The sequence below is a fragment of the Proteus mirabilis ATCC 29906 genome, from assembly GCF_000160755.1.
GTDB lineage: Bacteria > Pseudomonadota > Gammaproteobacteria > Enterobacterales > Enterobacteriaceae > Proteus > Proteus mirabilis.
In genome coordinates, this window is sequence record NZ_GG668579.1 from 1 (window position 1) to 115,343 (window position 115,343).

Annotated in this window: 92 protein-coding genes, 3 tRNA genes and 1 riboswitch; of the genes, 37 read left to right on the forward strand and 58 right to left on the reverse strand. The window is 39.8% G+C overall.

Annotated features, from left to right (window positions below; genetic code table 11):
- Positions 1-30: 30 nt before the first annotated feature.
- Positions 31-597, reverse strand: coding sequence for a D-glycero-beta-D-manno-heptose 1,7-bisphosphate 7-phosphatase (gene gmhB, locus HMPREF0693_RS11010; protein ID WP_004245445.1), 567 nt, complete (start codon positions 595-597; stop codon positions 31-33).
- A 210-nt stretch (positions 598-807) separates the two neighbouring features.
- Between gmhB and metN the strand changes: the two genes are divergently transcribed.
- The 6 genes from metN (at position 808) to proS (ending at position 6,530) form a co-directional block, all read left to right on the forward strand.
- Positions 808-1,839 carry a methionine ABC transporter ATP-binding protein MetN gene (metN, locus tag HMPREF0693_RS11015; protein ID WP_004245446.1) on the forward strand — a complete coding sequence of 344 codons (1,032 nt, stop codon included), beginning with the start codon at positions 808-810 and terminating at the stop codon, positions 1,837-1,839.
- Positions 1,832-2,485: a methionine ABC transporter permease MetI gene (locus HMPREF0693_RS11020; protein ID WP_004245447.1), complete on the forward strand. Its 654-nt coding sequence runs from the start codon at positions 1,832-1,834 to the stop codon at positions 2,483-2,485. The genes metN and HMPREF0693_RS11020 overlap by 8 nt, the downstream gene beginning before the upstream one ends.
- Before the next feature lie 94 nt (positions 2,486-2,579).
- Positions 2,580-3,395, forward strand: a complete 816-nt coding sequence (locus tag HMPREF0693_RS11025) for a MetQ/NlpA family lipoprotein (protein ID WP_004245448.1) — start codon at positions 2,580-2,582, stop codon at positions 3,393-3,395.
- Between the two features lie 130 nt (positions 3,396-3,525).
- On the forward strand, positions 3,526-3,936 hold the full coding sequence (gene rcsF / locus HMPREF0693_RS11030; RefSeq protein WP_050765213.1) for an Rcs stress response system protein RcsF: 411 nt from the start codon (positions 3,526-3,528) through the stop codon (positions 3,934-3,936).
- A complete protein-coding gene (gene tsaA / locus HMPREF0693_RS11035; RefSeq protein WP_004245450.1) occupies positions 3,933-4,640 on the forward strand; it encodes a tRNA (N6-threonylcarbamoyladenosine(37)-N6)-methyltransferase TrmO in 708 nt (235 codons plus the stop codon). Before rcsF ends, tsaA begins: the two co-directional genes overlap by 4 nt.
- A 174-nt stretch (positions 4,641-4,814) precedes the next feature.
- Positions 4,815-6,530, forward strand: a complete 1,716-nt coding sequence (gene proS / locus HMPREF0693_RS11040) for a proline--tRNA ligase (protein ID WP_004245451.1) — start codon at positions 4,815-4,817, stop codon at positions 6,528-6,530.
- A gap of 118 nt (positions 6,531-6,648) precedes the next feature.
- Here the strand turns inward: proS and nlpE are convergent, their stop codons facing one another.
- Positions 6,649-7,329: an envelope stress response activation lipoprotein NlpE gene (gene nlpE / locus HMPREF0693_RS11045; protein ID WP_004245452.1), complete on the reverse strand. Its 681-nt coding sequence runs from the start codon at positions 7,327-7,329 to the stop codon at positions 6,649-6,651.
- 261 nt (positions 7,330-7,590) lie between these two features.
- Here nlpE and rof point away from each other — a divergent pair, with 261 nt between their 5' ends.
- Positions 7,591-7,851: a Rho-binding antiterminator gene (rof, locus tag HMPREF0693_RS11050; protein ID WP_004245453.1), complete on the forward strand. Its 261-nt coding sequence runs from the start codon at positions 7,591-7,593 to the stop codon at positions 7,849-7,851.
- A gap of 36 nt (positions 7,852-7,887) precedes the next feature.
- On the opposite strand, the gene tilS is transcribed toward rof, so the two are convergent.
- From tilS to rpsB, 19 genes are all read right to left on the reverse strand, one after another.
- Entirely contained in the window at positions 7,888-9,213 is a 1,326-nt protein-coding gene (gene tilS / locus HMPREF0693_RS11055; protein ID WP_004245454.1) for a tRNA lysidine(34) synthetase TilS, read from the reverse strand.
- 173 nt (positions 9,214-9,386) lie between these two features.
- Entirely contained in the window at positions 9,387-10,130 is a 744-nt protein-coding gene (locus HMPREF0693_RS11060; RefSeq protein WP_004245455.1) for an SDR family NAD(P)-dependent oxidoreductase, read from the reverse strand.
- 296 nt (positions 10,131-10,426) lie between these two features.
- Positions 10,427-11,386, reverse strand: coding sequence for an acetyl-CoA carboxylase carboxyl transferase subunit alpha (accA, locus tag HMPREF0693_RS11065; protein WP_004245456.1), 960 nt, complete (start codon positions 11,384-11,386; stop codon positions 10,427-10,429).
- 12 nt (positions 11,387-11,398) lie between these two features.
- Positions 11,399-14,881 (reverse strand): DNA polymerase III subunit alpha, encoded by a 3,483-nt coding sequence (gene dnaE, locus HMPREF0693_RS11070; RefSeq protein ID WP_004248711.1) that lies wholly within the window; start codon positions 14,879-14,881, stop codon positions 11,399-11,401.
- Positions 14,882-14,903: 22 nt separating this feature from the next.
- Positions 14,904-15,494 (reverse strand): ribonuclease HII, encoded by a 591-nt coding sequence (gene rnhB / locus HMPREF0693_RS11075; RefSeq protein WP_004245458.1) that lies wholly within the window; start codon positions 15,492-15,494, stop codon positions 14,904-14,906.
- Positions 15,494-16,666, reverse strand: a complete 1,173-nt coding sequence (lpxB, locus tag HMPREF0693_RS11080; RefSeq protein ID WP_004245459.1) for a lipid-A-disaccharide synthase — start codon at positions 16,664-16,666, stop codon at positions 15,494-15,496. The genes rnhB and lpxB overlap by 1 nt, the downstream gene beginning before the upstream one ends.
- 7 nt (positions 16,667-16,673) lie before the next feature.
- The gene (gene lpxA, locus HMPREF0693_RS11085; RefSeq protein ID WP_004245460.1) at positions 16,674-17,477 is read right to left on the reverse strand and encodes an acyl-ACP--UDP-N-acetylglucosamine O-acyltransferase; all 804 of its coding nucleotides are present in this window, start codon (positions 17,475-17,477) and stop codon (positions 16,674-16,676) included.
- A gap of 3 nt (positions 17,478-17,480) precedes the next feature.
- The gene (gene fabZ / locus HMPREF0693_RS11090; protein WP_004245462.1) at positions 17,481-17,933 is read right to left on the reverse strand and encodes a 3-hydroxyacyl-ACP dehydratase FabZ; all 453 of its coding nucleotides are present in this window, start codon (positions 17,931-17,933) and stop codon (positions 17,481-17,483) included.
- 126 nt (positions 17,934-18,059) lie between these two features.
- Positions 18,060-19,088: a UDP-3-O-(3-hydroxymyristoyl)glucosamine N-acyltransferase gene (lpxD, locus tag HMPREF0693_RS11095; protein WP_004245463.1), complete on the reverse strand. Its 1,029-nt coding sequence runs from the start codon at positions 19,086-19,088 to the stop codon at positions 18,060-18,062.
- 3 nt (positions 19,089-19,091) lie between these two features.
- On the reverse strand, positions 19,092-19,589 hold the full coding sequence (locus HMPREF0693_RS11100) for an OmpH family outer membrane protein (protein ID WP_004248713.1): 498 nt from the start codon (positions 19,587-19,589) through the stop codon (positions 19,092-19,094).
- A 92-nt stretch (positions 19,590-19,681) separates the two neighbouring features.
- Positions 19,682-22,087 carry an outer membrane protein assembly factor BamA gene (gene bamA / locus HMPREF0693_RS11105; RefSeq protein WP_036932435.1) on the reverse strand — a complete coding sequence of 802 codons (2,406 nt, stop codon included), beginning with the start codon at positions 22,085-22,087 and terminating at the stop codon, positions 19,682-19,684.
- A 40-nt stretch (positions 22,088-22,127) separates the two neighbouring features.
- Positions 22,128-23,480 carry a sigma E protease regulator RseP gene (gene rseP / locus HMPREF0693_RS11110; RefSeq protein WP_004245466.1) on the reverse strand — a complete coding sequence of 451 codons (1,353 nt, stop codon included), beginning with the start codon at positions 23,478-23,480 and terminating at the stop codon, positions 22,128-22,130.
- Between the two features lie 9 nt (positions 23,481-23,489).
- On the reverse strand, positions 23,490-24,353 hold the full coding sequence (gene cdsA / locus HMPREF0693_RS11115) for a phosphatidate cytidylyltransferase (RefSeq protein WP_004245467.1): 864 nt from the start codon (positions 24,351-24,353) through the stop codon (positions 23,490-23,492).
- A gap of 1 nt (position 24,354) precedes the next feature.
- Positions 24,355-25,056 carry a (2E,6E)-farnesyl-diphosphate-specific ditrans,polycis-undecaprenyl-diphosphate synthase gene (gene ispU, locus HMPREF0693_RS11120; RefSeq protein WP_004245468.1) on the reverse strand — a complete coding sequence of 234 codons (702 nt, stop codon included), beginning with the start codon at positions 25,054-25,056 and terminating at the stop codon, positions 24,355-24,357.
- A 282-nt stretch (positions 25,057-25,338) separates the two neighbouring features.
- Positions 25,339-26,532 (reverse strand): 1-deoxy-D-xylulose-5-phosphate reductoisomerase, encoded by a 1,194-nt coding sequence (ispC, locus tag HMPREF0693_RS11125; RefSeq protein WP_004245469.1) that lies wholly within the window; start codon positions 26,530-26,532, stop codon positions 25,339-25,341.
- Positions 26,533-26,722: 190 nt separating this feature from the next.
- Positions 26,723-27,280 carry a ribosome recycling factor gene (gene frr, locus HMPREF0693_RS11130; RefSeq protein WP_004245470.1) on the reverse strand — a complete coding sequence of 186 codons (558 nt, stop codon included), beginning with the start codon at positions 27,278-27,280 and terminating at the stop codon, positions 26,723-26,725.
- Positions 27,281-27,396: 116 nt separating this feature from the next.
- Positions 27,397-28,125: a UMP kinase gene (pyrH, locus tag HMPREF0693_RS11135; RefSeq protein ID WP_004245471.1), complete on the reverse strand. Its 729-nt coding sequence runs from the start codon at positions 28,123-28,125 to the stop codon at positions 27,397-27,399.
- Positions 28,126-28,260: 135 nt separating this feature from the next.
- Positions 28,261-29,112 (reverse strand): translation elongation factor Ts, encoded by an 852-nt coding sequence (tsf, locus tag HMPREF0693_RS11140; RefSeq protein WP_004245473.1) that lies wholly within the window; start codon positions 29,110-29,112, stop codon positions 28,261-28,263.
- Positions 29,113-29,247: 135 nt separating this feature from the next.
- Positions 29,248-29,973 (reverse strand): 30S ribosomal protein S2, encoded by a 726-nt coding sequence (gene rpsB / locus HMPREF0693_RS11145; protein ID WP_004245475.1) that lies wholly within the window; start codon positions 29,971-29,973, stop codon positions 29,248-29,250.
- Between the two features lie 518 nt (positions 29,974-30,491).
- Here rpsB and map point away from each other — a divergent pair.
- The 4 genes from map to HMPREF0693_RS11165 all read left to right on the forward strand — a co-directional run bounded on the left by map (position 30,492) and on the right by HMPREF0693_RS11165 (position 35,404).
- A complete protein-coding gene (gene map / locus HMPREF0693_RS11150; RefSeq protein ID WP_004245478.1) occupies positions 30,492-31,289 on the forward strand; it encodes a type I methionyl aminopeptidase in 798 nt (265 codons plus the stop codon).
- A gap of 154 nt (positions 31,290-31,443) precedes the next feature.
- Complete coding sequence (gene glnD / locus HMPREF0693_RS11155; RefSeq protein ID WP_004245479.1) at positions 31,444-34,089, forward strand: bifunctional uridylyltransferase/uridylyl-removing protein GlnD; 2,646 nt, start codon at positions 31,444-31,446, stop codon at positions 34,087-34,089.
- Between the two features lie 34 nt (positions 34,090-34,123).
- Positions 34,124-34,948 (forward strand): 2,3,4,5-tetrahydropyridine-2,6-dicarboxylate N-succinyltransferase, encoded by an 825-nt coding sequence (gene dapD / locus HMPREF0693_RS11160; protein ID WP_004245480.1) that lies wholly within the window; start codon positions 34,124-34,126, stop codon positions 34,946-34,948.
- A gap of 69 nt (positions 34,949-35,017) precedes the next feature.
- Positions 35,018-35,404, forward strand: a complete 387-nt coding sequence (locus HMPREF0693_RS11165; RefSeq protein WP_004245482.1) for a DUF3461 family protein — start codon at positions 35,018-35,020, stop codon at positions 35,402-35,404.
- Positions 35,405-35,523: 119 nt separating this feature from the next.
- Here the strand turns inward: HMPREF0693_RS11165 and HMPREF0693_RS11170 are convergent, their stop codons facing one another.
- The 6 genes from HMPREF0693_RS11170 to syd form a co-directional block, all read right to left on the reverse strand.
- Positions 35,524-35,967 (reverse strand): flavodoxin, encoded by a 444-nt coding sequence (locus tag HMPREF0693_RS11170; RefSeq protein WP_004245484.1) that lies wholly within the window; start codon positions 35,965-35,967, stop codon positions 35,524-35,526.
- A gap of 71 nt (positions 35,968-36,038) precedes the next feature.
- Positions 36,039-37,529, reverse strand: a complete 1,491-nt coding sequence (locus HMPREF0693_RS11175; RefSeq protein WP_004245485.1) for a hypothetical protein — start codon at positions 37,527-37,529, stop codon at positions 36,039-36,041.
- A gap of 121 nt (positions 37,530-37,650) precedes the next feature.
- Entirely contained in the window at positions 37,651-39,099 is a 1,449-nt protein-coding gene (ptsG, locus tag HMPREF0693_RS11180) for a PTS glucose transporter subunit IIBC (protein ID WP_004245486.1), read from the reverse strand.
- Positions 39,100-39,381: 282 nt separating this feature from the next.
- Positions 39,382-40,161, reverse strand: coding sequence for a tRNA pseudouridine(65) synthase TruC (gene truC, locus HMPREF0693_RS11185; RefSeq protein WP_004250244.1), 780 nt, complete (start codon positions 40,159-40,161; stop codon positions 39,382-39,384).
- Positions 40,162-40,169: 8 nt separating this feature from the next.
- Positions 40,170-40,493 carry a YqcC family protein gene (locus HMPREF0693_RS11190; RefSeq protein WP_004245488.1) on the reverse strand — a complete coding sequence of 108 codons (324 nt, stop codon included), beginning with the start codon at positions 40,491-40,493 and terminating at the stop codon, positions 40,170-40,172.
- A gap of 473 nt (positions 40,494-40,966) precedes the next feature.
- Positions 40,967-41,515 carry a SecY-interacting protein gene (syd, locus tag HMPREF0693_RS11195; RefSeq protein ID WP_012368307.1) on the reverse strand — a complete coding sequence of 183 codons (549 nt, stop codon included), beginning with the start codon at positions 41,513-41,515 and terminating at the stop codon, positions 40,967-40,969.
- Between the two features lie 163 nt (positions 41,516-41,678).
- On the opposite strand from syd, the gene queF reads away from it, so the two are divergent.
- The 3 genes from queF (at position 41,679) to xni (ending at position 44,739) form a co-directional block, all read left to right on the forward strand.
- Entirely contained in the window at positions 41,679-42,524 is an 846-nt protein-coding gene (queF, locus tag HMPREF0693_RS11200; RefSeq protein WP_004245492.1) for an NADPH-dependent 7-cyano-7-deazaguanine reductase QueF, read from the forward strand.
- Positions 42,525-42,615: 91 nt separating this feature from the next.
- On the forward strand, positions 42,616-43,983 hold the full coding sequence (ppnN, locus tag HMPREF0693_RS11205) for a nucleotide 5'-monophosphate nucleosidase PpnN (protein ID WP_004249505.1): 1,368 nt from the start codon (positions 42,616-42,618) through the stop codon (positions 43,981-43,983).
- A 6-nt stretch (positions 43,984-43,989) separates the two neighbouring features.
- Positions 43,990-44,739, forward strand: coding sequence for a flap endonuclease Xni (gene xni, locus HMPREF0693_RS11210; protein ID WP_004245494.1), 750 nt, complete (start codon positions 43,990-43,992; stop codon positions 44,737-44,739).
- A gap of 88 nt (positions 44,740-44,827) precedes the next feature.
- Here the strand turns inward: xni and rlmM are convergent, their stop codons facing one another.
- From rlmM to HMPREF0693_RS11225, 3 genes are read right to left on the reverse strand one after another with little or no spacing between them, the layout of a single operon-like run.
- On the reverse strand, positions 44,828-45,925 hold the full coding sequence (rlmM, locus tag HMPREF0693_RS11215) for a 23S rRNA (cytidine(2498)-2'-O)-methyltransferase RlmM (protein ID WP_004245495.1): 1,098 nt from the start codon (positions 45,923-45,925) through the stop codon (positions 44,828-44,830).
- Complete coding sequence (locus HMPREF0693_RS11220; protein ID WP_004245496.1) at positions 45,918-46,313, reverse strand: DUF423 domain-containing protein; 396 nt, start codon at positions 46,311-46,313, stop codon at positions 45,918-45,920. The genes rlmM and HMPREF0693_RS11220 overlap by 8 nt, the downstream gene beginning before the upstream one ends.
- A gap of 43 nt (positions 46,314-46,356) precedes the next feature.
- Complete coding sequence (locus HMPREF0693_RS11225) at positions 46,357-47,277, reverse strand: transcriptional regulator GcvA (RefSeq protein ID WP_004245498.1); 921 nt, start codon at positions 47,275-47,277, stop codon at positions 46,357-46,359.
- A gap of 651 nt (positions 47,278-47,928) precedes the next feature.
- Between HMPREF0693_RS11225 and csdA the strand changes: the two genes are divergently transcribed.
- Both csdA and csdE read left to right on the forward strand, forming a co-directional pair.
- The gene (gene csdA, locus HMPREF0693_RS11230) at positions 47,929-49,143 is read left to right on the forward strand and encodes a cysteine desulfurase CsdA (RefSeq protein ID WP_004245499.1); all 1,215 of its coding nucleotides are present in this window, start codon (positions 47,929-47,931) and stop codon (positions 49,141-49,143) included.
- 2 nt (positions 49,144-49,145) lie between these two features.
- Positions 49,146-49,589 (forward strand): cysteine desulfurase sulfur acceptor subunit CsdE, encoded by a 444-nt coding sequence (gene csdE, locus HMPREF0693_RS11235; protein ID WP_004245500.1) that lies wholly within the window; start codon positions 49,146-49,148, stop codon positions 49,587-49,589.
- 202 nt (positions 49,590-49,791) lie between these two features.
- Here csdE and tcdA read toward each other — a convergent pair whose 3' ends face one another.
- Together tcdA and mltA are read right to left on the reverse strand one after the other, a co-directional pair.
- On the reverse strand, positions 49,792-50,640 hold the full coding sequence (tcdA, locus tag HMPREF0693_RS11240) for a tRNA cyclic N6-threonylcarbamoyladenosine(37) synthase TcdA (protein ID WP_004245501.1): 849 nt from the start codon (positions 50,638-50,640) through the stop codon (positions 49,792-49,794).
- A gap of 108 nt (positions 50,641-50,748) precedes the next feature.
- Positions 50,749-51,843 carry a murein transglycosylase A gene (gene mltA, locus HMPREF0693_RS11245; RefSeq protein WP_004245504.1) on the reverse strand — a complete coding sequence of 365 codons (1,095 nt, stop codon included), beginning with the start codon at positions 51,841-51,843 and terminating at the stop codon, positions 50,749-50,751.
- Positions 51,844-52,100: 257 nt separating this feature from the next.
- On the opposite strand from mltA, the gene HMPREF0693_RS11250 reads away from it, so the two are divergent.
- The 3 genes from HMPREF0693_RS11250 to HMPREF0693_RS11260 all read left to right on the forward strand — a co-directional run bounded on the left by HMPREF0693_RS11250 (position 52,101) and on the right by HMPREF0693_RS11260 (position 52,393).
- Positions 52,101-52,177, forward strand: a tRNA-Met gene (locus HMPREF0693_RS11250).
- A 41-nt stretch (positions 52,178-52,218) separates the two neighbouring features.
- Positions 52,219-52,295, forward strand: a tRNA-Met gene (locus HMPREF0693_RS11255).
- A gap of 21 nt (positions 52,296-52,316) precedes the next feature.
- Positions 52,317-52,393, forward strand: a tRNA-Met gene (locus HMPREF0693_RS11260).
- A gap of 205 nt (positions 52,394-52,598) precedes the next feature.
- Here HMPREF0693_RS11260 and amiC read toward each other — a convergent pair.
- Complete coding sequence (gene amiC / locus HMPREF0693_RS11265) at positions 52,599-53,861, reverse strand: N-acetylmuramoyl-L-alanine amidase AmiC (RefSeq protein WP_004245505.1); 1,263 nt, start codon at positions 53,859-53,861, stop codon at positions 52,599-52,601.
- Positions 53,862-54,105: 244 nt separating this feature from the next.
- On the opposite strand from amiC, the gene argA reads away from it, so the two are divergent.
- On the forward strand, positions 54,106-55,440 hold the full coding sequence (gene argA, locus HMPREF0693_RS11270; protein WP_036895561.1) for an amino-acid N-acetyltransferase: 1,335 nt from the start codon (positions 54,106-54,108) through the stop codon (positions 55,438-55,440).
- A 98-nt stretch (positions 55,441-55,538) separates the two neighbouring features.
- Here argA and recD read toward each other — a convergent pair whose 3' ends face one another.
- The 14 genes from recD to rppH form a co-directional block, all read right to left on the reverse strand.
- Entirely contained in the window at positions 55,539-57,455 is a 1,917-nt protein-coding gene (gene recD / locus HMPREF0693_RS11275) for an exodeoxyribonuclease V subunit alpha (protein WP_004245508.1), read from the reverse strand.
- Positions 57,448-61,086 carry an exodeoxyribonuclease V subunit beta gene (gene recB / locus HMPREF0693_RS11280; protein WP_004245511.1) on the reverse strand — a complete coding sequence of 1,213 codons (3,639 nt, stop codon included), beginning with the start codon at positions 61,084-61,086 and terminating at the stop codon, positions 57,448-57,450. Before recB ends, recD begins: the two co-directional genes overlap by 8 nt.
- A complete protein-coding gene (gene ptrA, locus HMPREF0693_RS11285; RefSeq protein ID WP_004245512.1) occupies positions 61,083-63,971 on the reverse strand; it encodes a pitrilysin in 2,889 nt (962 codons plus the stop codon). The genes recB and ptrA overlap by 4 nt, the downstream gene beginning before the upstream one ends.
- 15 nt (positions 63,972-63,986) lie before the next feature.
- Entirely contained in the window at positions 63,987-67,364 is a 3,378-nt protein-coding gene (gene recC / locus HMPREF0693_RS11290; RefSeq protein WP_004245513.1) for an exodeoxyribonuclease V subunit gamma, read from the reverse strand.
- Between the two features lie 15 nt (positions 67,365-67,379).
- Positions 67,380-67,664: a hypothetical protein gene (locus tag HMPREF0693_RS11295; RefSeq protein WP_004245514.1), complete on the reverse strand. Its 285-nt coding sequence runs from the start codon at positions 67,662-67,664 to the stop codon at positions 67,380-67,382.
- A 40-nt stretch (positions 67,665-67,704) separates the two neighbouring features.
- A complete protein-coding gene (locus HMPREF0693_RS11300; protein WP_004245516.1) occupies positions 67,705-68,163 on the reverse strand; it encodes a DUF2509 family protein in 459 nt (152 codons plus the stop codon).
- Complete coding sequence (locus HMPREF0693_RS11305) at positions 68,160-68,798, reverse strand: prepilin peptidase-dependent protein (protein ID WP_004245517.1); 639 nt, start codon at positions 68,796-68,798, stop codon at positions 68,160-68,162. Before HMPREF0693_RS11305 ends, HMPREF0693_RS11300 begins: the two co-directional genes overlap by 4 nt.
- On the reverse strand, positions 68,792-69,271 hold the full coding sequence (locus HMPREF0693_RS11310) for a prepilin-type N-terminal cleavage/methylation domain-containing protein (protein ID WP_036932437.1): 480 nt from the start codon (positions 69,269-69,271) through the stop codon (positions 68,792-68,794). The genes HMPREF0693_RS11305 and HMPREF0693_RS11310 overlap by 7 nt, the downstream gene beginning before the upstream one ends.
- A 229-nt stretch (positions 69,272-69,500) precedes the next feature.
- Entirely contained in the window at positions 69,501-70,430 is a 930-nt protein-coding gene (locus HMPREF0693_RS11315) for a nucleotidyl transferase AbiEii/AbiGii toxin family protein (protein WP_004245519.1), read from the reverse strand.
- Complete coding sequence (gene abiEi / locus HMPREF0693_RS11320) at positions 70,423-70,956, reverse strand: type IV toxin-antitoxin system AbiEi family antitoxin (RefSeq protein ID WP_004245520.1); 534 nt, start codon at positions 70,954-70,956, stop codon at positions 70,423-70,425. Before abiEi ends, HMPREF0693_RS11315 begins: the two co-directional genes overlap by 8 nt.
- A 177-nt stretch (positions 70,957-71,133) precedes the next feature.
- Entirely contained in the window at positions 71,134-71,985 is an 852-nt protein-coding gene (locus HMPREF0693_RS11325) for a thymidylate synthase (RefSeq protein WP_004245521.1), read from the reverse strand.
- 31 nt (positions 71,986-72,016) lie between these two features.
- Positions 72,017-72,901 (reverse strand): prolipoprotein diacylglyceryl transferase, encoded by an 885-nt coding sequence (gene lgt, locus HMPREF0693_RS11330; protein ID WP_004245522.1) that lies wholly within the window; start codon positions 72,899-72,901, stop codon positions 72,017-72,019.
- Positions 72,902-72,987: 86 nt separating this feature from the next.
- Positions 72,988-75,234 carry a phosphoenolpyruvate--protein phosphotransferase gene (ptsP, locus tag HMPREF0693_RS11335; protein WP_004245523.1) on the reverse strand — a complete coding sequence of 749 codons (2,247 nt, stop codon included), beginning with the start codon at positions 75,232-75,234 and terminating at the stop codon, positions 72,988-72,990.
- Between the two features lie 8 nt (positions 75,235-75,242).
- A complete protein-coding gene (gene rppH / locus HMPREF0693_RS11340; protein WP_004245524.1) occupies positions 75,243-75,773 on the reverse strand; it encodes an RNA pyrophosphohydrolase in 531 nt (176 codons plus the stop codon).
- A gap of 112 nt (positions 75,774-75,885) precedes the next feature.
- A riboswitch (TPP riboswitch) is annotated at positions 75,886-75,977 on the forward strand.
- A 64-nt stretch (positions 75,978-76,041) separates the two neighbouring features.
- Here rppH and thiB point away from each other — a divergent pair.
- The 8 genes from thiB to rluA all read left to right on the forward strand — a co-directional run bounded on the left by thiB (position 76,042) and on the right by rluA (position 86,752).
- Positions 76,042-77,055, forward strand: a complete 1,014-nt coding sequence (gene thiB / locus HMPREF0693_RS11345) for a thiamine ABC transporter substrate binding subunit (protein ID WP_004245525.1) — start codon at positions 76,042-76,044, stop codon at positions 77,053-77,055.
- Entirely contained in the window at positions 77,055-78,635 is a 1,581-nt protein-coding gene (thiP, locus tag HMPREF0693_RS11350; RefSeq protein WP_004245526.1) for a thiamine/thiamine pyrophosphate ABC transporter permease ThiP, read from the forward strand. The genes thiB and thiP overlap by 1 nt, the downstream gene beginning before the upstream one ends.
- Complete coding sequence (thiQ, locus tag HMPREF0693_RS11355; RefSeq protein ID WP_004245527.1) at positions 78,628-79,329, forward strand: thiamine ABC transporter ATP-binding protein ThiQ; 702 nt, start codon at positions 78,628-78,630, stop codon at positions 79,327-79,329. Before thiP ends, thiQ begins: the two co-directional genes overlap by 8 nt.
- A gap of 127 nt (positions 79,330-79,456) precedes the next feature.
- Complete coding sequence (locus HMPREF0693_RS11360) at positions 79,457-79,909, forward strand: helix-turn-helix domain-containing protein (RefSeq protein WP_004245528.1); 453 nt, start codon at positions 79,457-79,459, stop codon at positions 79,907-79,909.
- A complete protein-coding gene (locus tag HMPREF0693_RS11365) occupies positions 79,909-80,475 on the forward strand; it encodes a PIN domain-containing protein (protein ID WP_004245529.1) in 567 nt (188 codons plus the stop codon). The genes HMPREF0693_RS11360 and HMPREF0693_RS11365 overlap by 1 nt, the downstream gene beginning before the upstream one ends.
- Before the next feature lie 115 nt (positions 80,476-80,590).
- The gene (locus tag HMPREF0693_RS11370) at positions 80,591-82,945 is read left to right on the forward strand and encodes a DNA polymerase II (RefSeq protein WP_004245530.1); all 2,355 of its coding nucleotides are present in this window, start codon (positions 80,591-80,593) and stop codon (positions 82,943-82,945) included.
- A gap of 191 nt (positions 82,946-83,136) precedes the next feature.
- Positions 83,137-86,040, forward strand: a complete 2,904-nt coding sequence (gene rapA / locus HMPREF0693_RS11375) for an RNA polymerase-associated protein RapA (protein WP_004245531.1) — start codon at positions 83,137-83,139, stop codon at positions 86,038-86,040.
- A 58-nt stretch (positions 86,041-86,098) separates the two neighbouring features.
- A complete protein-coding gene (gene rluA / locus HMPREF0693_RS11380; protein WP_004245532.1) occupies positions 86,099-86,752 on the forward strand; it encodes a bifunctional tRNA pseudouridine(32) synthase/23S rRNA pseudouridine(746) synthase RluA in 654 nt (217 codons plus the stop codon).
- Positions 86,753-86,996: 244 nt separating this feature from the next.
- Here rluA and djlA read toward each other — a convergent pair whose 3' ends face one another.
- Positions 86,997-87,797 (reverse strand): co-chaperone DjlA, encoded by an 801-nt coding sequence (gene djlA, locus HMPREF0693_RS11385; protein WP_004245533.1) that lies wholly within the window; start codon positions 87,795-87,797, stop codon positions 86,997-86,999.
- Between the two features lie 425 nt (positions 87,798-88,222).
- Here djlA and lptD point away from each other — a divergent pair, with 425 nt between their 5' ends.
- The 6 genes from lptD to apaH are packed head-to-tail and all read left to right on the forward strand — an operon-like array spanning position 88,223 to position 95,007.
- Positions 88,223-90,589, forward strand: coding sequence for an LPS assembly protein LptD (lptD, locus tag HMPREF0693_RS11390; protein ID WP_004245537.1), 2,367 nt, complete (start codon positions 88,223-88,225; stop codon positions 90,587-90,589).
- Between the two features lie 47 nt (positions 90,590-90,636).
- A complete protein-coding gene (gene surA / locus HMPREF0693_RS11395; protein WP_004245538.1) occupies positions 90,637-91,974 on the forward strand; it encodes a peptidylprolyl isomerase SurA in 1,338 nt (445 codons plus the stop codon).
- The gene (gene pdxA / locus HMPREF0693_RS11400) at positions 91,964-92,965 is read left to right on the forward strand and encodes a 4-hydroxythreonine-4-phosphate dehydrogenase PdxA (RefSeq protein WP_004245539.1); all 1,002 of its coding nucleotides are present in this window, start codon (positions 91,964-91,966) and stop codon (positions 92,963-92,965) included. Before surA ends, pdxA begins: the two co-directional genes overlap by 11 nt.
- The gene (rsmA, locus tag HMPREF0693_RS11405; RefSeq protein WP_004245541.1) at positions 92,958-93,776 is read left to right on the forward strand and encodes a 16S rRNA (adenine(1518)-N(6)/adenine(1519)-N(6))-dimethyltransferase RsmA; all 819 of its coding nucleotides are present in this window, start codon (positions 92,958-92,960) and stop codon (positions 93,774-93,776) included. The genes pdxA and rsmA overlap by 8 nt, the downstream gene beginning before the upstream one ends.
- Before the next feature lie 29 nt (positions 93,777-93,805).
- The gene (gene apaG, locus HMPREF0693_RS11410) at positions 93,806-94,183 is read left to right on the forward strand and encodes a Co2+/Mg2+ efflux protein ApaG (protein WP_004245543.1); all 378 of its coding nucleotides are present in this window, start codon (positions 93,806-93,808) and stop codon (positions 94,181-94,183) included.
- A 2-nt stretch (positions 94,184-94,185) separates the two neighbouring features.
- Entirely contained in the window at positions 94,186-95,007 is an 822-nt protein-coding gene (apaH, locus tag HMPREF0693_RS11415; protein ID WP_004245544.1) for a bis(5'-nucleosyl)-tetraphosphatase (symmetrical) ApaH, read from the forward strand.
- Positions 95,008-95,374: 367 nt separating this feature from the next.
- On the opposite strand, the gene folA is transcribed toward apaH, so the two are convergent.
- The 10 genes from folA to nudF all read right to left on the reverse strand — a co-directional run bounded on the left by folA (position 95,375) and on the right by nudF (position 111,426).
- Positions 95,375-95,860 (reverse strand): type 3 dihydrofolate reductase, encoded by a 486-nt coding sequence (gene folA, locus HMPREF0693_RS11420; protein ID WP_004245545.1) that lies wholly within the window; start codon positions 95,858-95,860, stop codon positions 95,375-95,377.
- A 674-nt stretch (positions 95,861-96,534) separates the two neighbouring features.
- Positions 96,535-97,728, reverse strand: a complete 1,194-nt coding sequence (locus HMPREF0693_RS11425; RefSeq protein ID WP_004245547.1) for a hypothetical protein — start codon at positions 97,726-97,728, stop codon at positions 96,535-96,537.
- Between the two features lie 106 nt (positions 97,729-97,834).
- Complete coding sequence (pta, locus tag HMPREF0693_RS11430) at positions 97,835-101,089, reverse strand: autotransporter Pta (RefSeq protein WP_004245548.1); 3,255 nt, start codon at positions 101,087-101,089, stop codon at positions 97,835-97,837.
- A gap of 458 nt (positions 101,090-101,547) precedes the next feature.
- Positions 101,548-102,969, reverse strand: coding sequence for a cell division protein FtsP (ftsP, locus tag HMPREF0693_RS11435; protein ID WP_004245550.1), 1,422 nt, complete (start codon positions 102,967-102,969; stop codon positions 101,548-101,550).
- A gap of 354 nt (positions 102,970-103,323) precedes the next feature.
- On the reverse strand, positions 103,324-104,073 hold the full coding sequence (locus HMPREF0693_RS11440; protein WP_004245551.1) for a 1-acylglycerol-3-phosphate O-acyltransferase: 750 nt from the start codon (positions 104,071-104,073) through the stop codon (positions 103,324-103,326).
- 64 nt (positions 104,074-104,137) lie between these two features.
- Complete coding sequence (gene parC, locus HMPREF0693_RS11445) at positions 104,138-107,095, reverse strand: DNA topoisomerase IV subunit A (protein WP_004245552.1); 2,958 nt, start codon at positions 107,093-107,095, stop codon at positions 104,138-104,140.
- 33 nt (positions 107,096-107,128) lie between these two features.
- Positions 107,129-109,024: a DNA topoisomerase IV subunit B gene (gene parE, locus HMPREF0693_RS11450; RefSeq protein ID WP_004245554.1), complete on the reverse strand. Its 1,896-nt coding sequence runs from the start codon at positions 109,022-109,024 to the stop codon at positions 107,129-107,131.
- A 107-nt stretch (positions 109,025-109,131) separates the two neighbouring features.
- Complete coding sequence (gene yqiA, locus HMPREF0693_RS11455; RefSeq protein ID WP_004245556.1) at positions 109,132-109,722, reverse strand: esterase YqiA; 591 nt, start codon at positions 109,720-109,722, stop codon at positions 109,132-109,134.
- Between the two features lie 3 nt (positions 109,723-109,725).
- Positions 109,726-110,565 carry a 3',5'-cyclic-AMP phosphodiesterase gene (gene cpdA, locus HMPREF0693_RS11460; RefSeq protein ID WP_004245557.1) on the reverse strand — a complete coding sequence of 280 codons (840 nt, stop codon included), beginning with the start codon at positions 110,563-110,565 and terminating at the stop codon, positions 109,726-109,728.
- A gap of 231 nt (positions 110,566-110,796) precedes the next feature.
- Positions 110,797-111,426, reverse strand: coding sequence for an ADP-ribose diphosphatase (gene nudF, locus HMPREF0693_RS11465; RefSeq protein ID WP_004245558.1), 630 nt, complete (start codon positions 111,424-111,426; stop codon positions 110,797-110,799).
- Positions 111,427-111,639: 213 nt separating this feature from the next.
- Between nudF and tolC the strand changes: the two genes are divergently transcribed.
- The 3 genes from tolC to HMPREF0693_RS11480 all read left to right on the forward strand — a co-directional run bounded on the left by tolC (position 111,640) and on the right by HMPREF0693_RS11480 (position 115,265).
- Positions 111,640-113,037, forward strand: coding sequence for an outer membrane channel protein TolC (gene tolC, locus HMPREF0693_RS11470; protein ID WP_004245559.1), 1,398 nt, complete (start codon positions 111,640-111,642; stop codon positions 113,035-113,037).
- 328 nt (positions 113,038-113,365) lie between these two features.
- Complete coding sequence (locus tag HMPREF0693_RS11475) at positions 113,366-114,094, forward strand: DUF1190 family protein (RefSeq protein ID WP_004249472.1); 729 nt, start codon at positions 113,366-113,368, stop codon at positions 114,092-114,094.
- Between the two features lie 7 nt (positions 114,095-114,101).
- Positions 114,102-115,265, forward strand: coding sequence for a glutathionylspermidine synthase family protein (locus HMPREF0693_RS11480; RefSeq protein ID WP_004245561.1), 1,164 nt, complete (start codon positions 114,102-114,104; stop codon positions 115,263-115,265).
- Positions 115,266-115,343 lie beyond the last annotated feature (78 nt).

The window sequence follows — 115,343 nt, forward strand, 5'->3', positions numbered from 1 at the left end:
GTTTGTTTGTTGGTTAATTAAACGAAGTGCCTATTTTTTGTGGCTTTTAAGCCATTTTGGCAGGTCAGCTAAGCTATCTAGAACAAAATCTGCACAAGTTTCGGCCTCTTCTGTAATCGCTTTTCCTGTGCGAACGAGAATTTTATGCCCAACGCCAGCCGCTTTTGCTGCCAACATATCTTCTTTTTTATCTCCCACCATATAAGAAGATGCCATATCGATGTTTAATTGTGCTTTCGCATCCATAAACATACCTGTTGCAGGTTTACGACAGTCACACTCTTTTTTGTATTCTTCTATAATTGCATCTGGATGATGTGGGCAATAATAAATGCCGTCTAAATCGACGCCTCGATCAGCTAAAGACCAATCCATCCATTCAGTTAAATGTAAAAACTGATCTTCACTATAATACCCTCGACCAATACCTGACTGATTAGTCACTAGCACTAAAGCATATCCCATGGCTTTTAATTCAGCCATTGCTTCAATCACACCTTCGATAAATTCAAAGTTATCAATTTCAGATACATAACCATGATCGATATTAATCGTTCCATCGCGATCTAAAAAAATCGCAGAAATCCCCTTGCTCACAGCATTACTCCTTTTAGATATTTGCGCTTAGTATCGCATGTTTTTTCTTATATAGAGAAGCATATCCACCTTTCTTTCTTTTATTGACTATTATTACCTATTACGCTTCTGCTCTTTTTTGTTGACTTGGACGTCTAGACGCCTTAACATCTATTTTAACTCGGGCAGAATAGCGTGAATGTCCCATATTCTACTTATATAAAGAACAAGATGATTAAACTGACGAATATAAATAAAGTATTTAAGCAGGGAGCGCGTTCAATACAAGCGCTATCAAATATTAACCTGCATGTGCCACAAGGGCAGATTTTTGGTGTGATTGGATCGTCAGGTGCAGGTAAAAGTACTCTCATACGCTGTGTAAACATGTTAGAAAAGCCGACATCAGGTGAAGTTTGGGTTGATGGTCGTGATCTAACAAAATTATCTGATAAAGAATTAACCAAAGCACGTCGTGGCATTGGCATGATTTTCCAACATTTTAATTTACTGTCCTCAAGAACGGTATTTGATAATGTTGCCTTACCTCTAGAACTTGATAACACGCCGCGTGCAGATATTAATAAACGTGTTAATGAGTTATTAGAATTAGTGGGTTTAGCAGATAAAAAAGAGTATTACCCTGCCAATTTATCAGGGGGACAAAAGCAGCGTGTTGCGATTGCTCGAGCATTAGCTAATTCACCAAACGTTTTATTGTGTGATGAGGCAACTAGTGCTCTTGATCCTGCAACGACACGTTCTATTTTAGAACTGTTAAAAGATATTAATCGTCGTTTAGGGTTAACTATTTTACTTATCACTCATGAAATGGATGTTGTAAAACGTATTTGTGACCAAGTTGCCGTGATCAGTGGTGGTCAATTAGTTGAAAGTGATGCGGTAAGTGAGGTTTTCTCTCACCCTAAAACACCCGTTTCTCAAGCATTTATTCAATCAACATTACAATTGGATATTCCTGACGATTATAAAGAACGTATGAAGCCAGAGTGGGAAGAAGGCTTATTCCCGCTGTTAAAGCTTGAATTTAATGGGTTATCTGTTGATGCGCCATTAATGTCTATTGTTGCTCGTCGTTTTGATGCTGATATTAATATTTTAAGTTCTCAAATGGACTATGCCGGTGGAGTAAAGTTTGGCGTGATGCTAGCAGAATTACACGGTAAAAATGGTAACACAGAAAAGTCTATCGCGTTTTTAGAAGAGCATCATGTGAAAGTAGAGGTTCTCGGTTATGTCTGAAGGAATGATTTATTTATTAATTAGTGGGATCTGGGAAACCTTAGTCATGACATTTGTCTCAGGCTTTTTTGGTTTTGTCATTGGATTACCATTAGGTGTCTTACTTTATGTGACTCGTCCAGAGCAAATTATGGCGAACTCCCCCGCTTATAAAGTGATTTCTGCTTTAGTTAATATTTTTAGGGCCATCCCTTTTATTATCTTATTAGTTTGGATGATCCCTTTTACACGTATGGTAGTAGGAACATCCATTGGTTTACAGGCGGCTATCGTTCCGTTAACTGTAGGAGCTGCACCTTTTATTGCACGTATGGTAGAAAATACCTTATTAGAAATACCTCATGGTTTAATTGAAGCTTCTCGTGCCATGGGGGCAACACCAATGCAGATAATCAAGAAAGTTTTATTACCAGAATCTTTACCAGGTTTAATTAATGCTGCGACCATTACACTCATTACATTAGTCGGTTATTCCGCAATGGGGGGCGCTGTGGGTGCCGGTGGTTTAGGTCAAATTGGTTATCAGTATGGTTATGTGGGCTATAATGCCACAGTAATGAATACCGTCATTGTACTACTTGTTATTCTTGTTTTTATCATTCAGTTTATTGGCGATCGTTTAGTTAAACTGACAACACATAAATAAATGAATTAAAGGTTTCTATTCATCTACTATCTAATCAATAAATGTAGTTTGTATGAAACCTTTTATTTAACCAGTTCAAAGAAAGGGTAAATCTATGTCATTGAAATTTAAATCACTTGCTGTAGTCAGTACGTTAGTCGGTGCTTTAGCTTTAGCAGGTTGTGGCGAAAAAGAAAAAGATCCCAATCATATCCGTGTGGGGGTTATTTCTGGTTCTGAACAACAAGTTGCTGAAGTTGCTAAACAAGTCGCTAAAGATAAATATGGACTTAATGTTGAACTCGTCACTTTCAATGACTTTGTCATGCCTAATGAATCATTAAGCCGTGGTGATATTGATATTAATGCCTTTCAACATAAGCCTTATTTAGATCAACAAATCAAAGATCGTAATTACAAAATTACGGCTGTAGGTAATACCTTTATTTACCCTATTGCGGGTTATTCTAAAAAAATAACGGATTTAGCAGATTTACCCGATGGTGCACAAGTGGCTATCCCTAATGATCCAACCAACTTAGGTCGTTCACTGCTACTTTTAGAAAAAGTAGGATTAGTGAAATTAAAGGAAGGGGTTGGTTTATTACCGACTAAACTGGATATCATTGAAAATCCGAAAAACATACAATTAGTTGAGTTAGAAGCACCACAATTACCGCGCTCTTTAGATGATCAAAAAATCTACTTAGCGGTTATTAATACAACCTATGCGAGTCAAGTTAACTTAACTCCAGCAAAAGATGGTATTTTTGTTGAAGATAAAGATTCACCTTATGTCAATATTATTGTTGCCCGTGAAGACAATAAAGATGATGAAAATGTGAAGAAATTTATTCAATCTTATCAAACAGATGAAGTTGATAGCGCTGCGAATAAGATTTTTAACGGTGGTGCAGTAAAAGGTTGGTAATCATCTCACAACTCAACTTAATAATAAAAAAGGCGGACATTTGTTCGCCTTTCTCTTTTTTACTGGGCTAATTTGCATTAAATTAGGGCGGTTTAATTTTTGTATAGACAATAATAAAGAGGATATACCCATGCACATGCGCTTGCTACTTATTGGCATTATAGCGCTGTTTATGACCGGCTGTTCAATGCAGAAATCATCTGATGTTGATCAGTCTAAGTTTACGGATATGCGTTTAAATAAACCTGACCAACCACAAAAGCCCAAACAGCAAACTTTATCTCCTGTTCGCATTGTTGAAAAAACAGAAGATCTTTTAGGTGCGCCTTTTAAAGATTTAGGTGTTGTTGCCGGTGAATCTTGCCGACAAACACTACAAGATCCACCCGCAAGCTTACCTGCTGCGAAAAAAAGAATGGCTATCAAAGCGGCTTATAAAAATGCGAATGCAGTTTTATTACATGAATGCCAAATAGTCACAGGAATGGGTTGCTATCAATCGGCAATCTGTGAAGGTTCAGCACTATTAATTACTCAATGAATAGCTACCAAATAACATCTATAGGGCATATTATCAGCCCTTATAAAGAGAAATTTGCCGTTCCTCGCCAACCTGGATTAGTCCAGGATGGCGTAGGCCAGCTAATACTACACACACCTTATAATCATCCTGATGCAGTAAGAGGCTTAGAACAATTTAGCCATCTTTGGTTATTATTTATTTTTCATCAAACAGCGCAACAAGGTTGGCATCCATTAGTGCGCCCACCAAGATTAGGGGGGAATAGCAAACTCGGGGTTTTCGCCACTCGCTCAACTTTTCGCCCTAATGCTATCGGCATGTCATTAGTCGAGCTAAAAGATATCATTATTGAAAAGCAATCGGTGATCTTGCAACTAGGCAGTCTAGATCTTATTGATGGAACCCCCATTATTGATATCAAGCCGTACCTTCCCTATGCTGAATCTATTGCTGATGCAACAGCAGGCTTTGCCCAATATGCTCCTCATGAAGAGATGGAGATTCTTTTTTCTGAAGATGCCACACAGCAGTTACAATATTACTCTCATCAATATCCTCATCTTATGCGATTTATCACTCAAGTATTGCAACAAGATCCGCGTCCTGCTTATAAAAAAAGCGAACAAAGTGATAGAGTATATGCCGTGCATTTACTGGATTTTAATATTCGTTGGCAAGTCAATGGGCAGCAAACACTTGTTCTTAGTATAGAACCGCGCTAACTTGCACTTACTAACATTGAAACTTCTTGTCTTTAAGCAAATCAGATTGAAAAAAATGCTTTGCCTCTTTTGGCAAACCTAAGTCACTGGTAGACTAAAGACTTTCTCTATTTATATTGATGTAGACTGGCCTGACAGTCAGCCTAAGTATTTTTGTTCTAATGGAACCTAATAATGCGTACTAGCCACTATTTGCTCTCTACTTTGAAAGAGACGCCTGCTGATGCCGAAATTGTCAGCCATCAACTCATGCTTCGCGCAGGTATGATCCGTAAACTCGCATCTGGCCTTTATGATTGGATGCCGACCGGTGTTCGTGTCCTGAGAAAAATTGAGAAAATTGTTCGTGAAGAGATGGACAACGCAGGCTCACTTGAAATTTCAATGCCGGTTGTTCAGCCTGCTGATCTATGGCAAGAAAGTGGCCGTTGGGAACAATATGGCCCAGAATTGTTGCGTTTTACAGATCGCGGTGAGCGTCCTTTTGTTTTAGGTCCAACCCATGAAGAAGTGGTGACCGATATTGTTCGTAATGAAATCACCTCTTACAAACAACTACCACTCAACCTTTACCAAATTCAAACTAAATTCCGTGATGAAGTACGCCCGCGCTTTGGTGTTATGCGTTCACGTGAGTTTATCATGAAAGATGCCTATTCATTCCATATCTCTCAAGAGTCTCTACAAGAGACTTACGACAGAATGTATCAAGCCTATAGCAATATCTTTACTCGTATTGGTTTAGACTTCCGTCCAGTATTGGCTGATACAGGCTCTATTGGTGGTAGTGCCTCTCATGAATTCCAAGTATTAGCAGATAGCGGAGAAGATGATATCGTATTCTCAACAGCATCTGACTATGCTGCTAATATTGAATTAGCAGAAGCGGTTATGCCAGCAACACCTCGTTCACCAGCAACAGAAGAGTTACGTTTAGTAGATACACCAAACGCAAAAACTATTGCTGAATTAGTTGAACAATTTAATCTGCCTATTGAAAAAACAGTTAAAACACTTATTGTTCATGCAACTGAAGAAAGTGGTCATAAATTAGTGGCTTTATTAGTCCGTGGTGATCATGAGCTCAATGAAATAAAAGCAGAAAAATGTAGCATTGTCGCTTCACCTTTAGTTTTCGCGACTGAAGAAGAGATCCGCCAAGCTGTTAATGCAGGTCCAGGCTCTCTTGGTCCAATTAACTTGCCATTACCAATCATTATCGATCGCGCTGTATCTGTTATGAGCGATTTTGGTGCTGGTGCAAATATTGATGGTAAACACTACTTTGGTATTAACTGGGAGCGTGATTTACCTCTTGCTGAAATGGCGGATATCCGTAATGTTGTCGAAGGTGATCCAAGCCCAGATGGTAAAGGTACTTTACTTATCAAACGTGGTATTGAAGTCGGTCATATCTTCCAACTAGGTAAGAAATATTCTGAAGCATTAAAAGCGACGGTACAAAACGAAGAAGGCCATAACCAAGTTGTGACTATGGGTTGTTATGGTATTGGTATTACTCGTATCGTTGCAGCGGCAATCGAACAAAACCATGATGCCCGTGGTATTATCTGGCCTGATGCTATCGCACCTTTCCAAGTTGCCATTTTACCAATGAACATGCATCGTTCTTATCGTGTAAAAGAAGTAGCAGAGAAACTCTATGCTGACTTACGTGCACAGGGTATTGATGTATTATTTGATGATCGCAAAGAGCGCCCAGGTGTGATGTTTGCAGATATGGAACTGATTGGTGTACCACACACCATCGTGATTGGTGATCGTAATCTGGATAACGAACAAGTTGAGTATAAAGCACGCCGTAGTGATGATAAATCGCTGGTCAATGTGAATGATGTTGTTGCCTTTATTAAAGAGCAACTGGTTTAATCCATTTAATATTGTTTAGCCCTTATGGGCTAAACTGACCAAACTTAACGACTGCTGTTACCACTTTTGTTAAACGTAAAAAAAACCGCTTTATTTAAAGCGGTTTTTTTATAATGAATTAACTTCTGCTATTACGACGGCTATTGCAAGAGCCATGACGATCAAAGCGTGGTTTATTATCGGTAACCACTAATGCACGATCATACTGTCCATCTTCCATTGAAGGACGAATACTATAGTAACCTCTGACCTCTAGATAGACAGGTGTTCCGCCATCAACGCCTGTAGCAAAATAGCCTTTTTCTAATACTAATCCATCAGCGGCATAGACACGTCCAGATTGGCAATCTTTAAAGGTTCCAGCGTCAGCAAAATAGGTAAATTCCCCCGCTAACTGCTTAGGTTGAACCTTTGCTAAGGTATAATTAAGACCCGAATTAATTACATTACCATCGATATCCAACATAACTAATTTATCTTCACGAGGTAAATAGTAACTCTTCTCGCCATAACTATTAGTCAAGGTCAGTTTATCTTTACTTAATGACCAAGTACCTGACTCAAAAAAACTTCGATTGTCATCAGAAGTGCCTTGGTAACTTTGCTCCATTACATAAGAGCCATCTTGATTGACAAGAATAGTCGTGTCGATACCAGAACAATCGGCACAAGGTAGAATACTGTTATATGTTTGATCAACAATTTTACCATCGAGTGACAGGCCAATATTATTCTGGCAGCCTGACATAATAAATAACCCTGCAGCAATGGCTGCAAATAAAAGTTTTTTCCCCATCATCAACTCCCTAAGTTCTGGGTACTTTCTAATTTCTCGTTTTCAATGCTAGTTTAGCATTTTTTTAAGCAAAAAGGGTGAATAAAACCCCCTTTAAGATAATTACACTACGTTTTAGTATAAATTCTTAAATCTTGTCGCAGAATGCACTATTTCAGAAAATTATCACAATAACTATTGTGATCACTTCGAATAACAGCATAATGATTTTATTCTGAATTATTCACTGGCGGCAATACCGCCACGAACGAGTGGTGAGGGAATATGTCAACAAATACAGAATATCAACCAATTAATTGTGATGATTATGAATATTTGGAGTTAGCTTGCCAACGAGGCTTAACACTCCATATTGAATTACATAATGGTGAGCAAATTGATGGTGTCGCAGATGATCTCTTTTTAAGTAAAAAAGTTGAATATCTGAAAGTAAAAACATCTGAGGGTGCAAAAGATTTACGACTGGATATTATTGCCAGTTTTTCTCATCCCGAACTTGGCACTATCATAATCAAATCTGAATAACTATTTACATAAACAACCGCCGTAATTGGCGGTTGTTTACGACGCTTGCCACTCAATTGTTATACTTTGTTCTGTTGTTGCATTTCCCTCTAAAGTCACAAAAGTATTAACCGCTGCAATTAATGTATCGTTATAATAAATCAATGGGATACGAGTTCTTTGCCATGGGGCAATATTAAGCTCTTGCCAAATTTTCTTGCTTGATCTGGCCAAATTTCGCCCAACAATACGTAAAGATGAAGCCGTTAAGCCAAAACGAACCGTCACTTTTTCATCTGCTAACGGTGCTCTGCAGATTGTTTTACCGCTATCACGACTCACCGCTAATATCCCTAACTGATTAGGCAAAATTAAAGGTTGTGATAATGACCATTCGATAACCCTATCCGTTAGTTCTTCCATAACAGGTACAAGATAGAGGCGTTGTTGATAACGCCTAACTTCATCTTGGAAAAAACGTAACCGTGGCTCTGCATCTGCTTTAGCTAAAGCAACTTCTTGCCATAGCCGCGACAATTGAGATCTTGATGGCATGCTTTTATTACATTTAGCAAACCAACGACGCAACAATGCATTACGTTTTATTTCGCTACAGCGGGACAATAAATTGATATCTAAACTCTGATGCTCATCAATCAATTGCTGCAATTCTACATCGAGTAACTCATCTAAGAGCGCTTCTTGTTCACCACACAGTGCTGCACTACGAGTGACAGCTTGAGAAAAATGTGGCCAGCGCTGAGTCAATAGAGGCATAACATGTAAACGTAAGAAATTGCGATCATAGCGATCATCTTGATTACTATCATCCTCAATCCATAATAAACCGTGCTCATGTGCATAAGCTTCGATTTGTTCACGTGTAATATTAAGTAATGGTCGTAATAAATACCCTTGTTCAAAAGGCATTTTTGCAGGCATTGAAGACAACCCTGCCGGTCCACTACCGCGTTTAAGCGCTAATAGGAAAGTTTCCGCTTGATCATCTTGATGTTGTGCCGTCACTAAAACTTGATTAGGCTGTAAATATTGGCGATAAGCTTGATAGCGCGCTTCTCTGGCACCCTGCTCAATCCCCCCTTCTTTCCCATTGACTTGTACTCTTTCACTGATAAAACTGACCTGCCAGTTATGACAAAAATGTTCGCAATGCGTGAGCCAATCATCGGCTTTTGAATTCAATCCATGATGAACATAAATTGCCGTTAATTCTAAAGGAAGTTGATATTTATCACGTAAGCAAACCAACCCATGCAATAAAACGGTTGAATCAACTCCACCACTAAAACCCACTAAAATATGAGTATGAGAGCCAATTTGTCGTTTAATTTCGTTAATAAGAGGACAATTTTTCAGTTCCATAGCATTATCAGTTATCGAAGAATTCAATGGGTTATGTTAAGCCTTTCCATTGCATTTTGCACGAACACAACCTTTCGCCGCAACATAATAAAAAAGAAAGCAGAATATAACTTTTCACTTAAGCTGATAACGATACTAAGAAAATGCTGTCCTCATCGCTGTCATGGGTTTAATTATGCCGTAAAGCCACCATCAACGAGATAAGAAGCCCCTGTGACAAACGAGGCGGCATCACTTGCTAAAAAGGCAACAACATTAGCCACCTCTTCAGGTGTACCTAACCGACCAATAGGGTGTAAAGCGACGAGTTTTTGTTTGTCTAATTCACGCCCCTCTAATAAAGGAGTATCAATATAGCCTGGACAAACAGCATTAACACGAATACCTTGACTGGCATAATCAAGCGCTAACGTTTGTGTGAGTAATTTAATGCCCCCTTTAGAGGAGCAATAAGCAGGAAATGCATGCTGGCCGACAAAAGAGCAGATTGAACTACAGTTAACAATAGCGCCTGTGGTTTTAGTTTCTAACCAATGTTGAATAACCGCGCGGTTAATAAGAAATAGTCCATTAAGATTAACATCAAGCACTTTTTTCCATTGATCGTAATGTAATTTATCGGCAACGGTATCGGTTAAAACACCCGCATTAGCAAATAAAAAATCCACTTTGCCATAATGTTTTACTACATGCTTAACCAGTTGTTGATTATCTTGCTCATTGGCGGCATCCATTTGAACAAATTCTGCGGAAAACCCTTTATCTTGCAAATAGTTTTGTGCTTTTTCCCCACGACCTGAATGACTTCCAGTAATAACAACCGATGCCCCTAGTGATAAAAATTTCTCAGCGCTAGCTAAACCGATACCACTATTACCTCCGGTGATAATGCCTACTTTGTTGCTAAATGAAATCATAACTTTTCCTTCTTTGATTAACGATAAGCCTTATCAAATCATAGGTAGGGTTACGTATTTTTTAAGCAAAGATAAACATAAATCTTATATTTGAGATCGAGTTAACATATTGATATATAATTAAAAATGAAAGTATCACAAGCTATTACTATTAACAATAGAAATAGTTTTATAAAAGAAAAATTAGCTGGAATGATAGTGGTGTGATAATAGCCTGATCCTATTCGCCATAAAAAAAACCCCATGCTATAGCATGGGGAGTGATCTTTTTAATGGCTAGCTAAGTACCCGCTCAATCAGCAATAGCCATATTCCATTAAGCGTTGATAACGGCGGTTAGTGAGTTCTTCTGTATCAAACTCATCTAACTGCGCTAAATCAGCTTTTAGCTGTGCTTTTAGTGATGCTGCCATTTCATCATAATGACGATGAGCACCACCTAAAGGTTCAGGGATCACCGTATCAATCAATTTTAATTCTTTTAAACGATTTGCCGTGATCCCCATAGCTTCAGCAGCTAATGGTGCTTTATCAGCACTCTTCCATAGAATAGAAGCACAACCTTCTGGCGAAATAACGGAATAGGTGCTGTACTGCAACATATTCACTTTATCACCCACACCAATCGCCAAAGCACCACCAGAGCCACCTTCGCCAATAACGGTACAAATAATTGGCACACCAAAGCGAGACATTTCTCTTAAATTACGAGCAATCGCTTCTGATTGTCCACGCTCTTCAGCGCCCACCCCCGGATAAGCTCCCGGAGTATCAATAAAAGTGATAATAGGTAATTTAAAACGTTGTGCCATTTCCATTAAACGCAGCGCTTTGCGATAACCTTCAGGAGCCGGCATACCAAAATTACGACGAATTTTTTCTTTCGTTTCACGTCCTTTTTGATGACCAATGATCATCACCGGACGACCGTCTAAACGAGCAATACCACCGACAATCGCTTTATCATCAGCATAAGCGCGATCGCCCGCCAACTCCTGAAAATCAGTAAAAACACGATTAATATAATCAAGGGTATAAGGTCTTAATGGATGACGAGCAAGTTGTGCCACTTGCCATGCACCAAGATCAGAGAAAATTTTTCGAGTAAGTTCTAAACTTTTTTCTCTTAAGCGTGCAACTTCTTCATCAATATTAATATCAATTTTTTCATCATGTTGGCTAACTGCGGTTAGCGAATCGATTTTCGCTTCTAACTCGGCAATTGGCTGTTCAAAATCCAGAAAATTAAGACTCATAACATTCCTATTCTAGTCAAATTCTAATTCCACCTGCTCATTACCCAGCAGAGTTCGCAGATCGGTCAAAAGCATATCAGTCGGCGTTACTCGCCATGTTGCACCAAAACGCAAACGTGCACAGGCATCATGCTTTTGAAAATAAAGATGAACCGGGATCGTGCCTGAACGATGAGGTTCTAAAACGCCGCGAAGACGATTTAATAATTGCTCATTAATTTGCCTGTCTGATAACGAGATAGCAAGCCCTCGAGCATATTTTTCACGCGCTTCGTTAATATCCATTAATTCGCGGACTGTCATTTTAAGCCCACCGTTGAAATCATCAAAGCTGACCTGCCCGGTAGCAATTAAAATCCGATCTTGTTCCAATAGATGTTGGTATTTATCTAATGCATCGGAAAATAACATAATTTCCAAACGACCAGAACGATCATCTAACGTACATATACCAATTCTATTCCCTCGTTTAGTGGTAAAGACTTTCGAAGCAAGGACTAATCCTGCCACTTTTACCATCTGACCTCGGGGGGTAGGTACTAAATCTTTTAGACGGGTTCCTGCCGCATATCGTTCAATTTCTTTTAGATAACGGGTGATGGGATGTCCCGTTAAATATAAACCGAGGGTTTCTCGCTCACCTTCTAAAACAACTTGATCTGGCCATTTAGGTACATTGGCATAAGAACGTTCCACTTGCTCTGGGGCTTCTGCCAATACACCAAACATATCGGATTGCCCAATGGCTTCCGCTTTTGCGTGTTGATCTGCCGCCTTTAAGGCATCTTCCAGCGAAGACATTAATGCTGCACGGTGAGGCCCTAATTTATCAAATGCGCCTGACATTATCAGTTTTTCCATCACTCGGCGATTCAATTTTTTGGTTTCTGTTCTCGCACAGAGATCAAAAATATCTTTAAAATGACCACCTTGTTGACGCGCTTCGACAATTGCCTCAATAGGGCCTTCTCCAACCCCTTTGATGGCCCCTATGCCATACACTATTTCGCCTTCATCATTAACATGGAAATGATAAAGCCCACTATTAATATCTGGAGGAAGGACTTTTAAACCCATTCGCCAACATTCATCCACCAGACCGACCACTTTTTCGGTATTATCCATATCGGCAGTCATGACTGCCGCCATAAACTCCGCAGGATAGTGAGCTTTTAACCAGAGCGTTTGATAAGAAACTAAGGCATAAGCCGCTGAGTGCGATTTGTTAAATCCATAACCGGCAAATTTCTCTACCAAGTCAAAGATTTTCATGGCTAATTCGCCATCAACACCATTTTTAATCGCCCCCGCTTCAAACACAGAGCGCTGTTTTGCCATCTCCTCAGGTTTTTTCTTACCCATCGCGCGTCGTAACATATCCGCGCCACCCAAGGTATAACCGGCAAGTACCTGTGCAATCTGCATCACTTGCTCTTGATACAAGATAACACCATAAGTTGGCTCTAATACAGGCTGTAAGCTCTCATGTTGCCATTTAACATCAGGGTAGGAAATCTCTTCAACACCGTGTTTTCGGTCGATAAAGTTATCCACCATCCCCGACTGTAAAGGCCCTGGGCGAAACAGTGCAACTAACGCAATCATATCTTCGAAGCAGTCTGGTCGCAGACGCTTTATCAGATCTTTCATGCCACGGGATTCCAATTGGAATACCGCTGTGGTTTCAGAGCGTTGCAACATATCGAAGCTACGCTGATCGGTTAATGAAATGGCTGATATATCAACAGGCTCAAGTGATTTTTTAGCCCGTCGAGCATTAATCATTTCTAATGCCCAGTTGATTATCGTCAGCGTTCTTAACCCTAAGAAGTCAAATTTAACAAGACCGGCATATTCAACATCATTCTTATCAAATTGTGTAACCGGGTTATTCCCTTCCGGATCGCAATAAAGTGGCGCAAAGTCGGTAATTTTGGTTGGAGAAATAACGACACCACCGGCATGCTTACCCGCATTACGCGTTACCCCTTCTAATTTACGCGCCATATCAATAAGCGATTTCACTTCTTCATCAGCTTCGTAAATTTCAGGTAACTGAGGCTCGGCGGCAAAGGCTTTTTCTAACGTCATTCCCGGATCAGGGGGAACAAGCTTGGAAATTCTATCAACGAAGCCATAAGGGTGTCCTAAAACACGCCCAACATCTCGAATAACAGCTTTGGCCGCCATAGTACCAAAGGTAATGATTTGCGATACGGCATCACGACCATACATATCCGCAACGTGATCGATAACTCTATCGCGCTTCTCCATACAGAAGTCAACGTCAAAGTCAGGCATTGATACACGTTCTGGATTAAGAAAACGTTCAAACAGTAGATCAAACTCTAGAGGATCGAGATCTGTTATCTTAAGCGAATAAGCCACCAGTGAGCCAGCACCTGAACCACGTCCTGGCCCTACAGGAACACCGTTATCTTTAGACCACTGGATAAATTCCATCACTATCAAAAAGTAACCGGGAAATCCCATCTGGTTAATAACTTTAAGTTCAATCTCAAGGCGCTCATCGTATTCAGGACGTCGCTTTTCTCTCTCTTGCGGATCAGGAAATAAAAAGGCAAGGCGCTCTTCTAAGCCCTCTTTGGACTTTTTAATTAAGAAATCTTCTGTACTCATATCCCCGGTCGGGAATTGAGGAAGAAAGTACTCACCTAAACGAATGGTCACATTACAGCGTTTGGCTATTTCAACACTGTTTTCTAATGCTTCAGGAATATCAGCAAAAAGCTCACACATCTCTTCTTCTGTGCGCATATATTGCTGAGGACTGTAGTGTTTAGGACGTTTAGGATCGGATAATGTGAAACCATCATGAATAGCCACGCGAATTTCATGAGCATCAAAATCATCACTATCCAGAAAACGGACATCATTTGTCGCAACAACAGGAAGCCCTTTTTCTGATGCTAAGGCTACAGCTTCGTGTAAGTAGCTCTCTTCATCCGGACGCCCAGTACGAATAAGCTCTAAATAATAGCTATCAGGAAAGTGCGTTTGATAATATTCAAGACATTGCTCAACTAAAGCTCGATTACCGCGTAGTAGGAATTTACCAACATCTCCCATTCTACCGCCAGAAAGCAACAAGAGACCTTCTTTATATGTTGTTAACCACTCTTGTTTGATAACCGGTCCGGCAGCACCATAACCATGTTTATAAGCTTCAGAAATCAATAGTGTTAGGTTTTGATATCCCACATTATCACGGGCGAGAATGGTTAAATGCGCGTATTCATCACCTAATAGTTCCGTTTCCAGATAGACATCTGCACCAACAATAGGTTTGATACCGGCACCATGAGCCGCTCCATAAAATTTCACTAACCCACATAAGTTAGTGAAATCTGTAATTGCAAAAGCAGGCATACCCAGCGAAGCCACTTTCTTCACAAGAGGCCCTGTTTTTGCCAATCCATCGATCATTGAATAATCGCTGTGTACCCTTAGATGGATAAAACGAGGATCTGCCATATCTTATTAATTACTCTGTGGATTAGACTAAATTTAAAGCACGTTTTACAGGCGCAAAACTTTTACGATGATAAGGCGTTGCCCCTAATGAAGCCAGTTTTTCCATATGGAAGGCTGTTGGATAGCCTTTATGTTTGGCAAAGCCGTAATCAGGATAAAGTTTATCTAGCTGTTCCATTTCCCTATCACGGGTAACTTTAGCCAGTATTGACGCTGCGCTAATTTCTTGAACTAAACTATCACCTTTAATCACCGCTTGAGATGCCATTGGCAAGTTAGGACAACGGTTTCCGTCGACTAAGACCATATCAGGCGTTATGGATAATCCCGCGACAGCACGCTCCATGGCTTTCATCGTTGCCCAAAGAATATTCAGTTTATCTATCTCTTCAGGCTCAGCACGTCCAATAGCCCAACATAATGCTTTTTCTTTTATTTCATCATAAAGCGCATTGCGTTTTTTCTCGGTCAATTTTTTCGAGTCCATTAATCCTTGAATAGGATTAGCTGGATCGAGGATCACCGCAGCAGTAACTACCGCCCCCACCAATGGTCCGCGACCGACTTCATCGACGCCAGCAATTAGGTTTGCTTTAGGATAGACAAATTCCATTATTGACCTGCTAATTCTAAAACTGCATTCGCTGCTTGCTCATCAGCACGACAACGGATAGCTGAGTGTAATTGTAAAAATATCTCTTTTAAGTGTTGTGCTTTTTCCGCATCCGTTAATAGGGGGAGTAATTGTTCTGCCAGTGCTTCTGGTGTGCACTCTTCTTGCAGCAACTCTTTAATTATTTCCCGTCCTGCTAATAAATTGGGTAAAGAGACATAGGGCGTTTTAACTAATTTTTTTGCTAACCAAAAGGTAAATGGTTTCATACGATAACCCACTACCATCGGGCATTTCGTTAACATGCATTCTAAGGCGGCTGTACCAGATGCTAATAAAGTCGCATCACTGGCGGTCATCGCCTCTCTTGCTTGTCCATCTAAGAGTTGGATTTCAAGTTTTGGGGCAACACTTTGATGTATTTGTTCAAATTGTGCCCGTCGCTTCGCATTTACCAAAGGGACAACAATATGTAATGCGGGGATCTGTTGCTTTAATCGCTGCGCTGTTTTTATAAAGTCCGCACTGAGCATTTCCACTTCAGAATGCCGACTTCCTGGTAGCAGAGCTAAACAGATTGCCTCTTGATCAATACCTAGGTGTTCACGAGCCGCTTTTTTATCAGGGTGTAACGCAATTGCATCAGCCATTGTATGACCGATAAAGCGACAAGGAACCTGATATTTATCGTAAAACGCTTTTTCAAAAGGAAGGAAAGCTAAAACCAAATCCGTTGCTTTACCAATTTTAAAAACCCGTTTTTGACGCCAAGCCCATACTGATGGACTGACATAATGGATAGTTTTCAACCCTTTTTGTTTTAAGCGACCTTCAAGGGTGATATTAAAATCAGGAGCATCAATACCAACAAAAACATCTGGCTTAAGTTGTGTAAAGCGTTGAGTGAGATCTTTTCTGATCTTCAATAATCGTGGCAAACGTTCAAGTACTTCCACGACCCCCATCACCGCAAGCTCTTCCATTTCATACCAAGCTTCACAACCTTCTGCTTGCATCAAAGGACCTGCGACACCAACAAAACGAATATTGGGATGCATTTGTTTAAGAGCGCGGATTAATCCCGCGCCCAAGATATCACCGGACGTTTCACCAGCCACAAGGCCGATAACTAACGGACGCTGTTTTATAGATGATTGGCCTGACAAGGTCATATCCTAATTAGCGAATAATACCGCGGTTTGATTTTGCTGAGTTTTCCAGAAAATCACTGAATATTTTTACATACTGATTATTATTGTCTGCGGCTAATTGAGCAATCTCTTCTCGCGCTTCTTCAAGCGTTTTACCATTACGATAAAGTATCTTGTAAGCGTTACGAATGGCATGCAGATCTTCTTTTGCAAAACCGCGACGTTTTAATCCTTCAATATTCAAACCATAAGGGGTGGCATGGTTTCCTTGTGCAATCACAAAAGGAGGAACATCTTGTGCTACACCGGAACAGCCGCCCACCATGACATGTGAACCAATCTGACAAAATTGGTGAACCGCACTCATACCACCGATTATCACATAATCACCTAAAGTGACATGTCCACCTAAAGTACCGTTATTTGCAATAATACAGCGATCGCCAATGATACAATCATGAGCAACATGGGTGTTGATCATCAATAAGTTATCATTGCCAATTTTAGTAATATTACCGCCTTGTGTCGTACCACGATGAATAGTGACACTTTCGCGGATAAGATTGCGATCACCAATAATGACTTGGGTCGGCTCACCACGATATTTCAGATCTTGGTTTACTTCACCGATAGAGGCAAATTGGTAAATCTGATTATCACGGCCAATGCGTGTATGGCCATTAATAACCACATGAGATTTGATATCTGTACCTTCACCAATCTCAACATGGCTACCAATAACGCAAAAAGGGCCAATGCGAACATTAGCACCAATTACCGCACCCTCTTCAATAATTGAAGAAGGGTGAATTACTGCGGATTTATCAATCATAAGCTAGACCTCACGGCGGCGAGCACACATCATCTCAGCTTCGCAGGCAATTTCTCCATCAACTTTAGCGACGCCTTTAAAGCGTGCAACGCCACGGCGTTCTTTAATGAATTCAACCTCAAGAACCATTTGGTCTCCAGGTAAGACAGGACGTTTAAAGCGAGCACCGTCAATAGCAGCAAAATAGTAAAGTTCACCGGGTTCCAGTTTTCCTACGCTTTTGAATGCTAAAATACCTGTTGCCTGCGCCATTGCTTCGAGGATCAGTACACCAGGGAAAATAGGTTTGCCTGGGAAGTGACCTTGAAAGAAAGGCTCATTAAAAGATACATTTTTTACTGCTCTTAGAAATTTCCCTTCTTCAAAATCAAGGACACGGTCAACCAATAAAAATGGGTAACGGTGTGGAAGTAAATCTAAAATTTCTTCGATTTGCAGAGTATGATTATCACTCATTGCAATACTCTTCCTGTCTAATAAAACTGAATCTAATTAAGAATGACACGACCTGCTGTGACTCAAAAAGGGAGTTAACGCGCAGGTCGCAAAATAGGTAACAACAACCGTCAAAGATGCTACTTGTTACTTATCGCTATTTTCTACTTGACGTTCTAGCGACTTTAGCCTTTTTTGCATTTCATCAATTCGCAGCACCAGTGCTGCGGTTTTACGCCATGCTTTATTCGGTTGTAACGGAATGCCAGAAGAATAAACCCCAGGTTCAGTGATAGGACGCATAACCATCCCCATTCCTGTTACCGTAACTTTATCACAAATTTCCATGTGACCATTGATAACACTTGCTCCACCAATCATACAGTAACGCCCAATTTTCAGGCTCCCCGCCATGATGACACCACCTGCCACAGCAGTATTGTCACCAATAATGACGTTATGTGCGATTTGGCACTGGTTATCAATGATAACACCATTACCGATAACTGTGTTATCTAATGCGCCTCTATCGATGGTAGTACATGCACCAATTTCGACACGGTCACCAATGATCACTGAGCCTAACTGAGGAATTTTAATCCAATTGCCACGCTCATTGGCATAACCAAAACCATCAGAACCAATGACAGTACCAGATTGTACTAAACAATCTTTACCAATGATAACTTCATGATAAACAGAGACATTTGCCCACAAACGGCTATTATCGCCGATATGTGCTTTTTTACCAATAAAACATCCTGCACCAATAACTACGTTATTACCTAACTCAACACCTGACTCAATGACCGCATTTGCACCAATTGAGACGTTATTCCCTAATTTAGCATCAGCGGCAATAACAGCAGAAGGATGTATATCTTGTGCTGGCGCGGGCGTAGTATCCATAATCTGAGCCATTTGTGCATAAGCCAGATAAGGATTTTTCACCACCAGTGCAGCAACAGGACAAAAAGGAAGATCAGCCTCTGTTAATACCACCGCAGCGGCCTGACATTCACTTAGTTTTTCACGATAGCGGCTATCGGAAAGAAAGGTAATTTGTTCACCATTTGCTAAGCCCATTGAAGCAAGACCGGCGATAGTGATATCACCATCGCCGTGTAACTGTGCATTCAATTGCTGAGCAAGATCAGCTAATCGAATTGAAAACATCTATTATTTAACCTGTTTTTGAACCTGAGCAGTAATATCTTTACCGTCTGCGAAATAAGGAACAGTGTTTGCATCTAAAATCACATCATAACCTTCTTTTTTCGCTACAGCATCAACAGCGTCTAATACACGTTTCATGATTTTATTACGCTCTTCTGCTTGACGACGGCTAAAGTCTTGCTCAAAAGCTTGTGCTTTTTGTGCATAAGCTTCACGTTTAGCAACCAGATCTTTTTCTGTATTAGCACGTTGTGTCGCATTCATGGTTGGTGCATCTTTTTGGTATTTCTCAACCGCAGTTTGTAATGCTTTACCTAAATTTTGCAATTCGGTATCACGTGATTTAAATTCATTTTCCAACTGTTTCTCTACCGCATCACGGTTAGGCACTTTTTGGAGAACTTGACCGATGTTCACAACACCTACTTTATCTGCAGCTTGAGCGCCTGCTGACATCGTCAATGCCATTCCTAGGGCAGCGGCACATAACAATTTTTTCACGATAGACTCCTTAAAACCCAAAATAAATTTTTTGTCAGATATGAGATGTCTTTTCTATATATTGAGAAAAGACATCAACTTTACTTACATCGCTACCACGTTCTACCAATATTAAACTGGAATTGCTCAGATTTATCGCCTTCGTAATCTTTAATTGGCTTCGCATAAGAGAAGACTAACGGACCTAAAGGTGATAACCACTGTAAAGCCACACCGGTTGAAACACGTATATTACTTGCCTTACCAAAATCAGGCATACCAGCAGTCCAATTAGAATTAGTACTGTTCCAGTTGGTATCCCATACCGTACCCGCATCAACAAACATTGAAGTTCTGACGGATGAGGAATATTTATCATCAATAAATGGCGTTGGAGTGATCAGTTCAAAGCTGGCGACTGCCATAGCATTACCACCGACCGCATCGCTAGATAATGAAGGATCAATTATCGTACTCCCATCTTTTGCAATTTTTTTCAAATAAATCGCTTTAGGACCGATATTATTGGAACGGAAACCACGCACTGTACCAGAACCACCGGCATAGAAGTTTTCATAGAAGGGTAATTCTTTACCCCCTAAACCGTCACCGTAACCTAAACGACCTTTGAACAAGGTGACCCAAGACTCTTTTTCATCAAGAGGGTAATACGCCATACCGTCCCAAGTCACTTTATAGTACTTGTTATCAGAGCCCGGTATAGTAATACGTCCACTTAAATTACTTCTTGCCCCAGAGGTTGGGAAGAAACCACGGTTTAAGTTATTAAATGTCCATCCCATGCTGACAGTATAGTCATCCGCATTAAAGGATTCGCGTTTATCAAAACCCGGGTTTTCCCCCATACTTTCAAGATAACGCCACATCGCCACTTGAGGTTCCATCCGTGACAGGCCGTTATGCGTATAGCCTAAGCCAAGACGAGCCGAGTTATATTCATTGATAGGGAAACCTAAGGTGCCGTCTAACCCATAAGATTTATTGGTATAGCCGGATAAATCTGCATCATTAGCTCGGAAATCGTTATAGAAAATACGCCCCCCTAAGCTGACACCATTTACAGTAAAGTAAGGATCAGTGACTGACAATTCAGCATACGTTGAGTAATCATTTTTACTGGCATTAATCGCAACGGCATTCCCCGTTCCTAACCAGTTATCCTGTGTTACCCCAACTTGGAAGCTGACACCACTTTCTGTACCGAAACCGACACCAAAGTTAAGTGAACCCGTATTACGCTCTTTGACACGATAAACGATATCAACTTGATCAGGTGATCCCGGAATACGCTGTGTTTCCGTTTCGACTGTTTCAAAATAACCTAAACGGTTTAAACGCTCTTTACCTTGTTCAACTAAATCGCTACCTAACCAAGCCCCTTCCATTTGACGCATTTCACGACGTAAAACAGAGTCCTTGGTTATATCATTACCCGCAAAACGGATTTGACGCACATAGAAACGATTCCCTGCATCAACGTTAACATGCAGTTTTACCGTTTTATTTTCATCATTGATTTCAGGATTTGTCATCACCCGTGGATAGGCGTATCCATAGCGACCTAATAGATTTTTAATTTCATTTTCTGTTTTGGTCACTTGAGCACCGTTATACAGTGAGCCTGGTGCGATTTGGATCAGATCTTCAATCTCTTTGGTATAGCCTGCGGTATTACCATTGATTTCGGTACTTTCAACCGTGTATTTATCACCTTCTTTCAGGTTAATAGTAATATAAATACCTTTTTTATCAGGCGTTAAGCTAACGTTTGTGGATTCAATATCAAAACGTGCATAACCACGATCTAGATAAAAACTTCTTAATGTCTCTAAGTCACCAGCGAGTTTTTGTTTCTGATATTTTTCATCAGCCGCTAAGTTCCACCAAGGCACATCATCACGTAGTTGGAAGCGGTTAACTAATTCAGCAGTACTAAATGCTTTATTACCAACAATATTGATTTGTTGAATAGTAGCTGAAACACCTTCGGCAAATACCAGTTTTAAATCAACACGGTTACGAGGAAGAGGAGTCACAACAACTTTTACTGTGGCGTTATATTTACCAACACTATAGTAGAAATCTTCAAGACCTTTCTCAATATTAGCCAACATTGTTCGGTCAAGTGTTTCACCAATACGGATATTGGAAGCATCAAGATTTTGCTTAAGCATATCTTCTTTAATTGCTTTGTTACCTGAGAAAGTAATACTCGCAATTGTTGGACGCTCTTTAACTTGAACAATAAGTACATTTCCGTCACGCAGAACCCGAACATCATCGAAGTTTCCTGTCGCAAATAATGAACGGATAGTTCGACTAATATCATCATCGCTGACCGAATCTCCAACTCGGACAGGCATGTTCAGTAATGCTGCACCAACGGCGACGCGTTGAAGACCTTCAAATTGAATGTCCTGAACTACGAATCCGTCTGAACCGTATGCAGTGGCGCTGCCCAGCAGCAGCGACGCTATAAGCAACTTTTTCATCGCCATCGTTGTTTTGTGTTTTCCTAACCGGTCCCTGCTTATTTTATTATAAGCGAGAGAAATCATTGAAAAGTGCAAGTCCCATTAACAGCATCAGTGCCATAACACCGAAACGATAACAGACATCTTGTACACGCTCAGATACCGGCCCTCCCTTTATCTTCTCGATAACCAGGAAAAGCAGGTGCCCACCATCTAAGACAGGCAGGGGAAACAAATTAATGATCCCCAGATTGACACTGATAAGTGCGATAAACATCAAATAGTAAACAAAACCTGAATCCGCAGACATTCCAGCGCCTTTAGCGATAGAAACCGGTCCACTAAGATTTGTTAACTTGACATCACCAACCACTAACTTGCCAATCATTTTGACAGTCAAACCCATTAACTGCCATGTTTTATCAGATGCTTCATATAACGCTGAAAATGGGTTGTATTGTTGCATTATCAAGTATTGCTCATCTGGCGGTAATACTTGTAGCTTCGCACCCACTTGTCCAACTTCGCTACCATCTTTCAGCGCTATTGCTGTAGGAGTAATATTTAACACCAAAGAAGCACCGTTACGTTCAACTAACAGTTCCAACGTTTTGTTGGGGCTTTGTCGAACAAAATAAGTAAATGGGTGCCAAGTATCAATTGGCTGACCATCGACTTTAACGATCCGATCCCCTGCTTGTAAACCTGCTTTTTCAGCTGCAGAGTCTGGTATTACTTCTACAACTTTAGAGTCCAACCGTGCGCCAACAGGCATGATGCCTAGGGATACGATAGGATCTTGTCTTTCAGGATCAAAATTCCACTGTTGCAAATTCAGTATATTCTCACTCTCAGAAAGAGAGTTAGGCTGAGTTACAACGAAAGTCACCTCTTTTGCACCAATTTTACTCACTAATGCTAAACGAACAGCATTCTGATCAGGCGTTTCGATACCTGCAACGGATTTTAGTTCCATTCCCGGCGTTAATTTTGCTTGTTCTGCGATAGAGTCAGGGCGAATATCTGCAATTATTGGCTTTAATGCCGGCACCCCAATCATAAAAACAAGCCAATAAGCCACAATGGCTAATAAGAAATTTGCAATCGGTCCGGCGGCAACAATAGCGGCTCTTTGCCCGACGGTTTTATTGTTAAAAGCGAGATGACGACGCTCTGGTGCGACTTCGGCGACACGCTCATCCAACATTTTTACATAGCCACCTAAAGGTATCCATGCAACGACAAATTCGGTGCCATGTTTATCTGTTTTACGCCAAATCGCTTTACCAAAACCAATAGAAAAACGCTCAACATAAACGCCACAGCGTCTTGCTACCCAAAAATGTCCAAATTCATGTACCGTAATAAGAATACCTAAAACGATAATAAACGCGGCTAGATTCCACAGGATACCCATTGCTTACCTTTACATTTGAAAGCCAGAAGAAACTAAAAACACCAATCCAGCGAAAACAGGGATCGCCGCGGTCAAACTATCAATACGATCTAGCACACCACCATGCCCAGGGATAAGCTGACTACTGTCTTTTATGCCGGAAACACGTTTAAACATACTCTCAGCCAGATCGCCGAATACGGAAACAATCACCACGATGCCCGAAATCAGTAATAGATGGTTAGGCACTTCAGTAATTGGTGCGAAACGCGTAAATAGCCATGAAACAACACCTGCAGTGATTAACCCGCCCACCAGACCTTCCAAAGTTTTACCCGGTGATACTTTCGGTGCCATTTTATGTTTACCCATTAAACGGCCAAATGCATAAGCCCCTGAGTCCGCAGCCCAAACCAATAACATGACATACAGTAACCACCAGGCCCCTGTATATGAGTTTGTGCTATATCCCAACATACGTAGCGCCATCATGCCACAATAAAAAGGAACAATCGTCAATATACCGAACAATAACTTAAGAAGAACAGAATTTTTCCACATATTGGCTGAATTCGGATAACTGACAACTAATAAAATCGCCGCTACCCACCAAAAGAGCCCAGCCCATAAGCTATTCTTAATCATTGCTGTATCAAGCAGGTGATCAAAATCCGGTAACGAGGCTTGCATAAGAACTAAGAGTGCAGCAAATCCAACACCAGTAGCAATACGTTTGCCTTGAGAATGCCAGCCGATAAATTGAGCCCATTCCCAACCCGCTAAGCCTGAAATGGCAATAATAACTAATCCAAATCCTGCGGGAGGAAGAAGAAATAAAGCAGCAATAACAATAGGGATTAGTATTAATGCAGTAATGACACGATACTTAAGCAAATTATCCTCCCAGATTTACAGTATCTGTTTCCGATGTTGTACCACCGAAACGTCTTTCCCGTTTAGCAAAAGCATCAAGTGCATTCTGAAAAACTTGTTCATCAAAATCAGGCCATAAAACCTGTGTAAAATATAACTCAGCATAAGCAATTTGCCAGATAAGGAAATTACTTATACGATGTTCTCCACCTGTACGGATCACAAGATCTACAGGCGATTGATCGTGTAAACACAAGTGTGAGGATATCGCATTTTCATTAATATCTTCGATAGCTAACTCCCCTTTTGCGAGGGAACTCGCTAATTGTTGTACACTTTGTGTAATATCCCATCGTCCACCGTAATTGGCAGCAATATTTAAATTGAGTCCGGTATTATTTGCAGTCAGTGCAACAGAGTTTTTTATTCTATCTTGTAAACGACGACTAAAGCGGCTGATATCACCGATAATTGTTAATCTGACATTGTGTTTGTGTAGGCTTTTCACTTCATTATCTAATGCAAAAACAAACAACTCCATCAAAGAACTCACCTCTTGTTCAGGGCGATTCCAGTTTTCGCTGCTAAATGCATATAACGTTAGTGATTCAATTTTATGTTTGACGGAAAAGCTAACCGCATCTCGAACTGCTTTAATTCCCGCGCGATGGCCCGTAACTCGGAGTTTCCCTTGTTTTTTTGCCCAACGTCCGTTGCCATCCATAATGATAGCAACATGCTTTGGTTTTGATGCGGATGAATCGTCACTGGATAAGTTCACTCAATTTAACCCTTTGCTAATCTGATACTGATACAGACAGTCCTCTTCGGATAACCTACGCACAAAAAAACCGTGTGACTCCACGGCCTTTGGCAAAGCCTCAAAGTTGCTAAAGCGGTTGCTTTAGTAATGAACTGTTAATTTTCATTATTGTCTTTAGTGATTTGGCAACTATACCATTAGCCAGAAAGACGAACAAACACACTCTGGTAAATATCATCATCATTATACAATTTGTGCGATAATCTGCTGTGTTTGTAACCTTGCTAATTTATCAATTTCTAAAACATCGTCGATACTTTGAGGCTCAGAGAGGTCAAAATGTTCAACCACTTTGCGATTAATTTTAGCAATATCAGTGAATTTTACTTTTTCGTTTAAAAAAGCATCAACAACAACCTCATTAGCGGCATTTAATACCGTTGTTGAAGCTTGTCCCCGTTGCGAGGCTTCGATGGCAAGTGCTAAACAAGGATAGCGCTGATAGTCTGGACGGATAAATTCTAGGGCTTGTATCTCAAAAAAATCTAATGCTTTCGCGCCCGATTCGGTGCGATGAGGATATGCCATGGAATAAGCGATAGGCGTTCTCATATCTGGCTCACCAATTTGTGCGATAATGCTACCATCACGATAGCGAACCATTGAATGGATCACCGATTGGGGATGAATAATGACTTCCATCTCTGCTTCCGAGGCATTAAAGAAATAACGAGCTTCGATATATTCCAAGCCTTTATTCATCATAGTGGCTGAATCAACCGAAATTTTACGCCCCATTGACCAGTTTGGATGTGCGCAAGCTTGGTCTGGAGTCATTGCATCTAGCTCATCTAAAGGCGTATAGCGAAACGGTCCACCGGAGCCTGTGAGTAAAATACTGGTGATGCCATGGGCTTCTAAAGATGCATGGCCTAAATTGTCTTGAATACCTGTAGGTAAACTTTGGTAGATAGCATTATGTTCACTATCAATAGGTAAAACCTTCGCACCATATTTAGCCACCGCATCAAAGAATAAACGACCACTCGTGATCAGAGATTCTTTATTGGCTAATAAAATTCTTTTCCCTTTTTCTATCGCAGCCAGTGTAGGCTTAAGCCCCGCCACCCCTGTAATAGCAGACATCACTTGATCGGCTTCATCCAATGCAGCAATTTCATTAACAGCATTAGAGCCTGATAATATTTCCGTTTTACACGATGTATTGGCTAATAATTGTTTCAGCTCACCGGCACTTTTTTCATCCGACATCACCGCATATTTAGGCTGAAAAGCGCGACATTGCTGCGCCATTTTAGTTGCATTTTTTCCAGCCACTAAAGCAAGCACCTGAAACTCATCAGGGTTATTTTCAATGACGGATAACGTACTTGTTCCGATAGACCCTGTTGAGCCTAATATAGTTATTTGTTTCATTATTAATCAATCAGTATATCAATAACATTTTCATTAAAAGGAATTATATCAGCATGACGAGATAAATGAGGGGAAAGATGATAACTTTAATAAATAATGTGATAAAAAGAAGATATTAGGCATTTATTTTCCAGTAAATGCTCAAAAATAATGCCACATTTCAGTGGCATTATCAGAAAAAGAATAAAAATTAGAATTCCATTAACTCAGCTTCTTTCAGCGTTAATGCTTCATCAATTTTTTTAATGAACATATCAGTTAATTTCTGAATTTCATCTTGTGAACGGCGTTCATCATCTTCACTAATTTCTTTATCTTTCAGTAATGCTTTGATTTTATCATTAGCATCACGACGGATATTACGAATAGAGACACGACCTTGTTCTGCATCTCCACGCACAACTTTGATTAAGTCTTTACGACGTTCTTCAGTTAACGGAGGCAGTGGAACACGGATGATCGCGCCTGCAGATGAAGGATTTAAGCCTAAATCTGATGCCATAATCGCTTTTTCAACAGCAGGTGCTAAAGTACGATCGAACACTGTAATTGCCAATGTGCGGCCATCTTCTGCCACAACGTTAGCAACTTGATTTAATGGAGTTGGTGCGCCGTAGTATTCTACAACAATACCATCTAATAGGTTTGGAGACGCACGGCCAGTACGAACTTTATTAATTTGGCTTTTTAGTGCTTCAACGCTTTTGTCCATGCGTTCTTGAGCATCTTTTTTGATTTCATTAATCACGTTATAAACCCTTGGGAACTGGTTATCTTCCAGACGATATCAAATTATGATATCGACATAAATGAATTGGCGTACTTTAAGATGTTAACGCCAAATTATACCATTGTCTCTGTGTATTAAGCGTGAGAAATCAAAGTTCCTTCACTTTCACCCATTACAACCCGACGTAATGCACCCGGTTTATTCATATTGAATACGCGGATAGGTAAATTATGATCTCGGGCTAATGTGAATGCAGCAAGATCCATGACTTTCAATTCACGTTCTAATACATCCTGATAAGTCAGCTTTTCATATAATACCGCATCAGGATCTTTGGTTGGATCGGCTGAAAATACACCGTCAACTTTTGTCGCTTTCAATACAACGTCAGCTTCAATTTCAATACCACGTAAACACGCAGCTGAGTCAGTCGTAAAGAATGGGTTGCCTGTACCTGCCGAGAAGATAACAACTCGGCCATGGCGTAATAAGCTAATAGCCTCAGCCCAACTGTAGTTATCACAAACACCATTAAGTGGAAATGCTGACATTAATCGTGCATTGACATAAGCACGATGCAATGCATCACGCATTGCTAAGCCATTCATCACTGTGGCGAGCATTCCCATGTGGTCACCCACAACACGGTTCATACCTGCAGCTGCTAGACCAGCGCCACGGAACAAGTTACCACCGCCAATTACGACACCGACTTGTATGCCCAATTCAACGAGTTCTTTAATTTCCTGAGCCATGCGATCAAGTACGCTCGCATCGATACCAAAACCTTCTGCGCCTTGCAGGGCTTCGCCACTCAGCTTTAATAAGATTCGCTGATATACGGGTTTTGCATTGGTTGCCATGGTGTTCTGTCCTAAGCAGATTAGTTAATTGGAGGTTTTAGATAGCCTTACTCTTTTCAAAGAAAAGCAAACTGTCAGTGGAGATTGTAACAAAACAGAACCGCCTTAAGGCGGTTCCATTAACGCAAAGCGTTATTATTTGCTCATTGCCGCAACTTCTGCTGCGAAATCAGCTTCAACTTTCTCAATACCTTCACCAACTTCGAAACGAACGAAGTTAATGATTTCAGCATTGTTTTCTTTCAGCAGATCGCCAACAGTTTTGCTTGGATCCATAACGAAATGCTGACCAGTCAGAGAGATCTCACCGGTGAATTTGTTCATACGACCAGTAACCATTTTTTCTGCGATTTCGCGTGGTTTACCTGATTGCATTGCGATGTCCATCTGGATTTGGTGCTCATGCTCAACAACATCAGCAGGCACATCTTCAGGGCGAACATATTCTGGTTTGCTTGCAGCAACGTGCATAGCAATGTGTTTGATCAGTTCTTCGTTAGCGCCTTTAGCTGCAACTAAAACACCGATGCGAGCACCGTGCAGGTAAGTACCTAACTCTTCGCCTTCTAAAATAGCAACGCGGCGAATGTTGATGTTTTCACCAATTTTTGCAACTAATGCAGTACGAGCGTCTTCGAATTTCGCTTTCAGTGCTTCGATATCGTCAGTTTTGTCTGCTAATACTGCAGCCATAACATCTTTACCGAATGCGATGAAGCCAGCATCTTTAGCAACGAAGTCTGTTTCACAGTTCAGTTCAACCAGCGCACCGAATTTACCATCAGCAGTAACTTCTGCAAGGATGATACCTTCAGCAGCAACGCGACCTGCTTTTTTAGCCGCTTTTGCTTGACCTGATTTACGCATGTTGTCGATAGCTAATTCGATATCACCGTTAGCTTCAACCAGCGCTTTTTTACATTCCATCATGCCTGCGCCAGTACGTTCACGCAGTTCTTTTACCAATGCAGCGGTAATTCCAGACATTTGTTTCTTCCTCGACTTTTCTATGGGCGAGCCATAGATGTTCTCATAGCAGATGTGTAAAGGGGGCCTATTGAGGCCCCCTAACCAATATATAGCAATACCTGGTTAAATAAGGGCTCTTACGAGCATGCCTTATTATTCAGCTTCGACTAAGCCTTCTTCAGCCTGAACAGCCAGATCTTGAGAACGACCTTCACGAACAGCTGTTGCTGCAGCGGTCAGATATAATTTAACCGCACGGATTGCATCATCATTACCAGGGATAATGTAGTCGATACCATCTGGATCAGAGTTAGTATCAACGATAGCAAATACTGGGATACCCAGGTTGTTTGCTTCTTTGATAGCAATGTGTTCGTGCTCAGCATCGATAACAAACAGAGCGTCAGGTAAACCGCCCATGTCTTTGATACCACCCAGGCTGTTTTCTAACTTACCAAGTTCACGAGAACGCATTAACGCTTCTTTCTTGGTCAGTTTGTCAAAAGTACCGTCCTGAGATTGAGATTCTAAATCTTTCAGACGTTTGATTGACTGACGAACAGTTTTCCAGTTAGTCAGCATACCGCCTAACCAGCGGTGGTTTACATAAAACTGGTCACAGCTTTCTGCTGCTTCTTTAACAGCTTCAACGGCAGAGCGCTTAGTACCAACAAACAGGATTTTGCCTTTACGAGAAGCAATTTTGTTCAGTTCAACCAGAGCTTCATTGAACATTGGAACAGTTTTTTCCAAGTTAATGATATGAACTTTGTTACGCGCACCAAAGATGAATGGTTTCATTTTTGGATTCCAGTAACGAGTTTGGTGACCGAAGTGAACACCGGCTTGCAGCATATCGCGCATTGAAACAGTTGCCATTTTAGACCTCTATAAGTTTAAATTTGGGGTTATTTCCTCCACAAATCCCATACGACCGACTCATCAGCTGTAAAGATTAAACCTTTACATAAGAGCACCCCGGCGTATGTGTCGATTTGTGTGTGTCATTAACACAATTGAATGTTTTCAGATTTACTGCTATTTCTTAAACCTCACATGGTGAAGCCATAGCCAATAACAGAACTCCGGCGCGCTTTATACCATAAATAACCTCAAGAAACCACTATTAGTTACGGTTTCACTGCCAATATATCGGTTAACAACAGCGAATAAAAAAGCGCAATATGTAAAGACAACAAACAATATAAGGCGTAATGTGCCTGATTATTGGCGATATCAAACAGATTACTCCTATCCTCTTTGATTGGCACACCCACTTTCTGCTGATATCATAAATGGTAATTAGAATTATTTCTCACCATCATAATTCATAGACCTGCAATACCATGCAATAATGATTGTATTGTGGCTTTTAAATCTATTAATGAAGAACTCAAATGGCTATTGTAATCAAGACTGAAGAAGATATTCAAAAAATGCGCGTCGCGGGTCGTCTTGCGGCTGAAGTCCTTGAAGTTGTCGCACCCTATGTAAAACCCGGCGTAAGTACAGCGGAATTAGATCGTATTTGTCATCAACATATTGTTGATGTTCAGCAAGCTATCCCTGCTTGCTTAAACTATCATGGCTTCCCTAAATCAGTGTGTATTTCTGTTAATGATGTTATTTGCCATGGTATTCCTAGTGAAGACAAAATCTTAAAAGACGGCGATATTGTTAATATTGATGTCACTGTCATTAAAGAGGGTTTTCATGGCGATACGTCAAAAATGTTTATCGTCGGTAAACCGACTATTCAAGGTGAGCGTCTATGTCGGATCACCCAAGAAAGTCTCTACCTTGCAATAAAAATGGTAAAACCAGGTATTCGCTTACGTGAATTAGGTAAAGCCATTCAAAAATTCGTTGAAGGGCATGATTTTTCTGTGGTACGCGAATATTGTGGACATGGTATTGGCGAAGGTTTCCACGAAGAGCCTCAAGTATTACACTATGATGCTGATGACGGTGGTGTTGTGTTACAAAAAGGCATGGCATTTACTATCGAGCCGATGGTCAATACTGGAGATTACCGTATTCGTACCATGAAAGACGGTTGGACAGTAAAAACCAAAGATCGCGGTTGGTCTGCTCAATATGAGCATACTTTAGTGGTTACCGACAATGGTTGTGAAATCATGACACTGCGTAAAGAAGAAGAGCCATTTATTTCTGCCGTATTAGTTAACGAATAAATCGCACTCTTCTAAAATGTAAAAACGACATATTTTTTCGAGGTATGTCGTTTTTTTTATTTTCAACTTTGGTAAGAAAATAGAAATGCTAGTCAGGTTACCGTTTTAACATTACTCTTAATATAATCAGCATATATGAGTGAGATGATTAACTATGATAACCTCTAATACCTTTCAAACAGCACCACCGTCCCCTTCGTTGCTGACTGAAAATACGCTAGATAGTACTTTACTAAAACACTCTATTGAACAATTTCAGTCATGGTTAGCAGATGCTTTTCATCATGATGCTGATGTTGCTTTGTTACTACAAGCTCGTAGTCACTTTATCGACCAACTACTCACACAATTATGGCGTTATACTGAATTAGCGGATCACCCTGATCTCTGTATCATTGCCGTGGGGGGGTATGGTCGCCAAGAATTACACCCTCTTTCTGACATTGACTTGCTATTTTTAAGTCAACAGCCTCTTCCTCCCCAACTTGCCGAAAAAGTAAGTCAATTAATTACCTTGCTTTGGGATATCCGCTTAGAGATAGGTGTCAGCGTAAGAACGATGGAAGAGTGCCTTTTAGAAGGACTGTCTGATTTAACTATTGCCACCAATTTACTAGAAGCGCGTCTTGTTTGTGGTAATAACGCACTCTATCAACAATTAATTAAACATATTTTTAGCCAAGGTTTTTGGCCATCGCCTGATTTCTTTGCAGCTAAAATTGAAGAGCAAGAACAACGTCACCAACGCTTTCATAGCACCAGTTATAATCTAGAGCCTGATATTAAAAGTAGTCCTGGGGGACTTCGTGATATTCACACCCTTATATGGGTCGCTCACCGTCATTTTGGCGCAACATCAATATCTGAAATGGTCAACTTTGGCTTTTTAACCCCTGCCGAAGGACAAGAATTACTCGAGTGCCAATATACCTTATGGAAGATCCGTTTTGCGCTACATTTAGTCCTCAATCGTTATGACAATAGGTTACTGTTTGATCGCCAATTAAGCGTTGCCCAACTTTTAAATTATCAAGGTGAAGGCAACCAACCTGTCGAAAAAATGATGAAGGATTACTATCGCGTTACTCGCCGTGTGAGTGAGCTAAACGATATGCTACTGCAACTCTTTGATGAAGCAATCCTCGCATTACAACCCAATGTTAAACCTCGCCCTCTTGACAAAGAATTTCAATTAAGAGGTACATTAATTGATGTTATAGACGATGAATGTTTTCTTAATGATCCTATTGCCATTATGCGGTTATTTTTACGTATGGCTGAGCATGCAGAGATAACCGGAATTTATTCGACCACACTACGTCATTTGCGTTATGCCCGTCGTCATTTAGTACAACCTTTATGTGAGTACCCACTAGCTAGACAAGTATTTATGCAAATCTTACGTCATCCTAGGGCGGTTTCGGGGGCATTTGTCCCAATGCATAAACATAGTGTATTAAGTGCTTATTTCCCACAATGGAACAATATTGTCGGTCAAATGCAGTTTGATCTATTCCATGCTTATACAGTTGATGAGCATACTATCCGTGTCTTACAAAAACTTGAAAGTTTCGCTGATGATGCAAATCGAAACCGACATCCTCTTTGTGTCGATATCTACCCGAAACTACCTCAAATTGAGTTATTAAGACTCGCTGCTCTATTTCACGATATTGCTAAAGGACGACATGGTGATCACTCTTTATTAGGTGCACAGGATGTTATTAGCTTTGCTCAACAACATGGACTAAATCAACGAGAAATCGCTTTAGTTGAATGGCTTGTAAGTCATCACTTACTTATGTCAGTAACAGCACAAAGACGTGATATTCAAGATCCCGATGTTATCTTCCAATTTGCCTCTGAAGTCAAAAATGAGAGCCGTTTACGCTATTTACTCTGTCTCACTGTTGCTGATATTTGTGCAACAAACAGTAGCTTATGGAATAGTTGGAAACAAAGCTTACTGCGTGAACTATTTCTCGCTACGGCCAATCAATTACGCCAAGGGATGCACTCTATTCCAGATTTACGGGAACGTATCCGTGATCACCGTCAGCAAGCACTAACTATTTTACAACAGCAACAGGTCGATGAAGAAAAACTGCAAGCGATTTGGGCTCGTTGTCATGCGGACTATTTTTTACGTCATACTCCAGAGCAAATTGCTTGGCATGCTCAGGCACTTATTGAGCACAATAGTGCTGAGCCTATGGTATTGATTAGCCAACAAACCGAGCATGGTGGTACAGAGGTTTTTATTTGGTGTGCTGACCGACCTTCTCTATTTGCTTCTGTTGCAGGTGAGCTAGATAGACGTAATTTAAATATTCACAACGCACAAATTTTTACTAATCGCGACAATATGGCAATGGATACCTTTATCGTTTTAGAGCCTAATGGTAAACCACTGGCGATTGATCGCTATCATGCTATACGCCAAGCGCTTATTCGCGTTGTATCAGCCCCTTATAACGCCAATGCCAAAACCCGTGCTTTACCGGCTAAATTACGCCATTTTGAGGTACCCACTAAAATTAACTTTATCGCCTCTAACCATAATAAACGTACTTATATGGAGTTATTTGCACGTGATCGCCCAGGCTTATTAGCTATTATAGGTAAGGTTTTTGCCGATCTTTCTCTTTCGTTACATGGCGCAAGGATCACCACTATTGGCGAGCGTGTTGAGGATTTTTTTGTATTAACAGATAACGAAAATAATGCGTTAAACCAAAAAATGAAGGATGAAGTCGTAGAAAGGTTGACAAAAGCCCTCGTTTCAAAGGATAAAATATAGAAACCCACGACAATACATATAGGAAATACTATAGATGCAAGCATTACAATCTATTATTGATAACGCCTTTGAACAACGCGCTGAAATCACACCAGATAATGTTGAACCACAGGTACGCGATGCAATTAATAACGTTATCGCTCAACTAGACAGTGGAAAATTGCGAGTTGCTGAAAAAATTAATGGTCAGTGGGTTACTCATCAATGGCTAAAAAAAGCGGTTCTACTCTCTTTTCGTATCAGTCACAATCAAGTGATCGACGGTAGCGAAAGCCGTTATTTTGATAAAGTGCCAATGAAATTTGCAAATTACGATCAAGCTCGTTTTGAAAAAGAGGGATTTCGTGTTGTGCCACCTGCTGCCGTCAGACAAGGGGCCTATATTGCTCGTAATACAGTTCTAATGCCTTCTTATGTCAATATTGGTGCTTATGTGGATGAAGGAAGTATGGTGGATACATGGGCAACCGTTGGTTCATGTGCGCAAATTGGTAAAAATGTCCATTTATCCGGTGGCGTTGGGATCGGTGGCGTATTAGAACCTTTACAAGCTAACCCAACCATTATTGAAGATAACTGCTTTATTGGAGCACGTTCTGAAATTGTTGAAGGTGTGATTGTTGAAGAAGGCTCTGTCATTTCAATGGGTGTTTATATTGGACAAAGTACCAAAATTTATGACAGAGAAACTGGCGAAATCCATTACGGTCGTGTTCCTGCTGGTTCAGTGGTGGTTTCTGGTAATCTACCTTCAAAAGATGGTCGTTACAGTTTGTACTGTGCTGTGATTGTAAAAAAAGTCGATGCTAAAACACGTGGAAAAGTGGGTATTAATGAATTGTTAAGAACTATCGACTAATATAATAACAGCGGATAGAATGAATTCTGTTCGCTGTATCTCATTCATCTTTCTATCTGGTGCCAATATATGTACGATAATTTAAAAAATTTAGGGATCCAACATCCTGAAGATATTGATCGCTATACCCTACGTCAAGAAGCTAACAACGATATTTTAAAAATTTATTTTCGCAAAGATAAAGGTGAATTCTTTGCAAAAAGTGTAAAATTTAAATATCCACGCCAACGTAAAACAATTTCTGATACTCAATCAGGACAAGGTTTTAAAGAAGTCAATGAAATCAACACTAACTTACGTTATGTGATTGAAGAATTAGATCAAATTTGCCAGCAAGATCAAGTGGAAGTGGATTTGAAACATAAAATCCTCGATGATTTACGTCACCTTGAGCACGTTGTTGCCAATAAAATTGCTGAAATTGAAGCCGATTTAGAAAAATTGACTCGTCGTTAATTAATTGTCTCAATTTTATAAGAAACACCGCTTATAACTATTCACAACTTAATAGTAAGCGGTGCTCTTTAATAAGATAGCCATGATCCATCAATTTATTGCTCAAGTAACCGATTAATTTAATTCAATAATGTAGCCCAGTTTTCCAGCCAATTTATAGCAAATACTTCTGGCTCGGCAATATCCATACTGTCTATTTTTAATATTTCACCAATACGCTTTGCTTGATGCTCTTGTAATAACGCTTCAAATTGCATACCTGCACCACAAAAATTATCGTAACTGCTATCACCTAACGCAATTAGGCCATAATGTAAATTAGGTTGATAACCAACATTATCTCGTAGCTCATAAAATAAAGGTGCTATTGTATCGGGTAAATCGCCTTGGCCGGTTGTAGAGCTTATCACCAGTACTGTTGAATATTTTTGCCAATCGGCAAGTGTACCTTCTTCATAGATATTAGCTTGATGTTTATGCTCAAGCAAAATGCGCTGCGCTTCTTCAGCAACCGCCAATGCATTGCCATAAACAGTACCAACAAAAATGCCGATTTTAGCCATAATGTCCCCTATTTCATTTATCTATAATCATAGTAAATCGCATACTATATTATTGATATACAATTTATGCTCTATATTTCTTCTCTCTTTCTCTCTACAATAAATGATCTATCTACAATAAATGATTTATAAATTTTATTCCATTCTGTGCGCTCTTTAGAGAATCGCCAAAAAATATCATTTCTAGGCATTGATTCATTTATTATTTTTGCTACTAATTTGCAAGTCCAGTCAGGTACATAATTATTTTTAAAATCTAGAGATTCAAGCAAAAGGAATAAATTCCTATCCAATATTTCTAATTTTTTAACAGCATTATCATTTATCTCTTTTTTTCTTAGGTATTTGTTTTTAAATAATAATTTATATAGTTTAAGGAAAAAACCTTTATTTTCCTTTAATGATTTATTATAAGAAGATAATTGAGAAAACATATCTTTTATATTATTAAAAAAAACATTTTTAAAATTAAAATTAATCTCGTTAACTGTAGTAAAATTAGATTTATCTGCTTCCTTATAAAAACAATATAACTGATTAGATTTAAAACCATCCATCTTTTTTATAATTTCATTAAGTTCTTCAATTGTTATTTTTATGTCACTTAACTCTATCTCAATATCTTTTTTAGATAAAAACTGACTATCTTTGTTAAAGACATTACATTTTTTTACCAAAGTTTCAATAGACATTTTGAATTGGTCAATGAGATCGGAATTACAAGTACCATTATCAGTTTTAGAACTAATTAAATTAGATAGATTATCTATATACTCTACAGTTTTTAATAACCCTTGGCTAGAAGTAGCTAACAACTCATTCATTTTCTGTTTATCTTTATCAAGTTGTTCCATCAGGGCTGCTTTTTTTGATTTTTTGGTTTTTTTTGAGAGGTCTGTTTTTTCTGTTTTTTCAAAATTATTTTTATTATGAGAATCATCTTTTGTTATATCAGTATTCTCTGGTTCCTTAAAAATTTTATTCGAAATAGTAATTATATTTTGATATTTATTTACATTATTATATAATGTAAATTTAGGTTTACGCATAATTTTATTTGCAATCTTTTCTATGTCATCAGAAATCTTTTTTTCTTTTTTAGAGATAAAACTATTAATTATAGTATTTTTATTACTAAATATTTTATTAAAAAGTGTACTAGAATCATCTTTATTCTTTAACAAAGAGGAAAATAATACATTTATATCATTAGCATCTTTTATTCCTGATACAATTACCTTATTATCAAGTATTTTTATTTTATCAGTTAATCTTTCTTTTTCAATAATATCTTTTAATTTCTTCAGCCTATCTTTTTTTTTATTTTTTTCAAGTATGTATTTTTCCAGAGCACATTTCAACTCTAATGTAAATTTAAGAAATAAAACTTCTTTATCTTTATTAACAATCATAAAGTCTCTATTACTATTGCTTATAAGTAAAGATAAATCTTTTATTCCTAAAGAAATATCATCTTTTCCCAAAGAGATGTTTTTTTTATTCCCTATAGAGAGCACAAAAGTTTTATATTCATCATCTTTTCCAAATAATTTCATTGTCATTTAATCTCTTAAACTCTGTTTATGTTCTAAAATAATTACATAATTAACACCTATATTATTTCAATAAAAAAACACTCTTAGCTGATGCATAAGAGTGTTTTCTAATTTAGTCAAAAATAATTTATTTTTCAGTTGTACCTATAGACCGAATATATTCATCCATTTCAGTTTTTAAATTATCAGACTTAGGGCCAAAAATTGCTTGAATACCGGATCCAACCACCACAACACCAGCCGCTCCCAGTCTTTTCAGCTCATCACGATCGACCTTATCAATCTCTTTTACACCAATACGCAAGCGTGTAATACAAGCATCTAAGCTACTGATATTATCTTTACCACCGAAAGCAGCGACTAAAGATTGTCCCATCGCACTTTTATCCGCTTGTTTCGCGTTTTTCTCTTCTACTTCTCGCCCTGGGGTTTTCAGGTTGAGTTTCACGATTAAGAAACGGAAAATAGAGTAATAAGTTATCGCATAAAGTATGCCAATAATTGGGAATAGATACAGTTTACTGCTATTACCACTCAATACGATAAAGTCGATTAAGCCATGAGAAAAACTTGTACCGTCACGCATACCTAACAAGATACAAATAACAAATGCTAAACCGGCAAGAATGGCATGAATAACATAAAGAATAGGTGCTACGAACATAAATGAGAATTCAATTGGCTCTGTGATCCCTGTTAAAAAGGCAGTCAATGCCGCAGAAATCATGATCCCGCCAACTTTTACACGGTTTTCAGGACGTGCTGTATGCCAAATAGCAATGGCCGCCGCGGGTAGACCAAACATTTTAAATAGGAAGCCACCTGATAACATCCCCGCAGTTGGATCACCTGCCATATAACGTGGAATATCACCGTGGAACACTTGTCCTGCGCTATTTACATACTCACCCACTTGCATTTGGAATGGTACATTCCAGATATGATGCAGACCAAATGGCACTAACGCACGCTCAACAACACCATAAATACCAAATGCAACGGCTGGATTTTGATACGCTGCCCACTCAGAAAAACGTTGAATAGCAGTACCAATAGGAGGCCAAATAAAGGATAAAAGAATACCGACAAAAATCGCAATCAGACCAGAAATAATAGGTACAAAACGTTTACCTGCAAAGAAGCCTAAATACTCAGGAAGTTTAATACGATAAAAGCGGTTAAACATTGATGCGGCAATAATACCAGCAATGATCCCACCTAGTACCCCCGTATCAGTTAAACGTTGTATTTCAACACTATCAGGAGATAACCCTAAGACCCAAGGTGCCACCACCAGCATGGTTTTTGACATGATGCCATAGGCAACGACGGACGCAAGAGCTGAGACACCATCATTATTGGTAAAACCTAACGCCACACCAATAGCAAAAATCAGTGGCATATTAGAGAAAACCGAACCACCCGCTTCTGCCATCACTTGAGAAACAGAGACAGGGATCCATGATAGTCCCGCAGACCCAACCCCTAGTAAGATACCGGCAATAGGCAGCACAGATACCGGTAACATTAAGGATTTTCCAATTTTTTGTAAAACAACAAATAGGTTTTTAAACATCAAGCAGACTCCCGAATATGGGTTGTATGTGTTATAAGTTTTTTATTTGTTTAAAGTTAAGGTAGGTTTATTCAATTAACTTATCTAATAATAAGCTCTATTTATTTTACATCATAAAATAAATCCATTATTGAATATATGATAGCTGTCACGTTTCAGTTCATATCTTTTATCAATAAAAGTAACTTTTTATATTACAACCAGTTATTGAGGAATAAATATTGCGCAAACTACCAAAACTTAAGTAAATAAGTCTTGATAGTCACGACAGGTAAGCAATATTCAAATATCAGAAAGTACAAAATGGTGAGCTAAATCCTCACCGAATTGCTCTAATTCGGGCTTTAGACCACGCCAGCCAAACTGATTAATCAGATGTTGCCATGGCAGATCCCACTTCGCTGTTAAGTTAAGTGGTTGTTGAGTGATCGGATGAATTAAGTTTAGCTGACTTGCGTGTAACATCAAACGATGTGATTGAAAATGATTTACGACCCCACGATTTTGTCGTAAATCGCCATGGGCTGTATCCCCAATAATAGGGTGACGAATATGAGACATATGACGGCGCAATTGATGCTTACGCCCCGTTTCAGGACGTAATTCCAATAAGCTAAAACGCGATGTTGGATAGCGCCCTATCGCCACTTCTTTTTCCACTTTTGCAAGTGGCACACAATGCGTAATACAGTGTTGAATTTTAGGAGGTTGAGAGGCAAATTTGTCAGCGATTTTGTCATGCTCTTCAACAAGTGGACTATCAATTATCATTGGCTCTTCAACATAGCCACGCACAACTGCATGATACACTTTCTCCATTTGATGTTGTTCAAAACAGACTGAAAGTGTTCTTGCAACCTCGGAAGAGAGCGCCATTAATAGCACTCCGGATGTGGGTCTATCTAAACGATGAACAGGAAAAACATGCTGACCAATTTGATCTCTTAATGTTTGCATCACAAACACGGTTTCATGCCTATCAAGCCAACTGCGGTGAACAAGCCAGCCCGCCGGTTTATTCACCGCCACAAGATATTCATCTTGATAAATAATATCTAGCATCATTGACCTTATTGCTTAAATAACGCATCAAGTTCACGAAGGTGATTGAGTAAATCCACATAATCACGCGTCTCATCGTCCTTAAATGCTTCTTCATAATAAGGTGCGATAGCAAAAGCCGTCGGCAATGCCATACCACTGTCAATAAGAGAAGATAAACGAGGGATCAGAACCCATTGCAACCATTCATGCGCCTCCATTGTATCAATACAAAAAGGCTCTGAGCTTGCAAAAGCCTCATCATTAGGCGCATCCAATTGCCATAACCCTATGTTTTTCATCTCTTCTTCAATTAATAACAGTCTTGCTAAAATGTGTTGTTCTGAGGTCATTGTTTATTCCTTACATAAAAACAGAATAAGCATAACATTGGGGCTGAAAGAGTGAAAAACAAATAGAAAATAAAGGGGCCGTAGCCCCTTTAGACAAGAAGATATGATTATCTAATATAATACCTGCATCCTAGCAGAACCGTTTTATTGTCATCTGTCATCCATGATGATGAAAGTCTATATCTTGTATTAATGGAAATATCCTATTTCCTACATCCTTGATTACTTTCTTTATCACGGTTACCAAATAATCCCTTAGTTGGCGGAGGTAGAATGCCAATAATTGGTTAGTGAAACAACCCACAAAACAAAGGTAATCAATAAAGAAAAACCATCACGAAAAACAATGTATGATTAATCCATTGAAATTATTTAACAAACAAAAAAATCATTACGCAACATTTGCATTTAGTAAGCTAAAGACACTCTTTTTGTAAGATATATCTCACAGAAAAAATAGCTAAATGATTACCTTACTTATCAAAAACAGGGGTTAATTTTGTTAAAAATAGTGATAAATTATCTGCAAGCACTTCCCTTTTCTTTTGACCAAAAGTTTCTAGTATTACTTCACCTGAAAGATTACATACAGAAATAATATCGTTTTCAGACGCTGTTGTACCGATAAACAAAGTCGGGGTGAGCTTCAATCGTTTTTGTGTCACAAGATGTCCGATCATGTTCTCTTGTAGACGAATAAAATCCTCTTCACTCCAAATTTGAAGCAGAGTAAAGTTGAGCGAATCAAAACGGACTTGCATATCACCAGCATATTGCGTAGTAAAATAGTCATGTAATTCAGAGCGAATAATAATCCCCATCGCTTTTTCAACTTTTTCTAATTTATCTCGACCCGTAAAAGGCTGTGGTAACCAATAAACCACATTATCTCCGGTACGAGAAATACAAGGAGAAGGAACACCATAAAGCTCATGGCTGGCAGGAGGAAACCCTGACTCTTGTTGCCATAAATCAACATAATTTTGCGTAAGCTGTTTTAATTCAGTGGAAATATCATTCATCGTTATCATCGTCTGTAGGCATAAAAAAGAGAAATATATCCCTTATGTTACCTGATAATACCGGTAATTTTGAGCGCCAATAATAAAGCGTTCATATACTCTTGATATTTCGCTAGTATAATCACGGCTCTTTCCATTTTTTGATGACATTAGGATATCGATTATGTCTTTATATCAGGGAGATAAGGCTCTCGAAGCACTATCATTAGGCAAAGAAACACAATACCACACACACTATGATGCGAGTCTATTACAAGGTGTACCTCGTCGCTTAAATCGAGATTCACTCTCTTTAACTGCTGACAATCTACCTTTTCATGGTGGTGATATCTGGACAATGTATGAGCTATCTTGGCTCAACAGCCAAGGCTTACCTCAAGTGGCTATTGGCCATGTAGAATTAGATGCAACGACAGAAAATCTCATCGAATCAAAAAGCTTTAAGCTCTATCTCAATAGCTTTAATCAAACTCGTTTTGAAAATTGGCACATTGTTGAAGAAACATTACTCAAAGATTTAACTGCTTGTGCTAAAGGCAGGGTGCATCTAACGCTTTACCCACTTTCCCATTTTACCTCACAGCCTATTGTCGATTTTGTAGGAGAGTGCATTGATAACCAACCTATTGAAATTGATAATTACCAATTCGATAGCCAATGGTTAAACGGATCAACAACAGATACACTGGTTGAGGAGACGCTTGTTAGTCATCTGCTAAAATCAAATTGCCTGATCACGCACCAACCTGATTGGGGATCTGTGATGATCCAATATAAAGGCAAAAAAATCGACCGTGAAAAACTACTACGCTATCTTGTATCCTTTAGACAGCATAATGAATTTCACGAGCAGTGTGTTGAGCGAATATTCCACGATATTATGACATTTTGTTCACCAGACACATTAACTGTTTATGCAAGATACACTCGCCGTGGAGGATTAGATATTAATCCTTGGCGTAGTAATTGTGAGTTTGTTCCAGAAACTGGTCGCTTAGCCAGACAATAACGTGAATAATGCCTGTATGTTAATATGATCTATGTTATACAGAGATCAGTTGCACTTCAGTTTGTTATTTCGGGAGAAAAAGGAGTCCTACGTGATAACTCATGTCAGCCCATTAGGTTCCATGGATCTGCTTTCACAGCTAGAAGTTGATATGCTTAAAAGAACAGCCAGCAGTGATCTTTATCAACTGTTTCGTAACTGTTCACTTGCAGTTCTCAACTCTGGTAGCCTTACTGATAGTAGTAAAGAACTGTTATCTAAATACCAAGATTTTGATATTAACGTACTGCGTCGCGAACGTGGTGTAAAATTAGAGCTAGTTAATCCCCCAGAAGATGCCTTTGTTGATGGAAAAATTATTCGCTCTCTACAAGCAAACCTATTTGCTGTACTGCGCGATATTTTGTTTGTGCATGGGCAAATAACCACGGCAAAACGCGACCTACATTTAAACCTTGAAAACAGCGCCCATATAACAAACACCATTTTCTCTATCTTACGTAATGCAAGAGCGCTGCATATCGATGAAGATCCAAATATGATCGTTTGCTGGGGCGGACACTCCATCAATGAAACAGAGTATCTTTACGGTAGAAAAGTCGGTAATGAATTAGGGTTACGCGAACTGAATATCTGTACTGGGTGTGGACCTGGGGCTATGGAAGCTCCCATGAAAGGCGCTGCAGTGGGGCACGCTCAACAACGTTATAGAAATAGCCGTTTTATTGGTGTTACAGAGCCATCAATCATCGCCGCAGAGCCACCAAATCCTCTGGTTAATGAACTTATCATTATGCCAGATATTGAAAAACGTCTGGAAGCTTTTGTTCGTATTGCCCACGGCATTATTATTTTCCCAGGGGGCGTAGGAACCGCAGAAGAGCTACTCTATCTACTTGGTATTCTGATGTCACCAGAAAACCAAGAACAAGTACTCCCACTGATTTTAACGGGTCCTAAAGAGAGTGCAGACTATTTCCGAGTACTCGATGATTTTATTGTTAATACCTTAGGTGAAGATGCACGACGTCATTATCAAATCATCGTCGATGATGCGGCTGAAGTGGCTCGTATTATGAAGAAATACATGCCATTGGTAAAAGATAACCGTCGTAGCACAGGGGATGCTTACAGCTTTAATTGGTCAATAAAAATTAATGCGGACTTACAACATCCTTTCGAGCCAACTCATGAAAATATGGCATCACTTAATTTAAGCACGCATCAATCTCCTGAAAAACTGGCGGCTGATTTACGCCGCGCATTTTCCGGTATTGTCGCAGGTAACGTAAAAGAAGTGGGAATGAAGGCGATAGAAGCTCATGGCCCTTATAAAATTCACGGTGAAAGCGATATTATGCGCCGTATGGATATTTTATTGGCGGGGTTTGTCGAACAACATCGTATGAAGCTACCTGGTGGTAGTGCCTATCAACCTTGTTACGAGATCATCAGCTAATTAATTATGGTACATTTGCTGATCATTGATGCATTAAACCTGATCCGCCGTATTCATGCGGCATCAGGTTCTTCATGCCTGACAGTGTGTGAACATAGCGTGAATCAATTGCTTAATCACACACGGCCTACTCACGCGGTTGCTGTTTTTGATGAAGATGATAGGGAAAATAGCTGGCGCCATCAGTTATTGCCGGAATATAAAGCAGGCCGCTCGCCGATGCCGGCTGATCTGCACCAACAGCTTCCAGAAATTAAAGCAATGCTACTTAACTTAGGTATAAAAAGCTGGCATTCAGGAGGCGATGAAGCGGATGATGTGGCCGCAACTTTGGCAACAAAAGTCGCTCAAGCCGGACATAATGTGACCATTATTTCAACAGATAAAGGTTATTGCCAATTACTTTCCCCTGCCATACGTATTCGTGACTATTTCCAAAAACGCTGGCTCGATCTTGAATTTATTAATCAAGAGTTTGGTGTTAAACCGACACAATTAACTGATTATTGGGGATTAACAGGCGTTAGCAGCAGTAAAGTTTCCGGTGTCCCCGGTATTGGCCCTAAAAGTGCAACAGAACTTTTGCAACTTTATCCTAATTTAGAGTCACTGTACCAACACATTGATGAAGTGCCCAAAAAATGGCAAACCAAATTGAGTGATAATAAAGAAGTTGCTTTTATTAGCCGCCAAATCACCACACTTCGTACTGATATTCAGTTAAACGGTAATTTACAACAGTTACGTTTAAAATAGTTTAATCAATAAAAAGGCTAACGCTCTGTAATAGAGAATTAGCCTGTTAATGATTTACTCATCAAAAGATGAACTTAACTCTATGAAGTTAAAACTCGCGATCAGGACGATAAGCAGCCCAGATATTTTGGATATGTACCGTGATCTCTTCTCTGTCATGATACAAATGCTTAGCCTGAATTTTAGCATTAATGCCTTTCTCAGCTAATTCAGCTCTAATTTTATCAAGGATATGCGCAACTTCTTCATAACGCTTTTTCATCGGTAATTTTAAGTTGAAGATTGCTTCACGACACCATTCATTAACTATCCACGTTGTCATTAATGCAGCCACTTTGGCAGGCTTCTCAACCATATCACACACCAGCCAAGTAATATTCTTTGACGTCGGCTCAAACTTAAAGCCATCAGCTTGATGGTGGCGCACTTGCCCTGTTTCCATTAAAGAAGGAGCCATAGGACCATTATCAACGGCATGCACCATCATGCTACGTTTAACTAATTGGTAAGTCCATCCTCCGGGACACGCCCCAAGATCAACCGCACTCATCCCACTGGCTAAGCGCTCTTCCCACTCTTCATAAGGAATAAAAACATGGAACGCTTCTTCAAGTTTTAAAGTTGAACGACTTGGTGCATCGGCTGGGAATTTTAAGCGAGGGATCCCCATATAGAATGGCGAGTTATTAAAGCTATAGGAATAGCCCACGTAACAACATCCCGGAGCAATAAAAAAGACATGGATCACCGGACGGCTATAATTTTCAACTTTTAATAAGATCTTTTCTTTACGTAATTGATTACGCAAAGGAACAGTGAATTTGCGGCAAAATTTTAATAACTCTTTGCTTTCATTGGTATCAGCGACTTCAACACGTAACTCACCTGCTTTTTCTGTACTACCTTTTAGCTGGTCAATAATGGGAGTAATACGATCTTCTGGTGGTAAGTTCTTTAATAATTCACCACAAACAAATAATTGGCGTGCAAAAATAAGTCCTCTAAAATCCACATCACGAGCAATTTTATCTGCATCACCTTCTTGATAGCATTCAAAAATGACGTAACCACTTCCCTCTTTCACTCGAGAAAAGCCATAAACACCTATTTGTCCTGCCTTATCCGTTATCTCCGCCGCGCACTCTTTTTCAAAACCAGGGCGACAATATAATGCTACTTTATTCATGGCGAGATGCCGGTGTCCTTAGACGCAAAGCGCCAATAAAAATTAAAATCCAACCAATAAGAAAACTAAATCCACCAATTGGCGTAAAATAAGATAATAACCTAACCTGTGTTAGCGCCATACAATAAAGGCTACCACTGAAAAGTAAAATGCCTAAACCAAAGAAAATACCTGCCCAATAAAGCCATAAAATGGTTTTGCGCATTAATATCGCCGCTAACCCTACAAGTAGTAAAGTATGTACGATTTGATAACGCATAGCTAACTGAATATATTCCCAATGCTGTGGCGATAAATGAGGGGCTAATTTATGGGTAGCGAATGCCCCAAAAGCCACATAAAAAAAACCACTGATTGCGGAAAACATAAGCAATGTACGACTATTCACTGTTTATTCCTTCCTGTTAGGAGCTAATTTACCTAAACAAATATTAAGAAGTTGCCAGTAATCCTAATTTTTCCTGTTCATTTGCCGCTTGAGATAAAATCCATTGACGGAAAGCAGCAATTTTTCCTAATTCAGCCTGACTATCTTGGCAAACTAAATAAAAGGCATTTTTACTGACAAGCACATCTTGAAAAGGCCTAACTAATCGACCTGATTCAATTTCACTGCGAGCCATAACATTATTAACTAATGCAACACCTTGTCCATGTACTGCAGCCTGTATCACCATAGAGCTATGGCTAAAGATAGGCCCTTGTTGCACATTAATCTGGTTTTGGATCTCCAATTGACGAACATAAGCTTGCCAATCACGACGCGATGTATCATGTAACAGTGTATGATAAATCAGATCGGACGGGGTTTTTAGTGGTTTTTCACCTGTCAGCAAAGAAGGAGCACAAACCGGAATTAAATATTCAGCGTAAAGACGATCTGTACGCAATCCAGTCCAGTTCCCGCGGCCATAAAAAATAGCCACATCCACATCATCAGCAAGCTTATCTTCTTCGCGATCAACCGCCTGAATACGGACATCAATCCCCGGATAAGCCTGATTAAACCCTGATAACCTCGGTACTAACCACTGAATAGCAAAACTCGGCGACAAGCTCACTGTTAAAGCCCCTTTTGCGCTTCGTGCAAGTAATTTTCTTGTTGCTTCATTAATTGAAGAAAAAATTTCTTTGATATCAAGATAATAACTTTGACCTTCTTCGGTCAGTAACAAAGAACGATTGCGTCTTCTAAATAATTTTAGTCCAAGAAATTCTTCTAATGTTTTAATTTGATGGCTAACCGCTGCTTGAGTCACGAATAATTCTTCAGCCGCTTTAGTAAAACTTAAATGACGTGCTGCCGAATCAAAAACTCTAAGGGCATTTAGTGGAGGTAAACGTTTAGACATATTCTGTTGTGAAACCCCTATTTTGGCTGTTGGTAAACCCTAACGTTAGTTATTAGTTTTTTTTATGCGAAGCATTATAATTTGTCCCTTGATGATTAGCCAGTAAATACCTATAGTACTCGCACTTCCTAAGCCGGAACGAAAAGTTGTGTAGTAGCAATACTGCAAAACTTTTGGCTTTGTGGTTGTGATGTTGTGTTTGCAAGTTGTCTGGAAATTCCAGACTTTGTAGCTGATGCTACTGTTTTTTTTCACTTCCTGTACATTTACCCTGTCTGTCCATAGTGATTTTATAATGCACCGCCAAGGCGGTGCTTTTTTTATATATTATTTTTCTCTAACTTCGCAACGCTGACGGACTGCACATCCTATTTTTATGCTAAATGCGCACCTACTTAGCTATTATTATGCTAAAAAAGTGCAACATCTTTTCCCCATAGGCAATAACAGCGCTCAGTAGATAAACATCTATTCCATTTTCGATGCTATAAACAAGCTCACCTTTATCGTGTTACCATAAGAATCTATCGCAATTCACAGTAAACAAATTAGCAATTTCATTATAAATAAATATTATTAACCGTATAATCTCGCGGTTAGGTTTTTACTTACTATAACGGCGTTTTCTAGACTGACTAACACAAGCTCATTATGAAACCATTTTCCCCTACTGTTTTTCGCCAACAATTTCCTGCTATTGAGGAAAATATTGTTTATCTTGATAGTGCGGCTACCGCGTTAAAACCTGTAGCTATGATTGAAGCTTCAGATAAATTTTATCGCCATAGCTCAGCGACGGTTCACCGTAGCCAATATCAACAAGCTAAAAAGATGACACAACACTTTGAGCAAGCACGTCAGCAAGTCGCTCAATTACTTAACGTCGCAGATAGCGATACTATTATTTGGACGCAAGGCACCACAGGCTCACTTAATCTTATTGCTCAAGGCTATTTCCGCCCACGATTACAAGCCGGTGATGAAATTATTGTTAGCGAACAAGAGCATCACGCCAATCTTATTCCTTGGTTAATGTTAGCAGAGCAGACTGGGGCCAAAATTATTCGCTGGCCGATTGAAGATAACTTTTTACCTTCAATCGCCACACTGACGACATTACTTACGGCAAGAACAAGAGTAGTGGCAATAAGCCAAATGTCGAATATCACCGGTGCACAAATCGCCTTAGATAAAGTTTCTCAATGTGTACATCAATATGATGACTGTTTACTCGTGGTTGATGGTGCACAAGGCATAGCTCATCATGCAACGGATATCAGCGCCCTTGATATCGATTTTTATGCTTTCTCTGCCCATAAATTATATGGTCCCAATGGCCTTGGCGTATGTTATGGAAAGCGCGAACTTTTAGAAGTGATGTCTGCGTGGCAAGGGGGCGGAAAAATGTTAACCACGGCAAGCTTTAACGGTTTTGTACCCGCGGCTATTCCTCATCGCTTTGAAGCAGGCACCCCTAACATAGCTGCTGTAATTGCTTTTTCAGCAACATTAGATTGGTTACAAACGCAAGATATGGCGCAAGCCAATCAATACGCCTTAACTCTGGCAGATGAAGCACAGGCGCGTCTTGAGCAATTAGAGGGGTTTATCAGTTACCGCGCGCCTCATTCACCGGTACTCGCTTTTAATTTTGAGGGTATTCATCACAGTGATTTAGCGGCATTAATCGCGGAACAAGGTATTGCTTTACGCACAGGGCAACACTGCGCACAACCCTTAATCGATGCTTTAACCATCTCTGGCTGTTTACGCGCTTCTTTTATGCCATATAATCAACTTTCTGATATTGATAGGTTAGTTGATGCGGTTAAATTCGCACTGTCCTTATTAAAAGATGAAGATTAAATATGAGTAATAATACACAACACCCTTTTGGTCATGACATTACCTTAGATGGATTATTTCAAGACTTCCAGAAATCTAAATCATGGGAAGATAAATATCGTCAATTGATCCAACTTTCAAGAAAATTACCCGCATTACCTGATGAATTAAAAACAACAGAAAACGAAATCAAAGGGTGCGAAAATAGAGTATGGCTAGGTGTTGAGTTAAACAATGACGGCAAATACCATATTTATGGTGATAGTGATGGGCGAATTGTAAAAGGCTTACTGGCGGTTATTTTAACAACAGTTGAGAATAAAACAGCACAAGAAATAGCCAATATCGATATATTAGCTATTTTTGAACAATTAGGATTGGCTAATCAAATTAGTCAATCACGCACTGATGGTGTCAATGCCATTATTGCGCGATTAACGTCGCTGACACAGACATCTCAACCCTAACAAGTCAATGTGTACAGCTTGTTGTATGGTGGATCAATACGCTTAAATGCTCCAAAGTGCAACTAGGTGACTAGTGCGATTGAGCACCATCATCATCGCTACAACTTGAAGTTAAATAGCTAACAGCTAAATACTCTAAATAATTCAAGGTGTAGCTAGGCGACAAGTGAATGAGTCGCTAGGAGCATACATCAGTATGTGACTAGTGCGAATGAATGCGGTCAACAACGCTACAACTTGAAGTATGACGAGTACGTTGCGCCTTAGCTAACATCTTCTTTAATACATGAGAAACGGCAATAAAACCAAAGGAAGCAGTTACCATTGTCACCGCGCCAAAACCCGCTGAGCAGTCCATACGCTTGACACCATCAGCAGTACTTTTGGCCGCACACACCGTACCATCTCCTTGAGGGTAGACTAATTGCTCGGTTGAAAAAACACAATCTATGCCTAATTTACCTTTGCTATTTTTCACAACATTAAAATCAGATTTTAAACGCTCACGTAATTTAGCGGCTAATGGATCTTGAATGGTTTTCGCTAAATCGACGACTTGGATTTGAGTTGGATCAATCTGTCCGCCTGCGCCACCAGTGGTGATAACAGGAATTTTATAGCGACGACAGTAAGCTAATAATGCGGCCTTTGGTCTAACACTATCAATAGCATCAATCACATAATCAAATGAGTTTTGCATCATTTCTGCCACATTATCAACCGTAACAAAATCATCAATACAAGTAACTTTGCATTCAGGATTAATTTGCAAAATTCGCTGCTTCATCACTTCACATTTAGGCTGGCCGACATGCTCTTTTAGCGCATGAATTTGTCGATTGGTATTGGTGACACACACATCATCCATATCAATTAACGTAATAGCGCCGATCCCACTGCGAGCTAAGGCTTCTGCAGCCCAGCTACCAACGCCACCAATGCCGACAACACAAATATGTGCCTGAGAAAAATAATACAGCGCTTGTTGTCCATAAAGACGGCCAATACCAGAAAAGCGTTGCAGATAGGAGTCTGATAATGAATTTTGCATAATGCGATAACAACCTAGATAGCAGAAATAATCATGGCTATTGTTAATCAATAGCCATGGCGTTTGCTCATTTTACCGTTAATATGACAATATAAATAGTCAATCGTTTTACTGTATGGGGTTCAGTAAGGTGGGTTGCGATTTTTTTAATACCCATACACGTCCATAATGATTATAAAAACCCGCCATTTGTCCGGCTTCTTTACCAATACCATGATAAATATCGAAATGATGTCCTTTAATGGCTCCCCCCACATCCAAAGCAACCATTAAACGCATTTGGTATTGTCCAGTAAACTTACCGGTATTATCTAAAATAGGGATTTCCGCTAATAATACGGTTCCTGCGGGGATAATACTTCTATCAGAAGCCACTGACGCTTTAGCAATCAGCGGAATAGCACTTGCCCCTCTTACTGGCGTAAAAGGTTCAGGTTTAAAGAAAACGAAAGAGGGGTTCTGTTCTAATAATTTTCTGACTTCTTGTTCACTATGCTTATCAGCCCACTCTCTAATTGCCAACATTGACATCGCTTCTTTTTCAACTTCACCATTATCAATCAGCACTTTACCAATACTGCGGTAGGGATGACCATTTTTCCCAGCATAACCAAAGAAGGTTAAAGGTTTACCATCACCATAATCGACATAGCCACTGCCTTGCACTTCCATCATAAAGTTATCCATGATGGAGTTACTATAAGCGGCAATTAAAGTGGGACTTAAAGCACCGTTATAGATAGCCGCTCGTGAAGGCAATTTACCACGCACTTTGGCTGGCATGCGGTAGAGCGGATATTTAAAGTCACCTTGTGGCGTTAAACGTGCTTCTAAAACAGGGGTATAATATCCGGTAAATTTTACATTCCCATAATTATCTTCCCCTTCCATTTGAAAGGCTGCGATATTAAATTGACGTAATTGACGCGTATCTGCCCCTGAGCGTAACCAATTTTCCACTGCTTGATAAGTATCTTGATTACTATTGTATAGACGTGAAGATGTTTGATTTATTTGGTTAATTTGTTCAAGGTAATCTGAGCCATTAATGGGCTTGCCTTGCGTATTTGGCGAGTTAACTTCAATAAGATCTTGTTTAAGCTTACCATCTTTATACTGTTGCCCCTGATCTGTTGGACGATGGCAGCCTGTTAAGGCAAGCGCTAATATCCCCAAAAGCAACGATTTTCGCCAAGTAACCATTTTTTACTTATATTCCTACTTTAAAAAGAGTTGATGACAAGAAAGATACCAAAGCCAAATCAAGAAAGATATCGATACAGAAGTGGTTGCGGTTTTTTTAATTATCGGCTTCACCATTTAGTGTGTTATCTAAAGTATAACTGTCTAAAATTACACCTCTGTGTATTATTTCTGACCGTTTTTAAAAGAAAATGGCAAAAATTACATAAAAAACTTGCAAGTTATCAGATCCTGAGTATAGTGCCCCTCTGTGGAGACGCGGGGTGGAGCAGCTTGGTAGCTCGTCGGGCTCATAACCCGAAGGTCGTTGGTTCAAATCCGGCCCCCGCAACCAATTCACAACATACGCAGTAAGTTAAAATTTATAGATTCAGTCGCGGGATGGAGCAGTCTGGTAGCTCGTCGGGCTCATAACCCGAAGGTCGTTGGTTCAAATCCGGCTCCCGCAACCAATTTCTATAAATATTTTCGGACGCGGGGTGGAGCAGCATGGTAGCTCGTCGGGCTCATAACCCGAAGGTCGTTGGTTCAAATCCGGCCCCCGCAACCAATCCTTTCCCTAATTCTATTTTCTACAAATTCCCATTAAATACTCTCTTAATCCCTACTCTATTTACAATAACCAATATACTCCCTGTTACTGAGTTATGATTTAACTTATTGGATAAAAAATAATAAGTTGTTACCTCTAGTAGAAAATAACTATTTATTTCCCACTAGAAGTCTCAAAAATAAGTTGTAGTTGTATAGCGAGATCAGCCTCGATCAGCTAATGTCAGTTCACCACCATTAGCAAAATAGGCTTTAATACCTTTGAAAATAGATTCAGCAACTTGTTGCTGGAATTTAGCCGTTTTGAGCTTTCGCTCTTCTTCAATATTACTAATAAAAGCCGTCTCTACTAAAATAGAAGGGATCTCAGGGGCTTTTAAAACCGCAAATCCGGCTTGATCGACCTTATTTTTATGTAGCTTATTCACGCCACCTAATAATTTTAATACCTCACTACCAAATTTTAGGCTGTCATTAATTGTCGCGGTCTGTACTAAATCAAGCATTGCGTGATCAACATAGCGATCACCACTTCGACTCACCCCACCAATTAAATCCGCTTCATTTTGGGTTTGAGCTAGGTAACGTGCGGTATTACTTGTTGCGCCTGTTTTGGATAGCGCGAAAACCGAAGAGCCTCTAGCCGAGCGATTGGTAAATGCGTCTGCATGAATAGAGACAAAGAGATCAGCCTGCATTTTCCGCGCTTTCGCTACTCGCACTTTTAAGGGGATAAACACATCCTCATTACGCGTCATATAAGCTTTCATTTTGGCATCTTTATCAATCAATGCTCTTAAGCGACGGGCAATTTGTAGTACAACATCTTTCTCACGAGTTTTATATTTCCCCATCGCTCCCGGATCTTCACCACCATGACCGGGGTCAATCATGATAATAATCGGCCTATCTCGTCCTGCTCTTCCGGGCTTACGCGTATCCGTTTGTTCAGGCACAGCTTGTTGTAAATCCCCTTCGTTATATTCACGCAATAGCGCTAATAGCGGATCATCTTCACTCGTCGCCGCATGGCTTGGATAGAAATCGAGCACTAAGCGATTTTTAAATTCAGCAACGGGTTTTAAAGTAAACATTTGTGGCTGAACGGGGGTTTTAATTTCAAACACTAAACGAACCGTAGTTGGGGTATTTTGACCGACACGAATAAGTTTTAAGTAAGGATCGTTTGTTTGCACTTGACTAGCCATACCTTTCAGAACGCTATTCAGTTGGATACCTTCAAGATCAACCACAATTCTATCTGGTGCTGATAACGCAAACTGGCGATATTTCAAGGGTCTACTTGATTCGATAGTCACACGTGTATAAGTCGATGCAGGCCATACCCTGACGGCAACCACTGATGATGTTGCCGCTAAGCCAACAGGACTAACACTTAATAACAATAACGCGCCAATTCCTTTAATAAGACGACGACGTGTTTGATTATGTTCTGAATGACTCATGAAAATATTCCAAAAAAAACGATTAACATCAAAAAGTGCTAAAACAGACGGTCAAAAAATATCTGAACGAAAAACTTTACCGAATCCACACTTCACTGTCACTTAAAAACAGCACAATTACACACTTTTATACAAATATTCTGCCTTCTGTTAAAACAGTAAGATCGGATTTTACTTGCCATTTCCGCTCAAAAAGAATAAAAATACATTAAATGCGAATAAAAATTCACTTGAGAGGGGCTTTATGAAAGAGCGTAGCACCGAATTGGTCGATGGTTTTCGACACTCGGTTCCGTATATCAATGCACATAGAGGTAAAACATTTGTCATTATGCTAGGGGGAGAAGCAATAGCCCATGAGAACTTTCCCTCGATCATTAACGATATTGGTTTATTGCATAGTTTAGGAATACGGTTAGTGGTGGTTTACGGCGCTAGACCACAAATCGACATGGCTCTTGAAGAGCAAAAAATTTCTCCGCTCTATCATAAACACACACGAATTACTGATAGTAAAACCCTTGAAGTAGTTAAACAATCTGCCGGTACCTTACAACTCGATATTACTGCTCGTTTATCAATGAGTTTAAGTAATACGCCCTTGCAAGGAGCGCATATTAATGTGGTTAGCGGTAATTTTGTCATTGCCCAACCTTTAGGTGTCGATGATGGGGTCGATTATTGCCATAGCGGTAAAATTCGCCGTATTGATGAAGAGGCCATTCATCGTCAGTTAGATAACAATGCCATTGTGTTAATTGGCCCTGTTGCCGTCTCTGTTACAGGGGAAAGTTTTAATTTAACCTCTGAAGAGGTCGCAACCCAGCTAGCTATCAAACTTAAAGCACAAAAGCTTATTGGCTTTTGCTCTTCGCAAGGGGTTGTAGATGCAAGTGGCCAGATTGTGTCTGAACTCTTACCTAATCAAGCAGAAGAACGAATTCAAGCATTACAAACTACAGGCGATTATCACTCAGGTACTGTACGTTTTTTACGAGGTGCGGTAACAGCCTGCCGTCGTGGTGTTGAGCGTAGCCATTTATTAAGCTATCAAGCGGATGGTGCCATTGTTCAAGAGTTATTTTCTCGTGACGGTATTGGTACGCAGATTGTGATGGAAAGTGCCGAGAAAGTCCGCCGCGCCAATATTAATGATATTGGTGGCATATTAGAGCTTATTCGTCCATTAGAGCAACAAGGCATTTTAGTACGTCGCTCAAGAGAGCAACTTGAGATGGAAATTGATCAATTCACTATTATTGAGCGCGATAATCTCACCATTGCTTGTGCCGCTCTCTATCCTTATCAGTCTGAAAAAATAGGTGAAATGGCCTGTGTCGCCGTTCATCCTGATTATCGTAGCTCTTGTCGAGGTGAAGTGTTGTTACAACGCATATCAACCCAAGCTAAACAGATGGGGTTAGATAAATTATTTGTGCTCACGACTCGTAGTATTCATTGGTTCCAAGAAAAAGGCTTTACGCCTGCTGAAATCGATAAATTACCTATTGAAAAACAGGCTCTGTATAATTATCAGCGCCGCTCTAAGATCTTAATTTTAGATCTACATAAAGAGTAGTTTTATTAATAAAGTAAAAAAGACAGGCTCCCCCTCTCAAAGCCTGTCTTTTGCTATTCACTATAATTATATTAATTCGTATTAAATTAAAAAATCACTCAGTAACGCAGTTTTTTAACTAATCCACTGCGGCGTTGAATACGTGTTTGGATCGCCATTTTCACCATATATTCAGAAGAATAAAGTGATAGCTTCTGCTTGGCTCGCGTTATCGCCGTATAGAGTAATTCTCGGCTAACAATAGGAGAAAATTGTGTCGGCAACACCAGTGCCGTATGGGTAAATTCCGAACCTTGTGATTTATGTACTGTCATCACATAAGCAGTCTCATGTTGCGGTAAACGACTAGGTTGAATAGCTTTCAATGTGCCATCAGGCAACTGAAAGAAAGCTTTCATTTCCCCTTCATCGTTATTAAGCATAATGCCGATATCACCATTAAATAGCCCCAATGTGCTGTCATTACGCTGGATCATAATTGGTCGCCCAATATACTCCCGCTGATAACTATTTATAGGTCGTCGTATCAAGCGTTGGCGATGTAACAGCATCTCAATACGTTCATTTAGCCCTGTGACACCAAAAGGCCCTTCTCGCAAGGCGCACAATAAACGATATTGATTAAAGCTATGAAGGATAGTCTCTGGTGCTGCTTTTTGCGCGACTAACGATAGATAGTGATGATAAGCCTTAGCAACATCTTGAAGCATCTTCATATAGCTCTCATCGGTGTCTAATGAGATAAATTCGATGTCCTGCGGATCGGTATGTTTTTCTCGCTCAGTGCTCTCTTGTGTTACTGTCGCTTTTTTCAGTAACGTCATAGCACTCTTTACTTGTCCTTGATTAACTGCAAAAGCTAATTGACCAATACCTGAATGTGAGCCAAAACGATAACTTTTACGCAGTAAGCATAGTGAATCACTGACCACCGAAACTGGCGTAGTAGAAGTCGTCATAGAAGCGGGATCTTTCTGTAATTCACCTTGTGTTAAGCGATCAATCTGCTCAAAACGGCGTTGGCTAAACCCCTGATCCGCAAAACGACAAATATCCCCTAAAACAGCTCCCGCCTCTACCGAAGCGAGCTGATCTTTATCTCCCAGAAAAATAACATGGCAATGTTCCGGTAAAGCCTCAATTAAACGCGCCATCATCGGTAAATCCACCATAGAAGCTTCATCTATAACCAAGATATCAAGTTGTAGCGGATTATCGCGATGATAACGAACTTGCTGACTTTCCGGTTGGGCACCTAATAAGCGATGAATGGTTTGCGCTTGATCGGGCATCCATTTTAACTCTTCTTCACTTAGTGCCAATTGCGCTAATGCTTTACCTAATGATTCGGTCAATCTAGCTGCCGCTTTTCCCGTGGGTGCGGCTAGTTGAATAATGGGTTTTTCATTCGCCGTTAGCATGACAAAAGCAGCTAAAATCTTTGCTACTGTCGTGGTCTTTCCTGTCCCTGGGCCACCCGAAATAATCGAAATAGGGCTTGTAATAGCAACCGCTGCGGCGACTTTTTGCCAGTTAGTTTCAGCATGTGTTTTAACGCTTGGGAAAAGTTGATTTAATACGTTTGTTAATTGATTTTCATCGATATCAACCACCCGTTGCTCTTGGCGAAAAAATTGCGCAACTAGCTCTTCATAACGCCACATTCTTTGTAGATAAAGTAATCCGTTATCGAGAATAATAGGTGAAGGTAGATCACTATGGCCTTGATTAACACACTCGCTCTGATTAAGCTCTGCCAGTATTTCTTTCGCTGATGGTTGCGCCATTTTCTGCCAAATGGCTTGTGAAAGCTCGGTGTGTCGTCCATCAAACAATTTATCTTGTTGTATGATATTTAACGGTAAGCAAACATGGCCCGCCCCTGTTTGAGCACTAAGATAGGCAAAAATAAACAGTAGGATAGGATTTTCATCTGCCACCAGCATTTGAGCAAAACGTAAATCTAATGGGCGCAATAGGTTTTGTGCAATTGCTTGTTCTAATAATTTAATCATTTGAATTGTTCTCACCCAGCGCGTTCACTTTACTGCCGTTAACCTCAAGCGCTTCCCCTTTAAATAGCGCATCTAATGCTTCTACAAACTTTTCTTCAGGGAGATAGGTATAGACGCCATTGCCCGGGTAGTCAGCATCAATACCACGTAAGAAGAGATAGCAGATCCCACCAAAATGACGTTGATAATCATAATCAGGTAAGCGTTGTTGTAAAAATCGATGTAGCGCTAAAGTATAGAGTTGATACTGTAAATCATAACGATGATCGCGCATTGCATTGCTCATCGCCTCTTGCGTGTAATCCTCACTCGATTCACCAAGCCAGTTAGATTTATAGTCAACCACATAATACTTACCCTCCCAACAAAATACTAAGTCAATAAAACCTTTTAGCATGCCTTGCACTTGCTGAAAATTGAGGGCTGGACATTGCGCAGATAAAGGATCGTATTGACGGGTTAATGCTGTTAACTGTGCCGCCGACATCTCTTTTTCAATAGGCAGATAGAATTGTAGCTCATCGAGTTGATGCTCCTTGGGAATATCAGCTAAACATAAGCCTTGCGCATTTAATGGGGTGTGAAAAAGGGTTTCCATCCAAGCCACCAACAATGGCGTCCATTTTTCCTCAAAACCTTGGGCAATAAGTTGCTCTTGCATCCAACTTTCATCAATAGGTTGTGAAAAATCAAGCTCTTCAAGCAAGCTATGTAAAAATGTCCCCGCGACTGCACCACGAGGGAAGTGATGAATAGAGAGTTCATCGCTGTGTTGCGCCGTTTTCTCACCTTTAGCATCGGTATCTAAGCCCGGAGCGATAGATTGCACCAAGGCATCCAAATCAGCACTATCAAATAGATATCCACGAGCAGAGTGTTGTGCCGTTAATCCCGAATAACTGGTGATACGCCAATTATCATTAATTTTTCGCTTAAATATGGCGGCATCTAAAGCAATATTCGTTGTGTGTGGAGATTGATATCGATGCGTTGAGGTATCACCTAACGTGATCACTTTTATATTGTCATCAAGCAATTGATTAATGGATTGATGTAATAGCTCACTATTACCCTCTTCCCCATGCTGCAACAGATATCCCAGCGCATTTTTATGCAAATCAGTTAATCCTGACTTACGTTTATTTCCTTTAACCAAAGGCGCAACACCAACATAACAACAAAATTTCGCCCGAGTTAATGCCACATACAACAAGCGTAAATCCTCTGCCAATCGCTCTTCATCAGCAAGACGCACGCTATCAGGTTGATTAAAAATATCTAGTTTTGCGTAAAATTCATCTCTATCATGATAAAGCGCGCCCTTTTGTTCTTGATAATTACAGGCAAAAGGTAGGCAAACAATGGGATATTCCAATCCTTTAGATTTGTGAATGGTACAAATTTGCACTAGATTTTTATCACTTTCCAAACGCATTTGCTGACTTTCCGCTTGTGCATCTGGTCGAGAAATTTGCTGGGCTAACCAACGAATAAGGGCGTGCTCGCTATCAAGCTGTAATGATGTTTCTTGTAGCAACTCACCAATATGCATGATATCGGTTAAACGTCGTTCTCCTGCTTGGCTTGCGAGTAAGTTCTCAGCGATTTGGTTTTCTATCATGACTTTACGTAGCATAGGTAACACACCACGTTTTTGCCACAAGACAAAATAATCAGCGAATTGCTCCACATAGCGGTTCCAACGCTGTTCATCTTGATTAAGTTCATCAATTTGTTGTGCGTTAAATCCAAACAGTGCACTGGCAAGAGAAGCTCTTAACACCCGTTCTTTTTCAGGGGTTACCACTGCTTGTAGTAACCAAAGTAGATCTTTGGCTTCATTGGTTTCAAACACACTTTCTCTATTGGATAAAAATACTGATTGGATAGATAACAGATCTAATGCATCTCGGATCAATAATGCTTCTCGGCGACTACGCACTAGCACCACAATATCGGCAGATGTGACAGCTCTTTTATTATCTTGTTCGATTAACCAAGCTTGTTGATTGTCACCAGCTGATAACCAGTCACGAATTTGCATCGCACATTGCGAGGCCATTAATTGTTCATAATTACCAGTTGAAAGGCTTTCACCTTCAGCTAACCAAAAATTTAATGGGGCAACCGTTTTTTGCTGGTAAATAAACTTCATATGCTGATTTTTTTCAGCCGAATTGACCTCAATAAAAGGAATATGATCAAACAAAAAAGGGGTTTTAGAACGTAAAAACAGTTTATTAACTGCACTTACCATACCCGGAGCCGAGCGCCAGTTAGTATTCAATGTATAGTGGTGATCGGTTTGTTGCCGTGCCCGAATATAGGTAAAGATATCTGCACCACGAAAAGCGTAAATGGCTTGTTTGGGATCACCAATAAATAGCAAACCACTCTCTGTATGCTCACCATAGATAGTATCAAAAATACGATACTGCTGAGGATCGGTATCCTGAAATTCGTCAATCATCGCAACAGGATAACGTTGGCGAATAGCATCTGCTAATGCTTCGCCACCTTCTCGTTGCAATGCCTTATCGAGACGCGTTAACAGATCATCAAATCCCAACTCACCACGACGCATTTTTTCATTTTCTATCCCTTGGCGTATTTCAGGAATGGCATTGGCAATGATCACATCACGTAACGTTAAACTTTGTTGGCAAAGTAGTTCGATTTCCGCAAATAAAGCGTGCTCAGGCGCAGCACCCTTTGTAGTTTTTTCATGTAGGGTTGCTTGCGAAAAACGACTTAAACAGTCAGGTAACTGATAACTTTTGGTTTCGAGTGGAGTGGCCCATGCGGTGATTTCATCGATCCATTTAGGTAAGAAACGACTACTGTAACTGCGTTTATCAACACCAGATGAAGTTATCCAATCTGCAATTTCATTGCAATGATGACGCCATAGTGCTTTAACTTTATCAATGGCCTCAATGACTGCTTGATGACGCTGTTCAACAGTCTCTTTTTTAGCGTCGAAATCAATACCTTGAATTTCGGGGCATTCGCCTTGTAAATAGGGTTGAATTTCATAAAGCAGTTGCTCAGGGCCAGACCAAATTTCGCTTACCGCATAGGCAACATCATAAGAAAGGGGATAACAGTGCCTGCGCCAAAAATCAGCGCAGACACGTTTTTTTAACTCATATTCATCTTGGATCAACACCTGTTCAAACAATACACCAGATTCAAAAGCGTTAGTGGCTAACATGCGCTGACAAAAACCATGAATAGTATAAATAGCGGCTTCATCCATTTGACGCTCAGCTTCTAATAGCCATTGCGCCGCCACCATTTTATTCGGGATTTGATCTAATAATATTTGGTAAGCGTTATTGTCATTTTCTACTTGATGACGGATACAGGCTAGCCTTAACTGATGAATATTTTGACGAATACGGGCGCGTAATTCATCCGTTGCCGCTTCGGTAAAAGTAACGACTAAGATCTCTTCAACACTTAAGGGGCGATGAAATGCTGACTCGCCCCCTAATCCAAGCAGTAATCGTAAATACAATAACCCTATAGTGTACGTTTTCCCTGTTCCCGCAGACGCCTCAATGAGGCGTCTTTGATACAAAGGAAGTGTATAGGGATCTAATACCTGTGCCTGTATCACTTCACTCACTCTTTAATTTCCTCAACAGGTAATGTTTTTTGTAATTCACTCACGGTTGAATAGATTTTCCACTGTTTATTTTGCGCATAATCAGCGTTGTTACCCTCTTTCCCGATTATTTGTGAAACAAACACGAGTCCTGTCGGTTTAATTATCGCTTTTTCATAAAATTCGATTGCTTGTTTTAGCGTTACCTTATTCAGTTGGGCTAAAAACTTCTCACGACCATCATATTTTAAGTTATTACGATAAAAATCATTACGATAAAGAGAAACCTCTTCATAAAATGTTTGCGGTGGTTGTTTTACTTCATCAATAATGGCTTTTTTATATTGATTAAATTCAACTTCACTTAGCTTTTTCAAACGATCATAAGCTTGTTGATAAAATGCATGATAACGCTCATTGAGATAAACTGGTGGTTTAGCATTACTTTGCAGTAAAAAGCCTAAACCGGACTGCTCGCCCATTGAAGCTTGGAAAGCAAAGACCGCATAACCTAATTGCTCTTCTGTTCTGAGTTGTTCAAAGAACCAAGGATGCACGATAGAGGATAATACTGATGTAATCGCTTTTCCTTGTAGACGCTCATAGCCAACAGGGATAAACAATTCCCCTAGCGCATTATCGGTACTTTTAGATTTATTTTGGAATGTAACTTGATTTAATTTATCAAAAACTAATGTGTCGCCAATCCAATATTCTGTTCCTTTATTGCCTAATAATGCTTGTGCCGATTTAACTATCTCACGGCTCTGCTCTGGCGTTAAATTACCGATAATTAATGCTTGAAGCGCTGCATTTTCAATGACATCACGACGATTATCTTTAATATCTTGTAACGTTATCGACTCTAACGCCTTAAGTTTATCGGCTTCTTCATAATAAGGGATCGTATTTAGGCGACGGGCAGGTAACATTGCAGCATCATACGCTTTAAGGTTATGCGTCACTTCCAGTTGTTCACGATACCAAGATTTAGCTTGATCAAGCTCTTGCTGAGTAGCTTCAAACGTTATATAGCTTTTTAGTGTGGCATTTACTAGCTCTGGTAAATGTTGAGTATAACCATTGACTGAGAAATCGACTCCACGCCCAGAAGAAGAGGAGATATTCATGCCGGCAACAGAAGCTTGATAAGCCAATTCACTAGAGGTTAGATCAGCAAGGTAATTGGTCAATGTTTGTATAACTTGCTGTTTAACTGTGCGATCTGCATTTTTGTTCACTAAACTTAACGTCACACTGGCTTTCGGCTCATCAGAAAAATAGTGCGATGGCATATAGAATAACCGAGCATGACTGTCTTGCCATAATAATTGAGGCTTAGTGATGTTACTATCAGCATCAATAAGTGACAGATTATCAGGAATATAAGGGTTTAGTGTCGGCAATGACAATGAGATGTCGCTGGCTAATTCCTGCCATGAAGCTAATTGCTTCGCAGTAATTTTATCCACTTGATAAGGTGCATGAACAAAATAAGCTTGCTTATTTGAAGGCTCATTAGGGCTAATCACCCAAATACGCGCATTTTCTGGTGTAAGCGATCCTAGGCGAGAAAGGATCGCAGAAGGTTGATAGTCATCGGCAATAAAATCTGCATTAAGAATATTTTTAATCGGATAACGCAGCATCATATCGGAGATATCTTCAATATAGTTCATATCTCTGACAATAGAGCCATAGCGAAATGAGAGGTCAAGCACATTGGCTATTTCTTTAAAATAGCGCTCACTGACCCCTTTATTTTGGATCAGTTGAATATAAGAAAAAATCGCTGAAATAACTTTATCTTTCTCAGCAAGGCCTTTGTCTGTTAAAGAAACATAAATGGTAAATGAACCTTGGTTGCGATCGATATAGGATTCAGATGAAGTACTAATATTCTCTGCTAATCCTTGCTCTTGTAGCCAAGTTGCTAGTGTACCCGTGCTACGATTGCTAATAAGGTAGCCAATATATTCATCTGATTTACTGCGAAAATCGGCAAGATTATTATCAATACCAAATTCGATTTGTAAGGTTTTTTGTGGCTGAGCTGGGACTAAGTGGATCATTATCCCTTTTTCTTTTTCTGTCATCGCAGGCACCGTCGTTACTGGTGCTTGGGTGTTTTTATTAGGAATACGGGAAAAAGTATCAGCCGCTAATTTAGCGAGTTCGTCCAGTGATTTATTACTATAAATCACCCCATTCATTAAGTTACCAGAATAGTATGTTTGATAGAATTTCACTAATTCATCTTGTAATTTACTCTCTGGCTTATCACTTAATGTTTCTAAGTTTCCTCCCATAAAACGAGAGCTTGGATGAGCCGGATTCAAAGTTTCGGCTCTCACTTGCCAAAAACGCATTCCATCGCGGGAGCGAGCCATGGTTAATTCCGCATTAACCGCATTACGTTCACGATCAGCATATTTAGGATCAAGTAATGGCTCCGCTAATGCATCTGCCAAACGATCAACTGCTTCATTAATGGCACTATTTTCAACTTCTAAATAAAATGCGGTGCGGTAAGTGGTTGTGCTGGCATTATGAGAGCCACCATTTTTATTTAAAAACTCTGTCAGATCCCCTGATTTTGGGTATTTGGTCGAGCCCATTAACACCATATGTTCTAAATAGTGGGCAAGACCTTGTTGGCTATCTGGATCTTCTAATGCACCGACAGGCAGAGCAACGGCGGTTAATGATTTGACCGCTTTTTTATCTGAAACCAGTAATACGGTCATATCATTAGCTAATTTAATAGCCTGATAATCACGTGGATCACTTTCACTTTTTTCAATGCTATCCGGCAATACTTGCCAAAGTGGATCTGTTGCGAAGCTGTTGATACTGACTAGCATCAATAGCAACATAATCCAAAGTTGCGATAAGTATTTTCTCATCTGATATGAGCTCCCTTATTTTTTTATAAATGGAATGATTGGCTTAAATATGGCTAACGTGGTCTGTTTTACTGCCTCAAGAAAAGGTGCATCAAGCTGATGAAATACACGTTGAATATAGATATCATTCATTTCACCTTCTCGGTTATAGCTATCGGTTAAATATTGCGTTAATACCAATTCTGCCTTGTTTTGTATCTCTTCATCATCAAATAAAAACGTCTGTGTTTTTTTATCGAAGCAAGCTTGTAACCAAGCCCAACCACTGTTGGCGAATAAGGCTAAAGGTGTATTCATCCCTGTTTGATAATCTTGGATCAATCTTTCAAGGGTTGAATACGCAATATCCGCAGACACCGGTGATAGACACCATTGCGACTCTTTTCTACCATAAAAACGGCTTTCGCCAGTTCCACCACTTAAGCAGTACACGAGATGTTCTATCCATAATTGCAGTAGATCATTAGCTGTTAATGTGGCGGGTCGCCAACGGAGTAACCCATCGGCTTGTACTTCATTTAAACGACCAATTAATGGGATCGTATTAAATTGGTATTCTATTGTGACAGAATGGGTTGCTAAACGTTCACTTCTGACTTTTTCGGCTAAAGGTTGCAACGTTTCTATTTGTTGCTCCCAATAAATTTGACCAAACGCACTAGCTGGTAATTTTCCAGCAGCTTTAATGCGTTCATAAAGTGCTTCTGTTGATGTCCCTTCGATTAAGGCTTTTAATAACCATTGGTTTAATAGATAACGTTGTAATGCATTAATGACAAAAGGCTCTTCTTCCGGTAGCTCGGTCTCTTCAATAACAAAATTCGTTTTTAGACTTTGCTGGAAAAAAGCACGTACGGGATGGCGATAAAAGCGTGATAGTTCATCTAAAGAGACTTTCTCAATTTTTTTATTTAATGGCGTTGAAAATGCTTGGTGAGCAGTCCCTTTCCCACTTGCTGCGGGTAACCATTCAGCGGCATAAGAGCGATATAGAGCATCCGTTTTAAAGTTTTCTGGCGCAAAAGGCACTCGACTATGTTGGGTTAATAAGTGGCTGATGATACGCTGCGCACTGTCATCAACATTTAATGATGCATCTTCCCTTAAACGGAAATTTTGCCCAATATAATCTTGTAACTCTTTAATCAATACCGAAGGATTACATTCGCGATCGTCACGAATAGACTTACCAATATAACTGATATAAAGGTATTTTTCTGCTGAGCTTAATGCTTCTAAAAACAGGTAGCGATCATCATCACGACGTTTTCTATCACCTCGACGACGTTTTTCTGCCATTAAATCAAATCCTAATGGCTGAATATTACGTGGGTAGACCCCATCATTCATTCCCAATAAACAGACTGCTTTAAATGGAATTGAACGCATTGGCATTAAGGTGCAAAAATTAAGGCTTCCGGCTAAAAAGCGTTGGCTAATTTTCTCATCATCAAAACGCACTGTAAGTTCATCGCGGATCAGCACTAATGGAATTTCATGTTGATAGTGCGCCTCTAGACCATTTTTTATCACCTTTTGCCACTGTTGTGTGATAAGCGCCAATACCAGCTCTGTCTCTTCATCAGTGTCAAAAAAGGCATCAACAAGCTGTTGACCAATATCAAGCCACTCTTCTAAGTTTCGAGTTTCGCTTAATCGTGTTCGCCATTCACTTAAGGTATATAAAAAATCTGCTAGATGCCCTGCTAACTCAGCGACTAGGCCACTTGATTCATCGTAAGGCAGTACCCCTTGCCACGGCCCTGCCTCACTGTCCATCGCATAACCAAGAAGCATCCTTAATAACCCAAACTCCCACGTATTTTTTCCTGTCACAGGTAATAAAAAGGAGGCCACATTTTCATCATCTAATCCCCAACGTATACCTGACTCTTCAACCCAGCGCCGTAGTAGCTTCAACTCATTTTCAAAAATGGCAAAATGTGCAGCTAAGGCGGGTACTTCAAGTAATGCAAGCACTTGCTCTGCGGTAAAACGGCTTTGAGGTAATTCTAATAAAGTGATAAAAGCTTGTAAGACAGGATGTACTTGGCGAGCTTTTCGGTCTGAAATGGCAAAAGGAATATAACGCTCTGCGGGCGCATTACCAAATACGGCTTGAATATAGGGCGTATAGCTATCAATATCCGCCACCATAACAATAATATCTCGCGGTAATAAATCAGCATCTTGCTCGAGGAGATGCAATAATTGGTCTTGTAATACCTCAACTTCCCGTTGTGGGCTATGGCTAGCATGAAAGGTCAAAGAACGATCATCATTGGCGATGATCCGTTTTTTTTCACTACTTTGGTAATCCTCAAGCGTCTGACCTATTTGTGAAAAATCCTCTAAATCAAGTATATCGGCCTGAAGTTGATGTAATAAATTATCTCTTGGTATATCAACAAAAGCATCTAACACATCGCTATATTCAAGCTCAGAAAGAAAATAGAGATTATCTTTACCTAACTTTCCCCAAGACGCTAATAGTGGATTGCCGACATTTTGCTCCCCTTCTTCATTAAATAGTGTCGATGCATTTTGTTCATCTTTAAACCAAGGTAGTTCATGAAGTTGCTGATAATGTCGAGGCTTTCTACTATTTAGACGAGCGAGGAATTTTGGATCTTGAATATCTCCCCAGTAATAGCGGCAAGGATTAGTAAACAATAAATAGATTTCGGTATGTCTGCCGATTGCTTGCAGTGCTTGCAAATAGACTTGTGGCAATGCTGAAATACCACAAATAAAAATACGCGATGGAAAACAGTGCGCAAGCGCCCCTACTGGCGCATCATTCAAAGTAGAAATAAATTGTTGATAAAGATTAGCACGATGCCATTTAGGTTGCGCAAGATCTTCTGTATAGCGTTGCAGTGCCAACCACAGTGTTTTTTGCCAGTATTGATTGTCACTCAAGCCATCAATTAGTTGATCATTTTCCCATGCCGACAACCAATCGGGACGATAAACCAGATATTGGTCAAAGAGATCCGCCACACGCCCCGCTAGTTGATGTAATTTACGTTTGTCTTCATCATCTTTAAGATAATGTAGCAAGGGTTTAAATGCCGGATCATCAAGGTAATTAGGCAATAATGCCATTAGTTTCCATGTCATGGCATCTTTAGAAAACGCACTTTCTTTAGGTATACCTGATAATACCCGAGTAAACATTTCCCAAATAAAAGTAGCGGGTAATGGATAACGGATATTAGCAGCAATACCCAAACTTTCTGCTAATTGGATTTGTAACCACTGCGACATTCCGGGACTTTGCACTAAAATCACTTCTTGCTCAAAAGGCGATGATAGTGGCCGATTTTGCATAAAATGTACCATCAGTGATTTAAGTAGTGATAATTGATTTGAATGGTAAATATGGAACATCAGATCCTCATTTTATTAATCACATGACCAATGGTATAAGCGTGTCACATAACCTGAATGGTGGGTTATCGATCCCTCTATTTTTTGACAGCCTTCCGCTTCAATAAGTGATTGTGTCATTATTTTAAGGTTATCAACAGAGTTGAATGACATTTGCCCATAAAAAGCAAAAAGAGACGCTCCGGCTTGTTGGATAGCCACTAAGCGCTGAAAATCAACTTTTAAGGCTTGGCTATACCCTATAATAGCGACAAAGCTAATATTAAAGAATAGCAATACTGACACCATATTAATTAGCATACTATCTTCTTTTCTTTCATGATTAATTAAGTATTTATTATCAAATACAGCCTTCTTTAACTAGTGGACAGTAGTCTAGCCAACCATTCGGTTGGGCTTCAATATGCAGTTTTTCCTTACCAACCAGATTAATCCATTGATAATGAGATATCTTATCTCCGCTATGACTTTTAGCCTCTCCGAGTAGTAAAGCGCTTGTCTTTCCTCTCAAAGAGAAACAGCTTTTCATATTAGGCTCAGCAGTAAAAGTACGACATTGCCATTGGTAAAGACGAGAAGGCGATAAATCCCATGTTAAGGTCATTCCCCATGACAACGCAGATCCAGCGAATAAAAAGGTCTGCTTTGCTTGTAACTCTTGCATCACCATTAATTGACATTGACGATAATGATAAGCAAAACTTGTCAGTAACGATAAACTTATCACCATAAAACCTACTGCAGCCATCAGACCGATGACACCCTGTTGCTCCTTTATTGTTCCCTGTGTCGTTATCACGAAATATTCCTTAATAGTATTGATGTTTGATAGTGTACTTTTAGGTTAATATTTTGTTTTGCTTGGAATTTTAATGATAATGATAGATAGTTAAATGCACGTTTTTTTATTGGAGAATAGTGTGTATAGGGAGTTAAGATAAATTCTGTCACCTCAATTTCTTCTTTTTCGAAGATCTGTTGCCATCCTGTTGAATCACAATTTTGCACACCACGACGTTGTTCAAGCTGACCGTTTTTTAATCTAAAACCAAAGTAATCACTCTCTTGTTCTTCTGGACTCTCCCAACGGCCGTTATTGTTCATATCGTAAACAAACAAAACACAAGAGCCATGAGGGTGATAAGGATAATGACCTATTTTAAGTGGTACAGGTAAAGAAGCCTTTTTAACAGTGCAATCACCATTGCAGTACCCTGCTCGCCTTAATTGCGTTTCCAGTAACTGCAAACGCTGTTTTAGATAAATCTCTAAACGATATTGTTGATAAGAAGAAGTTAACTCATTGATAATATAAGGATAAGAACGTCCAATACAAACTAATAAAAGACTACTTATCGTCATCACAAAGAGGCACTCCATCAACATAAAACCCGCAAAATCATGATATTGAATAGACAAAGGACGCTTTAGCATACTGAAAATGCCTTTATTGTCTGACTGCACGCTCGAATACGCCCTAATGAAGAGATAATAATTTTGACCTCTTCATCACCATTTGACAGCACAAAATGCATCGGTCGTAATGTTTGGCGTAAGCCACAAAATGTAAAGCGTGTTGCTGTAGAGCGAATAAGCTGATTGCTTAACCCTAATTGAATACTTTCTTTGGTTGTGGATGTTGTTAACGATTTTGCCTCTAATTTATTGATAGGTGATAGCCACAATACAATTTGCACTTTGCAATTAAAGAGCAGTGAGCGTTGTTGTTGATAAGCTAAAAACGCCATCACTTCTCTTACACTTTGAACTAACTGGCGTTGGCGTAACAACTGATGATATGAGTTCAAAGATAAAGCGCTCAATATTGCTACTATAGCCATAACAATAAGCACCTCGAATAAGCTACTCCCTAAATGTTTAGAATGGGAATAATGATTGCCTGTCATCCATGCCTCCTGCTTGTTTTCCTTGTCATTTTTACTGTTTTATCTCAATAACAATGCAGGCAAAAACCAGATAGGTAAATCAAAGCTCATCAAATTTAAGAGAGGTTACGCAATACGATATTTTTTTAAGTTAATAACAATAAAATGACGATTTTTTGATATTAAAAACCCCCAATAATTGAATTCAACTATTGGGGGTCACTTCAAAGGTTCGGGCTTAGCTGGAGTGCTACATTTCAAATTTTTTTACTGGCTTCGGATCTTTACTTCCATAAATATCTGTTTGGATAGTGACTAGCAGTTCATGAAGAGTAATTTGTAAAAATTCAAGAAAATCTGGGTGAAGGAGAGTTCTATCTACGACAGACACAGGTAAGAATCGCTTCATCTCTCCCTTAAACTTTTCACTCGCAACCAATGCAGGCAAAGACTCAATTCTTGCTTGCAACCATTCCTCAAAATGCTCATTGAGCTTATAATCGGCAACCTTTTTCATTACCAGTTCAGCGTCTGGTTTAACCCCTTTCTGGTGCAACCACACCAAATCCCACATATCTCTATACCGAATACGTGAGGTTGTTGCTGGGAATGAAACCAATTTATCAGCCATGACCTCCGTGAGCTCTTCCACTCTAATAATCAGGTCAGAATAGCCACTAGGAAGCTGCTCATAGTTTTTAACAAGCGTTCGAAGGGTGTTGGTGTATGCAGGAATGTTGGCTATTTCCACTTTGATCTTCTGCTTTGGTAGGTCTTTTTTTCCTGGATTGGTAGTCACTGATATTTGCCACTTATCGACTTTTACATCTGCATAATCAGGTTCTTTTCTTAGCTCTTTTGGCTCTTTAACCACAACCTCCAAGCCATATCGTTCACCAACATATTTCTCAATACACGCTTTAATCTCAAGCAGTTGCGCTGAACAGAAGTCACGACCACCAGCAAAGTCCAGATCTTCACTAAATCTGTTTGATCCATAGCAAAGCCTAAGCGATGTACCGCCCTGAAATGTGATGTGCTTTAAAAGCCCTGTGGCGGAAAGAGCATAAAGAATGTCATAATGTAGCAATTCTTTTTCCACGACAGGCCTGTTCGCGCCGTAATCCTTTTCGATGACAATGCTGTCAACTAGCTCATTAAAATTGACAAAATCAGACATAGTTTAATTCCTCACGTTGGATGAGGTGTGTATTTCTGCCAACCTTCATTAGATCCTTAATGGCAGTCTCCTTTGTTGCAATTCTTAATGGCCCCCTTCCTTCCACCGTAGTATTGAGTATTTCAAGAGGCTTCTTGGCAGTATGGGTAACCTCAATAACGCCCCAAGGCGTTACAAACTCTCCAGACCGGCCTGTGGACATAATCGTAAGTCTGTCGATGGGGATCTGTGAAATTACACCGTACTGAGATAGAGCGGATTCCAAACTAATGTAGTTGTAGTGGCCTCGTCGAATATTTTCGGCCAGACGTTCTAAAGGGTAAGGCCCCAATGAACCTTGAGTATAGATATATACACCTTTTGATGCTCGGCGTAGCACATCATGCGCGATCAGCCGGTCAACTGATTTTTGTAATGTTTTCGGAGACTCATCAGGAAAAAGCATTTTTAAATCTTTGGTGAGGAAGATATTTCTACCTTGCTTACTGAATTTGTTAAAAACATTAATTGCTCTTATTAACTCCATATCAACCTCTACTAAATCACCCCCAACGAGGGGGTATTTTGTATATTTGAGTATAGTACATTACCTTGATATACAAATAAACCCCAATAAAGGGGGTGTTTTGTATATCAAAAACCCCCAATAATTGAATTCAACTATTGGGGGTTATTAAGTGTTAAACCAAATCAGTGAGTTAAACTACACCGTGAACGGGTATTTTATCGCCTCGTGACACTGATAACCTTCAACACTAAAGTCATCTGTCGTGACCCAAGTTTCTATATCATCTAATGTCTTAATGTTTGGATTAATATGTAGCTTAGGTAATGGCAATGGCTCTCTTTTTAGTTGAACATCACGCATCAGAGGTAATTGGTTCTCATAAATGTGAGCATTAACTATCTTATGGAATGCTTTACCTGGTTTATGCCCTGTGATTTGAGCCACCAGCGCTAATAATACAAAGCATTGAATTTGATTAAAATTCAACCCTAATGGGACATCACAGCTACGTTGATATGAGGTTAAATAAAGCCTGTCACCGAGCAATGAAAAAGTATGTGTATGCATGCATGGACGTAAACACCCTAACGCTGTTTCTCCGGGATTATAAAAAGTGACTATCTCACCACGATCGTCAATACCGTTAGTTAAGTTATCTACCACTTTACGTAATTGATCAAAGTGCGAGCCATCAGGGCGTTGCCATTGGCGTCCTTGAACACCATAGACTCGGCCCATATCATCTTCACCCTTACGATGCGGATTATTTAACCATGCGCTATTTTCATTAGCATTCGCGTTCCACGTATTACAGCCAATAGCACGAAATTGTGCTGCATTATCATAACCACGTAAGTACCCTAATAGTTCTGCAATCGCGGCTTTGTAAAAACTTTTACGCGTTGTTATGAGTGGAAATTGGTTATTGGCAACATCATATTCCAGATCGGCATTTATCACCGTTAAACAACGGGTTCCTGTCCGTTTATTATCAATCCATTCACCTTCATCGATAATGCGTTGACACAATGCCAGATACTGCTTCATGTAGTCTCTCTTTTTGGTTAGCTAATAATAGTTAGTGTGTTGTTGGCGTCTGTGGAGTGGCTTTATCGCGACGATACGCCCACACCATAAAGATAATGCCTAATATTATCATTGGAATGGAAAGAATTTGCCCCATGCTGATACCGCTAAATAAACCTAATTGCGCATCAGGTTGGCGGAAGAATTCAACAATAATACGGAAAGCACCATAACCAATTAAGAATAACCCCGATACACTGCCCATAGGACGATTTTTGCGCACAAAGATATTCAGAATAATAAATAATACCACGCCTTCTAGGAACATTTCATAGAGTTGCGATGGGTGGCGAGGCAATACGCCGTATTGCTGAATGATAGGTAATAGTGTAGTGGGATCTTGCGCGACAAGCTGTAGATCTTCTGCACGGGAGCCTGGGAATAAAATCGCCCACGGGGTATCTAAGGTGACTCTCCCCCAAAGCTCTCCATTAATAAAGTTACCAATACGTCCTAAACCTAAACCAAATGGAATTAATGGAGCAACAAAGTCTGCGACTTGAAAAAAGTGACGTTTAGTGCGACGAGCAAACCAAATCATGGCGCAGATCACCCCAATTAAGCCACCGTGGAAGGACATTCCGCCATCCCAGACTTTAAATAGGTAAAGTGGATTGTCTAAAAATACCGGTAAGTTATAGAATAAAACATATCCTAGACGCCCACCAATAAACACGCCCACAAACCCTACATAAAGTAATGTTTCGACTTCACTTTTTTGCCAACCACTGTTAGGTTTTGCCGCTCTGCGGTTTGCTAGCCATAATGCAAACACAAATCCAATCAAATACATCATGCCGTACCAGTGCAAAGATACTGGCCCGATAGAAAACATAACTGGATCGATTTCTGGAAATTTAAGGTAGTTTATACTCATTCTTCCCTACTTCACTTTATTAATGATTTTCTATCTATGGGTCGATATGGATAACCCCTTAGACAAAAAGTTTATACGAAGGCCTATCAGATACCTCCGCGAATTAATCCACCTAATCCTTGTCTTTCCATAAAATCAGCAGACAATTTTTTTATCTCTATTGCCGTTTCAGCTTTCAACACCTGTTGCATAAAAGGCTGTAAGATAGCAGGATCTAGATGGCGCAATAAGTATTTTACCCTAGGTAAACTACGGCCACTCATGCTTAACTGACGAAAACCTAGCCCTATTAGTAGCAATGCCCCCATCGGCGTACCCGCCATTTCACCACAAACACTGACTGGTAACTGATAACGTTGGCATTCTAAAGCAATAATATTAAGCGAACGCAGTAATGCAGGATGCAAATTATCATAGAGCAGTGCTACATGGGTATTATTACGATCGACTGCAAGTAAATATTGCGTTAAATCATTGGTACCAATCGAGATAAAATCTACTCGATGTGCTAATTGCGGTAACATAAAGACCAATGAGGGGACTTCAAGCATGATCCCCACAGGTGGTAGAATGCATTCGCATTTCATTTCTCGGCTAACTTCAGCACATGCTCTTAGTAACAATGCTTTCGCTTCTTCAATTTCATCAATACTTGTCACCATCGGCAACAATATTTTCAAATTTTTAAATTCAAGATTAGCTTTTAACATCGCTCGTAGTTGGATCAGAAATATTTCTGGCTGATCAAGTAATATTCTGATCCCCCGCCACCCTAAACAAGGGTTCTCCTCATTTATCGGCATATAAGGAAGCTGTTTATCTGCACCTATATCTAAAGCACGTAGTACGACGGGTTTATTGGGAAAAAATGATAAGATTTCACGATAACGGTTTTTTTGTTCATCTTCGGAAGGAAAACCGCTTTGTAACATAAAAGGGATTTCTGTGCGATAAAGACCGACACCATCTATGCCAACGCTAATACGTTGTTCATATTTAATGCTTAGCCCTGCATTTAATTGCACACTGATGGATTCACCATTTTTTAATACCGCTTGCTGTTCAAGCTGCTCTTCAGCAAGTTGACTCAATACTCTTTCTTCATCAATAATTTGCCGATATTCCTGCATGATAAAGGGTTCTGGTTCAATAAAAATCTCACCACGATAACCATCAAGAATCAGCATTCGGTTGTGAAGTAGCTCCGGTTGAATATCTGCCCCCATAATGGCAGGGATCCCCATTGCTCGAACTAAAATCGCTGAGTGTGAATGAGTCGCACCATCACGAACTATCACCCCTGCCAGTTGTTGTTCTGGCAACTCAGCCAATAGATTGGCACTAAGCTCATCCGCCACAAGAATAAAGCGATCTGGCCATGTATTTGTCGTACTGAGATCATCATCTAAATGAAATAGTAAGCGCTGACCTAATGCTTTTAAATCTGAAGCTCGTTCTCGCATATAACTATCTTTAAGACTTGAGAACTGTGCAGAAAACTTCTCTATCACCACTTTTACTGCCCACTCAGCAACATAGCCTTGTTGTATAACCCCAGTCATTTTTTGTCTTAATTGGGGATCGTTAAGTAAATGCGAATAGAGATCGAAAATAGCCGCACTCTCTTTTTGTAAATTCGCCATAAAGCGCTTACTAAAACGGCGACACTCTGATGTTGCATCTTCTAAGGCGACCGTTAATCGGTTTAATTCACTTTTTATATCCAGTGCGCTGGCTTTAAAAACATGATCTAAGGTTGGCTGAGACATCTCTTGCCAACCATATGCCATCACTACCCCCGTAGAAACGGATAGGGCTTTAATACGGCTTTGACGATATTGTCCAAATAATCCTTTCGTTTGCACTTGCGACAATATCGCCCCTAATTGGGTGGCTAGTGTCACCATAAAAGACTCTTCGCTTTCATTAAATAAGCGTCGCTCTTTTTGCTGAACCACCAGCACCCCAAGTAACTGACGACGATAGACAATGGGCACGCCGAGAAAAGCGCGCAGATCATCCTCTTTTACTTGTGGCAGATAGGTAAAATTAGGATGTTCACGAATATCAGCCAGATTAATCAGCTCAGAAAGACGTCCTACTTCACCCACCACCCCCTCATCAAATGAGAGGCTGACGGCACGTCCTTTCGGCTTTTTCAATCCTTTTGTGGCCATTAAATAGAAACAGCGATGGGGAATATCGGCAAGATAAATAGAACACACATCCGTGTGCATAGCTTGACACGTTTCTTTCACTAATAGTTCAAGTGCTTCTGGCAGACTCGCTGCCATAGCCACTTTTTCTACAATTTCCCGCAAACGTGTCAGCATAGTGTTATCTAATACCTTTTACGGCGATATCCATAGGAAGGACGAGACATAGACACTTGTTCTTGTAATGGCATAACTACTGGTGCGAACTCTTTCATCACGCGACGATATACATCTCGTTTAAAAGAGACGACTTGACGAACAGGATACCAATAGCTAACCCAACGCCAACCATCAAACTCTGGCGTTTTGCTCTGCTGAACATTAATGTCCTTGTCGTTACTTGTTAACTGCAAAAGGAACCAACGCTGTTTTTGTCCAATACAAACAGGTTTTGTGTCCCAACGCACCAAACGCTTAGGTAACTTGTAACGTAACCAGTTACGCGTGGAGGCAAGGATTTTAACATCCTTACGACTTAATCCAACTTCTTCGAACAACTCACGATACATGGCTTGTTCTGGTGATTCTCCAGGATTAATTCCCCCTTGAGGAAATTGCCATGAATGTTGTCCATAGCGACGGGCCCAAAGCACTTGCCCTTGCCGATTACAAATTACAATCCCCACATTCGGGCGGTAGCCATCATCATCGATCACCAGACTACCTCAATAACCAAACTTGAAAGATAACTCATTGTTTCATACTACCCACAAACGGTAAACCACTATCAACAGACTTTGCACAACGTGAGTATTTATCTACAATGGGAATGTCTCAACGGGGTGCTTTTTTAAGCTGAGAAAAACTCGTGGAACCTGATCCAGCTAATACTGGCGTAGGGATTTGAGTCAGGATGGCGCAATAATAACTCATTTGCCTCCTCACTCCTCAGATCCTACTTGACTTTTTACTGAGGAAAATAGCGTGTTAATAAATTCTCTTCGTTCAACTCTCTTATTCAGTGCACTAGGTTTGTTCAGTGCTTTTGCCACAAATGCACAACAAACCAAACCCACACTTACCGTCTATACCTATGACTCTTTTACCGCGGATTGGGGGCCTGGTCCGGCAATTAAAAAAGCATTTGAACAACAATGTGATTGTGAGCTAAAACTGGTTGCCCTTTCGGATGGGGTTTCTCTCCTTAATCGTTTACGTATGGAAGGGAGTAAAAGTAAGGCAGATATTATTTTAGGGCTAGATAACAATCTTATTCATGCGGCAAAACAGACCGGACTTTTTGCACCAAGCAATATTGATACATCAAAACTAGCATTACCTGAAAAATGGACTGATGACACTTTTGTGCCTTATGACTACGGTTATTTCGCTTTTATTTACGATAAAAATCGTATTACTCATCCCCCTAAAAGCATGGATGAGCTGTTAAATAGCCAACAGCCGTGGAAAATCCTTTATCAAGATCCACGTACCAGTACCCCCGGCTTAGGCTTAATGTTATGGATGCAATCACTGTATCCAAACAATACCGCTGAGCAGTGGCAAAAATTGGCGAATAAAACACTGACAGTAACCAAAGGCTGGAGTGAGTCCTATGGCTTATTCTTGAAAGGAGAAGGGGATTTTGTGCTTAGTTACACCTCATCTCCGGGCTACCATATTTTGGCAGATAAAAAGGACAATTATGCGGCAGCTATTTTTGATGAAGGACACTATTTACAGGTAGAAGTTGCAGCCAAGCTAAAATCCAGCAAACAGCCAGAATTAGCTCAGCAATTTATGCAATTTATGCTAACCCCCGCTTTCCAAGAAACCATCCCAACCACTAATTGGATGTATCCTGTTATTGATATGCCACTACCTGAGGTCTACTCCGTTATGCCTAAACCGCAAAAGTCATTACAATTTGATGCTGATGTGGTAGCCAAAGAGCGCCAAACATGGACACGTAATTGGCAATCTGCGGTTAGCCGCTAATGGGTAAATGGCTTATCCCGGGGCTATGCGCCTCGGGATTATTACTTACCGTCGCCCTTCTCTCCTTCGGTGCTTTATGGTTTAACGCGCCAAGTGGTGATTTATCGACTATTTTTGCTGATAGTTACCTATGGCATGTGGTGCGCTTTACTTTTTGGCAAGCATTTTTATCCGCGCTATTTTCCATTTTACCGGCAATTTGGTTAGCAAAAGCGCTCTATCGACGCCAATTTGTTGGCAGAACGCTCTTTTTACGCTTATGTGCAATGAGTTTAGTTCTACCGGTGTTAGTGGCGCTATTTGGCATTTTAACTGTGTATGGTCGCATGGGGTGGCTGGCTCAAATATGCCAATGGTTAGGAATTGATTACCATTTTACACCTTATGGTTTACAAGGCATTTTACTCGCACATATTTTTTTCAATATGCCACTGGCTACCAGAATGTTGTTACAAGCCTTGGAAAGTATTTCTACCGAGCAACGCCAATTAGCATCACAATTGGGAATGAATGGCTGGCAACGTTTTCGTTTTCTCGAGTGGCCCTATTTATGGCGACAAATCCTGCCTACTGCATCACTGATTTTTATGCTCTGCTTTGCAAGTTTCGCGACTGTATTAGCGCTGGGAGGTGGGCCTGCGGCAACAACTGTTGAATTGGCAATTTATCAAGCATTAAGTTATGACTACGATTTACATCGTGCAGCGCTATTAGCATTAATTCAGCTATTTTGCTGCTTAGGATTAGTACTTGTTAGCCAAAAATTAAAGGGAACACTCTTTGTCGGTAGTCATCAAAAACTAAGCTGGCGTGATCCTAGCGACTCATTAATCAATAAAATAACGGATAGTTTAATTATCGTACTTGCTATGCTCTTTTTACTTCCTCCGTTATTAGCGGTGATAAGTGATGGCTTAAACAGTCAATTATTAGGTGTTCTACAACAGCCGGTACTTTGGCAAGCCTTTACAACATCATTAATTATTGCACTTGGCGCTGGGGGACTTTGTGTTATTTTAACGATGATGTTGCTCTGGAGTAGTCGAGAATTACGCTTACGCCATTTTAAAAAGGCCGGACAAGCGCTGGAAATGAGTGGACTCATTATTCTGGCTATGCCGGGCATTGTATTAGCGACGGGCTTTTTTCTATTATTAAACAGCACAACCGGATTACCTGAATCCCCCTATCTTTTAGTGATCCTCACTAATGCGCTTATGGCTATTCCATATGCTTTAAAAGTACTTGAAAACCCAATGAATGATATTGCAGCCCGCTATAATCTATTATGTGCTTCCCTTAATTTGCGAGGTATTAATCGTCTACGTTGGATAGAGCTACGCGCTTTGAAAAAGCCACTATCACAAGCACTGGCTTTTGCTTGTGTCATTTCCATTGGTGATTTTGGTATTGTTGCCTTATTTGGAAATGAAACTTTTAGAACATTACCTTTTTACCTCTATCAGCAAATCGGTGCTTATCACACACAAGATGGCGCTGTCACCGCGATGCTCCTTTTGCTGTTATGTTTCACGCTTTTTAGCCTTATCGAACGCGTTTCAGGAAAATCCTATGATTAAGTTAGAGCAGCTTTCTTATACCTATGAGCACCAACATCTGACCTTTAATTTAACGGTAAAAGCGGGGGAGCGTATTGCTATTTTAGGTCCCAGTGGTGCAGGTAAAAGCTCATTACTCAGCTTAATAGCGGGTTTTCTGCCCTCAGAGTCAGGCTCGTTATTTTTAAAAGGGAAAGATCATACCAAAACAGCCCCTGCCCAACGCCCTATCTCGATGTTATTTCAAGATAACAATCTTTTTCCTCATCTCACGGTAAGACAAAATATTGGTTTAGGGCTAGATCCAGGGCTAAAGCTCACTGTGGCACAGAAAGCACTATTAGAAAGTCGAGCCAAACAGGTTTCTTTAAGTGATTATCTAGAGCGTTTACCTTCACAGCTATCAGGAGGTCAACGTCAACGAGTGGCAATTGCCCGTTGTCTGGTACGTGAACAGCCTATTTTATTGTTAGACGAACCTTTTTCCGCCCTTGATCCCGCATTACGTATCGAAATGCTGACATTATTAGAACAAATTTGTGATGAAAAAAATCTCACTTTACTCATGGTGTCTCACAGCTTAGAAGATGCTCATAAAATCGCACCAAGAGCGCTTGTTATTGATAATGGCACCATTGTCTATGATGGAAATACAGCGTCATTAATCAAAGGCGAAGTGGATCAATCACTGCTGTTAGGGATACCTTTTAATTAATCTATTGAAATATAGCGATATCGAAAGAAGCTTATTCCCCCCTACAAGCCTCTTTCGAATATTTCGAATACTTGACTATTTTTCGAATATTTCAGATAATCTAGTTATTAAAAAGGGGGAAATACTAATGAATACGATAAGTGAGAGACTTAGTGCTGAAGATATTGCATTAGCAAAATTAAGTAGCCAAGAGCTATCCGCTGTTATGGATATTAATGGCAAAACGCAGAAGCTATCCATTATAGATAAGACGGGTAATAATCATATTGTACAAATACCAAATAGTGCATTACGCCTAATGATTGAAATTCTTACTCAACTAGGGCAAGGGAATACTGTTAGTATCACACCAATCCATGCTGAGCTAACGACACAGGAAGCGGCTGATATACTCAATATGTCCCGTCCTACATTTGTAAAATTATTAGATACACGAGCGATACCCTACTCTAGAAAAGGAAATCGTAGGAAAGTTGCTTATGCTGATATTGTTGCTTATAAAAATGAATTGGAGCAAAAACGACTTGATGCCCTTGCTGAATTATCGCAATTAGATCAAGAAATGGATATGGGGTATTAATGACAAACTATACTGTTTTGCTTGATGCCTGTGTCATGTATCCAGCCCCTCTTAGAAGTTATTTAATGTATCTTGCTAATACTGGTTTATTTAGAGCACGTTGGAGTAATCAGATCCATGATGAATGGATCACTAATTTATTAGTCAACAATCCAACATTAACAGCTGAGCGACTAATACGAACCAGAGATTTAATGAATGCACATGTTCCTGATTGTTTAGTAGAAGGCTACGAACCGCTTATTTGTGGTTTAAAGCTACCTGATCCTAATGATCGTCATGTGCTAGCAGCAATAAAAGGGCAGGCTCAAGCTATAATTACATTTAACTTAAAAGATTTTCCGCAAAAATACCTTAATTCTTTTGATATTTCAGCTATCCATCCTGATGAATTTTTGAGTGACATGTTTGAATTAAATCCTAGTAGCTGTATTAAAGCGGCGCAACAACATAGACAAAGCCTAAAGGATCCACCAATGACCGTAGAGACCTTTTTAGGCTGTTTACAAAAGCAGAAATTACCCCAGTTTATTTCCCATTTACGGGCATTCCAGATATTATTATAAGTACATCAACCCGTGTAATATCCCATTTCCTATCATAACAAGGCTATGATTAATATTATAATTAATAGTTAACGATCTCTTTTTCAAGCTTCAATATCTCGCTTATTAGGAAATTATGACAATTCACACAGAGCAAGGCTTTATTCTTACCCGCCATTGGAGTGATACCCCACAAGGTATCGCTGTCTCCTATTGGTTGGCGACAGAAAATGGACCGCGTAAAGTCACGGTTGCAAAGCAGTATGCTATTGGTTTTGTTACCCAACAAAATGAAAATATATTACGCTCAGTGGTTGGTCATAATCGCGATATTGATATTCGTCCTCTGGCGTTAAAAGACTTTGAAAGACAACCTGTTTTGGGGGTTTATTGTAAACAATACCGCCAACTTACCCAGCTTGAACAGCAATTAAAACAGTATAATATTCGCCTATATGAAGCCGATATCCGCCCACATGAACGCTATATGATGGAGCGTTTTATCACCGCGCCTGTATGGTTTCGTTATCAAAATAGTCATACTGTCACGCTAAAACCTGCCAGTGATTATCGTCCTACATTACGTACCGTCTCTTTAGATATTGAAACCAGTGAGTTTGGTGAGCTTTATTCTATTGGATTAGCCGGTTGCGGTGATAACGTTGTTTTTATGCTTAGTGACACCCTCCCAGAAGTTCAAGAAAGCCAACAACCTGAAGGCTATCGTCTGTGCTATGTAAGTAGTCGATTACAACTCCTTGAAAAACTAAATGCTTGGATACAAGAGTACGATCCTGATGCGATTATTGGTTGGAATCTTATTCAATTTGATTTGCGTATCTTGCATACCCATGCTCAGCGTTACGGGATCAATTTATTATTAGGACGACAAAATACCCCATTAGAGTGGCGTGAACATGGCTTTAAAGCGGGGCACTTTTTTGCCTCAGCACAAGGGCGTTTAATTATTGATGGTATTGATGCTTTAAAAATGGCGACATGGAATTTTCCCTCTTTTAGCCTAGAGTCAGTTGCTCAAACACTGTTAGGGGAAGGGAAAGCGATTGATACACCTTATGCCAGAATGGACGAAATCAATCGCCGTTTTAAAGAAGATAAGCCCGCCTTAGCGTATTATAACTGGCAAGATTGTGTCTTGGTTAATCGTATCTTTGATACCACACACTTAATGGAATTCTTATTAGAAAGAGCCAGTGTAACAGGACTGGCAGCAGATAGAAGTGGTGGCTCTGTCGCAGCATTTACTCACCTCTATTTACCCTCAATTCATCGTCTTGGTTATGTTGCCCCCAATCAGGGTGAAAAACCCGAAGAGCATAGCCCTGGTGGTTTTGTCATGGACTCAACACCGGGTCTCTATGACTCAGTGGTGGTACTGGACTATAAAAGCCTATATCCCTCTATTATTCGTACCTTTTTAATCGATCCGGTGGGTATGATTGAAGGTATGCATCACCCTGATAGCACACATGCCGTTCCCGGTTTTCGTCAAGCGTGGTTTTCACGAGAAAAACACTGTTTACCCACCATTGTTTCACAAATCTGGCATGAACGAGATAATGCTAAACGTCATAACAACGCCCCGCTCTCTCAAGCATTGAAAATTATTATGAATGCTTTTTATGGTGTATTAGGCTCGGTAGGCTGTCGTTTTTTTGATCCTCGATTGGCTTCATCAATTACTTTACGTGGTCATGAAATAATGAAAAAGACCCGTGAATTAATTGAGTCAAAAGGCTATCAAGTGATTTATGGTGATACTGATTCTACTTTTGTTTGGCTTAAAGCCGCTCATAACGAAGTACAAGCAGAGCAGATCGGTCGTCAATTAGCGCAAGATGTTAATCAATGGTGGAAAAGCTATCTGACTGAAACTTACCAGCTTGATAGCCAATTAGAGCTTGAGTACGAAACCCATTATCGCCGATTCTTGATGCCCACTATTCGAGGTATGGAAACCGGAAGTAAAAAACGTTATGCAGGACTAAGTCATAATAAAATGGTGTTTAAAGGATTGGAAACAGTCAGAACAGACTGGACACCACTGGCGCAAGCGTTTCAAAAAGAGCTTTATACACGCATCTTTAATCAGCAACCTTATCAACAGTTTATTCGTGATTATGTTGCTGATACGCTATTAGGAAAATATGATGATAGGCTGGTTTATCGAAAAAGATTACGACGAAAATTATCAGACTACCAGCACCATATCCCCCCTCACGTCAAAGCAGCTCGATTAGCGGATGACTATAATCAGTTACAAAATAGGCCGCAACAATATCAGCAAGGCGGTTGGATTAGTTATATAATTACTCACTTGGGGCCAGAGCCGTTAGAGCATATCACTTCGACACCTGACTATGAACACTACATTAATAAGCAATTAATGCCGATAGCAGATGCTATTTTGCCATTTCTACAAGATGATTTTTCTACCTTGTTAAATGGGCAAATGACGCTCTCTTTTTAAGATGTGTTATTTTGCAGGTGACGGCTTGCTTTGCATCTATTAACATAACGCCCCTTTGGTGATAATCACCTTTTTTCTCATCTTGAGAAAGATACTATTTTTTATCCCGTAGATTGGATGACAACACCGCAATACTGCATTCATTAATAATGATTTTATAAATTATATATTTGAGAGCTGAGTTTATATATATGCCTTTTACTCTTGGTCAACGTTGGATTAGCGATACAGAAAGCGAACTTGGACTAGGTACTGTTGTGGCAATTGATGCCCGTATGGTGACCTTACTTTTTCCTGCATGTGGCGAAAATCGTCTTTATTCCCGCCATGATGCCCCAATAACGCGGGTGATGTTTAATGTGGGGGATACTGTCACCAGTCATGAAGGCTGGAAGCTCGCCATCGACAACGTTGTGGAAGATAATGGCTTACTTATTTATCACGGCGTACGTTTAGATACCGAAGAGCCAGCACAACTGCGTGAAGTATTCTTAGATAACAAACTCACTTTTAATAAGCCACAAGATCGTCTTTTTGCTGGTCAAATAGACCGTATGGATCGTTTTGCTTTACGCTATCGTGCGCGTAAATTTATGAGCGAACAGTTTAAGCAAGCACAAAGTGGTCTACGTGGTATTCGCGCAAGTCTTATTCCTCATCAGCTCTATATTGCTAATGAAGTGGGTAAACGTCATAATCCACGCGTTTTATTAGCGGATGAAGTTGGGCTGGGTAAAACTATCGAAGCGGGTATGATAATCCACCAGCAAATCATGGATGGACGCGCTGAGCGTGTTTTAATTATCGTTCCTGAAAGCTTACAACATCAGTGGTTAGTTGAGATGTTACGTCGTTTCAACCTACGTTTTTCACTGTTTGATGATAGCCGTTATAGCGAATCTTTATTAGATAGCGATAATCCTTTCGAAACAGAGCAGATGATCATTTGCTCATTAGACTTTGTGCGTAAAAACAAACAACGCTTTGAACACCTTGTTGAAGCGACTTGGGATATGTTAGTTGTCGATGAAGCCCACCATCTGGTATGGAGTGAAAAGGCACCAAGCCGAGAATACCAAGTTATCGAAACGCTGGCTGAAGCGATCCCTTCTGTATTGTTATTAACCGCAACACCGGAGCAACTTGGTCAAGAAAGCCATTTTGCCCGCTTACGTTTGCTCGATCCTAATCGTTTCCACGATTACAACGAATTTATTAATGAACAACAAAAATATCGCCCCGTGGCCGATGCGGTAACCATTTTGCTTTCAGAAGATGATTTAAATAACGAACAGCAAAATAGCATCAGTGAGATGATCAGCGAGCAAGATATAGAGCCGTTGCTAAAAGCCTCTAATACCCAAGGTGAAGAGCGTACAAAATCTCGCCAAGCGCTTATTCATATGTTGATGGATAGACACGGTACGGGTCGTCTGTTATTTCGCAATACTCGCTCCAGCGTCAAAGGCTTCCCTAACCGACTGTTGCACGCAATAAAAATGCCACTACCAACTCAGTATCAAACCGCCATTAAGGTGGCTGAGATTATGGCAGCGAAAAAGAGCCTCGAAGTACGAGCAAAAGAGATGCTCTATCCTGAACGTATCTACCAAGAGTTTGAAGGTGAAAATGCCACATGGTGGAACTTTGATCCACGCGTTGAATGGCTACTAGGCTTTTTAACCGCCAATCGTCATGAAAAAGTATTAGTCATTTGTGCTCAAGCCGCCACAGCATTGCAATTAGAACAAGTTTTACGTGAACGTGAAGGTATTCGTGCCGCAGTATTCCATGAAGGGATGTCTTTACTTGAACGAGATCGTGCAGCCGCTTATTTCGCCTCAGAAGAGGAAGGTGCACAAGTGTTACTATGTTCTGAAATCGGTTCAGAAGGGCGTAACTTCCAATTTGCTAATCAACTAGTGATGTTTGATCTCCCCTTTAATCCTGATTTATTAGAACAACGTATTGGTCGTCTTGATCGTATCGGTCAAAACCGCGACATTGATATCAGTGTGCCTTATCTTGAAGGAACCGCTCAATCTGTTCTATTACGTTGGTATCACGAAGGGTTAGATGCATTTGAACATACCTGCCCGACGGGTCGTACAATTTATGACAACGAATATGATGCGCTAGTCAATTATCTTGCTCAACCTAATGAACTAGGTGATTTTGATAAGTTTATCGTTTCTTGTCGTAAGCAACATGATGAGATGAAACTCAAACTAGAACAAGGTCGTGACCGTCTATTAGAAATGCACTCTAACGGCGGTGAAGTTGGCGTTGAGTTAGCGAATAAGATTGCAGAGCAAGATAACGATCCCGATTTGGTTAACTTCGCCTTAAACTTATTTGATATTGTGGGCATTAACCAAGAAGATCGTAATGATAGCTTAATTGTATTAACGCCATCAGATCATATGTTAGTTCCTGACTTCCCAGGATTACCACAAGATGGTTGCACAATTACCTTTGATAGAGAGCATGCACTCTCTCGTGAAGATACGCAATTTATCAGTTGGGAACATCCTATTATCCGTAATGGTTTAGATTTAGTCTTATCTGGTGATACAGGTAGTTGTGCGGTTTCTTTATTGAAAAACAAAGCATTACCTGTAGGTACGCTATTAGTTGAACTGATTTATGTCGTAGAAGCGCAAGCCCCTAAACACCTTCATTTAACTCGCTTCTTACCGGCAACTCCAGTACGCTTATTACTTGATTTAAAAGGTAATAATCTTGCATCACAAGTTGAATTTGAAAGTTTTAACCGCCAATTAAATGCGGTGAATCGCCACACATCCAGCAAATTGGTCAATGCGGTACAAAATGAAGTTCATCATGTACTAAAAGCATCAGAATCCTTAATGGAAGCGGAAGCGAAAACGCTAATTGAACAAGCGAAGCAAGAAGCAGACAACGCATTAACACATGAGTTATCACGCTTAGAGGCATTACGTGCCGTTAACCCAAATATACGTGATGACGAAGTTGAAGCAATTGAAAATGAGCGTACGCATATTCTTAACCACTTAGATGAAGCGACATGGCGCTTAGATGCGATCCGTTTAATTGTTGTTACCCACCAATAATCACTGTTAAAACGGGGGAAAGCTTTATCTCCCCCGTTATTTTGCTGAGATATCCACTATGATGGAAGTTTATAACCCCCCCACTGATCCTTGGTTACACGTTTTATATCAAGATGAGCATATTATTGTTGTTAATAAACCCAGTGGATTGCTATCTGTACCCGGCAAAGCGCTAGAACATCACGACAGCATTATGTCGCGTATAAAAGCCGATTTTCCTGATGCGGAATCTGTTCATCGCCTTGATATGGCCACGAGTGGTGTGATGGTTGTTGCGCTTAATAAAGCCGCCGAGCGTGAATTAAAACGCCAATTTCGTGAACGAGAGCCGAAAAAAACCTATATTGCCCGTGTCTGGGGAAAGCTTGAAAAACCACAAGGGTTAGTAGATCTGCCGTTGATCTGCGATTGGCCTAATCGACCTAAGCAAAAAGTATGTTATGAAACAGGAAAGTCTGCACAAACTTTTTATGAAGTGTTGGAATATGAAGAAAATGCAACGCGGGTAAAACTATCACCAATAACCGGACGCTCCCATCAGCTACGGGTTCATATGCTAGCATTAGGTCATCCTATTTTAGGGGATCGTTTTTATGCTCATCCGCAGGCAAGAGCACTCGCACCTCGCCTGCAGTTACATGCTCAGGAATTATTTATTACGCATCCGGCCTTTCATTCACCGATACATTTTGAATGCCTGGCAGATTTTTAACCTGTCTTACGACACTAAAACGGTCACCGAACTTAGTGAAGCAAGGAGCAGACAGAGCGCTAATCCTATTACCCCAACAAGAACACGGACGTTTGACATTGATATAGTTCCTTTTATAAGAGAATGAGAGTGAAATAATTAAATTTCACTTATATTTTACCGTGACAAATAATAATCTCAACTAAGACTGAGTTATCTTCATCACGGATTAATTCTCTCTTTTCTCATCTTTATTTACAAGATGTTAACGAAATCCTTTTTCTTTTTTAATCAAATCGTAAGCAACTTGGATAGCTTGTGCTTTTTGTTTTGCAATTTCCATCATCTCCGGTGGTAAACCTTTTGCAACCAATTTATCAGGATGATGTTCTCCCATTAATTTTCGATAAGCTCTTTTTATTGTTTTAACATCATCACCCTCTTTAATACCTAACACTTTATAGGCGTCAGAAAGCGTTGGGCCTTGAGTTTGTGGCTGATAATTTTGCCCTTGTTGATAATGAAAACTTTGCCCCGCCTGCATCATGGCTAATATATGTTCAAAACGGGCGCGAGAAAATCCGAGCTCATCAATAATAATAAACAGCATTTTACGTTCGTTAGGATGTAACTGCCCATCAGCAAATGCGGCTTGTAATTGAATTTCCAGAAACATCTGCAGTAAATCACGGCGACCAGCACAAATTTGGCGAACACGTTGTAAGGTGGCTCTAAGTGGGAAATCAACCTCTTTACCTTCTCGAAACGCCTGTTGTGCTGCTTGACGTGCTGCCCCATGTAAATTCATTCTATCCATTAACGTACTGGCTAATGTGATATCGGTTTGTGTCACTCGTCCTTTGGATTTGGTTAAATGCCCTAAGACTTGGAATGTGGCAGCAAAGAAATAGGCTTGTCTATCACGATTATAGCGCCCACCATAGCTTAATTTACTTCTTTGTACGTCATAAAGGTGTCCTAGAAAAACCCCAATCACAATGCCCCAAAAGCCGATCCCGGCAAAACTACCGATGATAAGGCCTAATAATTTTCCCCAATAGCGCATAGACTCCTCAAATCTTCAATGCCCTGCTCACAATTTTGCATTATCATACTATTCATTTGCTTTCACACCTAACATCAAGCAAGCTCAAATAAACTTTTTCTTAAAATGATGAGGTTTTCGCTAGCTGCTTGCACAGAGATAATGCTGTTTTCGTTTAAATTGTGTTAAAGTAAAATAAGTGACCAAACGAATAACTTTAGCGTTGTTATGCAGCACGAAATACCGCACAAGCGCGGTGTTTTTTTGTTTCTAATAAAGCTATAAACCGATTTCAACATAGAAACATCGAAAAAAGGGAACTGCTCTTTTTTCGGTTACCGTTAGAACAATGTTCAGGACGTTGGGCTAGTGTTGCATAACTCCCTGCGTTAGTTTCTCGCTATTTAGCAGTAGAAGCCACTGATGACGGAAGCACATAAATACTCATGAAAAAAAGTTATCCCACACTGCTGGCCACCTTAGTTTGGGCCACAATTTATGCTCAGCCTGCATATGCTGATCTTGCCTCTCAATGTTTACTGGGAGTCCCTGTTTATAATAAGCCATTAGTCGAAGGCGATCCTAACTCATTACCTGTCACCATTACGGCTAAGGATATGCAAGGGGAATACCCACGCATGATCCAATATAGAGGCAATGTGGACATTAAACAGGGAAATCAAACATTAAGCGCAGATAATGTTGAGTTGACCCAAACAGAAGGTGAAACACCATTAAGAATGGTCACCGCGACAGGTAATGTCTCTTATGATGATCCACAAATCATCTTAAAAGGCCCACGTGCTTGGTCTAATCTAAATAATAAAGATACTGATATCGAAGAAGGTAAATACCAAATGGTGGGCCGACAAGGCCGTGGCTACGCGAATAAAATGCAAATGCGTGGCGAAAACCGCTATACCATTATGGATAAAGGGATGTTTACCTCTTGTCTACCCGGCGACGATAGTTGGAGTGTTGTCGGCTCTGAGGTTATCTTAGATCGTGAAGAGCAAGTAGCAGAAATTTGGAATGCGCGTTTTCGTGTTGCTAACGTCCCAGTTTTCTATAGTCCTTATCTGCAATTACCGATTGGCGATAAACGTCGCTCTGGTTTCTTAATTCCTAATGGTAACTATTCTCGTAGTTCTGGGTTTGACTTCCAACTGCCTTACTATTGGAATATTGCCCCTAATTATGATGCGACTATTACCACGAATTATATTAGTCGCCGTGGTTTAAAGCTCGATAATGAATTTCGTTATTTAACAAAACCGGGTCGCGGTACTATTGCGGTTGATTGGATCAACCACGACAGTCAATACAATAAAGATAAAGCAGACGAAAAAGCGGGTTATCTGGCGCGTGATTCTGCTACACGCTGGTTATTCTATTGGGGTCACAGTGGGGTGATGAACAATGTGTGGCGCTTTAATGTTGACTACACAAAAGTCAGTGATAACAAATATTTCACCGACTTTACTTCGCAATATGGTAATACCACTGATGGTTATGCGACGCAAAAATTCAGTACTGGTTATGCTCAGCAAAATTGGAATGCCACATTAACCACTAAACAGTTCCAAATTTTCTCAGATAATAAAGATGCAAGGGCTTATCGTGCTGAGCCGCAGCTTGATCTTAATTATTATAAAAATGATATTGGCCCATTTGATTTTCGTACTTATGCACAATTTGTCCGCTTTACCAGTGTCGGAGAAAACACCCCTGAAGCGAACCGTTATCATATAGAGCCAACCATTTCCTTACCTGCCTCCACTGGCTGGGCAAGCTTTAATAATGAGTTTAAATTGATGGCGACTCATTATGATCAAGATATTCCTGATGCTTATAAGAAGAAGTATCCACATCAAAAACTTGATGATAGCGTCAACCGCGTACTACCACAATTTAAGTCAGATATGAAAGTGGTATTTGAGCGCCAATATGACACTAACGATATTACGCAAACGTTAGAGCCACGAGTACAATATCTGTATGTACCGTATAAAGATCAGTCTAATATCAATAACTTTGACTCAGCGCTATTACAATCCAACTATAGCGGACTTTTCCGTGACAGAATGTACGGTGGTCTAGATCGCATTGCTTCTGCAAACCAATTAACGGCGGGTGTTACTTCACGTTTTTATGACAGTGAACTGGTTGAACGTTTTAATATTTCTGTTGGTCAAATCTATTTCTTTGAGCGTCCTAAAACAGGTTCATCGAATGAAATTATCAATAGCAAAGATGAAACCGGATCTATGGTATGGGCAGGCGATGCATATTGGCGCATTACTGATACTTTAGGTATGCGTGGTGGTTTACAATATGACCGTCGTTTAGGCAGTGTCTCTATGGGTGATGCGATTATGGAGTATCGCCGTGATAGCGACCATCTCTTACAATTGAGCTATCGTTATGTAGACCGTGATTATATTCAAGCAACACGGGTTCGCCCTTATGATGGCGGGGTCAATCAACTACCAGAATACCAAAAAGGCATTTCTCAAATTGGTGTTGTCGGCAGTTGGCCTTTAGCAGAACGTTGGGGACTGGTCGGCGCTTATTACTTTGATACCAAAGATTCAGAGCCAGTAAGCCAAATGGTTGGCTTACAATATAACACCTGTTGCTGGGCGGTAAACGTTGGTTATGAACGTAAAATTGTTGGCTGGAAAGAAGACCACAGCGATATTGACAACAAATGGTCAATCAATTTGGAACTCAGAGGCCTAAGTAACAATCATAGTTTAGGTAGTCAAAAAATGCTTGAGCGCGGTATCTTACCTTATCAAAGAGCGTTTTGATTAACCCAAACGACAAAATTGGCTGAATGAATATGTCATCGCGCAAAATGCGGAAAACACATAATGGGAAACTTATGAAAAATTGGAAAACGCTGGTTATCGGCTTAATGATCACGGTTGGTGCAGCCACCAGCACAACCACTTTTGCAGCACAAGAACTCAACCGCGTATCGGCTATCGTCAATAACGGTGTCGTTCTGGAAAGCGACGTCAATAGAATGTTACAAACGGTGCAAATGAATGCCAAAAATGCCGGGCAAGAAATGCCTGATGAGCAAGTTTTGCGCCAACAAATCTTAGAGCGCTTGGTGATGGATAACATCATCTTGCAAATGGCTCAACAGATGCAAATTGATATTCCTGAAGCTGCCGTTGAGTCAACCATTCAAGGGATTGCCGCAGAAAACAACCTGACACTAGAGCAGTTAAAAAAACGTCTTGCTGCCGATGGGATTGCCTATAACGATTATCGTCAAGATATTCGTAAAGAGATGATGTTAGCAGAAGTGCGTAATAACGAAGTTCGTCGTCGTATTACGATTTTGCCACAAGAAGTGGACTCATTAGCTAAACAAATTGAAAGCCAAGCAAGCCAAAGTATTGATCTTAATCTTAGCCATATCTTAATTCCATTATCAGAAAATCCATCACCTGCAGAAATTGAAAAAGCACAGCAAGTGGTGAACCGTATTAAGAACCAGCTAAAAAACGGTGCTGATTTCGGAAAATTAGCTGCCACTTATTCTGCCGATCCACAAGCACTTAATGGTGGTAATATGGGATGGGCATCAATTGATGAGTTACCGACAATCTTTGCTAAACAGCTTGCTAATGCACAAAAAGGTGAAATTGTCGGGCCACTGCAATCAGGTGTTGGTCTACACATTATTAAAGTCAATGATATACGTGGTGCTTCAAAAACCGTTTCTGTGACTGAAGTAAAAGCACGCCATATCTTACTAAAAAGCTCGCCTATCATGAATGATGAGCAAGCTTATGCCAAACTACAGAAAATTTCCGCCGATATTCGTAGCGGTAAAATCAGTTTTGCGGATGCGGCTAAAGAGTATTCTGAAGATCCCGGTTCAGCATTACGTGGCGGTGAGTTAGGATGGTCAATGCCTGATATTTATGATCCAGCTTTCCGTGACGCGTTGATGCGTTTAAACAAAAATGAATTAAGCCAACCTGTGCGCTCTAATTTTGGCTGGCACTTAATTGAACTTGAAGATACGCGTAGCGTTGATAAAACAGATGCAGCGAATAAAGAACAAGCTTACCGCTTACTGTTTAACCGCAAGTTTAATGAAGAAGTGCAAAACTGGATGCAAGAGTTGCGTGCAGGCGCTTATGTGAAAATAATGAACGAGAATAATGCAAACTAAGCTAAAAAAACCCCTCGTTATCACCCCCGGCGAACCCGCCGGGGTTGGTCCTGACCTGATTATTTCATTAGCACAGTCACAGTGGGCACTTCCTTGGGTAGTATGCGCTGATCCTCAATTATTACGAGCAAGAGCACAGCAACTCAATCTCCCACTCACTTTAGTTGAATATTCCCCAGATAATCCACCTACAGCACATATCCCTGGCCAAATTTGTGTACTTGCCGTTGAATTAACCGACCCTTCGGTTGTCGCAGGTACACTTAATACTGCCAATGGCCACTATGTGGTACAAACGCTTGCTCGCGCTTGTGATGGATGTTTAAACGGAGAGTTTTCTGCTTTAGTCACAGGGCCGGTACATAAAGGGGTTATTAATGATGCCGGTGTGCCATTTACAGGGCATACAGAGTTCTTTGCCGATCGTAGCCATTGTCAACGAGTGGTGATGATGCTGGCAACGGACACTTTAAGAGTCGCTCTCGCCACCACACACCTGCCCTTAAGAGAAGTTGCTGATGCAATTACGGGTGAGTTGCTTAATGAGATCATTACCATTTTAAACCATGATCTAAAAACCAAATTTGGCATCTCATCACCACATATTTACGTATGCGGCCTAAATCCTCATGCTGGAGAAGGCGGTCATATGGGGCGTGAGGAGATCGATATTATTGAACCCGCATTAGAGCAATTACGCCAACAAGGTATTCAACTTCATGGGCCTTACCCTGCGGATACCTTATTCCAGCCTAAATATTTAACACATGCAGATGCTGTGCTTGCGATGTATCACGATCAAGGATTACCTGTGCTAAAATATGAAGGTTTCGGTCGTGCTGTGAATATCACGCTCGGTCTACCTTTTATTCGTACATCTGTTGATCATGGGACCGCCCTTGAACTTGCAGGTACTAAAAGCGCAGATGCTGGCAGTTTTCGCACCGCATTAAATTTAGCCATTAATATGATACAAAATTGTAATGAATAATAGAGTCCATCAGGGGCACTTTGCCCGCAAACGCTTCGGGCAGAACTTTTTAACAGACAGCTATATTATTGAAAGTATTGTTGAATCTATTTATCCACAACCCGGTGAAGCCGTTATTGAAATCGGTCCTGGTTTAGGCGCGCTTACTGAGCCGGTGGGGGAAAGAATGGATAAAATGACGGTCGTCGAAATTGACCGTGATTTAGCTGCACGCTTAGAAGTTCACCCTACATTAAAAGATAAGCTAACCATTATTCAGCAAGATGCGATGACGATTGATTTTGCCCAATTAGCAAAAGAGCGTCAGCAACCTCTGCGGGTTTTTGGTAACCTACCTTATAATATTTCAACGCCATTAATGTTCCATCTATTTAGTTTTGCTGATGCCATTTCTGACATGACTTTTATGTTGCAAAAAGAGGTGGTTAATCGCCTAGTGGCAAGTCATGGTAGTAAAACTTATGGCCGCTTAAGTGTCATGGCACAATACCACTGCCAAGTCATTCCTATTATTGAAGTGCCACCAAGCTCATTTAAGCCAGCCCCGAAAGTAGATTCTGCCGTTGTGCGTCTGATCCCTTATAAGGAAAAACCCTATCCGGTGACAGATATTGCTATGTTAAGCCGTATCACATCACAAGCCTTTAATCAGCGCCGTAAAACGTTACGTAATAGCTTAGGTGGACTACTTACAGCAGAAGATATGCTGGCATTAGATATTGATCCCACTGCACGCGCAGAAAATATTTCTGTTGAGCAATACTGTAAAGTGGCAAACTGGTTATCATCACAACAGCAACACGCTGAGTGAAATAGCGCACACTAGACCTAGGAGGTATTATGTTTACTTCATCCAAAGTGGCGATACAGGTACAAAGCGTTTACATTGAGAGCCAATCTTCGCCAGAAGAACAGCGCTATGTTTTTGCTTATACCATCACCATACATAACTTGAATAAACATGCTATTCGCCTCCTACGTCGCTATTGGTTGATCACCAATGCACAAGGAAATACCACTGAAGTTCAAGGTGAAGGGGTTGTTGGTGAACAACCTCTGATTGAAGCTGGCTCACGGTATCGTTATACCAGTGGCGCAGTTCTTGAAACGCCGATGGGCACCATGGAAGGTCATTATGAAATGATTGACGCACAAGGACGTCTGTTTCAAATTGACATCCCTGTTTTCCGCCTTGCTATCCCTACATTGATAAATTAATTATGGCTACTTATTTAATTGGCGATGTTCACGGCTGTTATCGTGAATTACGCCAACTTCTCAATCAAGTTAATTTCGACGCCAATCAAGATACACTTTGGTTAACGGGGGATCTGGTTGCTCGAGGACCTGATTCACTTGAAGTATTGCGTTTTGTCAAAAGCTTAGGCTCAGCGTTAAAACTCGTATTAGGGAATCACGATCTGCATCTACTGGGGGTATTTGCAAAGATTAGTCGTAATAAACCCAAAGATAAGCTTAATGAATTACTCAATGCACCAGATGCTGATGAATTAATTAATTGGTTACGACGTCAACCGCTATTACAAGTTGATGAAGAAAAGAAAATCGTTATGGCACACGCAGGTATTACCCCTCAGTGGGATTTAGCAACAGCTAAAAAATGTGCCCGAGAAGTAGAAGCCATATTAAGTAGCGATAGTTACCCCCTTTTCATTAATTCCATGTATGGTGATATGCCCAATAATTGGTCACCCGAATTAACTGGCTTACCGCGATTACGCTTTAGCACCAATGCTTTTACTCGTATGCGCTATTGTTTTCCTAACGGGCAGTTGGATATGATTTGTAAAGATAAGCCTGAAAATGCGCCTGCGCCATTAAAACCTTGGTTTGATTTACCTAATCAACTACCAAATGATTACAGTATTATCTTTGGCCACTGGGCCTCTTTAGAAGGAAAAGGCACCCCTGAAAATATCTATGCGCTAGATACTGGGTGTTGCTGGGGCGGTGTTCTAACCTGTCTACGTTGGGAAGACAAACGTTATTTTATCCAACCTAGTCTCACACACTTACCATAATTTTGTAGCGTTAAGATAGCATAGGTGTTGATTTATTTTACTATGCTATCTGGGCTATCTACTCTCTTCTGAGAGCCATCACAAAGATAACTTGATTTAAATCAATAGGTTATTTTTTCTCAAAACAAATTAAGTAGCTTTTTTATAACAACAAGCAGAATTAACCGCTATATTGCGCTATTTATTATAGATTATTCTTTATAAAGATATTTATTAAAAGATAAATAATGAATATTTAATTATAGGGTACTCTTTATAGCTAATTATATTTTAGTTATAGTAACTATTCATATTTAAATATGAATATATTAATAAATTAATAAAAATAAAAAGGAGATATTTAATCTCCTTTTTTATTTAAATTTTGTTATTTTCTTCTTTTTAATATTTCAAAACAGTAGTTATGCGAATTATTTTCATCTGCCTCATGGTATTCCATAAAAGTAGAATCCCACTCATCAGGCTCATAATCGGGGAAGGTTGTATCACCAATCACTTCAGCATCAATATGAGTAAGGTATAATTTATTCGCCATTGGTAGGAATTGCTCATAAACCTTACCGCCACCAATCACCATGATTTCATCATTATTTTCAGCAGCTTGTAGTGCTTCTTCAACGGATTTCACCCAAACAACATTGTCATCATTTCCAGGCTGACTGCTTAATACAATATTGAGACGATTAGGTAAAGGACGCCCGATAGACTCATAAGTCACCCGGCCCATAATAACGGGTTTATTTAATGTATTTTTTTTAAACCATGCGAGATCACCCGGTAATGTCCAAGGCATCGCCTTTTCCATACCAATAATACGATCCGCCGCTAATGCTGCGATTAAACTAATATTCATTTACATACCTACGGGTAAAAATGGGAAAACTATTTATACTATACGGAAAGCGAAAACTTGAGTCGATACAATTTATGCTTCACCGATAATAAATAATTGCTTTATACAGGAAGTGTTAACTTAATCATGAAAGCTTTAAACATTATAATAGTGCTATATGGCAGTTGCTATTATATTTGAAAATTCTTTAGGTGTTTTTACAATTACTTTACGCTCATTACAGGCGCGAGAACCTTACTTTTTTCTCATCGTAAAAAATGTAGCACCTTATCAATAACATGCGAAAAGAGGCACTGCCACTTCTCATTGACTGGCTTATAGCACTTTTAACATTAAAGTATCACCTTTCGTTAAGGCAATCATGCGATTGATAAAAATAGAGAGTATTAGTTGCAAATCTACGTTAAAAAGACTCTTACACCATTTTCTCTTTCATCAACACTCTCTTAAGCTCCCCTCTTTTTTATCGCTATGTAACATCAATATGAGTCAGTTCGAGTACAGGTGAAAAATTGTGATACGCTTTTATTACTTAGGATTAATAGTCGTTTACTTGCCTTTGTTAGTTAAAGTTTGTCAATAAAAAATAGCTCAATAAAGTGCTAAGTGTCGTGCTGGTTGGTTTAAAGATTAAAGTAGTGTTAAAGAAACAAAGATCTCTTTAATAAAAAGAACTAAAATAGATGTAAATAATTATCAATGAAATAGGTGTAATCGATTATTAATGAATCAAAATTCCAATCCTTATCGTCCCTTAAGTAATCAATAATATCCAGTAAAATATCTTTATATTTATCTTTAAGATCACCACACTCATTGTCTATTTTTTCTAAAATATTCTCATGATTATTTCTAATAGTATTAGCAATGGTATATTTCATTTCATCACTATTTTCATTCTTAGTAAAAATATTTTGCATTCTTCTATTATGTTTAGTGATAAAACTCTCGTCTTCTATTGTCATTTCTTTAGCTTTAATAATATCTTTTTTTTCTAATACTCCTAATGTAAGCATATCATCTACAAACTTTTGAACGTCTTCATTATTTCTTAATTTATTAGTTAGAAAATTTAATATTGACTTTTTAAAAGCATCGTTAATATAGTTTACCGTATTAAATTCCATTGCTTTATCAATAAAACATTTAGTTATATTGACAATAAACGCTTTATCCATCTCCACCGAATAAATATTATACATTATAGTGACTAAATTCATTATTGAATTAATTAATTCATTATTATCTTTTCTATTAATCACTTTACAAATACAACTTAGTTCCATATCAATATGTTTTTTATAGTTAAAATCACTATAATATACCATATCATCACACTTTGGATGATGTTTCTTCAATTGTTCAAACATTTCTTTTGGATAATGATTAATTACATTGAAAGCAATGTTCATTATAGTAATAAAGTCTCCTTTTGTTTTTGATTGTTCATAAAGATAATATTGTATTAATCTTTTAGCATCATCATGACAATCATTTTTTATTGCATAACTTAAAGTTAAAAAAAATGTATCTAAATGTTTATTCTTAAAGCTAACAAAATCTGAGTTAATTAGCTTACAGTTTTTAAAATATACTTCCCCTCCATTTCTCATCAAAATGGATAATGTATTAATTTTCGCATGTTGACTTTTGTCTAATAGAAAAACCACCCCAACATTAATATTAAAAATACTCTTTATAAAAAATGATATTTTAGATAGTAAAGTAATCTTTTCCCTTTCAATATAAAGACTTGAAAGCGTATTTAACACATCATTGATTTTATTTTTTATTTGGTATTTCTCTTTTATATTTTCATCGTATTTTTTTATTGAAGTAACGCTATCAAAATTATTTTTTATATGCATAAAAACTCCTTATCTCATAGTAAAACTATCTTTTATTTATCTACATATTCATACAAAAAAAAGCCCTTATTACTAAGGGCTATAAATATCAAAAAACAAATAAGGTTTAGAAATTAATTTTCAATATTGCATTAATACCACTCGAATTGATATCACTATTATATTGACCTTGATAAGAGATACCGAAAGTGGTTGATTTACATAACTGCGCATCAACACCTAGACCAACACCAAATAAATTATCTAGTTTACCACCTCGTAGTGATGCCTCACCTGAATTGGATAACCATAGACGTGATTCAGGGCGATTATCACCAAACAGATGGCTTGCTGATATATCACCTTTTAATGCCATATTAATATTGCCTGCCATAAATGGATATCCACCACGTAAACCAACCGTAGCAACTTGAATATCTTGTGCATCTGTTTTAGTGGTAAACTTCATATTACCCACATTTTCATTGATATTATCAGTGGATACTCTTAACCAACTAAATCCAGCATAAGGTTCAATTGAGTACTGGCTAGTATTCAATTGAGTATAAGCACCTTCTAAAAAGAATTGACTAATTTTCGCATCGTAACTGGTTGAGTTATAACCTGCAGTTTGTCCTATCCAGAGTGTTCTTTTGGCATCTCTATCTTGGTTTGTATGTGTAAATCCATAATTTAATGAGGCAACATCATAAAGATTAGAGATCCCATAAGCACCAATATGAATATCATTACTATCTATCTTTCCATATTGATTACCTTTATATTTGGTGGAGCCTGCACCGAAAAATAGACCCGCTTTAGTATTTTCAGTAACATCAATTTCAGCACCTAATAACCCAACATAGAAATCAACATCCATATCACTGTGGCCATAATCCGTCTTACCCCACTGACCCATGCCGCTGATCCAAATACGCGCATTACTATTACCTAGTTGTGCATGACGACCATCACCGATACCAATAGCCTGATCTTTCACTGTACGAGTTAAACCCAATACATTAACAATACTGGCATTATTGGCATTTAAATACATATCACTACCCAATGATTGATAAGTGGTTTTCAGATCATTTTCATTCATCGGTAATACAGCATTAAATAGCTCACCATCTCCTGTATTATCTAATGCATTAGCAATAGCACGACCATTTTCATTATCAGCAAAGGTGGCTAAAGTCGTATTTTCTTTCTTAGTTAAACTACCACTGATGGTTTTATCTGTTATCGTGATATGTTTATCAAATAAAGCATAATCATTATTGGTGACAGTCGTGGTTGTGGCTGACTCTGCAACCACACGGTTACTGGCTAACATTTTCGTTTTAGTGCGATTATCAACTAAACTATCTGTATTCACCTCACCGACAACAACACTATTATTAAGATAAATATCTTTTAGTTGCCCAACATTATCCGCCCCCACATCAATATCGGCTCCTTGATTAAGCACTAAGTTACCAATATTAACATTGTGTCCTGCGGTCACTAAATAACGACCTTTATCATTAATATTAATGTTTACTTTATGGTTTTGGTTTGAGGTTAATTGGCCTTTTTGAGTAAAAGTATCGTTATAACGCTCAATAATACCTAATTTCCCACCATTAACATTGACGGCTTGTGTCCCAAAAGATCCGCTAAAGCCATATAAAGTACCTTGTTCGACAGTTGTACCACCACGGTAACTATTATTTCCCGTCATGACTAACGTACCTTCGCCTCGCTTCACCAAAGCACCATCATATAAGCCAGCATCAATTTTAGCTTGAATAGCATCAGCGCGTTTTTGGTAATATTCTTGACGCCATTTTTCAGCATCTTCTTGGCTAACAATATGCGATGTAGGATCAGGATTGCCATCATTAATCACAAAATCAGTACCGAGATGATAATCACCTCCTGCCGCAATACCTTTTTCGGTATATTCTTTCAACCATGCGAGATCTTCTTGCTTACGTAGATCTAAAGCTGTTTGGGAAATATCATTAGTCCACACATCAAGCGGTGTCGCATTTAGGTTATATTCAAATTTACCTAGCAATTGACCCGGACCATACATCCCTTTATCTAAATCTGGTGTTCCCCACCCATAACGTACATCAGGAGTACCTTCTGCGGCCGTCCAGCTCTCATATAAAGAGCCATCAGGATCACGATGGTTAGCGGTAGTGAACATGACATCACGAACTTGAATGGCGTTCATGGAAGGATAACGAGACATTAATACTCCCATCGCCCCCGTCACATGAGGAGCTGCCATTGAAGTACCACTAAAGGTATCCCAACCTGGATTCCCCTCTTCATCAACCACTGTAGAATAGATATTTCGACCCGGTGCAACCACTGTCCACCATTTTGCATTACCCGCTTCATTGAAGACTTTTTCTAATACATAACCGGTGTTATCCGCATTTTGCTTCAATCCCGCCACCGCAATCCAATGCTGTTCGGCTTCGGGATTAAAATAAGGATAAAGAGGACGATAATAAGGTTGAGCAAAGTCGCGATTACCCGTTGTAAAGACCTGAACAACATTCGTTCCTTTAACTGCATCATAAGCAGCATCAACAAAGGAAGGTTTATCACCATAGACTTTTTTAAAGTAGAAATATTCGTATTCTGTCTGTGCCGTGGTGTTAACTGGCATATGTATCGTGGTATTACCACCATCAGGCCCCTCTGTTTTATCTGTATTAATAATGCGCGGGTTAGTCCCCCAGCTATTATTAATCACTTGCGCACCCGCGTCGACCATCGCTTTCCAGCCAGTATAGAAATAGGTATAGTCTTGATAAGGGCCATAGTTATTGCTGTCTGTTGCCCCAGTATTCCCTAAATAAATATCAGCCCCCCACGCCACACCATGCATACCATTACCATCACGGTTAGCCCCCACAGTACCAGTGACATGTGTGCCATGGGTATCATTCACCCCTTTGATCCAATTACCATCAACATCAAAGACTTGGCCTTTTTCATAATGTCCGCCCATTTCTTGTGGATAGCGCATTCCCGTAGAGCCATATTCACCTTTGGCTTTTACTGCATGAAAGCGTGATCCACTCAGCTCTTGATGTGAGAGCAGTGCACCAGAGTCCATCACCCCGACTTTAGCACCTTGACCATGAAAACCCAGAGCATAAGCACTAGAGGCATTCATGGCTGCAAGCCCCCAGTCTTTTTGATATTCAGGGCTTTCCCAACTTTGTTTATTACCTAATTGTCCAACTTCTGAATATGCAACAGCATAGCCAGAAAAAAGAAGTGCCGAAGTAATAAGGGAGAGTTGAAATAGAGAGTTTGTGGTATTTTTTTTCTGATTAATGGGATGGTGACTTAAAGCTATTTCTTTGTTCATTCTGTACCTTCTGTTATGTTGAAAGGGATAACATTAATTAAGGAATAAAAACAAAAGACGTAGCGATCCTCTCTTTTTTATAACAATAATTACTTGAGGGATCTCTCAAATATACGAAGCTAAACCACAAAAATAGATAGATTGCCTAACAAATCACAACTTAATAGTTTAATTAAACAATTTTAAAACATAATCCAATATTATATAAATAAATAGATTTAACGTTTTCTACGGTAATACCGACAGCTTTCAATAGCTAAATAAAGCTGATAAAAAGCAAACCAATAAAAAAACAAAATAGCTAAATTAATTAACAATTTATTTTATAATCTGATTTAGCTATTTAATTCTAGTATGAAAAATTTATTTTTCTTAATTTTATAGTAATAAAAAAAACAGTATCTTTATTTTAAAAATACTGTTTTTATTTTAATTTTTGACGTGATATTACTTAATTTTTATTCTGATGACGTGATTTCCATTTGCCCCGCAATCCCTTTATCCGCATTTTCGAGTATTTGGCTATAATAAACAAAAGGGAAATGAGAATAAGAAGGCTGTTTTAGCTCAACTAATAATTCACTCTGTTTTTCGATCCACACTGTATCTTTCCAACCAAAATCAGCAGGCGCTGGTTTTTGTCCATCATGATTAATCACTTTAAAACGTGCACCTTCAATATGAAAAGGTTGTGGTGTTTCCACTGCCACTAACCAACGTTCCCAGCCATTTTGTTTACCGACAAGATCGATCCTTGATAACTCCCAACGCGCATTATTAATACCTGGAGGACTGTTTTGTAATTGGATCGTTCTCGGTTGAATTGAGGTGGTAATTTGTGTGTTATCCACCACCAACTGTTGTGGAACTTTATCGGTAACCAGTGACATCAGTCCAGTAGGCTTGATGGTTAGCACATTGGTATTGCGCAATAAGTTAGAAGGTTCAAAAATACCACGTAATCTATCCATAAATCCGGCACTTTGCCCAGCAGTGATAGTCACTTCTTCGCCTTCTGATAGATCAATAAGAATTTCACGTCGCTCACCCGGTGCCATAGGAATAGATTTCAATTCTACCGGTGATGTTAATAAACCTTGATCAGAGGCTATCAGATAGAGTGAGCGACCATCATTCGCCGATAACTCATAACGTCGAGCATTCGAGGCATTAACTAAGCGTAAACGAATCCAACCTCTTGATACTTCAATATAGGGATCTTCACAGCCATTCACTAATAATGTGTCACCATAAAATCCCTCTGTCGCGGCTTCTTTGTCGTATTGTGGCGTTCCAAAGTTATCAAGGCGTTTATCTTGAAGAATAATAGGAAAGTCATTTACCCCATAATGTTTAGGCAATGGTAACGATTTGCTCTCTTCGTCTTCAACAATCCACATGCCTACCAATCCGTTATAGACATGAGGCGCCATTTTAAAAGGCGTATTCGCATGATACCAGCAGGTGGTCGCTTTTTGACGAATAGGCAACACCGGTGACCAATAGGCTCCCGGAGACATCATCCTTGCAGCTCCACCTATTTGTGTTCCCGGAACTAATAAGCCACTTACGGTCATAGAAACGGGTTCATTAAGGCGATTGCTATAAATCAGTTTGACATCATCACCGCTTTTTACTTTGATTGTCGGACCCGGCATTGAGCCATTAATGCCCCAGACTTCTGTTTTTTGTGTGCCATCAAAGGCCCAATGCACTTTTTGTAACGTTACAAAAAGAGGCTGACCATTACGTGATTCAAGTAATGGGGGAATAGGTAGTTTTCTATCACTAACTGATCCTGCACGAACAGATGAAGATAATGAGCCCAGACATACCGCTAAGCCTGAAGCCTGTAAAAACTGGCGACGACTAAATGACATACTTTCTCCGCAACAAAATACCCATATTCCTATCCCACGAGTGAGGATCAACTGATAGGAAAAAAGCTGCTGTGATATTTAAAGACAAAAGACTTAAATCAAATTATGACAGCATAATAACGCGGATATGACATAAATCCTAAAAATAGTTGATAACTTAGTGCATTTTAATTTATTAAAGACAATATCCGTCCGAAAATCGGGATATATTCAAACGATCAATCAACCTATAACGTTTATTGTTAGCCATTATAAAGTATATAATTAAACCATTAAAATCATGATGTTATAAAAATGCCAAATCTAATCGATTTGGCATTAGGTATGATAAACAATTAAATAAATTACAGACTGTTAATTTAACTTACCTGCAAAATCGCGTTTATTCATTTCTTCCACTTCTTTATCAAGCTCTTCAATTTTAGCCTTCATGATCTGACGACAATCTTCAGCTAATTCTCTCACCTGATCTTTGTTATATTTTGATACATCAATGGGAGGCAACATTTCAACAATAACGTAGCCATTATTCCAGCGATTTAATTTTATCTTACCTTGTGTGGTAGAGACACAAACAGGCACAATAGGCACCCCCGCTTGCATCGCCGCGTGAAAAGCCCCTGTTTTAAAAGGTAATAAACCACGTCCTCGGCTACGTGTTCCTTCAGGAAACATCCATACAGAGATTTTTTTCGCTTTGATTTGCTCTGCAACCTGAGTGATGGTGCTATGGGCTTTAGAGCGATTACCTCTATCAATCAAAATATTGCCAGTGATCCAATAAAGCTGTCCAAAGAAAGGAATAAACACCAAGCTTTTTTTGCCCACCGTCACGGTATTAGGTTGTACCGCATTCGACATTGTCACCATATCAAAGTTATTTTGATGGTTACCAATATAGATACTGGGTCCATAACTTTTAGCTTCTTTAGGAAAACGCTCAACTAATTTGATCCCAAAGACATGTGATAATTTGCCGAATAAACGTCCATAAGTCATTACGTGTTTCGGATTTCTGGGAGAAAACATGCAATAGATCATCCCAAAAGTCACCACAATAATGGTGTACAGAATGACAATAATGCCTCGAATAATGGCTAGCATAAGCTTTTAGCGTCCTAATAATAAGTGGGTCATATGACCCACTAATCTACATTGAAAGTTAAAATTAATGAGTTTCGATATCTATATGATCGATACTTTGTGCACCACGAGGGAGCGAGGTTCCACGACGACCACGTTTGGCTTTAAATGTCTGTAATTCATTCATCGACATCGTGAGTTTACGTTTACCAAAATGCAATGTAACACTGGCATTTTCTGGTAATACCCGCAACCAAGCGACTTTATCTTCACCACTTGCAGCCTGTGAAGCAGGAATAGAAACCATTTGGTTACCTTTTCCTTTTACCATAGTTGGCAACTCAGAGGCTTCAAAAATCAGCATTCGCCCACCCTGAGTAATGATCATGATCAAATCACTCAATTCATCATTTAAGCGTTGAGGTGGTAATGGTAATGCATTTTCAGGTAATGTTAATAATGATTTACCAGCTCTATTTTTAGAGGTTAAGTCATCAATACTACAGATAAACCCATAACCAGCGTCGGATGCCATTAAGATCTTATCGCTACTTTCCCCCATCACTACATGACGTAATTGAGCCCCTTTTTGGACTTTTAATCGTCCAGTTAAATCATCACCTTTACTACGGCCTGATGGTAATGCGTCAACATCAACAGTATAACTTTGACCCGTGGTATCAATCAGATGTACCGCTTGATTGCTCATTCCTTCAACTGCGTCAAAATAATCATCCCCTGTTTTAAAGCCCACTGATTTCGCATCAATGTTATGGCCTTTTTGGCAACGGATAAGCCCTTTTTCGGACATGATCACGGTAACCGCTTCAGGGTGAAGATGTTTTAATGGGATAGGCTCATCGCCAACATCACCACTAAAATAGCTAATCTCTTCTGCTTTTAATGTTTGTTGTTGACCATCAACAGTAAATGTGAGGGCTTCATTTTTTGCTATTAACACGATTTGTTCGATAACATCACTTTGCTCTTTGCCTAATGCAACTAAGCGAGTGCCTCGACCTTTCTTATTCATCTCATTTAGATGTTCTGCAGATATCGCCAGAATACGTGTTTTATCGGTGATAATAACTAACCAATGTTGATTGTTTTTCTTTTCTGCATCGACTAAGAAAGGCGCTAGCAATTCTGTTTCATCTGAAACCGTTAACAGCCCTTTACCGGTTTTATTTTTTGTCTCCATCTCTTCATAACTGAGTACAGAGCCATAACCCTCTTTCGTTGCCAGTAAATACTCCTGTTTAGCGGCTCCCGCTAACATATATTTTACGCTGGCGTCAGGGGGGAAGGTCAATTTACCGGTTAAAGGCTCACCTTGGCTACGGCCTGATGGCATGTCATTGGGACTTAAACTATAGCTTCTACCCGTTGAATCAAGGAACAATACTGGCTGGTTGCTCATACCCCGTACCGCACTATGATAACTGTCTCCGGCACGATAACTCATGGTACTAGGATCAATTTCGTGCCCTTTCGCACTACGCACCCATCCCATTTCAGAAAGCACAATAGTCACAGGCTCTGATGGCAACATATCTTGTTCATTAACCACTTTCGCCTCTTCTTGAGGTCGAATAGGAGAACGTCGTTCATCACCAAACTCTTTAGCGTCTGCCTCTATCTCTTTTTTCAATAACGTATTGAGACGGCGAGGAGAATTTAACAGTTTTTCAATACTGTCGCGCTCTTTTTCCAGTTCATCACTTTCAGCTTGTAGTTTTATCTCTTCAAGCTTAGCTAAGTGACGTAAACGTAACTCTAAAATCGCTTCTGCTTGAATATCTGATAATGCAAAACGACGCATTAATTCCGCTTTTGGCTCATCTTCATAACGGATGATCTCAATCACTTCATCAATATTGAGATAAGCGATTAATAAACCTTTTAGAATTTCTAAACGGCGTAATACTTTTTCTAAGCGATGGTTTAAACGATTGGTTACGGTTTGACGGCGATAAACTAACCACTCATTTAAAATGGTTAATAGCCCTTTCACAGCAGGACGGTTATCTAACCCAATCATATTGAGGTTAACGCGATAACTTTTCTCTAAGTCTGTATTTACAAATAAGTAATACATGACTTGTTCTAAATCGACGCGATTACTACGAGGAACAATCACCAATCGAGTAGGATTTTCATGATCTGACTCATCACGTAAATCATCAACTAAAGGCAATTTTTTCGCTCGCATTAATGCAGCAATTTGTTCAAGTACCTTAGCACCAGAGACTTGATGAGGGAGAGCTGTTATCACCGCACAACCCTCTTCTTTTTGCCAAACAGCACGCATTCTAATAGAACCACGTCCTGTTTTATAAATCTTTTTGATATCCTCAGGAGCGGTGATCACTTCCGCTTCTGTTGGATAATCAGGTCCTTGTACATATTGCATAACATCAGATAACCCAGCATCAGGATTATCTAATAGCATGGTTAATGCTTGGCCGATTTCCCGCGCATTATGTGGCGGAATATCCGTTGCCATACCGACAGCAATCCCCGTTGTCCCATTTAATAAAATATTAGGTAAACGAGCAGGCAACATTTTTGGCTCTTGCAGGGTGCCATCAAAATTGGGGATCCAATCAACAGTACCATGTCCCAATTCGCTTAGCAGGATCTGTGAATATTTAGATAAGCGAGACTCGGTATAACGCATAGCTGCGAAAGATTTTGGATCATCCGGAGCCCCCCAGTTACCTTGCCCATCAATTAATGGATAACGATAAGAGAAGGGTTGCGCCATCAATACCATGGCTTCATAACAGGCGCTATCACCGTGGGGATGATATTTACCTAATACATCCCCCACTGTTCGTGCTGATTTTTTAAATTTAGCACTGCTGTTTAAACCTAATTCAGACATCGCATAGACGATACGACGCTGTACTGGCTTTAACCCATCGCCAATAAAAGGCAATGCACGATCCATAATCACGTACATTGAATAATTGAGATAGGCATTTTCCGTAAATAAGTGGAGCGGTTGGCGCTCTACACCATCATGAGTCAGTTCACTCATTCAATATTTTCCTCAGACGCTTGGTGAGTTCCATTACACTTCGATGTCAACTTCGTCGCCTTTTTCTTGCAACCAGTTACGGCGATCTTCAGAACGTTTTTTGGCAAGTAACATATCCATCATGCCCAACGTTTCTTGATAATTTTCATCATCAATCACCAATTGCACTAAACGACGTGTATTAGGATCAAGCGTTGTCTCACGTAATTGCAGTGGATTCATCTCACCTAAGCCTTTAAAGCGTTGCACATTTGGCTTACCTTTTTTACGGCTAAGGCGTTGCAAAATAGCGTTCTTTTCTGCTTCATCAAGGGCATAACTCACTTCTTTACCTAAATCGATACGATAAAGAGGTGGCATAGCCATATAGACATGACCTTGCTTTACTAATGCCGGGAAATGACGAACAAATAAAGCACAAAGCAAAGTGGCGATATGTAAACCATCGGAGTCCGCATCCGCAAGGATACAAATTTTTCCGTAACGTAATTGGCTTAAATCATCACTATCAGGATCCATCCCGATCGCCACAGAAATATCATGCACTTCTTGTGACGCTAATACTTCATCAGAAGAGACTTCCCAAGTATTAAGAATTTTACCACGTAGAGGCATAATCGCTTGATATTCACGATCGCGAGCTTGTTTAGCAGAGCCCCCCGCAGAGTCCCCTTCAACTAAGAAGAGTTCGGTATAACGTAAATCTTGCGAAGTACAATCTGCTAATTTACCCGGCAATGCAGGCCCCGAAGTCAGTTTTTTTCTCACCACTTTTTTAGCCGCACGCATACGTCGTTGCGCACTACTAATAGCCATTTCAGCGAGTAATTCACCGACTTGAACGTTTTGGTTTAACCATAAACTAAATGCATTTTTTACTGCACTAGCAACAAAGGCACTGGTTTGACGTGACGATAGACGCTCTTTGGTTTGTCCTGCAAATTGAGGATCTTGCATTTTTACTGATAACACATAAGCACAACGCTCCCATGTATCATCTGCGGTTAATTTAATGCCTCTTGGCAATAAATTATGGAATTCACAAAACTCGCGCATGGCATCTAATACACCTTGGCGCAAACCATTAACGTGTGTACCACCTTGTACGGTTGGAATGAGGTTCACATAACTTTCTGTGAGTAAATCACCGCCTTCCGGCAACCAAAGCATTGACCATTCAACGGCTTCGTTATCACCTTCAAATTTCCCTGTAAATGGCTCTTCAGGCAGGCGAACAAATTCAGCGACAGCTTCACTTAAATAGTCAGTTAAACCATCAGCGTAACACCACGTTTCTTGGGTATTATTGACTTTATCGGTAAAAGAGACATTGACGCCTGGGCACAACACCGCTTTGGCTTTTAATACATGAGATAAGCTTTTTGATGAGAAACGAGGAATATCAAAGTAAGTGCTATCCGGCCAGAAATGAACACTGGTTCCTGTATCTCGTTTAGCACACGTACCTATTTGATGTAGCTCTTCAACTTTATCACCGTTCTCAAAAGCAATTTGATATATTTTGCCTTCTCGGCGCACGGTGACTTCAATACGCTTTGATAACGCATTAACCACTGAGATCCCGACACCATGCAAGCCACCAGAGTATTGGTAGTTTTTATTGGAGAATTTTCCTCCGGCATGAAGATGGGCAAGGATCAGCTCAATAGCAGAGACTTTCAGTTCTGGATGGATATCAACCGGCATTCCTCGCCCATTGTCGATAACCTCAATAGATTGGTCTGCATATAAGATAACTTCGACCTTGGTTGCATGCCCCGCAAGCGCCTCGTCCACGCTATTATCTATCACTTCCTGTGCCAAATGGTTCGGTCTAGTGGTATCGGTATACATACCAGGACGCCGACGTACAGGCTCTAGACCATTAAGAACCTCAATATCCTTTGCATTATAACTTGATTGAGTCATTGTTTTAATCTGCGGTTCACTGTTTGAGAATACTGTTTATAATAACAGGTGTTAGCGGTAATATGATATTCATTTTTGAATTGAGACATCAACCCCAGTATTGCAGGTTAATGAGTCGAAAACGATGTTATTTTCAAAAACTGAACAATTTCCGGGAAAAAACGTTCAAAATTAACAAAAGCATGGTTTCCTCCCTGCTCTACTGTTTGCTTACAAGCGCCAAGATATGAAACCGCTTGACGATAATCAAGTATTTCATCTCCAGTTTGTTGAAGCAACCAAATAAGATCGGGGGAAGTTATCGTAGGAATACGTAAGGCAAGTAACTCATCCATATGGTGAGGTGCTAATCTATACTTTTGATGAGTATAAGGATTTTCATTATCGCCTAAAAAATCCTGTAGCAAATCAAACGGGCGAACCGCAGGATTCACCACCACTGCAGGTAAATGAAAACGTTGTGATAACCAAATAGCAAGATAGCCCCCCAGCGACGAGCCAATTAATCCTAACTTATCATTGGCATTATCTTTTACTAATTTTTCAATTAATTGAGCGGCTTGCTGAGGATAAGGGGGTAATTGGGGTACAAGTAGCTCAATATCAGGATGAGTGACTGATAACCATTGTTTAAACCCTTGCGCCTTGGCTGATTGAGGCGAGCTATTAAAACCATGTAAATAGAGGATACGAGACATGACTTAATAGCCATCCGCGTCAAGATCTGGACAAAAATCTTTACCCACTAGACGATGTACTTGAGTATCAATATTCCTCTTACCCTGTGCAGATAATGATAACTCTAAATAGCGCCAACCCGGCGAAACGGTATCTAAAGAAAAATTAGTACAATGCGGGCGAAACTGAATACAGGTAGAGGGTGTTGCTAATAAGCGAATACCATTCCACATTTCATCCATTTCTTGATGAATATGACCACATAGCATCATTTTTATTTGAGGGTGATCTTTAACACGCTCAGCTAACTGGTGAGAGTTTCTTAAACTATGTTGATCTAACCAAGTACAGCCAGAAGGCATCGGATGATGATGCAATAAGATCACAGTATCTCTTTCTTTGTGGCTTTCTAGACAGCGAGTTAGCCAATCTAACTGACAGTCAGATAACTCGCCATGGGGAACACCTTGAATTTGGCTGTCTAATAATAACAATTGCCAATGTTCACCAATTAACACTTGTTTTGCCGACAGAATGCCTGCCTGATTTAAAGCATCAATCATTGCTGGTTGATAATCATGATTACCGGGTAACCACACACAAGGTGAAGGTAATCTTGCAATCCCATCAGCAAAATGCTGATAAGCTGCAAAGGATTGATCTTGAACTAAATCCCCAGTAGCAACAATCAAATCAATCGATAACCCTTGCTGTTTAATCGCGTCCAATACCGCATGATAGCTACGATAGGTATTAATTCCCAACAAGGTATCATCCACATTAGCAAAAAGGTGGGTATCTGTGATTTGTAATATTCTAACGGTGTGTTGTTGATCCACCGACAATTCAAGCTGGCTTTCCAAAAGGTTTCCTTGTTTCTCTCTTACTAGCCGTTATTTTAACGTAATTTTGTATTAAAGATCTGCCACCCAATACACATTTCAAAAGATTATTGAGAAATATTCTCGCTACCAGTCACATTTTTTATCTCTTATGTTCAAGCTTAATCGATTGTATATTCATATACTTTAAAGATAATTACGTCATTTATCATATCTTTTCATAGTGACGAATAAAGTTTCTTTTGGCAATTATCACAACCAATCTTTTCTTAAGGTGACATGATGAAGCTGTAACCACTGAAGTGCGATGACGGAAGCGGCATTATCAATTATCCCTTCTTCAACCCATTGATAAGCCTGCTCTCGGCTGACGACATGAACACGAATATCTTCATTTTCACAAGCTAGCCCATGTATGCCTGTTGCTGTTGTGGCATCCACTTCCCCTACATAGACATACATCCGCTCACTGGTTCCTCCGGGGCTTGAAAGGTAACTTACAATGGGCTTACAACGACCTATTGTGATCCCCGCTTCTTCTGTGGCTTCCCGTCTTACCACCTCTTCAGGGCTTTCTCCTTCTTCCACCATGCCGGCAATCACTTCTAATAACCAAGGTGTTTGACTGGTTTCATAAGCTGGAATACGAATTTGTTCGATTAATACAACTTCGTCTCGTTTAGGATCATAAGCCAATAAAACACCCGCATGACCACGTTCGAACACTTCTCGCTTAACTTCGGCACTCCATCCTCCCTTAAATAAACGGTGTTTGAAACGATACTCGTTCATACGGAAAAAGCCTTTATAGAGTGTTTTTTTACTTATCAGCTCAACATCATTACGTGTATATAAAAATGGTGTATTTTCCTTTTTGTTCATACAATATTCCTCTGGTTATACTTAAGTCTTTTTTTATTGCATACGTTTAATACAGATTTAAAGATATTTGCCCGCAAATCCTGTAAAGTTAACCTAAAATAAAAGGATATGGCACAAATGGCTACCCCTACTTAGGGAAACAATCTGCTAGAATTGTTTCTATACAAGATTAACAGAGGCAACTCAGCGAAACTGTTGCAACAAGGAATTAAAATGAAAAAACTGCTCTCTCTTTTAGTCACGATGAGTTTGGCAGGGTTCAGCACTGCAAGTCAGGCTGAGGATCTGCTACAAGTTTATCAAAAAGCAAAGGACAGTAACCCAGAATTACGTAAGTCATTAGCTGAACGCAATCAAGCTTTTGAGAAAATCAATGAGGCACGTAGCCCATTATTACCACAATTAGGATTAGGCGCTTCTATTGATTATAAAAGTGGCTATCGTGATGCTAAAAATACCGAGTCTAACTCTCTTGGTGCGAATTTAACGCTGACTCAGACTATTTTTGATATGTCTTTATGGCGTCAATTGACCATGCAAGAAAAAACGGCGGGTATGAGTGATGTTACCTATCAAACAAGCCAACAACAGCTTATTTTAGATACCGCAACAGCTTATTTTAATGTTCTGCGTGCCATTGACTCCTTATCATTTATTGAAGCACAAAAAGAGCAGGTTTATCGCCAATTAGATCAAACTACACAGCGTTTTAATGTAGGACTTGTTGCGATTACTGACGTACAAAATGCGCGTGCAAACTACGACAGCGTGTTGGCACAAGAAGTGGCTGGACGTAATGAACTGGATAACGCATTAGAAAAACTGCGCCAAGTCAGCGGTGTGTATTATATTAATCTGGCTTCACTTAATATCGCACGTTTTTCCACCACTCCACCAGACGCCATTGATAAACTGTTAAAAGACGCAGAAGAGCGTAACTTAAGTCTACTCAGTGCTCGTTTAGGTCAAGATTTAGCCCGTGAAAATATTCGTTTAGCGCAATCAGGCCATTTGCCAACCGTAAATTTAAATGCTTCAACGGGTGTCTCAAACAGTCATAATCACGGTAGTGCTTTACCACCAGAAACACCTGCTAACAGCCGTAATAGCTATAATGGTCAAAGCAGCATCGGACTCTCTTTAAGCATTCCATTATATACAGGTGGCAGAACGAGCTCACAAGTAGAACAAGCTCAATATGGCTTTACCAGTGCCAGTGAGCAGTTAGAATCGGTATACCGCTCTATCGTACAAATTGCACGTTCTTCTTATAACAATATTTCAGCCTCCATCAGTAGCATTAAGGCCTATCAACAAGTGGTTGTGTCAGCGCAAAGCTCTTTAGATGCAACTGAAGCTGGCTACCAAGTGGGTACTCGTACTATTGTTGATGTCTTAAATGCGACCACAACGCTTTATGATGCTAAACAAAAATTATCAAGTGCACGTTACGACTATTTGATTAACCAATTAAATATTCAATATGCACGTGGTACCTTAAACGAAAATGACTTAATTCAGTTAAATAATGCGTTGGGTGAAGAGATTTCCACTTCCCCTGACAACATTATTCGTCCATTAACAAGTCCCGTACTGAATACGACAAATTAATCGTTAATAGACACCGTTAACCATCAAAACCGCTTACAGTGATATACGGGTAAGCGGTTTTTTTATACACTAGCGAGAAAAAACATTTTTGGTTACAAATAGATTAAAAATAAATTCACCTAATGCCCATTACTTAAATTTATAAATAACCTAATCATTATTTGTTTAATAAATAGAGGATTTAGCTGATTTCATTGCCATTATCCCTATGAAGATCACAAATTTCTGCTAATCGCTGATGATTAGGTGTTTCTTATTTATTTTCTAACCTATTTAACCTATCCTAGCTTTTATTTTGAACGTTTTACTTTTTATGGATCTTACCAATATGACAATGAAACGTACCAAATCGATTAATCGCGATGCTTTTCGTAAAGCATTTCGCCCTTATCGTCTGGCGCCTGTTGCCATCGCCATCACCGCGGTATTCGCCCTTTCAGGGTGTGAAGAGAGTGATGAGACGGTTTCACTGTATATGAATGCACAAGAATGTGCGCAAGCGAATCCATCACAAGCAGCACAATGTGAAGATTCTTACCGCACGGCATTACAAGAAGCGCAACGTACTGCACCTAAATACGCAACAATGGAAGATTGTGTTGCTGAATTTGGTGATGCGCAATGTACACAAACTGCCTCAATTGATGGTAACCCCGTTAACACCGAAAACGCCAATAACCTCAACCCTGATAGTTCACAAATGGCACAAGCTAACTCTGGTGGTAGCTTCTTTATGCCACTGATGGCAGGTTATATGATGGGGCGTTTAATGGGGGGTGGCGCACCAGCACAGCCTTTATTTAGCTCACGTAATCCAAGCAGCCCAGCTAATGGTAAGTTTGTTGATGCAACGGGTCGTAACTATGGTCCTGCTGTCGGTGGTCGTCAAATGAACGTCCCTAAAACAGCCATGACTCCAAAACCATCTACAACATCAACCATTACGCGTGGTGGCTTTGGTAATACCGTTTCACGACAAGCGGCAGCTCAACGTGCAAGCGCGACAAATAACAACCGTAGCTCAACAGGCTCCTCTTCATATCGTGCAGGTGGTTAATTAAACCATGAAACGCGAACAAATTATTGAACGTCCTGATTGGCGCGAAAAAGCCACTGAATATGGTTTTAACTTCCATACCATGTATGGCGAGCCTTACTGGTGTGAAGATGCTTATTATCAATTTTCAATGGAAGAAGTGGAAACATTAGAAGAAACCACGGAAGAGCTTCATCAGATGTGCTTACAAGTCGCTGATAAAGTGGCTAATAGTGAAGAGCTATTGACTCGTTTTCAAATTCCTCGCCATTGCTGGGATTTTGTCCGTGAGTCATGGAAAACCTCGCAACCATCGCTTTATTCACGTCTTGATTTAGCTTATGACGGTAAGGGGCCGGCAAAATTACTCGAAAATAATGCCGACACACCAACTTCATTGTATGAGTCTGCTTTTTTCCAGTGGATCTGGCTTGAAGATCAAATCAATGCGGGTCGTTTGCCACAAAATGCCGATCAATTTAATAGTATCCAAGAAAAATTGATCGACAGATTCGCTCAATTGCGTGATCAATATGGTATGCGTTATCTGCACATGTCATGTTGCCAAGATACGCAAGAAGATCGCGGTACCGTACAATATTTACAAGATTGTGCAGAAGAAGCAGAAGTCACTACCGATTTCGTTTTTATTGAAGATATTGGTTTAGGTGAACGGGGTGAGCTGACCGATCTACAAGACCAGATCATCAGCAATATGTTTAAACTCTATCCTTGGGAGTTTATGTTCCGTGAAGATTTCTCGACCAAACTTGCTGATGCAGGGATCCGTTGGTTAGAGCCAGCTTGGAAAAGTATTATTTCCAACAAAGCGTTACTGCCAATGCTGTGGGAAATGTTCCCTAATCATCCTAATTTATTACCGGCTTATTTTTATGACGGTAAAGCGCCAGATTCATTATCACGCTATGTCATCAAACCGCTCTTTTCACGAGAAGGGGCGAATATTCGTATCGTTGAAAATGGTAAAGATATCGCTGTTGCTGATGGCCCTTACGGTGAAGAAGGCTTTATTGTTCAGGACTTCCATCCACTGCCAAAATTTGGTGATAGCTATACATTAATTGGTAGCTGGCTAGTTAACGACCAATCTGCAGGTATTTGTATTAGAGAAGATAAAGAGCTTATCACGCAAGATCTGTCTCGTTTCTATCCACATATTATTTTAGATTAATAACGCAATTGCTGTGATAGCAAAACTTATTGTCTAGCATTGCCCCCCTCCCCGCCCTGAACTAAAGGGCGGGGTTTT

Bases quoted from the DNA above. Each gene is read 5' to 3' on its own strand.
- metN (WP_004245446.1), top strand. From the start codon at position 808: ATGATTAAACTGACGAATATAAATAAAGTATTTAAGCAGGGAGCGCGT.
- HMPREF0693_RS11020 (WP_004245447.1), top strand. From the start codon at position 1,832: ATGTCTGAAGGAATGATTTATTTATTAATTAGTGGGATCTGGGAAACC.
- HMPREF0693_RS11025 (WP_004245448.1), top strand. From the start codon at position 2,580: ATGTCATTGAAATTTAAATCACTTGCTGTAGTCAGTACGTTAGTCGGT.
- rcsF (WP_050765213.1), top strand. From the start codon at position 3,526: ATGCACATGCGCTTGCTACTTATTGGCATTATAGCGCTGTTTATGACC.
- tsaA (WP_004245450.1), top strand. From the start codon at position 3,933: ATGAATAGCTACCAAATAACATCTATAGGGCATATTATCAGCCCTTAT.
- proS (WP_004245451.1), top strand. From the start codon at position 4,815: ATGCGTACTAGCCACTATTTGCTCTCTACTTTGAAAGAGACGCCTGCT.
- nlpE (WP_004245452.1), bottom strand. From the start codon at position 7,329: ATGATGGGGAAAAAACTTTTATTTGCAGCCATTGCTGCAGGGTTATTT.
- rof (WP_004245453.1), top strand. From the start codon at position 7,591: ATGTCAACAAATACAGAATATCAACCAATTAATTGTGATGATTATGAA.
- tilS (WP_004245454.1), bottom strand. From the start codon at position 9,213: ATGGAACTGAAAAATTGTCCTCTTATTAACGAAATTAAACGACAAATT.
- HMPREF0693_RS11060 (WP_004245455.1), bottom strand. From the start codon at position 10,130: ATGATTTCATTTAGCAACAAAGTAGGCATTATCACCGGAGGTAATAGT.
- accA (WP_004245456.1), bottom strand. From the start codon at position 11,386: ATGAGTCTTAATTTTCTGGATTTTGAACAGCCAATTGCCGAGTTAGAA.
- dnaE (WP_004248711.1), bottom strand. From the start codon at position 14,881: ATGGCAGATCCTCGTTTTATCCATCTAAGGGTACACAGCGATTATTCA.
- rnhB (WP_004245458.1), bottom strand. From the start codon at position 15,494: ATGGAATTTGTCTATCCTAAAGCAAACCTAATTGCTGGCGTCGATGAA.
- lpxB (WP_004245459.1), bottom strand. From the start codon at position 16,666: ATGACCTTGTCAGGCCAATCATCTATAAAACAGCGTCCGTTAGTTATC.
- lpxA (WP_004245460.1), bottom strand. From the start codon at position 17,477: ATGATTGATAAATCCGCAGTAATTCACCCTTCTTCAATTATTGAAGAG.
- fabZ (WP_004245462.1), bottom strand. From the start codon at position 17,933: ATGAGTGATAATCATACTCTGCAAATCGAAGAAATTTTAGATTTACTT.
- lpxD (WP_004245463.1), bottom strand. From the start codon at position 19,088: ATGTTTTCAATTCGATTAGCTGATCTTGCTCAGCAATTGAATGCACAG.
- bamA (WP_036932435.1), bottom strand. From the start codon at position 22,087: ATGGCGATGAAAAAGTTGCTTATAGCGTCGCTGCTGCTGGGCAGCGCC.
- rseP (WP_004245466.1), bottom strand. From the start codon at position 23,480: ATGGGTATCCTGTGGAATCTAGCCGCGTTTATTATCGTTTTAGGTATT.
- ispU (WP_004245468.1), bottom strand. From the start codon at position 25,056: ATGGATGGCAACGGACGTTGGGCAAAAAAACAAGGGAAACTCCGAGTT.
- ispC (WP_004245469.1), bottom strand. From the start codon at position 26,532: ATGAAACAAATAACTATATTAGGCTCAACAGGGTCTATCGGAACAAGT.
- pyrH (WP_004245471.1), bottom strand. From the start codon at position 28,125: ATGGCAACCAATGCAAAACCCGTATATCAGCGAATCTTATTAAAGCTG.
- tsf (WP_004245473.1), bottom strand. From the start codon at position 29,112: ATGTCTGGAATTACCGCTGCATTGGTAAAAGAACTGCGTGAACGTACT.
- rpsB (WP_004245475.1), bottom strand. From the start codon at position 29,973: ATGGCAACTGTTTCAATGCGCGATATGCTGCAAGCCGGTGTTCACTTC.
- map (WP_004245478.1), top strand. From the start codon at position 30,492: ATGGCTATTGTAATCAAGACTGAAGAAGATATTCAAAAAATGCGCGTC.
- glnD (WP_004245479.1), top strand. From the start codon at position 31,444: ATGATAACCTCTAATACCTTTCAAACAGCACCACCGTCCCCTTCGTTG.
- dapD (WP_004245480.1), top strand. From the start codon at position 34,124: ATGCAAGCATTACAATCTATTATTGATAACGCCTTTGAACAACGCGCT.
- HMPREF0693_RS11165 (WP_004245482.1), top strand. From the start codon at position 35,018: ATGTACGATAATTTAAAAAATTTAGGGATCCAACATCCTGAAGATATT.
- HMPREF0693_RS11170 (WP_004245484.1), bottom strand. From the start codon at position 35,967: ATGGCTAAAATCGGCATTTTTGTTGGTACTGTTTATGGCAATGCATTG.
- HMPREF0693_RS11175 (WP_004245485.1), bottom strand. From the start codon at position 37,529: ATGACAATGAAATTATTTGGAAAAGATGATGAATATAAAACTTTTGTG.
- ptsG (WP_004245486.1), bottom strand. From the start codon at position 39,099: ATGTTTAAAAACCTATTTGTTGTTTTACAAAAAATTGGAAAATCCTTA.
- truC (WP_004250244.1), bottom strand. From the start codon at position 40,161: ATGCTAGATATTATTTATCAAGATGAATATCTTGTGGCGGTGAATAAA.
- HMPREF0693_RS11190 (WP_004245488.1), bottom strand. From the start codon at position 40,493: ATGACCTCAGAACAACACATTTTAGCAAGACTGTTATTAATTGAAGAA.
- syd (WP_012368307.1), bottom strand. From the start codon at position 41,515: ATGAATGATATTTCCACTGAATTAAAACAGCTTACGCAAAATTATGTT.
- queF (WP_004245492.1), top strand. From the start codon at position 41,679: ATGTCTTTATATCAGGGAGATAAGGCTCTCGAAGCACTATCATTAGGC.
- xni (WP_004245494.1), top strand. From the start codon at position 43,990: ATGGTACATTTGCTGATCATTGATGCATTAAACCTGATCCGCCGTATT.
- rlmM (WP_004245495.1), bottom strand. From the start codon at position 45,925: ATGAATAAAGTAGCATTATATTGTCGCCCTGGTTTTGAAAAAGAGTGC.
- HMPREF0693_RS11225 (WP_004245498.1), bottom strand. From the start codon at position 47,277: ATGTCTAAACGTTTACCTCCACTAAATGCCCTTAGAGTTTTTGATTCG.
- csdA (WP_004245499.1), top strand. From the start codon at position 47,929: ATGAAACCATTTTCCCCTACTGTTTTTCGCCAACAATTTCCTGCTATT.
- csdE (WP_004245500.1), top strand. From the start codon at position 49,146: ATGAGTAATAATACACAACACCCTTTTGGTCATGACATTACCTTAGAT.
- tcdA (WP_004245501.1), bottom strand. From the start codon at position 50,640: ATGCAAAATTCATTATCAGACTCCTATCTGCAACGCTTTTCTGGTATT.
- mltA (WP_004245504.1), bottom strand. From the start codon at position 51,843: ATGGTTACTTGGCGAAAATCGTTGCTTTTGGGGATATTAGCGCTTGCC.
- amiC (WP_004245505.1), bottom strand. From the start codon at position 53,861: ATGAGTCATTCAGAACATAATCAAACACGTCGTCGTCTTATTAAAGGA.
- argA (WP_036895561.1), top strand. From the start codon at position 54,106: ATGAAAGAGCGTAGCACCGAATTGGTCGATGGTTTTCGACACTCGGTT.
- recD (WP_004245508.1), bottom strand. From the start codon at position 57,455: ATGATTAAATTATTAGAACAAGCAATTGCACAAAACCTATTGCGCCCA.
- ptrA (WP_004245512.1), bottom strand. From the start codon at position 63,971: ATGAGAAAATACTTATCGCAACTTTGGATTATGTTGCTATTGATGCTA.
- recC (WP_004245513.1), bottom strand. From the start codon at position 67,364: ATGTTCCATATTTACCATTCAAATCAATTATCACTACTTAAATCACTG.
- HMPREF0693_RS11295 (WP_004245514.1), bottom strand. From the start codon at position 67,664: ATGCTAATTAATATGGTGTCAGTATTGCTATTCTTTAATATTAGCTTT.
- HMPREF0693_RS11305 (WP_004245517.1), bottom strand. From the start codon at position 68,798: ATGCTAAAGCGTCCTTTGTCTATTCAATATCATGATTTTGCGGGTTTT.
- HMPREF0693_RS11310 (WP_036932437.1), bottom strand. From the start codon at position 69,271: ATGACAGGCAATCATTATTCCCATTCTAAACATTTAGGGAGTAGCTTA.
- HMPREF0693_RS11315 (WP_004245519.1), bottom strand. From the start codon at position 70,430: ATGTCTGATTTTGTCAATTTTAATGAGCTAGTTGACAGCATTGTCATC.
- abiEi (WP_004245520.1), bottom strand. From the start codon at position 70,956: ATGGAGTTAATAAGAGCAATTAATGTTTTTAACAAATTCAGTAAGCAA.
- HMPREF0693_RS11325 (WP_004245521.1), bottom strand. From the start codon at position 71,985: ATGAAGCAGTATCTGGCATTGTGTCAACGCATTATCGATGAAGGTGAA.
- lgt (WP_004245522.1), bottom strand. From the start codon at position 72,901: ATGAGTATAAACTACCTTAAATTTCCAGAAATCGATCCAGTTATGTTT.
- ptsP (WP_004245523.1), bottom strand. From the start codon at position 75,234: ATGCTGACACGTTTGCGGGAAATTGTAGAAAAAGTGGCTATGGCAGCG.
- thiP (WP_004245526.1), top strand. From the start codon at position 77,055: ATGGGTAAATGGCTTATCCCGGGGCTATGCGCCTCGGGATTATTACTT.
- thiQ (WP_004245527.1), top strand. From the start codon at position 78,628: ATGATTAAGTTAGAGCAGCTTTCTTATACCTATGAGCACCAACATCTG.
- HMPREF0693_RS11360 (WP_004245528.1), top strand. From the start codon at position 79,457: ATGAATACGATAAGTGAGAGACTTAGTGCTGAAGATATTGCATTAGCA.
- HMPREF0693_RS11365 (WP_004245529.1), top strand. From the start codon at position 79,909: ATGACAAACTATACTGTTTTGCTTGATGCCTGTGTCATGTATCCAGCC.
- HMPREF0693_RS11370 (WP_004245530.1), top strand. From the start codon at position 80,591: ATGACAATTCACACAGAGCAAGGCTTTATTCTTACCCGCCATTGGAGT.
- rapA (WP_004245531.1), top strand. From the start codon at position 83,137: ATGCCTTTTACTCTTGGTCAACGTTGGATTAGCGATACAGAAAGCGAA.
- rluA (WP_004245532.1), top strand. From the start codon at position 86,099: ATGATGGAAGTTTATAACCCCCCCACTGATCCTTGGTTACACGTTTTA.
- djlA (WP_004245533.1), bottom strand. From the start codon at position 87,797: ATGCGCTATTGGGGAAAATTATTAGGCCTTATCATCGGTAGTTTTGCC.
- lptD (WP_004245537.1), top strand. From the start codon at position 88,223: ATGAAAAAAAGTTATCCCACACTGCTGGCCACCTTAGTTTGGGCCACA.
- surA (WP_004245538.1), top strand. From the start codon at position 90,637: ATGCGGAAAACACATAATGGGAAACTTATGAAAAATTGGAAAACGCTG.
- pdxA (WP_004245539.1), top strand. From the start codon at position 91,964: ATGCAAACTAAGCTAAAAAAACCCCTCGTTATCACCCCCGGCGAACCC.
- rsmA (WP_004245541.1), top strand. From the start codon at position 92,958: ATGAATAATAGAGTCCATCAGGGGCACTTTGCCCGCAAACGCTTCGGG.
- apaG (WP_004245543.1), top strand. From the start codon at position 93,806: ATGTTTACTTCATCCAAAGTGGCGATACAGGTACAAAGCGTTTACATT.
- apaH (WP_004245544.1), top strand. From the start codon at position 94,186: ATGGCTACTTATTTAATTGGCGATGTTCACGGCTGTTATCGTGAATTA.
- folA (WP_004245545.1), bottom strand. From the start codon at position 95,860: ATGAATATTAGTTTAATCGCAGCATTAGCGGCGGATCGTATTATTGGT.
- HMPREF0693_RS11425 (WP_004245547.1), bottom strand. From the start codon at position 97,728: ATGCATATAAAAAATAATTTTGATAGCGTTACTTCAATAAAAAAATAC.
- pta (WP_004245548.1), bottom strand. From the start codon at position 101,089: ATGAACAAAGAAATAGCTTTAAGTCACCATCCCATTAATCAGAAAAAA.
- ftsP (WP_004245550.1), bottom strand. From the start codon at position 102,969: ATGTCATTTAGTCGTCGCCAGTTTTTACAGGCTTCAGGCTTAGCGGTA.
- HMPREF0693_RS11440 (WP_004245551.1), bottom strand. From the start codon at position 104,073: ATGCTAGCCATTATTCGAGGCATTATTGTCATTCTGTACACCATTATT.
- parC (WP_004245552.1), bottom strand. From the start codon at position 107,095: ATGAGTGAACTGACTCATGATGGTGTAGAGCGCCAACCGCTCCACTTA.
- parE (WP_004245554.1), bottom strand. From the start codon at position 109,024: ATGACTCAATCAAGTTATAATGCAAAGGATATTGAGGTTCTTAATGGT.
- yqiA (WP_004245556.1), bottom strand. From the start codon at position 109,722: ATGTCTCGTATCCTCTATTTACATGGTTTTAATAGCTCGCCTCAATCA.
- nudF (WP_004245558.1), bottom strand. From the start codon at position 111,426: ATGAACAAAAAGGAAAATACACCATTTTTATATACACGTAATGATGTT.
- tolC (WP_004245559.1), top strand. From the start codon at position 111,640: ATGAAAAAACTGCTCTCTCTTTTAGTCACGATGAGTTTGGCAGGGTTC.
- HMPREF0693_RS11475 (WP_004249472.1), top strand. From the start codon at position 113,366: ATGACAATGAAACGTACCAAATCGATTAATCGCGATGCTTTTCGTAAA.
- HMPREF0693_RS11480 (WP_004245561.1), top strand. From the start codon at position 114,102: ATGAAACGCGAACAAATTATTGAACGTCCTGATTGGCGCGAAAAAGCC.